Annotated in this window: 104 protein-coding genes and 2 tRNA genes (1 of these 106 running past the window's edge); 58 read left to right on the top strand and 48 right to left on the bottom strand. The window is 70.5% G+C overall.

Annotated features, from left to right (window positions below):
• On the bottom strand, positions 1–1855 hold the 5' portion of the coding sequence (locus tag AB0L65_RS08615; protein ID WP_364242816.1) for a penicillin acylase family protein. The gene continues 632 nt to the left of window position 1, outside the view; only the first 1855 of its 2487 coding nucleotides appear in the window; its start codon is at positions 1853–1855; its stop codon lies beyond the left edge, outside the window.
• Positions 1856–2157: 302 nt separating this feature from the next.
• On the opposite strand from AB0L65_RS08615, the gene AB0L65_RS08610 reads away from it, so the two are divergent.
• Positions 2158–3420: a serine hydrolase domain-containing protein gene (locus tag AB0L65_RS08610; protein WP_364242055.1), complete on the top strand. Its 1263-nt coding sequence runs from the start codon at positions 2158–2160 to the stop codon at positions 3418–3420.
• A gap of 260 nt (positions 3421–3680) precedes the next feature.
• On the opposite strand, the gene cysS is transcribed toward AB0L65_RS08610, so the two are convergent.
• The 7 genes from cysS to AB0L65_RS08575 all read right to left on the bottom strand — a co-directional run bounded on the left by cysS (position 3681) and on the right by AB0L65_RS08575 (position 13298).
• Entirely contained in the window at positions 3681–5036 is a 1356-nt protein-coding gene (cysS, locus tag AB0L65_RS08605; protein ID WP_364242053.1) for a cysteine--tRNA ligase, read from the bottom strand.
• A gap of 18 nt (positions 5037–5054) precedes the next feature.
• The gene (locus tag AB0L65_RS08600; RefSeq protein WP_364242050.1) at positions 5055–6830 is read right to left on the bottom strand and encodes a sigma factor-like helix-turn-helix DNA-binding protein; all 1776 of its coding nucleotides are present in this window, start codon (positions 6828–6830) and stop codon (positions 5055–5057) included.
• Positions 6831–6949: 119 nt separating this feature from the next.
• Positions 6950–8767: a UvrD-helicase domain-containing protein gene (locus AB0L65_RS08595; RefSeq protein WP_364242048.1), complete on the bottom strand. Its 1818-nt coding sequence runs from the start codon at positions 8765–8767 to the stop codon at positions 6950–6952.
• A gap of 4 nt (positions 8768–8771) precedes the next feature.
• Positions 8772–10985, bottom strand: coding sequence for a hypothetical protein (locus tag AB0L65_RS08590; protein WP_364242045.1), 2214 nt, complete (start codon positions 10983–10985; stop codon positions 8772–8774).
• Between the two features lie 115 nt (positions 10986–11100).
• Positions 11101–11856 (bottom strand): methyltransferase domain-containing protein, encoded by a 756-nt coding sequence (locus AB0L65_RS08585; RefSeq protein WP_350725518.1) that lies wholly within the window; start codon positions 11854–11856, stop codon positions 11101–11103.
• A gap of 123 nt (positions 11857–11979) precedes the next feature.
• Positions 11980–13050: an ABC transporter substrate-binding protein gene (locus AB0L65_RS08580; protein ID WP_364242042.1), complete on the bottom strand. Its 1071-nt coding sequence runs from the start codon at positions 13048–13050 to the stop codon at positions 11980–11982.
• Positions 13051–13067: 17 nt separating this feature from the next.
• Positions 13068–13298 (bottom strand): hypothetical protein, encoded by a 231-nt coding sequence (locus AB0L65_RS08575; protein WP_364242039.1) that lies wholly within the window; start codon positions 13296–13298, stop codon positions 13068–13070.
• A 105-nt stretch (positions 13299–13403) separates the two neighbouring features.
• Between AB0L65_RS08575 and fdxA the strand changes: the two genes are divergently transcribed.
• The 3 genes from fdxA (at position 13404) to AB0L65_RS08560 (ending at position 15757) form a co-directional block, all read left to right on the top strand.
• Positions 13404–13730, top strand: a complete 327-nt coding sequence (gene fdxA / locus AB0L65_RS08570) for a ferredoxin (RefSeq protein WP_080047500.1) — start codon at positions 13404–13406, stop codon at positions 13728–13730.
• Between the two features lie 208 nt (positions 13731–13938).
• Positions 13939–15009, top strand: coding sequence for a succinyldiaminopimelate transaminase (gene dapC / locus AB0L65_RS08565; RefSeq protein ID WP_350725514.1), 1071 nt, complete (start codon positions 13939–13941; stop codon positions 15007–15009).
• Between the two features lie 91 nt (positions 15010–15100).
• Positions 15101–15757, top strand: a complete 657-nt coding sequence (locus tag AB0L65_RS08560; RefSeq protein ID WP_364242035.1) for a DUF4178 domain-containing protein — start codon at positions 15101–15103, stop codon at positions 15755–15757.
• Positions 15758–15763: 6 nt separating this feature from the next.
• Here AB0L65_RS08560 and AB0L65_RS08555 read toward each other — a convergent pair whose 3' ends face one another.
• A complete protein-coding gene (locus tag AB0L65_RS08555) occupies positions 15764–16585 on the bottom strand; it encodes a hypothetical protein (protein WP_364242032.1) in 822 nt (273 codons plus the stop codon).
• A gap of 38 nt (positions 16586–16623) precedes the next feature.
• Between AB0L65_RS08555 and AB0L65_RS08550 the strand changes: the two genes are divergently transcribed.
• From AB0L65_RS08550 to AB0L65_RS08525, 6 genes are all read left to right on the top strand, one after another.
• Positions 16624–17457 carry a 2,3,4,5-tetrahydropyridine-2,6-dicarboxylate N-succinyltransferase gene (locus AB0L65_RS08550; protein ID WP_319709156.1) on the top strand — a complete coding sequence of 278 codons (834 nt, stop codon included), beginning with the start codon at positions 16624–16626 and terminating at the stop codon, positions 17455–17457.
• Positions 17457–18512 (top strand): succinyl-diaminopimelate desuccinylase, encoded by a 1056-nt coding sequence (dapE, locus tag AB0L65_RS08545; protein WP_364242029.1) that lies wholly within the window; start codon positions 17457–17459, stop codon positions 18510–18512. The genes AB0L65_RS08550 and dapE overlap by 1 nt, the downstream gene beginning before the upstream one ends.
• Before the next feature lie 201 nt (positions 18513–18713).
• Positions 18714–19511 carry a TIGR00730 family Rossman fold protein gene (locus AB0L65_RS08540; RefSeq protein WP_364242026.1) on the top strand — a complete coding sequence of 266 codons (798 nt, stop codon included), beginning with the start codon at positions 18714–18716 and terminating at the stop codon, positions 19509–19511.
• Positions 19512–19522: 11 nt separating this feature from the next.
• Positions 19523–20107: a TIGR00730 family Rossman fold protein gene (locus tag AB0L65_RS08535; RefSeq protein WP_350725504.1), complete on the top strand. Its 585-nt coding sequence runs from the start codon at positions 19523–19525 to the stop codon at positions 20105–20107.
• A gap of 82 nt (positions 20108–20189) precedes the next feature.
• Positions 20190–20954, top strand: coding sequence for a hypothetical protein (locus AB0L65_RS08530; protein WP_364242023.1), 765 nt, complete (start codon positions 20190–20192; stop codon positions 20952–20954).
• 29 nt (positions 20955–20983) lie between these two features.
• Positions 20984–21505 (top strand): DNA-3-methyladenine glycosylase I, encoded by a 522-nt coding sequence (locus tag AB0L65_RS08525; protein WP_364242814.1) that lies wholly within the window; start codon positions 20984–20986, stop codon positions 21503–21505.
• Here the strand turns inward: AB0L65_RS08525 and AB0L65_RS08520 are convergent.
• Genes AB0L65_RS08520 through AB0L65_RS08510 form a run of 3 tightly spaced genes read right to left on the bottom strand, consistent with a single transcriptional unit; the run spans position 21465 to position 25320 of the window.
• Positions 21465–23753 (bottom strand): polysaccharide lyase 8 family protein, encoded by a 2289-nt coding sequence (locus tag AB0L65_RS08520; protein WP_364242020.1) that lies wholly within the window; start codon positions 23751–23753, stop codon positions 21465–21467. The genes AB0L65_RS08525 and AB0L65_RS08520 overlap by 41 nt on opposite strands.
• The gene (locus tag AB0L65_RS08515; RefSeq protein WP_364242017.1) at positions 23750–24526 is read right to left on the bottom strand and encodes an enoyl-CoA hydratase-related protein; all 777 of its coding nucleotides are present in this window, start codon (positions 24524–24526) and stop codon (positions 23750–23752) included. Before AB0L65_RS08515 ends, AB0L65_RS08520 begins: the two co-directional genes overlap by 4 nt.
• Positions 24523–25320 (bottom strand): PaaX family transcriptional regulator C-terminal domain-containing protein, encoded by a 798-nt coding sequence (locus AB0L65_RS08510; protein WP_355197185.1) that lies wholly within the window; start codon positions 25318–25320, stop codon positions 24523–24525. Before AB0L65_RS08510 ends, AB0L65_RS08515 begins: the two co-directional genes overlap by 4 nt.
• Before the next feature lie 160 nt (positions 25321–25480).
• On the opposite strand from AB0L65_RS08510, the gene AB0L65_RS08505 reads away from it, so the two are divergent.
• Positions 25481–25648 (top strand): DUF3117 domain-containing protein, encoded by a 168-nt coding sequence (locus AB0L65_RS08505; protein WP_020545024.1) that lies wholly within the window; start codon positions 25481–25483, stop codon positions 25646–25648.
• Between the two features lie 78 nt (positions 25649–25726).
• Positions 25727–27130, top strand: a complete 1404-nt coding sequence (locus tag AB0L65_RS08500) for a leucyl aminopeptidase (RefSeq protein WP_364242014.1) — start codon at positions 25727–25729, stop codon at positions 27128–27130.
• 100 nt (positions 27131–27230) lie between these two features.
• Here AB0L65_RS08500 and AB0L65_RS08495 read toward each other — a convergent pair whose 3' ends face one another.
• A complete protein-coding gene (locus AB0L65_RS08495) occupies positions 27231–27869 on the bottom strand; it encodes an O-methyltransferase (protein WP_350725493.1) in 639 nt (212 codons plus the stop codon).
• Between the two features lie 172 nt (positions 27870–28041).
• Between AB0L65_RS08495 and sigE the strand changes: the two genes are divergently transcribed.
• The 4 genes from sigE (at position 28042) to AB0L65_RS08475 (ending at position 31862) form a co-directional block, all read left to right on the top strand.
• Positions 28042–28674, top strand: a complete 633-nt coding sequence (gene sigE, locus AB0L65_RS08490; protein ID WP_350725491.1) for an RNA polymerase sigma factor SigE — start codon at positions 28042–28044, stop codon at positions 28672–28674.
• Entirely contained in the window at positions 28674–29198 is a 525-nt protein-coding gene (locus AB0L65_RS08485) for an anti-sigma factor (protein WP_357733431.1), read from the top strand. Before sigE ends, AB0L65_RS08485 begins: the two co-directional genes overlap by 1 nt.
• Positions 29199–29377: 179 nt before the next feature.
• On the top strand, positions 29378–31114 hold the full coding sequence (locus AB0L65_RS08480) for a trypsin-like peptidase domain-containing protein (RefSeq protein WP_364242010.1): 1737 nt from the start codon (positions 29378–29380) through the stop codon (positions 31112–31114).
• Positions 31115–31496: 382 nt separating this feature from the next.
• Positions 31497–31862, top strand: coding sequence for a sec-independent translocase (locus AB0L65_RS08475; RefSeq protein WP_364242007.1), 366 nt, complete (start codon positions 31497–31499; stop codon positions 31860–31862).
• Positions 31863–32281: 419 nt separating this feature from the next.
• Here the strand turns inward: AB0L65_RS08475 and AB0L65_RS08470 are convergent, their stop codons facing one another.
• Positions 32282–33418 carry an Mrp/NBP35 family ATP-binding protein gene (locus AB0L65_RS08470; RefSeq protein WP_364242004.1) on the bottom strand — a complete coding sequence of 379 codons (1137 nt, stop codon included), beginning with the start codon at positions 33416–33418 and terminating at the stop codon, positions 32282–32284.
• 160 nt (positions 33419–33578) lie between these two features.
• Here AB0L65_RS08470 and AB0L65_RS08465 point away from each other — a divergent pair, with 160 nt between their 5' ends.
• Entirely contained in the window at positions 33579–34040 is a 462-nt protein-coding gene (locus AB0L65_RS08465; RefSeq protein ID WP_363970956.1) for a MarR family transcriptional regulator, read from the top strand.
• Here the strand turns inward: AB0L65_RS08465 and AB0L65_RS08460 are convergent.
• A complete protein-coding gene (locus AB0L65_RS08460; RefSeq protein ID WP_364242002.1) occupies positions 34024–34491 on the bottom strand; it encodes a DUF1003 domain-containing protein in 468 nt (155 codons plus the stop codon). The two genes, AB0L65_RS08465 and AB0L65_RS08460, sit on opposite strands and share 17 nt — an antisense overlap.
• Positions 34472–35692 (bottom strand): CBS domain-containing protein, encoded by a 1221-nt coding sequence (locus AB0L65_RS08455; RefSeq protein WP_364241999.1) that lies wholly within the window; start codon positions 35690–35692, stop codon positions 34472–34474. Before AB0L65_RS08455 ends, AB0L65_RS08460 begins: the two co-directional genes overlap by 20 nt.
• Before the next feature lie 96 nt (positions 35693–35788).
• Between AB0L65_RS08455 and AB0L65_RS08450 the strand changes: the two genes are divergently transcribed.
• Entirely contained in the window at positions 35789–36742 is a 954-nt protein-coding gene (locus AB0L65_RS08450; RefSeq protein ID WP_364241996.1) for an EamA family transporter, read from the top strand.
• A gap of 105 nt (positions 36743–36847) precedes the next feature.
• Here AB0L65_RS08450 and AB0L65_RS08445 read toward each other — a convergent pair whose 3' ends face one another.
• Entirely contained in the window at positions 36848–37219 is a 372-nt protein-coding gene (locus AB0L65_RS08445) for a hypothetical protein (RefSeq protein WP_364241994.1), read from the bottom strand.
• 128 nt (positions 37220–37347) lie between these two features.
• On the opposite strand from AB0L65_RS08445, the gene AB0L65_RS08440 reads away from it, so the two are divergent.
• Entirely contained in the window at positions 37348–38280 is a 933-nt protein-coding gene (locus tag AB0L65_RS08440; RefSeq protein ID WP_350725473.1) for a CoA ester lyase, read from the top strand.
• Here the strand turns inward: AB0L65_RS08440 and AB0L65_RS08435 are convergent.
• Together AB0L65_RS08435 and AB0L65_RS08430 are read right to left on the bottom strand one after the other, a co-directional pair.
• Positions 38270–38812, bottom strand: a complete 543-nt coding sequence (locus tag AB0L65_RS08435) for a DUF6529 family protein (protein ID WP_364241991.1) — start codon at positions 38810–38812, stop codon at positions 38270–38272. The genes AB0L65_RS08440 and AB0L65_RS08435 overlap by 11 nt on opposite strands.
• Positions 38809–39522 (bottom strand): hypothetical protein, encoded by a 714-nt coding sequence (locus AB0L65_RS08430; RefSeq protein WP_364241989.1) that lies wholly within the window; start codon positions 39520–39522, stop codon positions 38809–38811. The genes AB0L65_RS08435 and AB0L65_RS08430 overlap by 4 nt, the downstream gene beginning before the upstream one ends.
• 100 nt (positions 39523–39622) lie before the next feature.
• On the opposite strand from AB0L65_RS08430, the gene AB0L65_RS08425 reads away from it, so the two are divergent.
• Positions 39623–40606, top strand: a complete 984-nt coding sequence (locus AB0L65_RS08425) for a CPBP family intramembrane glutamic endopeptidase (protein WP_364241986.1) — start codon at positions 39623–39625, stop codon at positions 40604–40606.
• A gap of 304 nt (positions 40607–40910) precedes the next feature.
• Entirely contained in the window at positions 40911–43679 is a 2769-nt protein-coding gene (locus tag AB0L65_RS08420) for a hypothetical protein (RefSeq protein WP_364241983.1), read from the top strand.
• Between the two features lie 58 nt (positions 43680–43737).
• Here AB0L65_RS08420 and AB0L65_RS08415 read toward each other — a convergent pair whose 3' ends face one another.
• Complete coding sequence (locus AB0L65_RS08415) at positions 43738–44133, bottom strand: NUDIX hydrolase (RefSeq protein ID WP_364241981.1); 396 nt, start codon at positions 44131–44133, stop codon at positions 43738–43740.
• A gap of 47 nt (positions 44134–44180) precedes the next feature.
• Between AB0L65_RS08415 and AB0L65_RS08410 the strand changes: the two genes are divergently transcribed.
• The 4 genes from AB0L65_RS08410 to AB0L65_RS08395 all read left to right on the top strand — a co-directional run bounded on the left by AB0L65_RS08410 (position 44181) and on the right by AB0L65_RS08395 (position 47849).
• A complete protein-coding gene (locus tag AB0L65_RS08410; protein ID WP_350725461.1) occupies positions 44181–44834 on the top strand; it encodes a DUF6758 family protein in 654 nt (217 codons plus the stop codon).
• A gap of 57 nt (positions 44835–44891) precedes the next feature.
• Entirely contained in the window at positions 44892–45602 is a 711-nt protein-coding gene (locus tag AB0L65_RS08405) for an MBL fold metallo-hydrolase (protein WP_350725460.1), read from the top strand.
• 31 nt (positions 45603–45633) lie between these two features.
• Positions 45634–46560 carry a PD-(D/E)XK nuclease family protein gene (locus AB0L65_RS08400; RefSeq protein WP_364241977.1) on the top strand — a complete coding sequence of 309 codons (927 nt, stop codon included), beginning with the start codon at positions 45634–45636 and terminating at the stop codon, positions 46558–46560.
• Between the two features lie 104 nt (positions 46561–46664).
• Positions 46665–47849, top strand: a complete 1185-nt coding sequence (locus tag AB0L65_RS08395; protein ID WP_364241975.1) for an MFS transporter — start codon at positions 46665–46667, stop codon at positions 47847–47849.
• Here AB0L65_RS08395 and AB0L65_RS08390 read toward each other — a convergent pair.
• The 3 genes from AB0L65_RS08390 to AB0L65_RS08380 form a co-directional block, all read right to left on the bottom strand.
• Positions 47800–48711: an oxygenase MpaB family protein gene (locus tag AB0L65_RS08390; protein WP_364241972.1), complete on the bottom strand. Its 912-nt coding sequence runs from the start codon at positions 48709–48711 to the stop codon at positions 47800–47802. The two genes, AB0L65_RS08395 and AB0L65_RS08390, sit on opposite strands and share 50 nt — an antisense overlap.
• A gap of 13 nt (positions 48712–48724) precedes the next feature.
• Positions 48725–49615, bottom strand: coding sequence for an alpha/beta hydrolase (locus AB0L65_RS08385; RefSeq protein WP_357733485.1), 891 nt, complete (start codon positions 49613–49615; stop codon positions 48725–48727).
• Positions 49616–49802: 187 nt separating this feature from the next.
• Entirely contained in the window at positions 49803–51620 is a 1818-nt protein-coding gene (locus tag AB0L65_RS08380) for a DEAD/DEAH box helicase (RefSeq protein ID WP_364241969.1), read from the bottom strand.
• A gap of 350 nt (positions 51621–51970) precedes the next feature.
• Between AB0L65_RS08380 and AB0L65_RS08375 the strand changes: the two genes are divergently transcribed.
• On the top strand, positions 51971–52609 hold the full coding sequence (locus AB0L65_RS08375) for a ferritin-like fold-containing protein (protein WP_364241966.1): 639 nt from the start codon (positions 51971–51973) through the stop codon (positions 52607–52609).
• Positions 52610–53062: 453 nt separating this feature from the next.
• Here AB0L65_RS08375 and AB0L65_RS08370 read toward each other — a convergent pair whose 3' ends face one another.
• From AB0L65_RS08370 to ligD (AB0L65_RS08350), 5 genes are all read right to left on the bottom strand, one after another.
• Positions 53063–53293 (bottom strand): DUF3107 domain-containing protein, encoded by a 231-nt coding sequence (locus AB0L65_RS08370; protein WP_364241964.1) that lies wholly within the window; start codon positions 53291–53293, stop codon positions 53063–53065.
• Between the two features lie 87 nt (positions 53294–53380).
• On the bottom strand, positions 53381–54001 hold the full coding sequence (locus AB0L65_RS08365; RefSeq protein ID WP_313043020.1) for a TetR/AcrR family transcriptional regulator: 621 nt from the start codon (positions 53999–54001) through the stop codon (positions 53381–53383).
• Positions 54002–54141: 140 nt separating this feature from the next.
• Positions 54142–54348 (bottom strand): hypothetical protein, encoded by a 207-nt coding sequence (locus AB0L65_RS08360; RefSeq protein ID WP_364241961.1) that lies wholly within the window; start codon positions 54346–54348, stop codon positions 54142–54144.
• Between the two features lie 44 nt (positions 54349–54392).
• Positions 54393–55277, bottom strand: coding sequence for a non-homologous end-joining DNA ligase (gene ligD, locus AB0L65_RS08355; RefSeq protein WP_364241959.1), 885 nt, complete (start codon positions 55275–55277; stop codon positions 54393–54395).
• Positions 55274–56176, bottom strand: a complete 903-nt coding sequence (ligD, locus tag AB0L65_RS08350; RefSeq protein ID WP_364241956.1) for a non-homologous end-joining DNA ligase — start codon at positions 56174–56176, stop codon at positions 55274–55276. The genes ligD (AB0L65_RS08355) and ligD (AB0L65_RS08350) overlap by 4 nt, the downstream gene beginning before the upstream one ends.
• 59 nt (positions 56177–56235) lie before the next feature.
• Between ligD (AB0L65_RS08350) and AB0L65_RS08345 the strand changes: the two genes are divergently transcribed.
• From AB0L65_RS08345 to AB0L65_RS08335, 3 genes are all read left to right on the top strand, one after another.
• Positions 56236–57102 carry a Ku protein gene (locus AB0L65_RS08345; RefSeq protein ID WP_364241953.1) on the top strand — a complete coding sequence of 289 codons (867 nt, stop codon included), beginning with the start codon at positions 56236–56238 and terminating at the stop codon, positions 57100–57102.
• A 383-nt stretch (positions 57103–57485) separates the two neighbouring features.
• On the top strand, positions 57486–57827 hold the full coding sequence (locus AB0L65_RS08340) for a hypothetical protein (RefSeq protein ID WP_364241950.1): 342 nt from the start codon (positions 57486–57488) through the stop codon (positions 57825–57827).
• Positions 57828–58167: 340 nt separating this feature from the next.
• Complete coding sequence (locus tag AB0L65_RS08335) at positions 58168–58524, top strand: hypothetical protein (RefSeq protein WP_364241947.1); 357 nt, start codon at positions 58168–58170, stop codon at positions 58522–58524.
• A gap of 498 nt (positions 58525–59022) precedes the next feature.
• On the opposite strand, the gene AB0L65_RS08330 is transcribed toward AB0L65_RS08335, so the two are convergent.
• Positions 59023–59361, bottom strand: a complete 339-nt coding sequence (locus AB0L65_RS08330) for a hypothetical protein (protein WP_364241944.1) — start codon at positions 59359–59361, stop codon at positions 59023–59025.
• Positions 59362–59750: 389 nt separating this feature from the next.
• Positions 59751–60143, bottom strand: a complete 393-nt coding sequence (locus AB0L65_RS08325) for a hypothetical protein (RefSeq protein ID WP_364241942.1) — start codon at positions 60141–60143, stop codon at positions 59751–59753.
• 885 nt (positions 60144–61028) lie between these two features.
• Here AB0L65_RS08325 and AB0L65_RS08320 point away from each other — a divergent pair.
• The 9 genes from AB0L65_RS08320 (at position 61029) to AB0L65_RS08280 (ending at position 70947) form a co-directional block, all read left to right on the top strand.
• On the top strand, positions 61029–61934 hold the full coding sequence (locus AB0L65_RS08320) for an alpha/beta hydrolase (RefSeq protein WP_364241939.1): 906 nt from the start codon (positions 61029–61031) through the stop codon (positions 61932–61934).
• A 43-nt stretch (positions 61935–61977) separates the two neighbouring features.
• Positions 61978–63159, top strand: a complete 1182-nt coding sequence (gene moeZ, locus AB0L65_RS08315; protein ID WP_350725428.1) for an adenylyltransferase/sulfurtransferase MoeZ — start codon at positions 61978–61980, stop codon at positions 63157–63159.
• Positions 63160–63204: 45 nt separating this feature from the next.
• Positions 63205–63921: a hypothetical protein gene (locus tag AB0L65_RS08310; RefSeq protein WP_364241936.1), complete on the top strand. Its 717-nt coding sequence runs from the start codon at positions 63205–63207 to the stop codon at positions 63919–63921.
• A gap of 20 nt (positions 63922–63941) precedes the next feature.
• Positions 63942–65150 (top strand): S8 family serine peptidase, encoded by a 1209-nt coding sequence (locus AB0L65_RS08305; RefSeq protein ID WP_364241933.1) that lies wholly within the window; start codon positions 63942–63944, stop codon positions 65148–65150.
• 207 nt (positions 65151–65357) lie between these two features.
• Positions 65358–66158, top strand: coding sequence for a hypothetical protein (locus AB0L65_RS08300; protein WP_364241930.1), 801 nt, complete (start codon positions 65358–65360; stop codon positions 66156–66158).
• Complete coding sequence (locus AB0L65_RS08295) at positions 66152–67306, top strand: S8 family serine peptidase (protein WP_364241927.1); 1155 nt, start codon at positions 66152–66154, stop codon at positions 67304–67306. The genes AB0L65_RS08300 and AB0L65_RS08295 overlap by 7 nt, the downstream gene beginning before the upstream one ends.
• Positions 67307–67328: 22 nt before the next feature.
• Complete coding sequence (locus AB0L65_RS08290; protein ID WP_364241924.1) at positions 67329–67688, top strand: hypothetical protein; 360 nt, start codon at positions 67329–67331, stop codon at positions 67686–67688.
• Positions 67676–67990 carry an MGMT family protein gene (locus AB0L65_RS08285; protein ID WP_364241921.1) on the top strand — a complete coding sequence of 105 codons (315 nt, stop codon included), beginning with the start codon at positions 67676–67678 and terminating at the stop codon, positions 67988–67990. Before AB0L65_RS08290 ends, AB0L65_RS08285 begins: the two co-directional genes overlap by 13 nt.
• A gap of 104 nt (positions 67991–68094) precedes the next feature.
• Positions 68095–70947 (top strand): CDP-glycerol glycerophosphotransferase family protein, encoded by a 2853-nt coding sequence (locus tag AB0L65_RS08280; RefSeq protein WP_364241918.1) that lies wholly within the window; start codon positions 68095–68097, stop codon positions 70945–70947.
• A gap of 489 nt (positions 70948–71436) precedes the next feature.
• On the opposite strand, the gene AB0L65_RS08275 is transcribed toward AB0L65_RS08280, so the two are convergent.
• Both AB0L65_RS08275 and AB0L65_RS08270 read right to left on the bottom strand, forming a co-directional pair.
• Positions 71437–72054 carry an NUDIX domain-containing protein gene (locus AB0L65_RS08275; RefSeq protein WP_350725411.1) on the bottom strand — a complete coding sequence of 206 codons (618 nt, stop codon included), beginning with the start codon at positions 72052–72054 and terminating at the stop codon, positions 71437–71439.
• 76 nt (positions 72055–72130) lie between these two features.
• Entirely contained in the window at positions 72131–72787 is a 657-nt protein-coding gene (locus AB0L65_RS08270) for a class I SAM-dependent methyltransferase (RefSeq protein ID WP_364241914.1), read from the bottom strand.
• Positions 72788–73029: 242 nt separating this feature from the next.
• Between AB0L65_RS08270 and AB0L65_RS08265 the strand changes: the two genes are divergently transcribed.
• Both AB0L65_RS08265 and AB0L65_RS08260 read left to right on the top strand, forming a co-directional pair.
• Positions 73030–76137: an ATP-dependent DNA helicase gene (locus AB0L65_RS08265; protein WP_364241911.1), complete on the top strand. Its 3108-nt coding sequence runs from the start codon at positions 73030–73032 to the stop codon at positions 76135–76137.
• Positions 76131–79421: an ATP-dependent DNA helicase gene (locus AB0L65_RS08260; RefSeq protein ID WP_364241908.1), complete on the top strand. Its 3291-nt coding sequence runs from the start codon at positions 76131–76133 to the stop codon at positions 79419–79421. The genes AB0L65_RS08265 and AB0L65_RS08260 overlap by 7 nt, the downstream gene beginning before the upstream one ends.
• Here AB0L65_RS08260 and AB0L65_RS08255 read toward each other — a convergent pair.
• The 4 genes from AB0L65_RS08255 to AB0L65_RS08240 are packed head-to-tail and all read right to left on the bottom strand — an operon-like array spanning position 79381 to position 84613.
• Entirely contained in the window at positions 79381–80451 is a 1071-nt protein-coding gene (locus tag AB0L65_RS08255; RefSeq protein ID WP_364241905.1) for a type III PLP-dependent enzyme, read from the bottom strand. The two genes, AB0L65_RS08260 and AB0L65_RS08255, sit on opposite strands and share 41 nt — an antisense overlap.
• Positions 80448–81992 (bottom strand): IucA/IucC family protein, encoded by a 1545-nt coding sequence (locus AB0L65_RS08250; RefSeq protein ID WP_364241902.1) that lies wholly within the window; start codon positions 81990–81992, stop codon positions 80448–80450. The genes AB0L65_RS08255 and AB0L65_RS08250 overlap by 4 nt, the downstream gene beginning before the upstream one ends.
• On the bottom strand, positions 81993–83477 hold the full coding sequence (locus AB0L65_RS08245; RefSeq protein WP_364241900.1) for an IucA/IucC family protein: 1485 nt from the start codon (positions 83475–83477) through the stop codon (positions 81993–81995).
• Positions 83474–84613: a siderophore biosynthesis protein gene (locus tag AB0L65_RS08240; RefSeq protein ID WP_364241897.1), complete on the bottom strand. Its 1140-nt coding sequence runs from the start codon at positions 84611–84613 to the stop codon at positions 83474–83476. Before AB0L65_RS08240 ends, AB0L65_RS08245 begins: the two co-directional genes overlap by 4 nt.
• Before the next feature lie 146 nt (positions 84614–84759).
• Here AB0L65_RS08240 and nudC point away from each other — a divergent pair, with 146 nt between their 5' ends.
• A complete protein-coding gene (nudC, locus tag AB0L65_RS08235; protein WP_364241895.1) occupies positions 84760–85734 on the top strand; it encodes an NAD(+) diphosphatase in 975 nt (324 codons plus the stop codon).
• Here nudC and AB0L65_RS08230 read toward each other — a convergent pair whose 3' ends face one another.
• A complete protein-coding gene (locus tag AB0L65_RS08230; RefSeq protein ID WP_364241892.1) occupies positions 85735–85983 on the bottom strand; it encodes a glutaredoxin domain-containing protein in 249 nt (82 codons plus the stop codon).
• Between the two features lie 99 nt (positions 85984–86082).
• Complete coding sequence (locus AB0L65_RS08225; protein ID WP_364241889.1) at positions 86083–86979, bottom strand: alpha/beta hydrolase; 897 nt, start codon at positions 86977–86979, stop codon at positions 86083–86085.
• Between the two features lie 151 nt (positions 86980–87130).
• Here AB0L65_RS08225 and AB0L65_RS08220 point away from each other — a divergent pair, with 151 nt between their 5' ends.
• The 4 genes from AB0L65_RS08220 (at position 87131) to AB0L65_RS08205 (ending at position 91162) form a co-directional block, all read left to right on the top strand.
• On the top strand, positions 87131–89164 hold the full coding sequence (locus AB0L65_RS08220; RefSeq protein WP_364242812.1) for an ATP-dependent DNA helicase UvrD2: 2034 nt from the start codon (positions 87131–87133) through the stop codon (positions 89162–89164).
• A 76-nt stretch (positions 89165–89240) separates the two neighbouring features.
• Positions 89241–90110, top strand: a complete 870-nt coding sequence (gene tesB / locus AB0L65_RS08215) for an acyl-CoA thioesterase II (RefSeq protein WP_363971040.1) — start codon at positions 89241–89243, stop codon at positions 90108–90110.
• A gap of 553 nt (positions 90111–90663) precedes the next feature.
• Positions 90664–90933: a WhiB family transcriptional regulator gene (locus AB0L65_RS08210; protein WP_350725390.1), complete on the top strand. Its 270-nt coding sequence runs from the start codon at positions 90664–90666 to the stop codon at positions 90931–90933.
• Between the two features lie 64 nt (positions 90934–90997).
• Positions 90998–91162, top strand: coding sequence for a hypothetical protein (locus AB0L65_RS08205; protein ID WP_350725388.1), 165 nt, complete (start codon positions 90998–91000; stop codon positions 91160–91162).
• Between the two features lie 204 nt (positions 91163–91366).
• Here AB0L65_RS08205 and AB0L65_RS08200 read toward each other — a convergent pair whose 3' ends face one another.
• Positions 91367–91966: a hypothetical protein gene (locus tag AB0L65_RS08200; RefSeq protein ID WP_364241885.1), complete on the bottom strand. Its 600-nt coding sequence runs from the start codon at positions 91964–91966 to the stop codon at positions 91367–91369.
• 78 nt (positions 91967–92044) lie between these two features.
• Here AB0L65_RS08200 and AB0L65_RS08195 point away from each other — a divergent pair, with 78 nt between their 5' ends.
• Positions 92045–92674, top strand: coding sequence for a TetR/AcrR family transcriptional regulator (locus AB0L65_RS08195; RefSeq protein WP_364241882.1), 630 nt, complete (start codon positions 92045–92047; stop codon positions 92672–92674).
• 208 nt (positions 92675–92882) lie between these two features.
• On the opposite strand, the gene AB0L65_RS08190 is transcribed toward AB0L65_RS08195, so the two are convergent.
• Entirely contained in the window at positions 92883–93806 is a 924-nt protein-coding gene (locus AB0L65_RS08190) for an RNA polymerase sigma-70 factor (RefSeq protein ID WP_364241879.1), read from the bottom strand.
• A 308-nt stretch (positions 93807–94114) separates the two neighbouring features.
• Positions 94115–94498 (bottom strand): DoxX family protein, encoded by a 384-nt coding sequence (locus AB0L65_RS08185; protein WP_364241877.1) that lies wholly within the window; start codon positions 94496–94498, stop codon positions 94115–94117.
• Between the two features lie 215 nt (positions 94499–94713).
• On the opposite strand from AB0L65_RS08185, the gene AB0L65_RS08180 reads away from it, so the two are divergent.
• Entirely contained in the window at positions 94714–95433 is a 720-nt protein-coding gene (locus AB0L65_RS08180) for an SDR family NAD(P)-dependent oxidoreductase (RefSeq protein WP_364241874.1), read from the top strand.
• A 925-nt stretch (positions 95434–96358) separates the two neighbouring features.
• Here AB0L65_RS08180 and AB0L65_RS08175 read toward each other — a convergent pair.
• Both AB0L65_RS08175 and AB0L65_RS08170 read right to left on the bottom strand, forming a co-directional pair.
• A complete protein-coding gene (locus AB0L65_RS08175) occupies positions 96359–97693 on the bottom strand; it encodes an AarF/ABC1/UbiB kinase family protein (RefSeq protein ID WP_364242809.1) in 1335 nt (444 codons plus the stop codon).
• Between the two features lie 62 nt (positions 97694–97755).
• Positions 97756–99603: a hypothetical protein gene (locus AB0L65_RS08170; RefSeq protein WP_364241872.1), complete on the bottom strand. Its 1848-nt coding sequence runs from the start codon at positions 99601–99603 to the stop codon at positions 97756–97758.
• Positions 99604–100277: 674 nt separating this feature from the next.
• Between AB0L65_RS08170 and AB0L65_RS08165 the strand changes: the two genes are divergently transcribed.
• Positions 100278–100793, top strand: a complete 516-nt coding sequence (locus AB0L65_RS08165; RefSeq protein ID WP_364241870.1) for a M48 family metallopeptidase — start codon at positions 100278–100280, stop codon at positions 100791–100793.
• Positions 100790–101374 (top strand): hypothetical protein, encoded by a 585-nt coding sequence (locus tag AB0L65_RS08160; protein ID WP_364241868.1) that lies wholly within the window; start codon positions 100790–100792, stop codon positions 101372–101374. Before AB0L65_RS08165 ends, AB0L65_RS08160 begins: the two co-directional genes overlap by 4 nt.
• Here the strand turns inward: AB0L65_RS08160 and AB0L65_RS08155 are convergent.
• The 3 genes from AB0L65_RS08155 to AB0L65_RS08145 are packed head-to-tail and all read right to left on the bottom strand — an operon-like array spanning position 101361 to position 104151.
• Positions 101361–102347, bottom strand: coding sequence for an endonuclease/exonuclease/phosphatase family protein (locus AB0L65_RS08155; protein WP_364241865.1), 987 nt, complete (start codon positions 102345–102347; stop codon positions 101361–101363). The two genes, AB0L65_RS08160 and AB0L65_RS08155, sit on opposite strands and share 14 nt — an antisense overlap.
• A 32-nt stretch (positions 102348–102379) precedes the next feature.
• A complete protein-coding gene (locus AB0L65_RS08150) occupies positions 102380–102940 on the bottom strand; it encodes an NUDIX domain-containing protein (RefSeq protein ID WP_364241863.1) in 561 nt (186 codons plus the stop codon).
• Positions 102937–104151, bottom strand: a complete 1215-nt coding sequence (locus AB0L65_RS08145) for a zinc-dependent metalloprotease (RefSeq protein ID WP_357733687.1) — start codon at positions 104149–104151, stop codon at positions 102937–102939. The genes AB0L65_RS08150 and AB0L65_RS08145 overlap by 4 nt, the downstream gene beginning before the upstream one ends.
• A gap of 130 nt (positions 104152–104281) precedes the next feature.
• On the opposite strand from AB0L65_RS08145, the gene AB0L65_RS08140 reads away from it, so the two are divergent.
• The 9 genes from AB0L65_RS08140 to AB0L65_RS08100 all read left to right on the top strand — a co-directional run bounded on the left by AB0L65_RS08140 (position 104282) and on the right by AB0L65_RS08100 (position 114129).
• A complete protein-coding gene (locus AB0L65_RS08140) occupies positions 104282–105355 on the top strand; it encodes an NAD-dependent epimerase/dehydratase family protein (protein WP_350726185.1) in 1074 nt (357 codons plus the stop codon).
• 86 nt (positions 105356–105441) lie between these two features.
• Positions 105442–105867, top strand: a complete 426-nt coding sequence (locus AB0L65_RS08135; protein ID WP_364241860.1) for a molybdenum cofactor biosynthesis protein MoaE — start codon at positions 105442–105444, stop codon at positions 105865–105867.
• 10 nt (positions 105868–105877) lie between these two features.
• On the top strand, positions 105878–106924 hold the full coding sequence (locus AB0L65_RS08130) for a PDZ domain-containing protein (protein WP_364241858.1): 1047 nt from the start codon (positions 105878–105880) through the stop codon (positions 106922–106924).
• Positions 106925–107053: 129 nt separating this feature from the next.
• Entirely contained in the window at positions 107054–109990 is a 2937-nt protein-coding gene (locus AB0L65_RS08125) for a UPF0182 family protein (protein ID WP_364241856.1), read from the top strand.
• 58 nt (positions 109991–110048) lie between these two features.
• Positions 110049–110125, top strand: a tRNA-Met gene (locus tag AB0L65_RS08120).
• A 188-nt stretch (positions 110126–110313) separates the two neighbouring features.
• Positions 110314–110390: transfer RNA gene (locus AB0L65_RS08115), tRNA-Met, on the top strand.
• A 95-nt stretch (positions 110391–110485) separates the two neighbouring features.
• Positions 110486–110944 (top strand): group II truncated hemoglobin, encoded by a 459-nt coding sequence (locus tag AB0L65_RS08110; protein WP_364241853.1) that lies wholly within the window; start codon positions 110486–110488, stop codon positions 110942–110944.
• A gap of 9 nt (positions 110945–110953) precedes the next feature.
• Positions 110954–113449 (top strand): DUF4118 domain-containing protein, encoded by a 2496-nt coding sequence (locus AB0L65_RS08105; RefSeq protein ID WP_364241851.1) that lies wholly within the window; start codon positions 110954–110956, stop codon positions 113447–113449.
• On the top strand, positions 113446–114129 hold the full coding sequence (locus tag AB0L65_RS08100) for a response regulator (RefSeq protein WP_364241849.1): 684 nt from the start codon (positions 113446–113448) through the stop codon (positions 114127–114129). Before AB0L65_RS08105 ends, AB0L65_RS08100 begins: the two co-directional genes overlap by 4 nt.
• Here the strand turns inward: AB0L65_RS08100 and AB0L65_RS08095 are convergent.
• Positions 114096–114269, bottom strand: a complete 174-nt coding sequence (locus AB0L65_RS08095; protein ID WP_364241847.1) for a hypothetical protein — start codon at positions 114267–114269, stop codon at positions 114096–114098. The two genes, AB0L65_RS08100 and AB0L65_RS08095, sit on opposite strands and share 34 nt — an antisense overlap.
• A gap of 121 nt (positions 114270–114390) precedes the next feature.
• Complete coding sequence (locus AB0L65_RS08090; protein ID WP_363971073.1) at positions 114391–114789, bottom strand: hypothetical protein; 399 nt, start codon at positions 114787–114789, stop codon at positions 114391–114393.
• Positions 114790–115343: the final 554 nt, after the last annotated feature.

Here is a 115343-nt window from a genome sequence, read left to right as displayed (position 1 = left end):
CGGTGGAGTCGAGGCCCTGCATGCGGTCCCACGTCTTCAGCAACTGCCTGGCCTCGCCGCTGGGTCCCGCCAGGTCCACCTGCATCAGGGCCGGGATCAGCGTCTCGGCGAAACCGTTGTACGTGTCCTGCTGGATCGCCGACATGGTCGCCGCGTCGATCGGGCCCTTCTTGAGCGCTTCCTTGATGCGGTCGCGGATGCGTTCGGAGCGGTAGCCGTGCGCCCAGTCCTTGGTCAGCAGGGGTTTGTACCGCTTGGGGTCGATGACGGCGTTGTTGGCCGTGACGATGAACCCGTCGGCCGGGTTCTCCACCGAAGGTAACTGGTCGTACGGGATGGGGGCCGTCAACCAGTCGTACTCGCCCGTCCATCCCGGGACGGGCCAGGTGCCGTCGCCCTTGGCCCGCACGGGGATGCGCCCGGGAGCCTGGTAGCCGATCTTGCCCGTGGTGTCGGCGTAGATCAGGTTCTGGGACGGCACGTCGAACAGCGCCGCCGCCGCCCTGAACTCCTGCCAGTCGCCCGCCTTGTTCAGCGCGAAGACGGCGTCGGCCGTCCGGCCCGGTGTCAGCGCCGTCCACTGCAACGCCACCGCGTTGGCCTCGCCGCTGGGTTTGGCGCTGCCGATGACGTCGTTGATCAGCGGCCCGTGCCGGGTGCTCCTGACCGTGATCGTGACCGGGGCGCCGCCCGCGACCTTGATCTGTTCCTTCCTGGTCTCCAGCTTCACCTGCTGGCCCTTGTACAGGTACGTGTCGCCCTGCACCTGCTCCAGGAAGAGGTCGGCCACGTCGGGGCCCAGGTTGGTGAAGCCCCACGCGATCTTGTCGGTGCGCCCGATGACCACACCCGGCACGCCCGAGAACGTGAACCCGGTCACGTCGTACGGGCACGCCGCCGTGATCTTCCTGCAGTGCAGCCCCGCCTGGTACCAGACGGAGGGCATCTGCGGCGACAGGTGCGGGTCGTTGGCCAGCAGCGGCTTGCCGCTCTTGGTGTACTCGCCGGAGACCACCCACGAGTTGGACCCGATGCCCTCGCGGTCCTCCGTGCCCATCGTGCTCGGTACGGCGTCCAGGGTCTTGGCGGCCTGGGCGATCGCGCGGTCGGCGCGCTGCTGGGGCTCGGCGTGCTGGTTGAAGCGCCCCTGGTCGATGGTGCCCTCGGTGACGATCGGGCTGTGGCGGTCGTACGGGTAGCCGGGGTAGAGCTGCTCGACGCGCTCCTTGGGCAGCTTGGTCAGCGCCAGCGCCCGGTCGATCTCGTCCTCCATGTTGGAGCGCAGGTCCCAGGCCATGGCCTTCAGCCAGGCCACGGAGTCGGCCGCGGTCCACTTCTCCGGCTGGTAACCGCCGTTCTGGATCTTCAGGATGGAGTATTCGAGGCTGCGGTCGGAGGCGTTCGGGTTGGCGCTGAGCCAGGCGTTCACGCCTCTCGCGTACGCGTCCAGGTAGTCCCGGGTGTCCTGGGCCAGGTCGGGGAGCTCCTCCTCGGCGACCTTGCGCCAGCCCATGGTCCTGATGGCCTTGTCGTTCTCGACGGTGGCCTTGCCGTAGAGCTCCGAGAGGCGGCCGGAGGTCAGGTGACGGCGGAAGTCCATCTCGTAGAAGCGGTCCTGGGCGTGGACGAACCCCTGAGCCGTGAACAGGTCCGCTGCGGTGTCGGCGTAGATGTGCGGGATTCCGTATTTATCCCGATAAATCTCCACATTCCCGGTTAGGCCTGGCAGCCGCAGCGACCCGTCCACCTGCGGGAACGACTTCCGCACCGTGTAGACGAGGACCCCTGCCAGCACCAGGACCAGCGCGAGCACTACGGACAGCACCCGGGCGAACCACCGCAACGGCCGCGGCATCCACGCGTAGGGCCTCACCGACACCTCCATCTCCGCCGAACTGGCACTAAGTCTGTCAGCCCGAGATCACTCCTCCGGCCGCCTTCCGCAACCCTGGGAGGAGGACTTGAGGGGCCTGGTTACGGGCGATCACCCCTCCCTCACTCGCCGCGTCCGCCGAGCGGAGGGCGGCGCGAGGGCGAGCCCGGCGCTCCCTCGTGAGAGTGAGTGAGAAATCGATCGCACCGGCGATCCGCGGCGGCGGCGCTGATCGACAGGATGGGCGCATTCCACCTGCACCCCTCTCACCTGGAGATGCTCCGATGAAGCTGTCAGCCGCCGGTCTCGCCCTCGCCACCCTCCTCGTGGCGACGCCCGCTCAAGCGGCCGTCACCACCCCGGCCCCCACCACCCCGGCCCCCACCACCCCGGCCCCCACCACCCCGGCCCCCACGCCGAGTGCCTGCCCGCCACCGGCCGTGGTCCGGCCCGATCCGGCCGCGCCGGTCCCTCCCGTCAACGCCACCGCGCTGGAGCAGTCCATCAAGGACCTGCCCGCGGCCGACGCCACCGCCGCGATCGTCCGGGTGAGCGGTACGAAGGGCTCATGGCGGGGCGTGACCGGCGTGGCCGACATCACCACCCGGCGCAAGGCCTCCGCGCACGTACGCTTCCGTGCGGGCAGCGTGACCAAGATGTTCACCACCGCGGTCGTGCTGCAGCTCGTGGCCGAGGGCAAGATCTCACTCGACGGGACCGTCCAGGACTACCTGCCCGGCCTGCTGCCCGACTCCTACCCCGAGGTCCGCGTCGGTCAGCTGCTCAACCACACCAGCGGGCTGCCCGCGCCCGAGCTGACCGGCACGTTCGACTGGGTCTACCGGACCCGGTTCAGGACCTGGACGCCTGAGGAGTACGTCGGGCTGGCCGTGCGCAACCCGATCGAGTTCGCGCCCGGCACCAGGCAGCACTACCTCAACACCAACACGTTCGTGGCGGGCATGTTGATCGAGAAGATCACCGGACGCTCGTACGAGCACGAGGTCACGTCCAGGATCCTGCGCCCGCTCGGCATGCGGGACAGCTACCTGCCCGGCACCTCGCCGCGCATCCGCGGCCCGCACCACAAGGGCTACCAGGCCGTGCCCGCGGGCTTCGACGGCGCCATCGCCTACGGCGCGGGCCACGTGGTCGACATGACCGAGACCAGCGTCACCTCGACCTGGGCCTCGGGGGATCTCATCTCCACCGCCGCGGACCTGGAGAAGTTCGTCAAGGCGCTGTTCTCGGGGAAGGTCGTGCCGGCCGCGCAACTGGAGCCGATGTTCACGGTCCCGGACGTGACGATGTACGACCAATGCGGCAACCAGCCGGCCGTCTACACCTCGGGCATGACGCGGCTCGTTCTGCCGGGCGGGATCGTCGCCTACGGCAAGACCGGCGCGCGGTACGGCTACGCCGCCGGCGTCGGCGCGACCCGTGACCTGAGCCGGGTTCTCGTCTACTCGGTCAACTCCACCGACGCCAAGGCATCGGGCCAGAACGACAGAACGCTGCGCATCGCCCTGGCCGCCTTCTCCCGATAAGTCTCCGGCGCAGGGCGCATCGTGAGCGGGATCGGCGGCGGACGTCGCCGCTCCCTGCCGGCCGATCGTTGTCGGAGAGGACGGTGCGGGTGGCGGAGGACGTGGTGGTGGCTGGCGGGGTGGCGTTGGGCGGGCGGCGTCTGGCAGGGCGGCGGCGTCTTGTGGGGCGGTGTTGGGTGGGTGGCGGTGTCTCGTCAAGCGGCGTTGGGCGGGCGAGGGTACGGTGCGGGTAGCGGGGTGAGGGCGCAGGCGGGTGGGGGTCAGGTCCAGGATTGGCCGTCTGGGGTGTCCGCGACGCGTACCCCCATCTCCGCCAGCTCCTCCCGCAGCCGATCCGCCTCCTCCCAGTCCCGGGCCTCCCGCGCCCGGTCCCGCGCCGCCAAGAGCTCCCCGGCCCCGGGAGGCAGCACCCGCGCCTTGCCGATCTCCGTCGAGAGGTCGAGCCCCAGCACCTGGTCCAGATGCAGGAACGTCTCGAACTTGGCGCCGGGCGCGACGGACTCGTCGCGTTCCAGGTCCCGGAGGATGCGCAGCGCGGACGGCGTGTCCAGGTCGTCGGAGAAGGCGGCCTCCACCCGTTCCGCGTAGTCCGCGGCCATCGGCGCGCTGGGCGACTCCGACCACTCGGCCACCCGGGCGCGCCACCGCCGCACCGTGCGGTCGGCGGCTCGCAGGGTGTCCCAGGTCAGGTTCAGCTGCTGCCGGTAGCGGTGCTCCAGGAACGCCATGCGTACGGCGAGCGGGTCGAGCCCGGCCGCGGCCACGTCCGACAGCAGCACCACGTTCCCCGTGGACTTGGCCATCTTTCGGCCGTCGAACAGCAGGTGCTCCCCGTGCACCCAGTGCCGCACCACCTCGTGCCCGGTCGCCGAGTTGGACTGGGCCCGCTCGTCCTCGTGGTGCGGGAAACGAAGGTCGATCCCGCCGACGTGGATCTCGAAGCTGGAGCCGAGGAAGCGGAGCGACATGGCCGAGCATTCGACGTGCCACCCGGGGAAGCCGCGGCCCCAGGGTGAGTCCCACGTGAGGTCTCCCGAGGAGGGCTTCCACAGGGCCCAGTCGGCGTGGAAGCGCTTGCGCGGGTCGACGGCGTCGATGCGGTGGGCGGGCTTGAGCGAGTCCAGGCGATTTCCCGAAATTTCGCCGTAAGTGGGGAAGGTTTGGACGTCGAAGAACACCGACCCGTCCGGCACCTCGTACGCGTGTCCCCGCTCGATCAGCTTGGCGATCAGCTCGATCATCAGGTCGACGGTCTCGCTCGCCCGGGGCGTGTGCTCCGGCGGACGGAGGTTGAGCGTCGAGGTGTCGTTCCTGAAGGCGTCCTCGTAGAAGCGGGCGAGCTCGCTCACCGAGCGCCCCTCCGCCCGCGCCTGCTCCAGCACCTTGTCGGAGCCGGCGTCGGTCAGGTGGCCCACGTCGGTGATGTTCTGGCAGGCCAGCACGCGTACCCGCCGCCGTTCGAGCACCCGCCTGATCAGGTCGGACAGCAGGTACGTACGGAGGTTGCCCACGTGCGCGTGGCGGTAGACGGTCGGCCCGCACGTGTACATGCGCACCGCCCGCCCCGCGGCGATCTCCTCGACCTGCCGGGCACGCGTGTCGTAGATCCGGAGCATGCTCCGAGCCTAGCCGCGTCAGCCCCCCAGGAAGCCGAGGATGTCCCGGTCGCCGCGCTCGCGCAGCCTGCCCAGCACGTCCTCGCGCCCGGCCGTGTCGGGCATCCCCATCCTGGCCCCGATCAGCCGCAGCCCCTCCAGCTCCGAGCTGACGGGAGCGGTGTAGCCGATGAGGTAGAGGGCGCGGTTCACGGGCGGCATCCCGACGGGCGCGGCCGGCAGGTAGCGGGTCAGCAGCTCGCCCCCGTCCGACACGGTCAGGAACACGTGGTCGCCCTCGCTCGCCTTGAAGTCGGCCAGCACGTTGCGGATCGACCCCATGGTCGGCTGGTTGTGCCAGCTGATCACCACGTCCCCGGACGGGGTCGAGGCGGTGAGCTGCCCGCCCGGCGCCATCCCCAGGTAGGCGGCGAAACCTGTGGGCAGCGGCGAACCGGACCCGCGCAGGTGCTCGGCGTTGACGTCCACCCGGTGCCACCAGCGGCCGTCGCGGGAGCGGAAGCTGCGCCGCGTCTCCGAGACGTCCTTGCGCGGCTGGTACGGCTCCGCCTCCCCGGTCGGCGAGGTGCCGGCCACCCGGATCCAGCCCCGCTGCGTCCGCTCGAAGCCCGGCCCGCCCGAGTACGCCCGCACCGAGCTCTCGCTGACCTCGTACTTGGCGGTCAGGTTGGTGACGATCGTGCTCACTGAGGCCTCGCCGCCGGCCCGCTCGATCTCCCTGGCGATCATCTCCCTGATCCCCAGGTATTCGTCGCCGCCCCATCGCGTCAGGCCGTACTTGTTGCGGTCGACCCGGCGGAAGCGTTCGTCGGCGGTGAGCTGGTTGCGGATGCCGACCAGGCTGTAGTCCTCGCCGATGCGCTCCTGGATCTCCTCGGGCGACAGCGGCGCGCCCGCCACCGCCAGCACCGCCTCGGCCTTCTCGTTGATGCTGCGCGGCCACGGCACGACGTGCTGGCCCAGCACGCGCAGCTGCGGCACCGCCAGGATCCACCGCTCGGCCACGTCCTCGCGCACGCCGAGCTGGGTGACCATGGTCACCGCCTCGCCGAGCGGCCGCGGCCCGTCGGCGAACAGCTGCCGCGTCTTCTCCCGGAGCTCGTCGGCCCCGCCCGCCACGAGCCACCCGTCGGACTGCTCGTAGCCGGTCAGCAGCGTACGCACGAACCGCCACGCCGGGATCCCCAGCGAGCGCAGCTCGGCCCGGTGCCACGGCACGGCGGCCTGGAGGTCGTCGGCCGGGACCGCGGAGCCGAGCCGGCCGCGCAGCCAGGAGACGTGCGCGACGAGGGCCGACGCGTCCGGCTTGCCGAGCCAGGCCTCCACGTGGTCGCGCAGGTCGCGTTCGATCTGCCGGATCCGCTCCCGCGTGACCGAGAAACGCTGGGCCAGCTCGTCCAGCGTGGCCCGCTGCGCGGCGTAGAGCCGGTCGCGGGCGATGGCCCGCTGCCGGTCGTCCAGCGCCCCGAACAGGTCGTCGATCAGCTCGGGCAGCGGCCGGTCCGGCCTGGACGGCGCGGGCGCGGCCTCGGGCGCCGGTTCGAGCAGCCGCTCGAACACGCCGGTGAACAGCTTCTGCACCACGTCCTTGCCCAGCGTCTCCGGTGTCCGCTCGGCCTCGGCGGGGTCGGAGAAACGCAGCAACGGGAGGATGTCGCCGACCATCAGATGACCCCAGCAGGCCACGGCGAGGTCGGCCAGGCGGCCGGCCACGGCCTGCGTCCCGACCATGGCGCACGCGCGATCGAGGGGGATCGCCTGCCACCAGGCCTCGGGCAGCTGTGGCTCCTCCACGATCGGCGCGATCTGACCAGGGGAGGTCCATCGCAGGGGTGGCGCGAGGTCGCTCAGGCTGAGGTTCATTGACGTCCAACCGGCAAAGGGAAGATATATCCGCAGTTCAGACTATGTGATTAGAGTGACAAAAACGGGCTGCCTCTTCCGGAATGGGAGATATAGAGCATCGCACGAGCCCGCGTGCAGGCGACGAACAGTATGCTCCGTTCACGTTGCAGGGCACGAGCCCGAGCGTCGGGTTCCTCGGGCGGCGGCTCGGGCACCACGCCTTCCGCCACGCCGATGAGCGCCACCCGCTCGAATTCCAGCCCCTTGAGATGTTGGAACGTCGAGGCCCGTACGTCCAGCCCGTCCAGCGCCCGCCTGGCATCCCGCACGAGCCGCGGATTGCGCGCGCCGACGGCGATCTCGTCCGCGGGCACGCCGTCCGCCAGCCACGACTCGACCGTGCTCCGCAGTCCGGCCAGCTCCGACTCCGGCGTCTCGTACGCCCTCACGATGGGCCGGTCGCCGTTACGCGTCGAGCGGAAGCCGTACATATTGGTCGTGCCCTTGACCAGGCCGCTGGCCGGGCCGCCGCGCAGCCGTACCACGAAGGACAGCAGTTCCTGGGGCATCCGGTAGGAGAGCCGCAGCGTGTGCTGGACGGCGGGGATGCCGACCGCGCCGAGCGCCACCCGCGTGTCGGTGATCCGCTGGTGCGGGTCGCCGACCACGAACAGGTCGTCGCGAGCCCGCGGCACCGCCGCGCGCAGCAGCCGCCACTGCGACGGGCTGATGTCCTGCGCCTCGTCCACGATGATGTGACGGTACGGCTTGCGCCCCGGGTCCACGTCGTCGAGCAGGTCGCCCGTCGCCAGGGAGAGCACCCGGAGCGCCTCGTCCGTGAGCTGGGCCAGCGTCCGCGCCCCCGGGCCGACCAGCGCGGGGCGGCGGCCCTCGGCGTCGGCCACGATGCGCAGGGCCAGGCGTTCGGTGTTGCCGACCTCGACCCGCTTGCGGACCACCTCGTCCTCGATCAGCAGGTCCAGTTTCGCCGACAGGTCCTCGGCCAGCGCCTGGGAGAACGTCACGAGCAGCACGGGCCCCGACCCGTGCGCGGCCAGGTGAGCGGCCCGTTGGAGGGCGACGACCGTCTTGCCGGTGCCCGCCCCGCCCACGACCAGCACCGGCTGCTGGAAGCGGGCGGCCCTGGCCAGCCGGTGCTGCGGCGGGTCGAGAAATGTGCACCAGGCAGGCAGTCCGAGCACCCGGTCCAGCTCCACCTTGTCCGCGACGAACGCCGCCCGGTCGGGGCTGCGGCGCAGCGCCGCGTGCAGGTCCTCGGGGTCGATCGGCCCGGTGTCCTCGTCGGAGGCGCGCCAGGCGTCCAGCTCCCGCCACGCCTCGGCGAGCGTGCCGCCGCGGGCCAGCACGGCGAGCGGGACGTGCTGGGTCGGCGGGAGCAGGGGTTCGAGCGCGGCCACGTCGGCCTCGGTCGTGATCAGCCTGAACAGTGGCAGCGCGTGCACGTCGAGGCCGAGCCCCATCAGGTCGCCGTCGCAGATCGGGTCGTACAGCCCGGACGACCTGGCCGATCGGCGTAACGCGGGCTCGACGCGTTCGAGCGCCTCGGCGTCCCACTCCTCGACCACGCCGATCACCGGGTTGACCCCGAACCTGAAGCGTCGCGCGTACGACCAGGCCTCGGGGTCGGGCAGCACCGTACGCAGCCAGTACACGTCCCGCTGCCGCACCACCACCCCGCGATGGCCCTCGGCCAGCCGTAGCGTCGCGACCCGCGGATCCCGGCAGCCCCTGACCCGCTGGGGGTGCGGGGCGCCGGCCACGTTCAGCAGGAACCGGCGCAGCGCGACAACGGCGTCCCTGCGCACCGGCTGGGCCAGTGCGCTGAGCTCCCTGGGAAACTCAGGGCCGATCGCGAGCCGCGGCACCGGCTCAGTCCAGGAGGGCGAGCAGGTCGCGGTCCCCGCGTTCGCGGAGCCTGGTGAGCAGGTCAGGGAGCGCGACCGGTCCCGCCATGCCGATCCTGGTGGCGATCACCCTGGCCGCCTGATCTCGGGTGCCGCCCGGGGCTGTGTACCCGACCAGCCGGAGCGCCTTGGTGATCTTCTCGGCGCCCTGTGCGGCGACCGGGAGGTGCCGGGCCCTGAGCACGCCCTCGTCCGACAGCGTCAGGAACAGGTGCCCGCCCTCTCGCGCGCCCACGTCCACCAGGAGGCGTTCGATGGATTCGAGCACCGGCTTGCCGTGCCACGTCATGGTCAGCTCGCCCGCGGCGCTCCTGACCGTCCGGCTCTCGCCGGGGGACAGGCCCAGGTACGAGGCGAATCCCGTCGGCAGCGTGCACTCGCCGCCGCCCAGCTGCTCGGCCGTCACGTCGATGCGCAACCACCAGCGTCCGTCGGGCTGCCGGAAGCAGCGCCTGGTCTGCGAGACGTCCTTCAGCGGCTGGTACGGCTTGTGCTCCCCGGAGTCGCCGTTGGCCTCCTCCACCTGCGAGGGGGCCGGGGTGAACGCCTGGAACTGCGGCGGGCCCGGGGGAGGGGGCGGCGGCATCTGGGGCGAGCCGAACGCCGACTGCGGCTGCAACTGGGGCTGCGGTTGAGGAGACAGCGTCGCCAGCACGAACTGCCAGGCCGGGACCTCCAGAGCGCGGATCTCCACGTTGTGCCATTCGGCCGCGCCGATGAGCTGCTCCTTGTGGGCGGCCGGGCCCAGGGTCCTGCGCAGCTCCTCCAGATGGGCCCGGTACGGGGCCGCCTCCTCGCTCGCCAGCCAGTGGTCGAGGCGGGTACGGAGCTCGTCCTCGGTGGCGGAGATCTCGGCCGGGGGGACGGCGAAGAGCTTGGCCAGCTGGTCCACGGCGGAGGGCTCGTCGGTGAAGACGCGGTTCTGGGCCACGGCCCAGCTCTTGTCGTCGAGCCCGGCGAACGCGGCCTCGATGAGGTCCGGCAGCGGCTGCCCCTGAGACGGGGCGGGCTCCTGCTCGGGCGCCTCCTGGGCGGCCGGTTCGGGAGCGGGCTCGGGGGCGGGCTCCTCGACGGCGTCGAGCACGGACTGTGGCTCGGGCTGTGGCTCGGGCTGTGGCTCGGGTTCGGGCGCCTCGTCGGCGACCGGCTCGGCGTCGGCGACCGGCACCGGCTCAGCGCCCTCGGCCGCACCCTGCTCCGAAACGACGCCCTCGGGCTCGCTCTCGTGCGAAGCGACGGCCTCGGGTGCCTCCTCATGCGAGGCGGCCTCGGGCTCGCCCTCCTGGGGAGCGGCATCCTCGGGCGCGCCTTCATGCGAAGCGGCGACCTCGGAGATGTCCTCGGAGGCGTCCTCCTGGGGAGCGGCGTCCTCGGGCTCGTCCTCGTGTGCCGCGGCCTCCTCCGGTGTGACGGCCTGGGGCTCGTCCTGCTGGGGAGCGGCGTCCTCGGGCGTTCCCTCGTGGGACGCCACGGCCTCCTCGTCCGCCGGGCGCTCGGCCTCGGCGGGCTCGGGAGGGGCCGCGTCCTCGTCGGGTTCGGGGTCGTCGATGACGGACCCGGCGGGGACGAAGTGGGCGACGGGCTCGGGGTCGTCGTCGATCACCGACCCGACGGCGGCGAACCGGACCACGGGGTCGGGCTCCTCGACCGGCTCGGGGGCCGGCTCCTCGGCCACGGGCTCCGGCTCGGCCGCCGCGGCGGGCGGCTGCTCGGCCGGCGCCGCCTGCTCGCTCGCGGCGGGAACCGGCGCCGGGTGCGCGGGCTCGGCAGTCCGCGGGTGCGCCAGACGTACCAGGACCGCCGAGAACAGCGTGTTCAGCACCGGCCGGGCCTGGATGAAGGGCTGGTCCACCAACTCCCTGCTGGTCAGCTTCAGCAGCCCGGCCCACGATCCGGCCCGGTCGAGGGCGATCGCGACGGCGGGCTCGTCGGCCTCCTCCGGGTCCAGCACGTACAGCGCCGGCAGGACGTCACCCACCGCCGCCGCGGGCCAGTGCTCCAGGGCGATCTCCGTCAGCAGCTCGCCCAACGACTCGGGGCCGATGGCCGCCAGGACGTGTGGCATGGGCAGACTGCGCCACCACGCGTCGGGCAGCTCCGGCTGCCCGGTGAGCAGCGTGATCGTCGTGGCGTCGCTCCACCTCAACGGTGGTACGAGGTCGCTCAGGCAGAAGTTCATCCCGTTCCGTTCACCAGCCCCTCACGCCGCCGCCGCAGCGGTGCAGCCATAATCTCGCCGCCCACGGAACAGACCATAGTCCGGCAAATCAGCCCTACGCATCATGTACAACGCATCAACGCCGAACAGCGGCAAAGCGTAGACGCACGTAGTCGGCCATCCAGCCAGTCTCCCTGCGAAGCGCGGGCGCGGCCAACTCGTTCACACGATGAAGCAGGGGCTCCACGATCTCCGGCGGGAGTCCTTCGAGCACCGACGAGGCGAACATGCGCACCCAGTCGGCGGCCCCGCCGGGGCACTCGTCCAGGGGGGTCGGCCGGTCGAAGTATTCCAGCAGCCTGACCACGAACCCCTCCTGCTCGAGGCGGCGGGCGTACTCGGCGGGCGAGGGAAAGTACCACGGAAGATCGGGTTCGCGCAGGCCGTACTCGCGCCAGGCCGTCAGCATCGCGGCGGTCAGCTCGGCGCAGTTGCCGGCCCCGCCCATTTCGGCGACGAAACGCCCGCCGGGCGTCAGCGCCTCGCGCACGCGCGCGATCACCAGCCCGGGGTCGCGGCTCATCCAGTGCAGCGCCGCGTTGGAGAACACCGCGTCGTACGGGTTCACGACGTTGAAGTCGTGCCCGTCGCCGACGATGAAGTTGATCCCCGGGTACTGCGCGAGGGCCTTCTCGATCATCGCGGGGGAGCCGTCGATGCCCAGCACGTCCGCGCCCCTGAAGGCGATCTGCGAGGTGAGCACGCCCGTGCCGCAGCCGAGGTCGAGCACCCGCTCGCCGGGCCGCGGATCCAGCAGGTCGACCAGCGGCGCGCCCTGCGTGGAGACGTAGCCGAAGCTGCTGTCGTAGGCGCGACTGTTCCACCGCTCCAAGCTCGGTGTGTCATATCGCAAGACGATCAGCTCACATTCGATCAGACAACGGGCCCCCCTGGCCGTGCTGTCTGCTCACTTTAGAGCCTGAACGTCCCTACGACATATCAAGTCACATCGGACTCATCCGACGCTCTTCGTCCATTCCCGGCTGAGATACGCCTTCGCCGCGTCTGCCTGCGGGATTGTCATGAGGACCGGCGGGCCCGGAGCCTTGGGCAGTTTCGCGGCCTGCTCGGTGTCGAGCGTGCCCTTCATGAGCATCGCCTCACTGCGCGCCGGGCGGGCGAAACCCTTCTGGAAGAGGTTCTGGCCCTCGTTCGAGAACAGGAACTCCTGCCAGAGGCGGGCCGCGGCCGGATGCGGGGCCGCCTTGCTGATGGCCTGCATGTGGAAGCCGCCGAGCGGCGCGTCCTTGGGGATCGTGACCTTCCACGCGTCGGAGTGGGCGGCGCTGCGGGCCGCGTTCAGGTGGTCCCAGGCGATGACCGTGTTGGCCTTGGCCAGGTCGGTGAGCCGCCCGGCCTGCTTGAGCTTGGCGAACAGCGCCACCCCCTGCGACGGCTGCGGCACGCCCGAGCGCATGGAGGCGGCCATCACGCCGTCGAACGCCCCGTCCGAGCGCAGCGGGTCGCCGTCGAGCGCGACCCGGTAGCCGGGATTGAGCAGGTCGGCGAAGGAGGCCGGGGGCTTGACCTCGCGCGGGTCGTACCCGATGGACATGAAGCCGCCGTAGGCGGCGTACCAGGCGCCGGACGGGTCCTTGACGTCGTCGGGCAGGTCCTGCCAGCCCTGCACCTTGTACGGGGCGAACCGGTCGGCCCCGGAGACGGCCACGTCCAGGGTCAGGTCGAAGACGTCGGGCTTGAGCTGCGCGGCGGCGTCGAGCTCGCGCTTGCTGCCGGCGGTCGGCTCCAGTTCGTTGACCTTGAGCCCGTACTTGTCGGCGAAGGTCTCGATGATCTCGCCGTAGTTGACCCAGTCGTGGGGCAGCGCGATCACGTTGAGCTGGCCCTCACGCTTGGCGGCCTCGACCAGCCGGTCCATGGTGGCGAAGCCGGCCTTCATGGAGCTCGCCTGGACGTTGATCGGCGGCAGGTTCTTGGGCTGGGAAGAGGTGGAGTGGGTGGACGACGCGCCGCATCCGGCGCTGGCGAGGATGGCTGCTGCGGCGGCGCAGGTACGTACGGTCACACAACGAATACTTACCGTTACATTCGTTCAGGTCGAGGAGGCGCGGCCGGAACGACCTTGGCGGCCACCAGCGTCTCCTCCGGGATCTCCACCACAGTGCCGTCTCGTTTGCGAACTTTGAGTAGTCCGTCCTCCCACGACACGAGGATGCCCACCGCATCTCGAAATCCCCCGGGAACGCGCCTACGGGTGGTGATGCGTGCGCCTATATCCTGATTTGTGATCGCGATGATGAGACGTGCGGCCACGACTTTGCCACCCTCCGTTTCGGCCAGCTGGCAAGCACGGCAATACTAGGGCGTAGCAAACCGCGGTCAGAGACATGCCATGGTGCGGAGAAGAAGGAGCTCGAGGTGACCTACGTCATCGCGCAGCCTTGCGTGGACGTCCTGGACAAGGCGTGCATCGAGGAGTGCCCCGTCGATTGCATCTACGAGGGCGAGCGCATGCTTTACATCCACCCCGACGAGTGCGTGGACTGCGGCGCGTGTGAGCCTGTATGCCCCGTCGAGGCGATTTTCTATGAGGATGACCTTCCCGAGCAGTGGAAGGACTTCTACAAGGCGAACGTGGACTTCTTCGAGGACCTCGGCTCGCCCGGTGGCGCCTCGAAGGTCGGGAAGATCGACAAGGACCACCCGGTGGTGGCTGCCCTGCCGCCGCAGGGTGAGGACCACTAGCCGATCCTGTCACGCCGGGTACGGGGGCATCCTGGCCGGATGCGCCCCGTCGGCGTGCGCTTTTTGAGTACGGGCGAGGGAGCGCCGTCGCCTGGACTGAGGAGCGGCGGGAGCGTAGCGACCAGAGCGACGAGGGAAGGCGACGGCTCCCCAGCGACCGAGTCGCCTCACGAAGTGAGGCCATGAACACGCACAACCCTGGAGAACCGTGAACAAGTTGCCCGACTTCCCCTGGGACCGGCTGGAGCCGTACAAGGAGCGCGCGCTCGCACATCCCGACGGCATCGTCGATCTCTCGATCGGCACGCCCGTCGATCCCGTGCCGCAGATCGTCCAGGACGCTCTCGCGCAGGCGGCCGACAGCCCCGGCTACCCCTTCACGCACGGCACCAAGGCGTTGCGCGAGGCGGCGGCCGGGTGGCTGCGGCGCAGGCACGGCGTCTCCGTCGACCAGCAGGACGTGCTCCCGCTGATCGGCTCCAAGGAGTTCGTCGCCTGGCTGCCCACCTACCTGGGCGCCGGGCGGGTGGTCTTCCCCGAGCTGGCCTACCCCACCTACGACGTGGGCGCCCGGCTGGCCGGAGCGGTGGGCACGGCCTCCGACAGCACGCTCGCGCTCGGCCCCGAGCGCGTCGACCTCATCTGGGTCAACTCCCCGGGCAACCCCACGGGCCGGGTGCTGCCCGCCGAACACCTGCGCAAGGTGGTCTCCTGGGCCCGTGAGCGCGGCGCCGTCGTGGCCTCCGACGAGTGCTACATCGAGCTCGGCTGGGAAGAGGAGCCGATCTCGATCCTCCACCCCGACGTCTGCGGCGGCTCCCACGAGGGGCTGCTCGCGGTCCACTCGCTCTCCAAGCGCTCCAACCTGGCCGGCTACCGCGCCGGGTTCGTGACGGGAGATCCCGTCCTGGTCAAGCGACTGCTGGAGACGCGCAAGCACGCCGGCATGATCATGCCCCAGCCCGTACAGGCCGCCATGACGGTCGCGTTCGGCGACGACGAGCACGCCGACCTGCAGCGCGAGCGGTACGCCGCCCGCCGCGCCCTGCTGCGGCCCGCGCTGGAGCGGGCGGGGTGGCACATCGACCATTCGACGGCCGGGCTCTACTTCTGGGCGTCGAACGGGCAGAGCGCCTGGGATCAGGTCGGGAAGCTTTCCGAAATCGGCATTTTGGTCGCGCCCGGCGAGTTCTACGGATCGGCAGGTGAGCGGCACATCCGCATCGCGGTTACCGCGACTGATGAGCGGATCGGTGCGGCGGTGCGCCGCCTCCAGTAGGATCGCCCGTCATAGCCGGGCAATCCGGCTGACCCGCATAAATTGATAAGGGCTTTTGCCGAGGCAGACCGCGAGTGGAGCGAGCTGATCGATGAGCATGACCTCCATGGTCGTACTCGGGCTGAGCATCGCCACCGTCCTTCTGTTGCTTGGGGCTTTTCTGGCCACCATGCGGCAGGACAGGAAGGGCCGTACGAGCGCGCCACCGGTCGAGGTCGCCCCCATCGAGACCCCGCTGCCGGCGCCGGTGAGCGCGCCCGGGCATGCCGGCACCGACTACACCGACCCTCGCACGATCCGGGTCGGCGACCGGATCGAGGTGCATGGATCTCCCCGCCGGGTGCTCGGCGCGATGTTCGTGTCCTGGCAGGGGCAGCAGTGGGTCGAATATCTCCTGCGGGACAGCGCCCGCCGCTTCCAGTGGCTCTCCGTCGCGGCGCACGAGGGTGATACGCCCCATCTGGAGGTTCAGCTCTGGACGGACGTGCCCACGCAGGGGATGGTCCCGGCCAAGAGCACTCTGGTGATGGAGGGCGTGGAGTTCTCCCCGATCGAGCGGGGCACGGCGGCGTTCCGGAGCGAGGGCGACACCGGCCATCCTGACCGGGGCCTGCTGGACTTCGCGGACTATCGCGCCTCGGACGGGCGGCTGCTGTCGTTCGAACGCATCCAGGGGCAGTCGTGGACGGCCAGTTACGCCCAGCCCCTGCCGCCGGGCTCCATCACCATCGTCCGCCGCGCCTCCTGACCCTGCTCAGGAGAGCTCGACCTGGGTGGTGCCGGCCTTGCCGCCGGTCTGCCAGTTCTCGAGCTTGACGTCGTTCTTCCACGTCGCCCCCGCGTACCCGACCTGGCGCAGCGCGTACTTCTGCGAGTAGGACACCAGCCAGGCGGAGATCAGCCAGCCGCGCCGCTCCGAGGTGACGGCCGTGCTGCCGAGCGCCCTGGCCAGCTGCTTGCGGGCCTCGGTGGTGCGGGGCTGTGGCGCCGGGGTCTTCTTGCCCGGCGGATACCAGCAGTGGACGGCGCGCGGGACACGCCCGGTGAAGGCGGCTGCCAGCAGTTTGGCCTCCGGCTCGTGCTGCGCGTACGCGTAGCCGCCCGCCGAGCGCTGCACCTCCTGGGCCGCTTCGGCCACCGGGATCTTGCGGTAGTTCTTGACCTTCTCCAGCGCGGCGAAGAACTTGTTCGTGGCGTAGACGGGGTCCATGAGCTGCTTCTTGGTGCCCCAGCCCTGCGACTCCCGCTGCTGGAACACGCCCACCGAGTCACGGTCGCCGTAGTCGAGGTTGTAGACCTTGGATTCCTGCAGCGCCGTGGCGAACGCGATCACGACGGCCCGCTCGGGCAGCCGTCGGCGGGCCGCGACGGCCGCGATGGTGGCGGAGATCTCGGCCTGCTCGAAGTCGAGCTCGCGCTTGCCGAGCGGGGTGCGCACGGTGCAGCCGGGCTCCGGCGCCACCGCCAGCGGCTTGGTCCTCTTCAGCAGGTGGAAGAGCCCCACGGAGATGCCCACGGCGAGCACGACGACGATGATCGCGATGGTGATGACTCCACGGGAGAAGCGCAGGCGCACCCTGAAGAACCTACCCGTGGCGGATAAGCTCCGTGGCCATGAGTGACGTGAGCACCACCTCACCGATTTCCCCGGTGGTGGACGAGTTGTGGGAGCGCCGGGCGGAGCTGTCGCCGGCCGACGCCGAGGCGCGCCGGCTGATCGTCGGCGCCGTCGACCTGCTCGACAGGGGCGAGGCCAGGGCCGCGCGCCTGGAGGGTGGCGAGGTGGTCGTGGACGAACGCGCCAAACGGGCCATCCTGCTCAGCTTCAAGGTGCTCGGCATGGCGCGCTCGCAGGTGGGCGACTTCCAGCACCACGACCGGGTCCCGCTCAAGAGCTCGCTCGACGGCGTGCGCGTGGTGCCCGGCGCGATCGCCCGCTGGGGCTCGTACCTGGCGCCCGGGGTGGTGCTGATGCCGTCGTTCACGAACATCGGCGCGTACGTGGACGAGGGGACCATGGTGGACACCTGGGCCACCGTCGGCTCGTGCGCGCAGATCGGGAAGAACGTCCACCTGTCGGGCGGGGCGGGCATCGGCGGCGTGCTGGAGCCGCCCAACGCCGTGCCGGTCGTCGTCGGGGACGGCGCGCTGATCGGCAGCCGCTCGATGATCGTCGAGGGCGCCCGGGTCGGCGAGGGCGCGGTCGTCGGCGCCGGCACGATCCTGTCCGGCTCGATCCCGGTGATCGACGTGCAGACCGGCGAGGAGCTGGCCCGCGGCCACGTCCCCGCGTGGTGCGTGGCCGTCGGCGGCACCCGGCAGAAGGAGTTCCCCGGCGGCACGTTCGGCCTGCCGTGCGTGCTGGTGCTCAAGCGCCTGGAGCCGGGGCAGCGACACGACAAGGCGGCGCTCAACGACGTGCTGCGCGAACACGGAGTGAACACCTGATGCTTGATCTCACGCAGGACGTACGCGCGCTGACCGCGGCGATCGTGGACATCGAGTCGGTGAGCGGCGACGAGCGGGCGCTGGCCGACGCGGTCGAGCGGGCGCTGTCCGCGCTGCCGCACCTCAAGGTCGACAGGTCGGGCGAGACGGTCGTGGCCCGCACCGAGCTGGGCCGGTCCGAACGGGTGCTGATCGCCGGGCACCTCGACACCGTCCCCATCGCCGGCAACCTGCCCAGCCGGGTGGAGGGCGACCTCCTCTACGGGTGCGGCACGTCCGACATGAAGGCCGGCGTGGCGGTCGCGCTCAAGCTGGCGGCCACCGTCCCCGCACCCAACAAGGACGTCACGTACGTCTTCTACGACTGCGAGGAGGTCGAGGCGGAGCGCAACGGCCTCAACCGCGTGGCCAGGGACCACCCCGACTGGCTGGCGGCCGACTTCGCGGTGCTCATGGAGCCGACCGACGGGACGATCGAGGGCGGCTGCCAGGGCACGCTGCGCGCCGAGGTCACCGTCAGGGGCAAGCGGGCCCACAGCGCCAGGTCGTGGTTCGGGGTCAACGCCATTCACGGGATCGAGCCGGTCCTGGCCAGGCTGAACGCGTACGAGGCGCGGCTGCCGGTGGTCGACGGCCTCGAATACCACGAGGGCCTGAACGCGGTCGGCGTCCGGGGCGGGGTCGCGGGCAACGTCATCCCCGACCTGTGCGTGGTGTCCGTCAACTACCGGTTCGCTCCCGATCTGACGATCGAGCAGGCGCAGGAGCACGTACGCGAGGTCTTCGACGGGTTCGAGGTGAGCTTCGTCGACGCCGCGCCCGGGGCCAGGCCGGGGCTGACACACCCGGTGGCGGCTGCCTTCACCGCGGCCGTCGGCGGCACGCCGCGCGCCAAGCTGGGCTGGACGGACGTCGCCCGCTTCTCCGCGCTGGGGGTGCCCGCCGTGAACTACGGTCCAGGGGATCCGAACCTGGCGCACCAGCAGGGCGAGTACGTGTCGCTGTCGAAGATCGTCGAGAGCGAGCGGGCCATGCTCAACTGGCTCACAATATGAAAGTGGCCTTCCTCGCCGGCCATTTGGCGGGGAAGACCACTTTCAGTCCCGAGCAGCACCCTCGTGCAGTTAGACGCAGGGGGGTCGAAATCCGGTTCCCTGGTTTTTTCAAGATTTTTTAGAGGCTGGGTTCACCGGCCTGACCTGCGGTGTTCGCGCTCAGGACGCCCATCTCGCCCGAAGAGGGCTAGCGTGACCAGCATGGAACAGTCACGTCCTGAACGCCGTCAGGGCCAGGCGGTCGTACGCGGCCGCCTGGTGCCCAGCTCCACGCACGACCAGCGCCTGCTCGCCCGCCAGGGGTCCTCTGACTGGGTCCACATGGACCCGTGGCGGGTGCTGCGGATCCAGGCAGAGTTCGTGGAGGGCTTCGGCCAGCTCGCCGAGCTGCCGCCGGCGGTCACGGTCTTCGGCTCGGCGCGCACCGCGGACGGGGCGCCCGACTACCGGCAGGGCCGCGCGCTCGGCCAGGCGCTGGCCGAGGCGGGCTACGCGGTCATCACGGGCGGCGGCCCGGGCGTCATGGAGGCCGCCAACCGGGGCGCGAGCGAGGTGGACGGGGCGATGTCGGTCGGGCTCGGCATCGAGCTCCCGTTCGAGCAGAGCATGAACGACTATGTCGACCTCGGCATCGAGTTCCGCTACTTCTTCGTGCGCAAGACGATGTTCGTCAAGTACTCGTGCGGCTTCATCGCCCTGCCCGGCGGTTTCGGCACGCTGGACGAGCTGTTCGAGGCGCTGACGCTGGTGCAGACCCACAAGGTCACCTCCTTCCCCGTGGTCCTGATGGGATCGGAGTTCTGGGGCGGGCTGCTCGACTGGATCAAGAGCACGCTGCTCGGCACCGGCAAGATCGCCGCCCAGGACCTCGACCTGATCACCCTCACCGACGACGTGGACGAGGCCGTGCGCATCATCGTGGACGCCGACCTGGCCCGCTCCAGGCAGCGCGAAGAGGAGCTGGAAGCCGCCGCGGCCCAGTACGCCGAGCCCCAGTAGGCTTCCTGGATGTGAATATCTGCGTCTACTGCGCCTCCAGCCTGAACATCGACAAGAAGTACATCGATCTGGCCGGACACGTGGGCGCCGAGCTCGCCAAGCGGGGTCACACCCTGGTGAGCGGCGGCGCCACGGTCTCCTGCATGGGCGCGGTCGGCTCGGCCGTCCGCGCGGGCGGCGGCCGCACGATCGGCGTGATCCCGCAGGTGCTGGTGGACGTCGAGGTGGCGGACGAGGAGTCGGACGAGCTCATCGTCACCACCGACATGCGCGAGCGCAAGGGGATCATGGACGCCCGCTCCGACGCGTTCCTCGTGCTGCCCGGCGGCATCGGCACGCTGGAGGAGCTCTTCGAGATCTGGACCGCGCGGGTGCTCGGCATCCACGACCGCCCCCTGGTGATCCTCGACCCCTGGGGTCTGTACGACCCGCTCAAGCAGCTGATGAACCACCTGTACGACGAGGGCTTCACCCGGCCCGACGTCTTCGACGCGATCTCGTGGACCTCCACGGTGGAGGAGGCGTTCGCCCACCTGGAGGCGCGTCCGCAACCGGTCCGGCCCAGCGTCGCCGAACTCGGCGAGGCGGTCGGCTGACCGGCGCGCTCACCGCCCGGAGACGCACGGACTGCGGCAAGTGCGGGACCTCATGCCCCGATGGTGTGAGTACGATGCCAATGTGCTGGTCATTCTCGCCATCGCCGCCATCGCCATCTTGGCGTGTGTGGTCTTGGTCTCCCTCGGTAGGGGCGGTGAGCTGACCGAGTTCCCGCCGGATGTGCCGCCTCTCGACCTGCCCGAGCCCGGACAGTTGACGGCGGTCGACTTCATGGCGCTCCAACTTCCGGTCAATCTGGTCGGCTATCACACGGCGAGCGTCGACGAGACCCTGCGCAGGGCCGCCAACGCGATCAGCGCGCGTGACACGCGGATCGCGGTGCTGGAGCAGCGGGTCTCCGAGCTGCTGTCGAGCCGGTTGCACGCGCGCCAGGAGATCTACGCCGCGCCCGGGGCGGGGCTGCGTACCGACCACGCTCCAGAAGCCCCGGCGGTGGCGCGCGAGCTGCCGGAGTCCGGCGATCCCGTGGAGGTGAGCGGCGCCACGGTGTCCTGGGACGGCACGCCGGACCTGCGGCGGGCGCCGGAGGACCCGGAGTGGCGGATCCCGCCGGGCGACGGCGAGCCGGCCTTGGAGACCGCTCCGGACGAGCAGGCCGAGGCGGAGTCTCCCGACGGCGAGGCCCCAGCGGCCGAAAGCACAGCGGCCGAGACCGCAGCGGCCGAGGAGGCCGCCGCCGTTGTGGAGCCCTCCGTCGATGAGAAGCCGGACGAGAAGCTCGTCGAGGAGGACGACCCGGTTTCCGAGCCGGTGGACGAGTCCAAGGACGGCGCGGAGACCACGCAGGCCGCGCCGCCGGCCAAGGACGGGGACGGGCGCCCGTGACCGAGCTGATCCGGTGCTCCTGGACGGGCATGGCGGGCAACGCCGCCTACATCGCCTATCACGACGACGAGTGGGGCCGCCCGCTCACGGGTGACGACGCGGTCTTCGAGCGTGTGGCCCTGGAGGCGTTCCAGTCGGGCCTGTCGTGGCTGACGATCCTGCGCAAGCGGGAGAACTTCCGAGCGGCCTTCGACCGGTTCTCGATCGCCAAGGTGGCCGCGTACACCGAGCAGGACGTGGAGCGCCTGCTCGGCGACGAGGGCATCGTGCGCAACCGGGCCAAGATCGAGGCCGTGGTCGGCAACGCCAGGGCCGCGACGGACCTTTCCGAGGGCCTGTCGGACCTGGTGTGGCGCTACGCCGACCCGGAGGCCCCCGTGCCGAAGAGCATGGCCGACGTGCCCGCCACCACGCCCGGCTCCAAGGCGCTGGCCAAGGAGCTGAAGAAGCACGGCTTCAGGTTCGTCGGCCCGACCACGGCCTACGCGTTGATGCAGGCCATCGGCCTGGTCAACGATCACATCGAGGGCTGCGTGGCCCGTTCGCGCTGAGCTCGAAGGTGTGGGTCGCGCCGAGTGACCCGCCGAGCTCGACGGTCACGGCGGTCGTCTCCCCGGCCCGCGCCGTGACGGTGTCGTTGGCCCTGATGAGCCCGCCCAGTCGGTGGCCGAACGTGATCGTCACGACGTCCACCGTCCGGCTCGGGTCGGCCACCGCCACGGCCACCCGCCCGCCGGCGCGCCGCACGATCACCACGCACGGCGCGTCCACCGCGATCTCCCCGACGGTCCCGGCCGTCCAGAACACGGCCGCGAGCAGCCCCCGCGCCCCAACGGCCTGCAGCTCGGCGGTGTTGGCGGCCACCCGCACGGGACGCCGCCCGCGGTACCTGCGGGTCCGCTCGCGCGTCGCGCCCGGCAGCACCGTGTACGTGTAGGAGGCGTTCACGGGGTTGACGCCGTGGTCGATCCAGAGGCTCGCGTAACGCCGCGTGACGGGCTCGACCGCGCCGCCCGTGTCGTCGCCCGCGTTGATGTCGCGCCACCTGCCCGTACGCGTCTCCACGGCGCACTGAGCGCCGTCCAGCACGTAGCCCGCGACTCCGGGCAAGTGCGCCCAGCCGTCGCCGACGTGTGGCCGCGCGTCCGTGGCCCGGTTCTCCACCACGGTCACCACCCCGCGCCCGTCCGAGCCGGTGATGCCGCTGCCGAGCGCCACCACGGCCGCGTCGAGGAAGAACCACGACTTGCGCGCCCGCAGGCTCGCGCCCTCGCTCGTCAGCTCCATCACGGCGGCCCCGTACCGGCCGTCGAGCACCGCGCCGCCGGCCCACGCGCCGGGCGGGCAGTGAGCGCGGAAGGAGAGGTCCGCGCGCTCGCGGTCGTCGACGGTGGTCCCGGGCAGCCGGTACGGGTCCACCGTCGGCCAGAAGCCCTCGCCGAACTGGCCCAGGTCGCTCGTGTAGAGGTAGGTCATGCCGTCGCCGGTGTACCAGCCGTGCAGGTTCTCGCCGTTGATCGCCTCGTACGCGGCGATCCGGCGCGACGAGAGGCTGAGCGCGAACGACCAGGTGGGCCGCCGGTGCACGATCCGGTCCATCGAGGGGAACACGAAGTGCCCGACGGGTCCGGGCGCGGCCTCGACGTTCACGTCGCGCAGCACCGCGACCGCCCGCCGGGTCTCCGGCACGTCCGCGTGCTCCAGGTAGGGGCGGGCCTTGCCGCGCTCGATCCACCCCTTGGCCAGCTCTCGGAAGCGGCCGGCGTACGGGTCGGGCGCGCTCCTGGCCAGCAGCAGGACGGCGCCGATCAGGCCATGGCCGGCCACGGCGTCGGAGAACGCCTGCCGCGTGGCCGCCCGCCCCCTGACCGTGTCCATCAGCAGCCCGTCGTGGACGAACGGCGCGTACGACCGCTCGACCGCGTCCAGGACCACGGGCAGGCCCGGATCGCGGACCTGCCACGGCGAACCGTTCAGGAGCGCGAGCGCCTCGGCGACCGCGATGATGAGCGACAGGCCGTAGGAGCCGGTGTACGCGACGCACTCGTGCTGGATGAACGACCCGTCGCGGTAGAAGCCGTCGCCGGACTCGACGTGGCGGAACACGCTCCTGAGCCCGCCGTCGCGCACGTCCGACAGGCCGTCGCGGGCCAGCGCCAGCTTGTCCGCGCTGCGTCCCGCGATGCCGCGGAAGGCGAGGATGGAGGCCTTGTCGGCCCGGTTGGCGCCGCTCTCGCCCGCCTGCGGGTTGCCGGCCCGGCGGTCGGCGTCCGGGCAGAACCGGTCCACGGCCGTCAGGTAGGCGTCGAGCCTGGCCGCGTCGAGCCGGTCGCCGAGCAGCACGCACAACCTGCTCAGGTGGGCGGGCGTGCCGATCTCCCAGAACCACCAGTTGCCCGTCTCGGGGAGCCGCTCGTTGTAGTGGCGCTCGTGGAGCACGTCGAGCGCCTCCACCACCCGGGCCGCGACGGCGTCGTCGCCGTGCTGCGCGGTGCCGGGCGTGGCCCAGGCCGTGGCGATCCGCCGAAGGCGTCCGTAGCTGCCCGTGACGTTGCCGGGGTCGCCGGCCGGCGGCAGGTCCGGCCAGAGCGTTCCGGGCGCCATCGCGGCCAGCAGGCCGCCTGCGGCCTCGCTCAGCCTGGCCAGCGGCCCGGCGTAGACCGGATCGGAGACGTCGATCCCGCCGCCGGTGAGCAGGCCGAGCGCGCCCGCGCGGAGAACGTCGAACGCGGGCCCGCCTCCGGCGGCGGCCTCCTGCGCGACCGGATTCGGTGCGGCCGGGTCCGGTGCGGACGTCACTCGGCGCGGAACGTCGGGCGTTCCTTGGCGAGGAAGGCGCGGGTGGCGTTCAGGTGATCCAGGGTGGCGGCGCATTCGTCCTGGAGGTCGGCCTCCATGGCGAGCGAGTCGGGCAGCGAGTGGGTCGCGGCGTAGGCCAGCGCCCGCTTGGTGGCGGCGTAGGCGAGGGTCGGGCCCTGCGCGAGGCGTACGGCCAGCTCGTGGGCGGTCTTCAGGACGTCGTCGGCGGGCACCACGCGCGTGACCAGGCCCAGCTCCAGCGCGCGGGCCGCGTCGAGCGGCTCGCCGAGCAGCAGCAGCTCGGCCGCGCGGCCCTGGCCGACCAGGCGCTGCAGCGTCCAGGAGGTGCCCGAGTCGGGCGCCAGGCCGATGCCGGCGAACGCCAGCGCGAACTTCGCCTTCTCCGAGGCCACCCGCAGGTCGCAGGCGAAGGCCAGGGACGCGCCCGCGCCCGCGGCGACGCCGTTGACCGCGGCCACCACCGGCTTGGCCATGGTGGTGATCAGCTCCACGATCGGGTTGTAGTGGACGCGGACCGTGTCGGCCAGGCCGCGGCCCGCCTCCAGGTTGCCGGCGTGCTCGCGCAGATCCTGGCCCGCGCAGAAGGCCCGGCCCGAGCCGGTCAGCAGCACGGCCCTGATCGCCGCGTCGCCCGCCGCGCGGCGCAGCGCGTCGAGGAGCGTGTCCTTGGTCTCGGCGGTCAGCGAGTTCATGGCGTCGGGGCGGTCGAGCGTGATGGTGGCGACCGTGTCGGCCACGTCATAGCGGATCAAAGTAACTCCCTCTCGACGAACGCGGCGGCTGCGGGCAGCAGCCGGGCGGCCTCCTGCTCGAAGTACGCCCTGGCCTTCTCGCCCGGCCAGCCCGCGGGCAGCAGCTCCGGCGGCAGGCCCGGGTCGCGGAACAGGAAGTTGCGCCAGCCGTGCACGAGCCTGCTCCTGGTGGCGAACACCTGGTCAGCCGGTGCTCTCTCGGGCAGCGTGCTGATCAGCGTGACAGCCTCGGCGAGCCAGTGCTCGTACGCCTCGCCGATGGCGGTCAGATCCCACGCCCTGGCCACCAGCTCCCGCGGGTCACCCTCCAGCGCCGAGTCGAACCGGTCGGCCCGCACCCCCTCGCCGTCGAGCAGGTTGTCCAGCTCGATCGAGGATCGTGGACCGATCCACGTCGTCTCGGACAAGGACGCGTACCCGAGGAAGGCCAGGTCCGCCCTGAGCCGCTCCCTGCGCGGCCGCTCCTTCACCGGCGCGAAGACGATCACGTGCCACCGGCCGTGCCAGGTCAGCGTCCCGGCTCGGTAAATTCTGAGCGCGGCCTCGTCCAGGCGCCGGCCGCATTTCGGGGTCAGCCCGTAGCCGGCTCCCTGCGGGAGTTTCACCGGCCGCAGCCACCCTTGGCGCACCATTCGTGACACAGCGGTGCGGACGGCGGGAGGGGCTATTTCCAGGGGTTTCATGAGCCTTACGAGCGAGGCGACGGACGCCTGTCCACCGCGCGAGCGCAGGTGGTCTCCATAGAGATCGAACAGAGCGGCGCGAGCGTGCACGAAGTCCAGTTTGGACGCCATCGCACGGCTCGACAACGCATTCTGGGAGGAGATCGTTACCCATGAGCGCTCTCGATGCGGGAGAATAGGACATCACAGAAGACGTGAATGCGCCGACCACCCCTCACGGGCGGTCGGAAATCGCGGGCCGCGGGAGCCCAAGGCAGGAAGGGATGCACGCATGGCGGCGATGAAGCCGCGGACCGGCGATGGTCCGCTCGAGGTCACCAAGGAAGGGCGCGGCATTGTCATGCGGGTCCCCCTGGAGGGTGGCGGCCGGCTCGTCGTGGAGATTTCCGCCGACGAGGCGAAGGCGCTCGGCGAGGCGTTGAAGAACGTCGTCGGCTGAGAGCTCCCGAAAGACCACCTTTTCCACGACCCTGGCGTAATCCGGCGCCAGGGTCGCTGACGTTCGAGGAGAGTATCCGTGCCCATCGAGACCACTGCGTCGGTGGTCGCCCAGGTTCCCGACGGAGCCGAGCTGCTGGCCGTTCCCTTTGACTCCACCCTCAGCCCCGAGGTCGAGCTGCACCTGCCGGTGTCCGACCTGCTGGCCCACTACGAGGCCAAGGGGGAGGCGGGGGAGATCGTCGAGGTTCCCGTGGCCAGGGGCGGCGGTGTCGGCCGCGTCCTGCTCTACGGAGTGGGCGACGGCTCGCCGCGTGCCCTGCGCAAGGCCGGCGCCGCGCTCGCCCGCAGAGCCAAGGGCAGGGACACGCTGACCGTGGTCGCGCCCGACGGCGACGTGGCGGCGTTCGCCGAGGCGGCGCTGCTCGCGGCGTACTCGTTCAAGATCGGCAACGGGGGCAAGAAACCGGTGCGGGCGCTGGCCTTCGCGGGCGCGGACGCGGCGCAGGTGCGGCGCGCGCAGGTCGTGGCGCAGGCGGTGGCGCTCGCCCGCGACCTGGCCAACACGCCTTCCTCCGTCAAGAACCCCGCGTGGCTGGCCGAGCGGGCCGCCGAGGTCGGGGTGCCCGCGCGGATCTGGGACGAGGAGCAGCTGCAGGCCGACGGGTTCGGCGGCATCCTCGCGGTCGGCAGGGGCTCGGCCAGCCCGCCCCGCCTCATCCAGCTCTCCTACACCCCCGCCGAGCCCACCGACCGGCACGTGGTGCTGGTGGGCAAGGGGATCACGTTCGACTCGGGCGGGCTGTCGCTCAAGCCCAACGAGAACATGAAGACCCAGAAGACCGACATGGCGGGCGGCGCGGTGGTGATCGCCGTGCTCGGCGCGCTGGCCGAGCTGGGCGCTCCCGTACGGGTCACCGGGCTGATCGCCTCCGCCGAGAACATGCCCTCGGGCACGGCGCAGCGGCCCAGCGACGTGATCAAGCATTACGGCGGGCGCACGGTCGAGGTGCTCAACACCGACGCCGAGGGCCGGCTGGTGCTGGCCGACGCCCTCGCCTACGCCGACGCCGTCCTCGACCCCGACGAGGTCGTGGACATCGCCACCCTCACCGGGGCGATCACGGTGGCGCTCGGCCGCAACGTCGGCGCCGTCTACGCCTCCGACGACGTGCTGGCCAAGCGGCTCCTGGACGCCGGGCAGGTGAGCGACGACCGGCTGTGGCGGATGCCGCTGATCGAGGACTACACGCCCGCGCTGGAGTCGTCGATCGCCGACCTGGCCAACGTCGAGGCCGGGTCCAGGTTCGGGGCCGGGTCGATCACGGCGGCGCTGTTCCTGCGGGAGTTCGCGGGGCGGCGGCCGTGGGCGCACCTCGACATCGCCGGCGTCGGGCGCAGCACGGTGGACGAGGGGACCCTGACCAAGGGCGCCACGGGATTCGGCGTCCGCCTCCTGCTGGAGTGGCTCACCCGCGCCTAGCCGATTCACTCGCGGCCGGGCGGCCCACCGGGGCCGGCCGGCTCGCGCGGGCGGCGCTCCGCCGGAGTGGCTCGCCTGCGGCCAGCCGACCCGCCGGCGGCTAGTCGGCGATCTTGATGGCGGCCAGCAGGCCGTCGCCCAGCGGCATGAGCACCGAGCGCAGACGGTCGTCCGACTGCACCAGCTTGCCCACCTCGCGCAGCGCCACCGTGTCGGTGTCGCGTTGCGCGGGGTCGGCCACCCGGTTGTGCCACAGCATGTTGCCGAAGGCCACGATGCCGCCCACGCGCAGCAGCCGGACCGCCTCGGCGAGGTAGTCGGCGTACTCCTGCCTCGCGCCGTCGGCGAACACCATGTCGTAGCCGCCGTCCGACAGCCGCGGCAGCACGTCGAGCGCCCGGCCCGAGATGAGGCGCACCCGCCCGCCGGAGAAGCCCGCCTCCGCGAACGCCTGTCTGGCCAGCCGCTGGTGCTCGGGCTCGACGTCCACGCTCGTGAGCGTCCCGTCCGTACGCATGCCGCGCAGCAGCCACAGCCCCGAGACGCCGCAGCCCGTGCCGATCTCGACGACGGACTTGGCGTTGACGGCGGTGGCGAGGAAGCACAGTGCCGCCCCGCCGCCGGGAAGGATGGGTGTGGCCCCCATCTCCAGCCCGCGCTGTCGCGCCGTGTGCAGGAGCTCATCTTCCTGATGGAACTGCTCCGCATAGGCCAGAGTGGCCTCCACCGGGTTGGTCATCGGCCGCCTCCCCCGCTTTCGTGCGATTGGTCCACGTGATTGGCACCGATCGCAGCCTAGGGGAGACACGCCAGGACGGGAACTCAGGAGGGACCTAAGGCGTTGCAGGTTTAAACGGGCTTTGCCGGTCCGGAAGGCAGGCAGTGCGCACGAAGGGACGAAACCAGGCACTATGGCGGTAGCGGTGGTCCCAAAGAGAGGAGTTCTGGTGGACGAAAGCGACCACCAGGCGGATGCTCCCGTGTCGTCTGATTGGACACCTCCCACATGGGAGGAAGTGGTGCGGACTCACTCCGCACGCGTGTATCGGCTGGCATACCGGCTGACCGGCAATGTCCACGACGCGGAAGACCTCACCCAGGAGGTCTTCGTCCGCGTCTTCAGGTCGCTGTCGAGCTACACCCCTGGCACGTTCGAGGGGTGGCTGCACCGGATCACGACGAACCTGTTCCTCGACATGGCGCGGCGCAAGCAGCGCATCAGGTTCGAGGGGCTGGCCGACGACGCCGCCGAGCGGCTGCGCGGCCGTGAGCCGTCCCCGGCGCAGGCGTTCGACGACGCCCACCTGGAGCCCGACATCCAGGCCGCCCTCGACGCGCTCGCTCCCGAGTTCCGGGCCGCGATCGTGCTGTGTGACATCGAGGGCCTTTCTTACGAGGAGATCGCGGCCACGCTCGGCGTCAAGCTGGGTACGGTCCGAAGCCGTATTCACCGTGGCCGGGCGCAGTTGCGGGAGGCACTCGATCATCGAGCCCCCCGTAATTCTCAACTCCCCCCGACCGTGATCCGTGGGGAGGAATTCTGATGGCTCATCTTGGAGAACGCGTGTCCGCGCTCGTGGACGGCGAGCTCAACCACACCGAGCGCGAGCGCGCGCTGGCTCATCTGACCTTCTGTGCCGACTGTCGGCAAGAGGTCGAGTCGGTACGGGCGCTGAAGTCGCGCCTGCGCTCCCTGGAGGGGCCGGCGATGCCGGCCGATCTGACGATGTCCCTGCTCCGGATGGCGGAGCCGGGCGGCCCGCTGCCGCCGAGGGAGCGCCCTTTTCCGTCCCGCACCTTCGGCGGGGTGCCCATCCCTGGGCCGCACACCATCGCTCCGCTGGACAACCGCCCGCGGAGGGACGCCACTGGTGGGGCCTCGGGCCCTGGTCGCGGCGGTAGGCGGCGTTCGGCCTACGTGGCCGTAGGGGTGGTCTCCGCGGCCGTCGCGCTCGGCACCTTCTTCGCGGCCACCGGCGTCGGACAGAACAACCCGGCGCCGCCGGTGGAGCTGTTCCAGCAGCCGCGCACCTCGCCGGCGGGCGCGCCTTCGACAGCCACTCCTTGACCTGGGGTTGACCTCCGGTGATGCCTGGGAGACTTGGACTTGGCGTACTTGGCAGCGCGCTGGGCATACGATCTGGGTTCGGGATTTGTCACAAGCGATTCCTGACAAATGCTTTATGACCCTCGTATGCCGCAAGAGCGAGGATTGCGGTGGCCGAGCCAAGGAGTGGTGAGACTTAGATGACCGACGAGACGCGCCCCACCGAAGGACGCACGCCGTCGGACTACCCCGAACCACAGGGGCGGCCGGACTTCCTGCCCGCGGACGACTCGCCTGACCAGGCCGGCCGGTTGCCAGAGCCGCCCGCCTCGTTCGGCACCTCCTGGGGCGACCCGTCGGGTCGCCCCTCTTCGGGTGTCCCCCCGTACGGTGGCCCGTCCTCCGGCGCTCCCACGTTCACCAGCCCCTCGTTCGGCTCCCCGAGCTCCTACGAGAGCCCCTCTTACAGTCACGAGGGCAGCGGCCCGTCGTTCAGCGCCTCCTACGACAGCGGCTCCTCGTTCGGAAGCCCTTCCTGCGAGAGCACCGGCCCCTCCTACGGGAGCGGCCCTTCGTATGGGAGCGCTCCGTCCTACGGCAGCGGTCCGTCCTATGGGAGCGGTCCGACGTATGGCGGCGGGCCGGACAACGGGACGCGTGCCTACGAGAGCCCGCTGTTCGGCGGCCCGTCCCCGTCCGGTCCCACCGGCGGCAACACGCCGCCGCCACCGCCCCGTCAGGCGCTTCCCATGGGCGCGGGCTGGGCGCCGCCGCCTCCCGGCTCGGAGGCGGGCTCCTCGGGGGGCAGGCGCGGGCCGAGCACGGTCCTGCTCGTCTCGACCGCCGTGGCCATCGCCCTGGTGGCCTCGCTGCTCGGCAGCGTCGGCACCTATCTGCTCACCAAGCCGAGTGACGGCAACGACCCCGGCTACAGCCTCGGCCCCCTGCCGACCGGCGGCGCCGCCAACCGGGAGCCCGGATCGGTGGCGGGTGTGGCCGCGCGGGTGCTGCCCAGCGTGGTCTCGATCGAGGCCGGCACCACCACCGAGGGCGCGACCGGGTCCGGCTTCCTGATCAAGAACGGCTACGTGGTGACCAACAACCACGTCGTCGCGCTGGCCGCCAAGGGCGGCGAGATCCGGATCATGTTCAACAACCGCAAGACCACTCCGGGCAAGATCGTGGGCCGCGACCCCGGCTCGGACCTGGCCGTGATCAAGCCCGAGGACACGTTCGGGACGCCGGAGATCACCCTCGGCAACTCCGACCAGGTCGTGGTGGGCGACCCGGTCATCGCGATCGGCTCCCCGCTGGGCCTCACGGGCACGGTGACCACGGGCATCGTCAGCTCGCTCAACCGCCCGGTCATCGCGGGCGACGAGACGGGCTCCGGCACGGAGGAGCCCGCCTACATCAGCGCCATCCAGACGGACGCCGCCATCAACCCGGGCAACTCGGGCGGCCCGCTGGTGAACGGCAAGGGCGAGGTCGTCGGCGTGAACTCGGCCATCGCCACCCTCGGCCGCTCGGTGAACAGCCAGAGCGGCAGCATCGGCCTGGGCTTCGCGATCCCCGTCAACCAGACACGGCGCGTGGCCGAAGAGCTGATCACCACCGGCAAGGCCAAGCGGCCCAGGATCGGCGTCGTCCTGGACAAGGACTACAAGGGCCAGGGCGTGAAGATCGCGTCGTCCCCCAGCGGCGGCCGCCAGCCGGTGGACGTCAACGGGCCGGCGGATAAGGCCGGACTGAAGGCGGGCGACGTCATCCTGGAGATCGACGGGCTGACCCTGCAGGACGGGAACGAGCTGATCGCCCTGATCCGCAGCAAGGCGCCGGGCGCCAAGATCACCATCAAGTACCAGCGCGCCGGCCAAGAACGCACCGCCACCCTCACCGTGGTCGCCGACGACGAGCCCACCCCGACGCCGTCCTGATCCGCCCGGCCGTCCTTGGCGGCGGCAGCTCGGGTGGTTTGGTGTCCGTCCTTCGGCTTTTGCGGCTACGCACGGTGAACATCATCCGCGCCGTCTGTGGTGTCCGTCCTTCGAGTTTTTACGGCTGCGCACGGCAGGCACCACCCGCCGACCCGGGTGACCGGCCCTCCAGGGAGACGCTTACCGGCTTCCCGGCCGCGCCGCCGTAACGGACGGTGCGACCGGCTGGGTGGCAGACGCGTTGACCAGGGCCGAAGGGGTGCATGTGAGGAATGTCGGTGATATGACCGAGGGGGGACGACCGACCTACCCCCGGGAGCCCTTAGTCTGTGGATAGGCCGGGGTTGTCCTCGGAGTGATTGGACTGCGGTAGGAGCTCACGGTGTTCGGACTCGGGTGGATGGAGATCGGAGCGCTGATCGTCATCGCGCTGCTCGTCTTCGGTCCCGACAAGCTGCCTCAGGCCGCATCTCAGGCAGGCAAGACGCTGCGCAACCTGCGCCGGATGGCGAACAACGCGCGTGACGACCTGCGTTCCGGGCTGGGCCCGGAGTTCGCCAATTTCGACCCCGCCGACCTCAACCCGAGGAACTTCGTCCGCAAGCACTTGCTCGACGACCTCGAGGACGACTGGAACGACAACAAGCCTCGGGAGCTGGAGCCCGCCACGACGGCTCCGTACTCGCCCGAGCCGGTGGACGAGCTCGGCTACGGGGAGATTCCCCCTTACGACTCAGAGGCGACCTGACGGGCCGGGGAAGGCTCGTCGCCGTCCATATGGTGTGCCGCGTCCCGGACGGCGCACGGGGGCTCAAACAACCCGTCGCCCGTCCCCTGGGGCCAGCGTCGCCCACAAGCGCTCATATGGCCCTCTGAGGGTCCTCCACGCCCGTTCGGGCGCGCCTGGTCAACGCTGTTGACCACCCGGCCGGTGACGCCTGGCCGTTGCGGCGGCGCGCCGGGGAAGCCGGTGAGCGTTCCCCTGGAAGGCCGGTCACCCGGGTCGGCGGGTGGCGCCCACCGTGCGCAGCCGTAAAGGACCCGAAGGACGGGCACCGAAAACGGCGGGAGAGCGGCTCACTGCGCGTGGCCGTAAAGGACCACGGGGGGACTGAGAACGGCGCCCGCCCAGAGGACGGACGCCGGAAATCAGGCAGGCACCAAGAATCAGCGGTTCGGGGAGAGGCCGAGTTGGAGGCCCTTGAGGCTGGTGGAGCGCTTGCTGAGGGTGGAGGCGATGTTGCGGAGTTCGGCCGCCGCCGGTGCGTCGGGCTCCGTCAGGACCAGCGGCTTGCCTTCGTCGCCGCCCTCGCGGAGCCGGAGGTCGATCGGGACCTGGCCCAGGAGCGGGACGCGGGCGCCCAGCGTGCGGGTGAGCGCGTCGGCGACCGTCTGGCCGCCGCCCTCCCCGAACACGGCGATGCGCTCGTCGCAGTGGGGGCACGGCAGCCACGCCATGTTCTCGATGACGCCGGCGATCTGCTGGTGCGTCTGCGCGGCGATCGACCCCGCCCGCTCGGCCACCTCGGCGGCGGCCATCTGCGGCGTCGTCACGACCAGGATCTCCGCCGTCGGCAGCCGCTGCGCCACAGAGATCGCGATGTCGCCCGTGCCCGGGGGCAGGTCGAGGAGGAGTACGTCGAGGTCGCCCCAGTAGACGTCGGCCAGGAACTGGTGGAGCGCCCGGTCGAGCATGGGCCCGCGCCAGACCACCGGCGTGTTGCCCTCCGGCTTGAACATCCCGACCGAGATGACCTTGATGTCGTGGGCCACCGGCGGCATGATCATGTCTTCGACCTTGGTGGGCCGCTCGGCGGCGCCCAGCATGCGCGGGATGCTGTGGCCGTAGATGTCGGCGTCGACGATGCCGACCTTCATGCCGCTGGAGGCCATCGCGGCGGCCAGGTTGACCGTCACGGACGACTTGCCGACCCCGCCCTTGCCGCTGGCCACCGCGAACACGCGGGTCAGCGAGCCCGGCTGGTTGAACGGGATCTCCTTCTCCGGCCCGCGGTCGCCCCGCAGCTTGGTCTGCAGCTGCTTGCGCTGCTCGGTGCTCATGACATCGAGCTCGATCTGGACGCCCGCCACGCCGTCGAGCTTGGCGACGGCGTTGGTGACGTCGCGGCGGATGGTGTCCTTCAGCGGACAGCCAGCCACGGTGAGGAAGATGCCCACGCGCACCACGCCGTCGGGAGCGATATCGATGCTCTTGACCATGTCGAGGTCCGTGATCGGGCGACGGATCTCGGGGTCGATGACGTTGGCGAGAGCCGCCGTCACCTGTTCCTGGGTAGGTGCCATCGAAGTCTCGGCACGAGGGAGTGCCGTCCCTCCTTTGTCGGTATATGTGTGACAGGCGCAGGACGCCAGTGAGGATGCCCCTCCATGGTATGAACCGACGGCCTCACTGAGTTAATCCGTGCTGTTAGATGTCTGTGCAACAACGTCCTAAGGTTACTCCGTGACTCTTCTGCGCGACGAGGGCCTGACCGCCGAGGAGCTGGCGGTCTGGCGGATGATGCAGCGCGCCCAGGTGCGCATCACCCGGCATCTGGAGGCGGAGCTGCTCGTCGCCCACGACCTGCCGCTGGCCTCGTACGAGGTGCTCGTGCAACTGGCCGAGGCGCCGGAGCGGCGGCTGCGCATGAACGATCTCGCGGGCCGTGTCCTGCTCTCCCGCAGCGGCCTGACCAGGCTCATCGACCGGCTGCAGCGGGACGGGCTGGTGTCGCGGGAGGCCTGCGCGGACGACGCCCGCGGGCTGTTCGCCGTGCTGACGGACGCCGGCGCCGAGCGGCTGGCCGAGGCCACCCCGACCTACCTGCGCGGCGTCCGGACCCAGTTCCTCGACCTGCTGGGCGCGGAAGAGATCACCCGCGTCCGGGCGATGGTCGCCAAGCTGGACCTCAGCGACTCTCCTTGAGCTCCTCCGCGAGGCGTCCGAGCTCGGCGCGCAGGTAGTCGCGCGTGGCCAGCTCGTTCAGCGCCAGGCGCAGCCCCGCGATCTCGCGGGTCAGATACTCGATCTCGGCCTGGTTGCGGTCGGCGGTCTCGCGGTCCTGCTCGTACTGGATGCGGTCCCGGTCTCCCTGGCGGTTCTGGGCCAGCAGGATCAGCGGCGCGGCGTAGCTGGCCTGCAACGACAGCATCAGCGTCAGGAAGATGAACGGATACGGGTCGAACTTGATGTTCGGCGGCGCGAACGCGTTCCAGATGACCCAGATCGCGACGACCACGGTCATGTAGACGATGAAGCGCGCCGTGCCGAGGAAGCGGGCGATCTGCTCCGACAGGCGGCCGAACGCCTCCGGGTCGTAGTGCGGCCGCAGCGAGCGGCGCAGGGCCCGGGGCTCGTCAAGCCGTTCGGTCGTCATGATCGTCGGTCCCCTCACGCCAGTCCTCGGGCAGGATGTGGTCGAGCACGTCGTCCACCGTCACCGCGCCGACGAGCCGGCCCAGCTCGTCCACGACCGGGGCGGCGACGAGGTTGTAGTTCGCCAGGTAGCGGGTGACCGCGCGCAGCGTGAAATCCGGCCTGATCGGGTCGATCGACGGGTCGATCACGCCGCCGAGCAGCGTCGACGGCGGCTCGCGCAGCAGCCGCTGGAAGTGCGAGACGCCCAGGTACGTGCCCGTCGGCGTCTCGGTGGGCGGCCGGGCCACGTAGACCTGCGCCGCCACGGCGGGCGTGAGGTCCTGCTGCCTGATGTGGGCCAGCGCCTCGGCCACCGTGGCGGTGGGGGGCAGGATGACCGGTTCGTTGGTCATCACGCCGCCCGCGCTGGTCTCCGGGTAGGTCAGCAGGCGCCGCACGGGGGCGGCCTCCCCGGGCTCCATCAGGGCCAGCAGCTTGGCCGCCTGGTCCTCCGGGAGGTCGTGCAGCAGGTCGGCCGCGTCGTCGGGGCCCATCTCCTCCAGCACGTCGGCCGCCCGCTCGGGCTCCAGCGTGCCGAGGATGGAGATCTGGTCGTCGGGCGGAAGCTCTTCGAGCACGTCGGCGAGCCGGACGTCGTTCAGGGCGCGGGCGATCTCGATGCGCCGCTTGCTCGGCAACTCGTGCAGCGCGCTGGCCATGTCGGCGGCCCGCAGCGACTCGAACGCGGAGATCAGCCCGGCCGCCCCCTGGTCCTTCTGCAGCCGGTCGAACCCGGAGACCTCTTCCCACTCGACGATCCGCGGGTCGCGCCGCCTGCCCTTGTAGAGGGCCACCTGGGTGATCTCCCAGTGGGACGGCTTGATCTCCTCCATGGCCACGTCGTAGACGGTCATGGGCTCGCCCTCGTGCGTGACGCCCAGGTCCAGCATCTCGCCGATCACCAGCGTCTCGGTGGCGCGCTGCTCGAACCTGCGCATGTTGAGCCGCCCGGTGAAGACCACGGCCCCCGTCTCGATGCGGCGTACCCGGGTGATGGGCAGGAACACCCTGCGGCGCGGCTGCACCTCCACCACCAGGCCGTGCACGTTGGGCCGGAGGCCGATGCGCAGGCCGACCACCACGTCCCTGACCCGGCCGATCTGGTCGCCCGCGGGGTCGAAGACCGGGGTGCCCGGCAGGCGGGCCACGAAGATCTTCACGTGGCCAGGCTAACAGTGCTGCCCCATTGCGCCCCGGACGCCTCTCATGTCAGTATCAAACGTGCTTAACGGTGATTACTGCCCAGGTGGTGGGCGATGAGGTACGCGGGGCTCGGCCTCGCCTTCGTGTCCTCCTGGTGTTTCGCGTTCTCGGGTCCGATGGCCAAGTACCTGATCACCGCTGGGCTGGCGCCGATCGAGGCCGTCTGGACGCGGATGGCGGGCGCGGGGCTGCTGCTGCTGGCCGTGCTGGCCGTGGTGAAGCCCCAGGCGCTGCGGATCCCCAGGTCCAGGCTGCCGTTCTTCGGGCTGTACGCGGTGATGGCGGTGGCCGGGGTGCAGTCGCTGTATTTCGTGGCGATCACGCGGCTGCCGGTGGGGATCGCGCTGCTGCTGGAGTTCATGGCGCCGGTGATGGTGGTGGCCTGGGTGCGGTTCGTACGGAAAGTACGGCTCGCGCGGGCGGCCTACATCGGGGCGGTCGTCGCGGTCCTGGGCCTCGGGATCGTGGTCGAGGCGTGGCAGGGGATGCGGCTGGACGCGCTGGGCCTGGTGCTCGGCCTGCTGGCCGGGGCGTGCTGCGCCGGATATTTCCTGATGAACGATAGCTTCGGCGACGACATTGACCCGCTCGGCCTCATCGCCTGGGGGATGGCGGGGGCGGCCGTGGTGCTGATCCCGTTCGCCCGGCCGTGGGACATCCCGTGGGCGGCCTTCACGGCCACCGTCGCGCCGGAGGGCGGCCGGACGCTGCCGGTGCTGGGCGCGTACCTGTGGATGGTGCTGGTCGCGACCGTGATCGCGTACATCCTGGGTGTGAACGCCGTGCGGCGGCTGTCGGCCGCGGTGGGGGCCACGGTCGCCTCGCTCGAGGTCATCGGCGGCGCGGTGGTGGCCTGGGCCCTGGTCGGCGAGACGCTGGGCGTCTTCCAGATCGTGGGCGGCCTGCTCGTGCTGTCCGGCGCGCTGCTCGCCCAGACCGCCACGGCGAGCCCCTCGCCGTCACCGGCGGCGGAGGTCGAGGCGGAGCCCGTAGCCGTCAGAGGCTGACCCTCGAGGCGCTCGACGCGGAGCCGGTCGCCCGTCAGAGGCTGACCCTCGAGGCCCGTCGCCGTCAGAGGCTGACCATCGAGGCGCGGCCAGGAGCCGGCCTCGTCAGCGGCGGTCGGGGGTGAGGCGCAGGACCGTGGAGTCGCGGGCCCAGCGCTCGGTGAGGTGCTCGCTGTCGAGGGCGTTGAGCCGCTCCTTGGCCAGCGCGGCCACGGCGTCGGCCGCCGCGGCCTGGTCGACGACCGCGACCGCGGCCTCGAACTCCACCAGCCTGGCGCCGTTGTCCTTGCTGCGCAGCGTGACGTGGACCCGGTCGAGCGCGTCGAGGCCGGGCAGCGCCTGCTCCTCGCCGCCCGTCACGAGGTAGATCGCGCCGTCGTGCCAGGTGTGCCAGGCCAGGCGGGGGCGGTCGAGGGTGAGCCAGAGGATGCCGGACTTCTTGGCGCCCTCCTCGATGGCCGCGGTGTCGTCGCTCACAGCTTCGACTGTAGTCCGTTCAGCGCGAGGACCCGAGCCGCTCCGAGGCGAACGAGCCGATCTCCCAGGTTTCCCGCGAGATCGAGGCCCGCATGGGAGCGACCCGGCCGGGCCAGTAGCGTGTGCGCATGCGCTCACGCCGTTCCGTGCTCGCCGTGCCAGGCAGCAACCCCAGGTTCCTGGAGAAGGCCCAGACCCTGCCCGTCGACGAGGTCTTCCTCGATCTCGAGGACGCCGTCGCGCCGCTGGCCAAGGAGGAGGCGCGCAAGAACATCGTGACCGCGCTCCGCGAGGGCGACTGGTCCGGCAAGACGCGCGTGGTCAGGGTCAACGACCTCACGACGCACTGGACGTACCGGGACGTGATCGAGGTCGTCGAGGGGGCGGGGGAGTTCCTCGACTGCCTGATCCTGCCCAAGGTGCAGGACCCGACCGAGGTCGTCTGGCTCGACACGCTGCTCACCCAGATCGAGAAGACCATGGGGTACGAGGTGGGCCGCATCGGCATCGAGGCGCAGATCGAGAACGCCCGCGGCCTGGTGAACGCCGACGCCATCGCCGGCTCGTCCAAGCGCCTGGAGGCGCTCGTCTTCGGGCCGGCGGACTTCATGGCGTCGATCAACATGCGTACGCTCGTCGTCGGTGAGCAGCCGCCCGGTTACGTCGAGGGCGACGCCTACCACTACATCCTCATGCGGCTGCTCATGGCGGCCAGGATGCACGACCTGCAGGTCATCGACGGGCCCTACCTGCAGATCAAGGACGTCGAGGGCTTCAAACGGGCCGCCAGGAGGTCGGCGGCGCTCGGGTTCGACGGGAAGTGGGTGCTGCATCCCGCCCAGGTGGACGCGGCCAACGAGGTCTTCTCGCCGTCGCAGGACGACTATGACCACGCCGAGCTCATCCTGGAGGCGTACGAGTACTACACCTCGGTCGAGAAGCGCGGCGCGGCCATGCTGGGCGACGAGATGATCGACGAGGCCTCGCGCAAGATGGCGCTCGTCGTGGCGGCCAAGGGGCGGGCCGCCGGGTTGAGGCGTACGAAGAGCTTCACACCTTGATGCCGATGGCGGTGAAGAACCAGAACGACGACGTCAGCCAGAGCCCGATCAGCGCGGTGAACGCCAGCCCGCCGAGCACCGGCAGCGTCCAGCCGGGCGCGTCGTGCTTGGGCAGGGCCAGCATCTTCGCCGTGAACACGCCGTAGAAGAAGCAGCCGAGCAGCGAGTGCGCGAGCACTCGCGGTACGTCGTACTGCAGGCCCAGGGCGTAGAGGCAGTGGAAGGCGACGGGGATCGTGAGCAGGAACGCGATCCGCCCCGACCAGCGGTGCACGCCGGGCGGGATCGTGACCCCGAGCCTGCCCCACATCGACAGGGCCGAGACGACCTGCACGATCGCGAGCACGAACGCCCCCGTCGTCAGCCACGCCTTCATCGGCAGCGCGCCGGAGAACCCGGCCACGCCCACGGCGAACCCGGTGGGCGTGTGCACGCGCCCGTAGACGCCGAGCGCGAGCGCCGCCAGGCCGCCGGCCAGCAGCGGAACGAGGAGCGGGGTCAGGCCGCGGGACTGCTGGGGTAGGGCGGTCATTGCATCTCCTCGATGAAGCCGTCCACGTCCTCAGGCTGGATCGTGGTGTCGCCGACGGTCACGGGCGCTGTGGGCTGGTCGTCCCGCAGCTGGGGGATCGGCACCTGCGTGTCGCCCTCGAACGCGGCGCCGACCTGGGTGTAGCCACCTCCCGGGTTCTTCAGCACGATCCAGCCGGCCCGGAGCTTGGCGCCCCTGACGAGCGCGGTGGCGCGGTAGAGGCCCGACGGCTTGACCACCGTGGGCGCGACGAAGGTCCACTTCTTTCCGCCGACCGCGACCGAGCCCCTGGCCCGGCCGCCGCCCAGCTCGGCGGTGACCTTGGCGCTGCCGAGGCTGGTCAGTTGCAGCTCGCCGTCGGACTCGCTGCCCTTGAACCAGGCCTCGGCCTTGCCGTCGCAGAAGTAGGCGACGGCCTTGCCGTCTCTGATCGAGATCGCGATGAGGCCGCCGTTGCCCTTGACGTAGCCTCCGTAGTCCGCCTTCGCGATCTTCTTCGGTTCTGTTCGCTGAGGCGAGGGCGTGGCGTCCGCCTCGGCCTCCGATGAGCGTGACGGGGCCGCGGTGCTCTCGCCCGCCGACGGTGCCTCCGCGGCGGTGTTGGCGGCCTCGTCGTTGGCCGCCGGTGTCGCGGTGACGCTGGCGACACCCAGCCCCACGGCGAGCACTGCTCCCGCCGCGAGGGTGATGACAGGTCCCAGCCTTGACATGGACTGCTCCCAGGGTCGAAATGCCGTACGTCTCCGAGCATCCGCCTAAATCGGTGGGCCGTCTGTGAACTATTGCGCATCGCGCGGACAGAATGGATAGATGCAGGAGAATCCAGGGCACCAGCCGCCCATCTACGGCATGCAGCCGCCGGTCCACCCGTATCAGCCGCCGCCCTGGTTCCTGCCGACGCCCATCGGTGCGAGTTACGACCACCTGGCGCGGAATGCCGCGACCCGGCCGTGGCGGGCGATCGTGGGCACGCTGGTCGTCGCCACCGGGTTCGTCGTGATCGGCGCGGTGGTGGTGTGGGCCGGCGTGGTGATGTCGCTGCTCCTCGGGATCCCCGCGCCGCTGGAGGCCGAGGGGCAGCTGTTCGGCGATCCGGTGTTCTCGCTGGTCGTGGTGTTGCTGTCGCTCGCGCCCGTGCTGCCCCTCGTGTACGGCACCGCGGCGCTCGTCCAGCGCAGGCGCCCCGGCACGCTCTCGTCCGTGGCCGGGCGGCTGCGCTGGCGCTGGCTGCTGACCTGCGCGGGCCTGGCGGTGCTGGCCCTGCTGCTGGGGCAGGGTGCGCAGGCGCTCGCGCTGACGGCGGCCGGCGAGGACGCCGACCTGTTCGGCTGGGGCGGATGGTCGGGGTTCCTGCCCGCGCTCGTCGTGATCGTGCTGCTGGTGCCGTTCCAGGCGGCCGCCGAGGAGTACGTCTTCCGCGGCTGGTTCGTGCAGGCCGTCGGGGCGCACATACGGAATCCGGCCTGGTCCATCGTGCTCGGTTCCGCGCTGTTCATGTCGCTGCACGGGTATTCGTGGGCGGGGCTCGTGGACGTGTTCGGGTTCGGGGTCGTGATGGGCTTTCTCACGGTGCGCACCGGAGGGCTGGAGTCGGCGATCTCGCTGCACGTGCTGAACAACCTGCTGGCCTTCGGGCAGGCCGCCGCGGCCGGGCATCTGGCCGACGCGCTGGACCAGGGGAAGGTGCCGGTGCCCTGGCAGGCGTTGTCCGGAACGGTGGTGCAGCTCGGGGTGTATGCGTTTGGTGTGTTGTATCTAGCCAAAAAACAGTCAATTAACACTATCTCGGAATAAATCGGTCCTGGGGTGCCGGGAATCTCGCTAGAGAGGTCTCGCTATTCCGGCTGAGTCATGCTGGTCTGGTCCTGTGGAACGGACCAGCGTCCCGGTTCCACCCGTACGACGTTCAACCCCATAGGAGGTACGGCGCGTGGCCTCCGGCCCCAGCGAACCGCCACGGCGACCGCCGGAAGACGACGAACCTCGTCCCGAGGGCGCCTCTGAACCGCATTCCTCCGAAGAGCCGAGGATCAGCCATTCGCCGCCGGGTCCCACCGACGATCGGGCCAGGGGTTTACCGCTGAGCTCGCCCTGGGGCATGCCGCCGTTCGCCGCCCCCATTCCGGACGACGAGCCGCAGGAGCCGCCCAAGGGGCGCCGGCCGTACAGCTCGCCGACGGCCGAGCCCGAGGTCGAGCCGCGCCGCCGCCCCCGCCGAGTCGTCAACCGCCCGGACAAGCTCGTCGCGGGCACCCCGCTCCATCCGCCGCAGGAGTCGCTCGAACGGTCCGAGCCGGACGCGGAGCCCGCCCCCGAGCGGTCGTCCCGGCCCGCGCCGCCGTACCGACTGGTGTATCCCGTCCCGGAACGCGCCGAGGCCGCCGCGCCCGCGGAGGAGCCGACGGGGTACGACGAGACCCCAGAGGTCCCGGAAGTCCCCGAGGCCCCGGAGCAGGATGGCGAGCCCGAGGTGCGGCGCGTCGGGCGCCCGCCGGCGGGCCGCCCCACGAGGCCGGACCTCCTCGTCGCCACCGACGGGGCGCGCCAGGGGTCGAGCGGCCGGCACCACAGAGGCCCGGCGCCCTCCGCCATGCGCAGGTCCAGCCCCGTACGCCGCCGCAACAGGTCCACCCCCGTCGCCCTGACCCTGGCCGTGGCGATCCTGGTGGCCGCCGGCGTGCTCGTGTGGCAGTGGACCTCGGACGAGGCCCCAGGGCTGCGGCTGGAGGCGGGCACGGGGCGCTCGGGGGACGAGCTGTTCACCGTGCCGGCCGCGGGCGAGGGCGCCAACCAGAAGCTCAACGACATGACGTCCGTGGGCCGCGCGGTCGTGGCGGTCGGCAGCGACACGACGAGCCCGACCCCGCGCCCGCTCTTCCTGTTCTCGCCGGACGGCGGCAAGACCTGGCAGCTCGGCCAGGTGAACGGCGCCTCCACCCCCACGGTCCAGCGGGTCGTCGGAGGGGACGGGCGCTGGCTGGCCAGCGGCGGCGACGGCGTGTCCGGCGAACGCGGCCTGTGGACCAGCACCGACGGGTTCAGCTGGACGGCCGTGGAGGCGGCGGGCCTGGCCGCGTTCAGGGCCGGTGACCAGATCAACGACATCGCCAGGACCGCCTCCGGTTTCGTGGCCGTGGGACGCACGACGGGAGACGACGGCGGTTCGGGCCCCGCGGCCTGGCGCTCCGCCGACGGCCGGACCTGGGAGCGGGTGGAGACCCGGGAGCTGGAGGTACGCGAGATCAAGGCGGTGGTCGCCAAGGGCGACACGGTCGTCGCCATCGGAGACCCCGCGGTCGGCGAGGGATCGCGGGTGCTCCGATCGGCGGACGGCGGGCGGGACTGGCAGGCGACCGCGTTCCAGCTGCCCGAGGTCGCGCCGCACACCGGGATGGTGGCCGTGTCGCCCAAGAGGTTCGTGCTGGTGCCGACGCGCTTTCCCACGTTCACGGGTGACCTGCGCGTCTACTGCTCGCCGACCGGGGCGCAGTGGTCGCAGTGCGGCTCCATCGGCGGCCTGAGCGGCGAGAGCACGGGCGTGGAGACGTTGATCTCCTACCCGTCGGGCATCGCGGCGATCACGCAGGCCGGCCTGGGCCGCTACTCGGTGCTGACCAGCGCCGACGGGCGCTCGTGGAGCAAGCGGACCGACCTCGCCAACCTGCCGGGCGCGACGCTGCGCGGGTTCACGATCGCCGACGGCGGCACCCTGTTCGCCGGCGGCGACCAGGCGGTGTCCGACGTCGACAACCAGCTCGTGCTCATGGCCGCGCCCCCGCGCGACAGTGCCTCGCGCGTCCAGCTCGGCCAGGTCGATGGCCTGACCAGGATCGCCCGCGAGACCAACGCGCTGGCCAGCTTCGCCGGCCGGTACGTCGCCGTCGGCTCGGCCTCCGGCGACGCGGGCCTGTGGACGATCAGGGACTGGGTGAGCTGGAAGTCCATGAGCCTCGGCGGCCCGGGCAAGCAGACGCTGGAGGACGTGGCGCACGGCGGCCGCGGCTGGCTGGCCGTCGGCTCGACCGAGACGAACGTGGCCCTCACCGACCCGCTCCTCGTCACCTCCGCCGACGGGGAGAGCTGGAAGAAGGTGAACGTCACCGGCGACCTGGCCCGCGACCCGAACGCCCCTTCCCTGGAGACCCATGTCGTGACGGCCGGCAAGGAGGGCTACGTGCTGGCCGGCGAGGCCAAGGACCAGATGGGCGCGACGAGCGCCGCCATGTGGTTCACCCCTGATCTGCGCAAGTTCACCAGGTCGAAGAAGCTGCCGCAGGGCGGCTCCGGGGTGCGGATCTACGACGCCGTCGCCACCGGGGACGGCGGTTACGTGGCCGTGGGCGGCTCGGGCGGGGCCGACCAGGAGAGCAGCGTGGTCTGGCACTCCTCGGACGGCGTGAACTGGAGCGCGCGCAAGCGCGTGGTCCCGCCGGACGCCACGTCGGCCGGGCTGCGACGGGTCACGACTTATCAGGACAAGCTGGTGGCCGTCGGCACGGCCGTGTCGGGAGGTTCGCGGCGTGCCTTCGCGGCGGTCTCGGACGACGACGGCTCGACCTGGCAGACGGCCTGGCTGCCCGCGGACCAGGCGGCGGCGGTGTACGACCTGGCCGCGGCGGACGAAGGGCTGGTGGCCGTGGGCTGGCACGGCGTACCGGGGGAGGGCGACAGCGCGGCCTGGACCTCGCAGGACGGCCTGTCGTGGAACCGCATGGCGCTGACCAAGGACCGGCTGGCCGGCCAGGGGGCGCAGTGGCTGACGGCGGTGGCCGTGTCGGGGTCGGAGGTCGTGGCGCTCGGGCGGTCCACCACGTACAACGCCGACCACCTGATCCTCTGGACCTCCAGCCTCACCTCGAACCGGTAGGACCGAGCGGCGCCACTTCAGGCGCCGCTCCAGCCGGGGCCGGGCGGATGGGGCCGTGTCAGCGGGGCAGCACGCCCCAGTCGGTCAGCGACTCCAGGAGGCCGGCGGCGAGCGGCAGCCGCGCCAGCTCGTCCGTGCCGCACCAGCGCACGTCGTCGGCGTCGTCCCCGGCCACGGGCACGCCTCCCGTCACGGTGGCGAGGTAGTCGCGGATCACGTACGTGGCCCCGCCCAGGCCGGGACGGTCCACCGTGCCCGCCAGGCGGCCCACCTCCACGCGCAGCCCGGTCTCCTCCAGCACCTCGCGCCGCACGCCGTCGGCGTCCGTCTCCCCGGCCTCCAGGCGGCCACCGGGAATGGACCACAGCCCCTCGCCCGGCGGACGTCCCCGCTGGATAAGGAGCAACTGGTCAGAGGAGTCGAAAATAATCGCGCCGACACAATTTACGCGCACATGACCAAGATTACGACGGGACAACGGGAAGCGGCCTTGACGGGCCGGTGCCGGAGAAAGCACCGTGGGTAGTTGTGAGAGCGGCTCCAACCTGTCCACGGTGCTTTGGCCCGCTTCACGGGCCGAGTGCGTGGTCGAGCGCCTACCGATGCGACGCGCACGGTGATGTCCTGCCCTACCAGCCTCCGTGGCCGCCGACCGGTACGGCGCTGGAGGCCATCCGGAAGAGCGCCGTGGTGCCCGTGTGGCTGCCGTGGCCGTTGCCCGCCGGCTGGCTGGTGACCGGCTTCGGAGAGGTCGGTGACGAGCGCACCGGCGCCCGGGCCAGCGTGGTGGCGCTGACAGGGCCGTCGCTGACGGAAGGCCCCGCCGACCTGCTCGTCATCGCGGAGGAGCCGGGCATCGGGCTCGGCGCGGCGTTCGCCGGGCTGGACGGCCCCGACCCGGGCGAGGGGTTCGACTCGGGGCCGCCGAACGCCAAGATCGGCGTGCTCGGGCATCCCACCGCGCTGTGGTGCGTGGACGGCGCCGACGACCGGGCCGTCTACGCGGGCGAGGCGCTCGGCAACTGGCTGTGGGCCATCGCGTGGCCGGCCGACGCCGGCTGCATGATCGCGCTCGCCGAGCTGTCGTTGCTCGACGTCCGCGATCACGAGCTGGACGTGCCGTTCGGTGCGTTCTCGCCCCGGCTCGAGGATTAGGCGCGCTTTCACGCTCCTGATTCGCGCTCTGATGCAGACGGGCTAGAGTTCGGAGGCGTGACAGCGCGTATCGAGCGAGTGGTGACCGAGGGCGTCGTCGACATCGACGGCACCGAGCACAAGGTCGAGAACAACACCTGGATCATCGGTGACGACGACGAAGTCATCGTCATCGACGCGGCGCGTGACGCCGAGAAGATCCTTGAGCAGGTGGGCGAGCGGGAAGTGCTGGCCGTCATCTGCACGGCGGGCCTGCCCGACCATGTCTCCGCGGCCATCGAGGTGGCCAGCCGGGACGAGGCCGTGGTCGCCCTGCACCCCAAGGACAAGCCGCTGTGGCGGGAGACCTGGCGGGAGACCTGGCCCGACATCGACATGGAGGACGACGGCATCTTCGGTGTGGCCGACGTCCAGCTCGACGTCATGGAGACGCCCGGCATCTCACCCGGCGGAGTGTCGCTCTACTGCGAGGGCCTCGGGGCCGTCTTCACCGGCAAGGCCCTGCAGGCCGACGGGCCCGGCAAGCTGGGCGGCGAATACCCCGCCCTGCCCGACCAGCTGACCTCGATCGGCGGGCGGCTGTTCACGCTGCCGGCCGACACGCGGGTGCTGGCCGCCCACGGTGACGAGGTCACGATCGGCGACCTCGAGCCGCACTTCGACGACTGGGTGTCGGGCTCGCTGACCCGTACGGAAAGCGCCGACGACGGCCCCCTGACCGACGGGACCAAGCTCTCCGGGATCAAGCTCGACCCCGACGACGAGTGACCCAACGGAGCGCCTTCACGAGGTGGAGGCCATGAGCGCGGCTCAGGGGCAGCTTCCGCTGGACGGGATGCCGCGGCGGCTCTACTCGTGCACGCCGTCGCGGTTGAACGCGTGGCTCGACTGCCGCCGCCGCTACCGGTTCAGCTACCTGGACCGGCCGCAGCCGTCCAAGGGCCCCGCGTGGGCGCACAACAGCGTCGGGGCGAGCGTGCACAACGCGCTCGCGGGGTGGTGGCGGGAGCCGTATGACCGCAGGACCCCGCTGACGGCCGCCATCCTGGTCACGAACGGGTGGATCGCCGAGGGGTTCAGGGACGTCGAGCAGTCGGCCCACTGGCTGGGCCGGGCCCGCGACCTCGTCTCCGGATACGTCGCGACCTTAGATCCCGGCGACGATCCGGTGGGCGTCGAGCGCACGGTCGCGACCCGTACCAAGGTCATGGCCCTCTCCGGCCGCATCGACCGGCTCGACCGGCGCGGTGACGAGCTGGTCGTGGTCGACTACAAGACCGGCCGCCGGCCGCTCACCGAGGACGACGCCCGCTCGTCCCTCGCCCTGGCCGTGTACGCGGTCGCGGCCTCCACGATGATGCGCACGCCCTGCCGTACGGTCGAGCTCCACCACCTGCCGACCGGCGAGATCCTGGAGTGGCGGCACACCGAGGAGTCGCTGGCCCGCCACATCGGGCGCGCCGAGGACGTCGCCACGGAGGCGTCGGCGGCCGACGAGCGCTACCGCGCGCTCGTGCCCGCGCCCGCCAAGAAGGGTTCCGCCGCTTCGCGCACCGCTTCGGGAGAGCGGCCGTCCGTCGGCCCGGCGGCGGTGCCGGACGAGATCGACGAGCTGTTCGCACCGAGCCCCGGCCCGATCTGCTCCTGGTGCGACTTCCGCCGCCACTGCCCGGAGGGCCGGTCGGCGGCCCCCGACCGCAACGCGTGGGACGGCCTCGCCGAGTGACCCGTCTGCCGGGGCGAGCGGCGGAGGGGACCGCTCGCCTCGGCTGATGGCATTTGCCGAGGGAAGCCCAGTTTCCCGGGGATAACAGTGGTAATGACGGGAAAGTGGCACCTATCGGGCGGTTACCCGCGGCAGTGGCGCTGGGCACACTCTTCAACCCCCTGAACTCGTCCATGATCGCCGTGGCCCTGGCCAGCATCGAGGCCGAGTTCCACGTGGGCATCGCGGCCGTGACGTGGCTGGCCGCCGGGTTCTACCTGGCCGGCATCCTCGTTCCGCCCGTGATGGGCACGCTGGCCGACAGGCTGGGCCCGAGGCTGGTGTTCTGCGCCGGGCTGGTGACGATGGCCGTCACGGGCGTGCTGGCCGCGCTGGCCCCCTCGTACCCGGCGCTGGTCGGGATCAGGCTGCTGCAGGCGTTCGGGAGCTGCGCGACCATGCCCGCCGGGATGGCGATCGTGCAGGCCGTGATGCCGGGCGAGGACGGGAGGCCGCCGCCGCGCGTGATCGCGACGATCTCCATGGTGCTCACCGCCAGCGCCGCCGCCGGTCCGGTGCTCGGCGGGTTCCTGGTCTCGTTGTGGGGCTGGCGGGCGATCTTCCTGGTCAACGTCCCGCTCGCGGCGGTCGCGCTCACCGCGGCGCTGCGCTGGCTCCCCAAGGTCCGCGTGGACGGCGCGAAACACGCCCTGCTGCCCCGGCTGAGGCCCGGACTGCTGGCCACGTGCGGCCAGTTCGCCCTGGTCAACGTGGTGTTCTACTCGGCGTTCTTCGTGGTGCCGCTGTGGGCGCAGCGCTCGGCGGGACTGCCCGCCCACATCGCCGGCCTGCTGGTGCTCCCCATGGCCGGGCTGGCGATCGTCATGACGCCGGTCGCGGTGGCGCTGGCCGCGCGGGCGGGGATGCGGACCGTGCTGGTGGCCAGCGCGGCGCTGCTGCTCGCCGGCTCCTGCCTGGTCCCCGCCGTCGGCCCCGTCTGGCTGGTGCTGGTGGCGGCGGGGCTGCTGGGGGTGGCGTCGGCGCTCAGCCAGTTCGGGCTCAACTCGCTGGTCTTCGTGCACGCGGACAGGAGCGAGACCGGGGTCGCCGTGGGGCTCTTCCAGTCGTCCAGGTACGTGGGCGCCGCAACAGCGTCTACCCCGCTCGGCGTGCTGTTCGACGGCGGGGGCATGGGCCGCAGCGGATGGACGATGGCCGCCGTGTCGGCGGTCGTGCTGGTGGGCGGCACGCTCCTGCCGGTCAGGCGGCCGGCTCCCGCGGCCACCGGCGGGGATCGGTCAGGCCCTTGAGCCCCTTGCTCACGTCGTACCCGGCCGCGCCGAGACGCTCCCTGGCGGCTCCCAGCATCTCCCTCGTGGCCGGCATGAACGCGTGGTCGTGCACCGGCTCCGGCAGTGAGTTCATCCCCAGCCTGAACGCCTTCAGCGCGGCCGTGACCGTCGCGCGCGGCACCTCCGGCAGCGCCCCGTACATCCGCCTGGCCCAGTCCGGCAGCGTGTAGTAGCACAGCGCGCCGAACGGGAAGTAGGCGGGCTTCCCCGCCGACAGGAGCCTGAGCTCGTGCGGCAGCCTCGGCCACATCAGGAAGCGCACGGTCGAGGCCGCCTCCTCCGTGACGCGCAGGCCGGCGCGCGCCTGCTTGAAGTAGGCGTCCATCTCCGCGCACGAGCCGGGCACGTCCTCGGGGTGCAGGCCGACGTACGCGGCGCTCTTGCGCTGCTCGTACAGGTAGCGGTCGGCCTGGCGCTCGCTGAGGCCCAGCCCGCCGCGCCTGGCCACCTCCAGGTACGACGACACCTCCGCGCAGTGCACCCACAGCAGCAGCTCGGGATCGTCCACCCGATGGGTCCGGCCGGTGTCGGGATCGTGGATGCGCAGCGCCTTGTGGATGCCGCGCACCCGCCTGCCGATCTCGTCGGCCTGCTCCGGGCTGCCGAACGTCACCCGCCCCACGAAGTCCGCCGTGCGGCGCAGCCGCCCGAACGGGTCCTCCTGGAAGTTGGAGTTCTGCCAGACACCGCGCATGGCCAGCGGGTGCAGCGCCTGCAGCATGAGACCGCGCACGCCGCCCACCCACATCGACCGGTCGAGATGCACCTGCCACGTCGCGCTCTGCGGCGGTTGCGCGACGATGTCCTCGATGTTCGCCATAGTAAGTAAAGAATTACATGGCATTGGACCTGGTGTCCAAATAGTGTTTCTCGGCCGCGTTCCAGAACCTCACCAGCGCCGCCGCCGTCGTCTCCGGCGCCTCGACGGCGGGCGAGTGGACGGCGCCGGGCACGACCACGGACTCGGCCCCGAGCCTGGCCGCCATCTCCGACTGCTCCTCGGGCGGCCACCCGTCGTCGTGCTCGCCGTACAGCACCAGCGTGGGCACCTCGACCTGGCGCAGCTCGTCGGTGCGGTCGTGCATGCTCAGCACCTGCTCGGCCATGCAGGCCAGCGCGGTCGGCGAGTTGGTGAGCAGGCGCTTGCGCAGGAAGGCCAGGATCTCGTCGGACACGTCGTTGGACAGCGCCTCGGGCTCCAGCCGGTGGTGCCACACGTGTTCCAGGCCGAACGCCTGGACCTCTTCCATGATCTTGCGGCCGTTGACCGCCCGCTTGCCCTCGATGCCCGAGGGCCCGGACCCCATCAGCGTGAACGACGCGAACCTCGTGCGCCCGTCGATCACCGCCTCCCTGGCCACCAGGCCGCCGAAGGAGTGGCCCACCAGGTGAACGGGGTCGCCGCCGCCGATGATCTGGGCGAGCGCGTCGACGTCGGCGCCGAGCGCGGGGCAGGTGTAGGCGGCGGGGTCGTCGGGGCCCGGTGTCTCGTACTGGCCGCGCAGATCGACGGCGATCACCCTGCGTCCCGAGTGGGCCAGGGTCATCAGCACCGCGAGGAAGTCCTCCTTGCTGCCTGTCAGGCCGGGGACCAGGAGGGCGGGCCAGCGCTCAATCACACCACTGACCGGGAGGGCCTCCAGGACCGCGAACGTGCCCTGTGGCGTTTCGATCTTCTGTGGTGCGACGCCAGGAGGCAGATCGAGGAATCGCGGCGTACTCACGTGGGGCAACAATACCCAGAGGTCAGCGGCTCGACACCGTCATGGGCATCACGCAGGGCAAATGCGGCTCCTCGCCGGAAGCCCCCCGGACGCGCCCAGAGCGCCTCAGGAGGGCCCGCGGGCCTCTTACCCAGAAGGCGCGCACCCGATGCGGGTGCGCGCCTTCCAGGCGGTGCTCAGACGGCGCTCAGCCCGTGCGGCGGCGGTTGCCGCCCCCGCCACGGGGCTGGCGGCGCTGCTGCTTGCGCTCCGTGGCCGCCGACGGGGCGATGTCGTCGTCGTCCGAAGCCAGGTCGGGCGACTGGAAGATCACCGTGAACGGGTTCGGCGGGACGATCCGCTCCGCCTCCTCGCGCACCGGCGGAGGCGGCGTCGAGAGGAAGCTCGGCGCCGGCTCGCTGACCGGAGGAGCGGGCGGGGCCTCGGCGACCGGCACCGGGTCGGCGGCGCGGCGGGAGCGGGTGCTCTTCGCCGGCGCCTCCTCGACGGTGTCGGCCTCGGGGGCCGCCGTGACGGCGGCCGCCCGCCGCGACCGGGTGGCCTTGACGGGTGCCTCGGGGGCCTCGGCGAGCGCCTGCTCGATGGCGGACGAAGCCGCCCCCCTCCGCGTACGCGTCCGCTTCGGCTCGGCGGCCGCCTCGATCTCGTCCGTCGAGAAGATCGCGGGAGTCTCCTCCGTCTTGGCATCCACGAGCTCGACCTCCTGAGTCTCGACGGCTGCGGTCTCAGCCAGCTCCTTGCCACCACGGGTGCGGCGGCGCTGGCGCGGCGTACGGGCAGGGCGCTGTTCGCGCTCTTCGCGCTCGTCGCGGCGACGGCCGCCGCCACGAACACGTGCCCTGCCGGTCTCCCCGAGATCCTCGAGGCGCTCCGCGGACAGCCCCGCACGCGATCGGCTCGCGTGCGGCAGGACGCCCTTGGTGCCCTCGGGGATGTTCAGCTCGGAGTAGACGTGCGGCGAGGTGGAGTAGGTCTCCTCGGGCTCGGCGAACTCGAGCCCGAGCATCTGGTTGATCATCTTCCAGCGGGTCAGCTCCTCCCACTCCACGAACGTGACCGAGATGCCCGTGCGCCCGGCCCGGCCGGTGCGGCCGATGCGGTGCACGTACGTCTTGTCGTCCGTGGGGCAGTCGTAGTTGACCACGTGGGTGACGTCGTCGATGTCGATGCCGCGGGCCGCCACGTCGGTGGCCACCAGCACGTCGATCTTGCCGTTGCGGAACGCGCGCAGGGCCTGCTCGCGCTGGCCCTGGCCGAGGTCGCCGTGCACGGCCGCGACGGCGAAGCCGCGCGTGTCGAGCTGTTCGGCGACCATGTCGCAGGCCCGCTTGGTCTCGCAGAAGACCATCGTGAGCCCGCGGCCCTCGGCCTGCAGCAGCCGCCCGAGGATCTCGATCTTGTCCATGCGGTGCGCGCGCCACACGAGCTGGCGAACCTGCGGCGTGGTCTCACCCTCGCCGCTCTCGTGCTCGGCGCGTACGTGCGTCGGACGGTTGAGGTACTTACGGGACAGCGTGACGATCTCGCCCGGCATGGTCGCCGAGAACAGCATCGTCTGCCGCTGTCCGGGGATCAGGTTGAAGATCCGCTCTACGTCGGGCAGGAAGCCCAGGTCGAGCATGCGGTCGGCCTCGTCGAGCACCAGGGTCGTGACCTGGCTCAGGTCGAGGTGCTTCTGCTTGACCAGGTCGAGCAGGCGTCCGGGGGTGCCGACGATGACGTCGACCCCGGCCTTGAGCGCCTCGATCTGCGGCTCGTACGCGCGCCCGCCGTAAACGGTCAGAACCCGGGACCCGAGCTTGCCGGCGGCGGTGACGAGGTCTTCGCTGACCTGCGTGGCCAGCTCGCGGGTCGGTACGACGACGAGCCCGCGGGGCTTCTTGCGGTTCTTGCGCGGCTTGCCGATGCTCTGGAGCATGGCGATGCCGAACGCGTAGGTCTTGCCCGTGCCGGTGCGCGCCTGGCCGATGAGGTCCTGGCCGCTCAGGGCAAGCGGGAGAGCCATCTCTTGGATGGGGAACGGTGTGACGATGCCCTCGGTCTCGAGGGCATCGGCGATCTCTGGTGTGACTCCGAGGTCTCGGAAAGTCGTCAGCGTGGCCTGCCTCAGTTCTCAAATGAAGGCGGGCCTGCCGGGACCGACGGGCATGAAACAGCCCCCGTTACGTGGGTCCTCGCGGTAGAGCCAGCCCTCTCGCGTCATCAGCGACCGCGCACCCGGAAGTGGGGGTATTCGGGAGAAACCCCCGAATTTACACAGTGCGGTCGCACTTTCACAGAGCAGTGTACTCGATACCACAACGCTGGCCGAGCTTACGTATGTTCCCGAAGATTCACGGAAGTACGCTGCCTCGTATGAAGGAGTCTCCAGGAGTCGTCGATCTGCTCGGGGTGCTCGCCTACGCCGAGCTTAGTGCGTACGCGCGGATGACCGAGGACGCCGCCACGCTGGCGCCCTCGCTGGCCGACCGCGCGGCGCTGAGCGAGCTGGCCGTGACCGAGTACGCCCATTTCCGCCTGCTGCGTGACCGCCTGGCCGAGTTCGGGGCCGATCCCGACGAGGTGATGTCGCCGTTCGTCGGCGCGCTCGACGCCTGGCACACGCAGACCAGGCCGGCCGACTGGCTGCAGGCGCTGGTCAAGACGTACGTCGGGGACGGGATCGCGCTCGACTTCTACCGCGAGGCGGCCAGGCACCTCGATCCCTCGATCGCCAAGCTGGTGGACGAGGTGCTGGTGGACGAGGGGCGCTCGCAGTTCGCGGTCGAGCGGGTCAGGGCCGGGATCGAGGCGTCGCCCGCGGTCGCCGGACGGCTGGCGCTGTGGGCGCGCCGGCTCGTCGGCGAGGCGCTGAGCCAGGGGCAGCAGGTTGCCTCGGCGCGGCCCGAGCTGGCGCTGTTGCTGGTGTCGGGGGAGGGTGCCGCCGATATTTCGCGACTTTTCGCGACGTTGACGGAGGCCCACAACAAACGCATGGCCGCCCTGGGCCTCTGACCGTCCCCCGAGCACGGCCCCCGAAGCCACCGGGACGGCGATGGTCGCCGTGCGGGCCACGGCTCGAGTTGCGCCACCCCCGCCGCTCCACCGGAGCCGAGGTGGGTGCGAGGGCCGTTGCTCGTGTTGCACCACCCGGCCGCTCCACTGGCGCTGAGGTGGGTGTGAGGGCTCGTGTCGCGCCACCCCCGGCCGCTCCAGTGGCGCCGAGGTGGGTGTGGGGCCGTTGCGCCGCTCCCCGCACGCCTTCTCGCCGACGCAGCGCTGAGGGCGTGCTTTTGGGGTGGCCGGTGGGTGCGCACTGCCCCGCGAGCCCGGGGCGATCGGGCGCCGTCGCCATGCGCCGACCTCTCGCAGCCGCGCTGCCCCACGGGTGCGAGACGATCGCGGAGGGTGGCGGCAAGCCCTGGGAGGGGTACGGCGGGTGAGCCGTACCCCCAGGTCAGGAAACTCCTAGAGGGTGCCGCCGAATCCGACGGGCCGGGCCTGGTCCTCACCGATCTCAATGAAACCGATCGAGGCCACCGGCACCACCACCCGCCTGCCCTTCACGTCGGTCAGGGCGAACACGCCACGCTCGACCGACAACGCGTTCCTGATCTCCTCTTCGACCTGCTCAGCGGAGAGTTCGGTCTCGACAACGATTTCGCGGTGTACGGAGCGTACGCCGATCTTGACTTCCATCGTGGCTCCCTAGTCGACGGGCTGGCTCACTCCCATCGTGGCGGCTCGAAGCCGGGAAGGGGCAGATGATCGCGCCCAGCGAACGGGTTATGCCGTACGCGGAAAACCGCTGATGCCGCGCCAGGCCAGCCGGGCCATGAGTTGTTCGGCCGCGTCCTTCGGGATCGAGCCGTGCTGGGTCACCCAGTAGCGGGCGCTCACCTCGGCCATGCCGACCAGCCCCACGCCGAGCAGGTGCGCCTCGTCGCTGGTGCAGCCGGTGTCCTCCTGGATGAGCACGGAGACCATCTCCGCGCACTCCTGCAGCGAGCGTTCCACGCGCTGCCGCACCGGCGCGACGTTGCGCAGGTCGGACTCGAACACCAGCCGGAACGCCTCGCCCTGCGTCGAGACGAAGTCGAAGAACGCGCTGAACGTGGCCTGCACGCGGAGTTTGTTCTCGTGGGTGGAGGCCAGCGCCTCCCGGCAGCGGTTGACCATGTCGTCGACGTGGAGGTCGAGCAGCGCCAGATAGAGCTCGAGCTTGCCGGGGAAGTGCTGGTAGAGCACCGGCTTGCTGACCCCCGCACGATCGGCGATCTCGTCCATGGCGGCCGCGTGATAGCCGTTCTCCACGAACACTTCCTGCGCGGCGCTCAGGAGCTGCCGGCGGCGGGCGAGTCGGGGCAGCCGGGTGCCCCGGGGCTTCGCGTCCGGGGTTGCGGTCACGCGGGTCTCCATAGGTCTCTCAGCGGGCTGTGCGGACATCCTACGTGCGGGCAGAGCAGATGTTCATTGCCTTGCTCCGCTCCCCGGTCCGGGCAACGGCGCTCCTCCGCGCCACGAGGCGGGCTCGGGCGGAGCCGTAATCAGCGATATTCGTCGTCGTCGAGATCCACCACGCGGTCCTGGTCGGCCGCGTCGGCGGGGTCGACGTCGAGCGGCAGCTCGCGGCGCTGCTTCCCGGCGCTCTGGCGGATCTCGAAATGCTGCTCCGCGGCGTCGGCCTCGGGCGTCTCGATCGACAGCTCTGCCTCGTCCTGGTCGTAGGAGAGCTCGTCCCCGCGTGTGTCCATCTCCGACATCTTCTGGTCCCCCTCTTGGTGCGGACGGCACCAGCCTACGCCCGGCCGAAAAGGTCGCCGCGTTTCTCCACTCTGGCGAGTACGTCGGCCGCCGTGAACACCAGCTCCTCAGGCTGTTCGCAGCCCTCGACCTCCGTCCACCTCAGCGGTGTGGAGACGGTCGGCAGCTCCCTGGCCCGCAGCGAGTAGGGCGCCACGGTGGTCTTGGCCGGGTTGTTCTGGCTCCAGTCGATGAACACCTTGCCGGGCCTGGCCTTCCTCGTCATCACGCTGACGACCTGCCGGGGGTGCTCCTTCTCGAGGAGCCGGGCCAGCCTCTTGGCGTACGCGGAGGGCTCCTCGCGGCAGTCCCAGCCGGCGTACAGCTGCATGCCCTTGTTCCCGCTGGTCTTCGGCAGGGCGGTGAGCCCGTCGGCCGCCAGCACCTCGCGCAGCATGAGGGCCACGCGGCAGCACTCGACGACGGTCGCGGGCGGGCCGGGATCGAGGTCGAACACGAGCGTGTCGGGCGGCAGCGCCTCGCCGTCCTCGTCCACGCGCCACTGAGGTACGTGCAGCTCGAGCGCGGCCAGGTTGGCGTAGTAGACGAGGGTGGGCAGGTCCTCGATGACGGCGAAGTCGATGGCCTCGCGGTTCTTGGTGCTGCCGGGGACGGGGAGCTTGACCCGCCTGACCCAGTCCGGGGTGTGGTCGGGGGCGTTTTTCTCGAAGAAGGACTGGCCGCCGACGCCGTTCGGGTAGCGCTTGACGGTCAGGGGCCTGCCCCGGAGGTGGGGGAGGAGCACGGGGGCCACGCGGCTGTAGTAGTCGATGACCTCGGCCTTGGTGAAGCCGTACTCGGGGTAGAGGACCTTGTCCAGGTTGCTCAGCGTCAGCGCTCGCCCGTCGACCTTTACCGGCACCTTCGCCGGGCTGTTCACAGCGTCACCTCCGAGGGGAGCTTGTCGGGGCGCAGACCGCGCCACACGGGGTGGCGCAGCCGTTTCTCGTCGGTCCACATCGTGTAGGCCACCTCCCCGACCAGATCCGGCCTAACCCACCGATTTCGCCACGGGACCGCGTTGCTGAACGGGCTGTGCGGGACCTCCAGCGGCCGCATCCGCCGGTGGAGCTCGTCGAGCACGGTGTCGGTGAACCCGGTCCCGACGTGCCCCACGTACGCGAGCCCCCGATCGGTGAACATCCCCATCACCAGCGAGCCGATCCCGCCCGCCCGGCGCCCCTTGCCGGGCTTCCAGCCGCCGATCACGACCTCTCTGGTACGCAGGTGCTTCACCTTGATCCACCACGGGGACCGGGTGCCCGGCCGGTAGGGGGAGTCCAGCCGCTTGGCGACCACCCCCTCCAGGCCCTGCTCGGAGGTGGCCGTGAGCAGGTCGGAGTCGCCGGGGAAGTACGGGGGCGCGCCGACGTCCAGCTCGTCGAGCAGCGCCCGCCGGTCGCGGTAGGGCAGGTCGAACATCGGCGTGCCGTCGAGATAGAGCAGGTCGAACGGCATGTACGTGACGGGGTACAGCTCCAGCATGATCGGCTCGGGATCGGTCAGGTGCATCCTGTGCTGCAACCGCTCGAAGCTGGGCCTGCCGCGCTTGTCGAGCGCGACGACCTCGCCGTCGATGATCGCGTTCTTGATCCCGAAACCGGATATTTCCGGATACCTCCGCGTGTATTCGACCCCGTGCCGCCCCGTCACCCTCAGTCCGCCGTCAAGATGGACGACGGCGCGGATGCCGTCCCACTTGACCTCCAGCCCGTACCTCTCGCGATCGGGCGGTAGTTCCCCAGGTACGGCCAGCATCGGTTCGACGGGGTATGGCATTGGTTGCCCCATGACGGGTATGTGCCCATTGGCGAACGATTGAGAGCTGAGGAGTGACCATGCGCAGCATCTGGAAGGGTGCGATCTCCTTTGGCCTGGTCACGATACCCGTCAAGCTCTACTCCGCCACCGAGCAGAAGGACGTGACGTTCCACCAGGTCCATCGTGAGGACGGCGGCCGGATCCGCTACAAGCGCGTGTGCACGCAGGACGGCGAAGAGGTGCCGTACTCCGACATCGCCAAGGGTTACGAACTGCCGACGGGCGAGATCGTCGTGCTCACCGACGAGGACTTCGAGGATCTGCCGCTGAGCACGTCCCGCAGGATCGACGTCCTCCAGTTCGCCCCGGCCGAGCAGATCGACCCGATCTACTTCGCCAAGTCGTACTACCTGGAGCCCGACGCGCAGGGGGCGAAGCCGTACGTGCTGCTGCGCAACGCCCTGGAGAGCTCGGGCCAGGTGGCGGTGGTCAAGGTGGCGCTGCGCCAGCGCGAGTCCCTGGCCACGCTGCGGGTACGGGACGGCGTCTTCGTCCTGGAGACCATGCTCTGGCCCGACGAGATCCGCACGCCGGACTTCGGCTTCCTCGAGGAGGACATCGAGGTACGGGCTCAGGAGCTCCAGATGGCCGAGTCCCTGATCAGCACCATGGAGTCGGACTTCGACCCGGGCGAGTACCACGACACGTACCGCGAGGCGCTGCAGCAGGTGATCGAGGCGAAGGTGGCGGGAAAGGAGGTCATCCCGGCCCGCGAGGAAGAGGAAGCCGGACCGGCGGTCGACCTCATGGCCGCGCTGCGCGCCAGCGTGGAGGCCGCGAAGCGGGAGCGGGAGGGCGGGGCCGCCAAGCCCAAGAAGGCCGCCGCCAAGTCCAAGGACGAGGAGAAGGCTCCCGCCAAGCGCAAGCCCCGCAAGACGGCCTGAACACCTTTCTCAGCGGTTCCGCACGCCTCCGTAAGGGAGGCGCTCCACGGCCTCGCCGACGCTTCTCGCGTTGAGCCCCGGGCCGCTTTTCTCAGGCATTCACCCCACCGCGAGGTGGGGTTTTTCGTGCTGCCCTCTGGGCCTCTTCGGCGCGATCATCGAATAGGACACATCCGGATAAGTCATGTCATATCGCTCTATAAATCTTTAATGCAAGCAATAAGATTGTTAATGCATAGCAAAACCGGCTAGGTGCCGTTTGTTGGGCTGCTGTCTGGAAATGACATGTCATGGATGGCTCTTCGGCAGGCGTCCAAGACCTCTTTCCGGGGTAACCGGAAATGTCGAGAACGGGGCAATCGATCCTTTAGGGGGAAAACGCAATGCCCAAGCTCAAGACTGTTTTCGCGGGTCTCGCCGTCAGCACGGCGCTGACCGGTGGCGTGGTAGCCGCGGGCGCGGCCACGACTTCGGCCAGCGCCGGCGCCGCCGCTCAGGTCAAGTCCGCCGCCTCCGTCCTCGCCAATGGCTGCGGCGGCGGGGGCTGGCGCCGCTGCGGCTGGGGCGGCGGCGGCTGGGGCGGCGGCTGGGGCTGGCGTCGTCACCACCAGAACAGCCGCGTGCGGGTCAACGTCCACAACCGGAACATCAACATCAACCGGTTCGAGCGCGAGCGCGAGCGCCGCGAGCACGACCACCACAACAACGGCGACAACTGGTCATAGCCGTGTGCTGACGGCGCGGGGATGACCGCGTTCTCGCGGTTGGGGGATTTCCCCGCGCCTCCACGGCGGCCTTTCGAAAAGGGCTCCCCAGACCTCAGGGCTGGGGAGCCCTTGCTGTGTCCGGATCTATGTGAGGGTGCGGCGTTTGCGCATAATCATGGGGATGTCTGTGGTGGGCCAAATGACGGCAATTCCAGTTTGCTTGCTGTTTCAGCCGGAAATATGCATGATGCGGGTGATTCGTTAAGGATCATCCGGGGCGTTTCCTAGTCGATCGGGTTTTTGGGGATTGGCCGGGAACGTGAGGAACGGGGCAATCGAACCTGTAGGGGGAAACGCAATGCCCAAGCTCAAAAGTGTTATGGCCGGCCTCGCCCTGAGCACGGCCTTCTCCGGCGGCGTGGTCGGCGTGGGCGCGGCCATGTCCGCGGCCGACGCGGCGACCCAGGTCGGCACCGCCACCTCCGTCCTGGCCGGGTGCGGCGGCGGCGGGGGCTGGGGCCGCTGTGGCTGGGGCGGCGGCGGCTGGGGCGGCGGCTGGGGAGGCGGACGCTGGGCCAACTGGCGCCACCACCGCATGCCCCGCATCAAGATCATCATCATCAACACGAACCGCAACCGCAACGTGCAGCAGCGCATGGACGAGCGCCGCGAGATGGACCACCACGAGGACAACAACCAGCCCACGTGGCAGTAGAGCTCACCGCACAGGCGAACCGGTGGCGCGGGCCGCGCCACACCAGGAGTCCCCTGAGCGATGAAGCTCCGGCCACGCCGATCGAGTGCCCGTATTCACCGGGTCCCGACGTCTGCCCCGACAGCGACGACGTCGACCCACCGAATACGGGCACTCGACGTGTCTCGTACCGCCGGCGCCCGAAGATGGCCCCGGCCGTGGCCACCCCGAAGAGGGCCGGACCGTCCTCTTCTCGGGGAATGGACGGGTCCATGGCGATGACGCCCGGGGCCGGGGGGCAGGGGCGCTCGGCTTGCCGGGGGCCGCATGAGACGGAGCGCCGACCGTAGAAAACAGAAGTGAGTGCCCGTATTCGCTTGGGCGGCGCCGGTCGGAGGGTGGCACCGGTCCCGATGAATACGGACACTCGTTCGGCGTGGGCGGGGTGTCATCGCTCGGGGACTCCGCCCGCTACGGCGGCCTCACAGGCGCGCCGATGCTCAGCTCAGTGTCTGAGTCCTACCACTCGTCACGGTGGCCACCACCGTTGATGTTGTGGTTCTGGTTGACGATGACGATCCGGACCCGGGGGCTCCTGTTGTGACGGCCCCAGCCGCCCCAGCCGCCGCCCCAGCCGCGACCGCCCCAGGCCCAGGGTCCGCCGCCCCAGCGGCCGCCCCAGCCCCCGCCGCACCGGCGCCAGCCCCCGCCACGGCAGTTGCCGGTGAGGACGGGGGCGGCGGACTTGACCTGGACGGCCGCGCCGGCCGGTGACGTGGCCGCGCCCGCGGCTACCACGCCACCGGTCAGCGCCGAGCTGACGGCGAGACCTGCGATAACACTCTTGAGCTTGGGCATTGTTTTCCCCCTAAAGGTTCGATTGCCCTGTTTCACGCCCCCCAGTGCAGGCGGATACAGATCCGGCCGCAACGGGGAAACGCTACGGACGATTCCTGGGGAATCTCCCGCACGCTGCATATTTCCGGACAAATCACCAGCAAACCGGAACTGCCGTGATTTGGTGGACCGCAGACTCCCTCATGGCCGAAACAAAAGGCTCCACCCCGCATGGCCCCGTCCCCCTGCCGTGCTGGTATGGCACCTCCGCTCCGCCGTACAACGCAGTGAGGGCTCTCCCGGCCAAAAGGCCGGGAGAGCCCTCACTAAACCCCCCGCGGAAGACGAGAAAGATTGGACCTACCCGAAGGTGCGGACGTTCATCTTCCCGCCATTAACACACGGCTTTGTTACCAGGTACGCCGGCGGCGCTCCGGCCTGTTGTCGTTGACGTTGTCGTTGCGGATGACGACGCAGACCTCGCCGCCGCGGCGGTGGCGATTCCAGCCCCAGCCGCCGCCCCAGCCGCCGCCGCCCCAGCCGCCGTGGTGACGGCGGCACTGCCGGCGGTGACGGTCACGGTCGCGACGGTCGATGACGATGTTGCGGCCGAGGTCGTCATCGAGAAGGCCGTCGTCGATGCCGTCGTCGAAGTCGTCGTCGGTGCCGGTGAGGATGGATGAGGTGTTGAGCTTGATGGCGTCGGCGCTGACCGCAGTGGTGGCCGCGCCCGCGCTGACCATGCCGCCGGTCAGCGCCGTGCTGACGGCGAGGCCTGCGATAACACTCTTGAGCTTGGGCATTGCGTTTTCCCCCTAAAGGATCGATTGCCCCGTTCTCGACGTTTCCGGGTACCTGAAAACAGGTCTTGGACGGCTGCTGAAGAGTCATCCATTGAATGTCATTTCCGGGGCGACGGGCGGGCAAACTGGAGAGACCCTATTTTGCTATGCATTAACAATCTTATTGCTCGCATTAAAGATCTATCCAATGAAATGGCATGATATGTCCGATTGTGGCGCAATTGATAGGGCGGCCACGCATGGCAATGCTCGCGCGCCGGCCTGGCCTGTCGTCATCGGCCATGCCGGTTCTGCGAGTGGTGATTTGCCTGCCTGCGGTGCCGCCCCCGGACCGATGAAAGTCCGCGAACATGTCGATGGCCATTACGCCGGACGCTTCGCCTACGCCCGGCGTCATTATTCGGAGGACGCCATTGTGCGCCCTCCGAAAATGTCTCCCGCTTTTTGCGGCACCCGGCGGTGGTGCGTTCGAGGCTGGTCTGTCCCGCCATTAACGGTGTGTTCCTCAACCGTCACGCTAAGTGCTGCTGGTTGTCATGCTTTCCGACCTTGGTGCGCCATAAACGATGAACGGTGCCTTTTGCCACACTCTTGGCATGCGATGAGATCGATTAGACATCTAAGCCGCGATATATGGCGATATGTCCGAACACGGCGATGATCACCACCGATCCGCCCGCCGGCCCGGATCCGGGGGCCGCGCCGGGCCCCGAGACGCCGCCACCCTCGCTGGGGATCGCATTGGCGGGGTGTTTGAGGCATGTGTGACGGTGTGTACCTGATGCCGGAAAAGGTGATGTAAGCGGGCTTCTGTACGGAATCCAGACCTCACCCAGACGGGGTGGTTATCGTTGAGAGAACGAGAAGGAACGGCGGGGAGGACGCATGATGGCGAAGCCGGTCCCGGACTGGCCGGGTCGCATGGTCGGGTCGGTGCACGTCCGATCGACGAGTGACCACAGGGGACAACGCGAGCAGGCCGTCTTCGTGCACGGCCTGGCCGGGTCGGCCACCAACTGGACCGACCTCATGGACGAGCTCAAGGACACGGTCACCGGCCACGCCCTCGACCTCCCGGGCGCGGGCTTCTCGCCGGCCCCGGCCGACGGCGACTACACCGTCGCCGGCCACGCCAGGGCCGTGGCCGAGCTGATGGAGCACACGGGCCCGGCCCACCTGTTCGGCAACTCGCTCGGGGGCGCGGTCGCCGTCCGGGTGGCCGCCACCCGGCCCGACCTGGTCCGGTCGCTCACCCTCGTCTCCCCGGCCCTGCCCGACCTGCTCCCCAGGTACGGCCCCGTCCGGGTGGCCGCCGCCGCGGTGCCCGTACTGGGCGAATGGGTGGCGAGCAGGCTCCGCCTGGTGCCCGCCGAGCACCGCGTCAACGCCTCCGTGGCCATGGTCTGGGCCAACACCAACTCCGTCCATCCCGTACGCCTGCGCGACGCGATCGACGAGCTCCGCAGGCGCGACGACCTCCCCTACTCCGGCGAGGCCATGATCGGGTCGGCCAGGGGCATCGTGGCCGAATACTTCCGCCGTGGCGAGGACAACCTGTGGCGTCAGGCGGCCAACGTCAAGGCCCCGACCCTGATCGTGCACGGCAGGCATGACCGGCTGGTCCGGCCCGCCATGGCCGCGAAGGCATACCGTACGTTCCCGCAGGTCCGGCTTGTCTTGCTGCCGACGGCGGGCCACGTGGCGATGATGGAGATGCCGCAGGTCGTGGCGGCGGAAGCACGCCGTCTGATCCGTGAGACTCGATTGGGGAATGCCCCACTCGCCAGCTAGGTTTCAAGGTGAGATAGGACCCCCTGGAACGGGAGCGTAGAAAGTGTCGTTGCCACCGCTGGTCGAGCCGGCCGCAGAGCTGACCGTCGACGAAGTGCGCCGCTACTCGCGCCACCTGATCATCCCCGATGTGGGTATGGCGGGGCAGAAGCGGCTGAAGAACGCCAAGGTGCTGTGTGTGGGCGCCGGGGGCCTGGGCTCGCCCGCGCTGATGTACCTCGCGGCGGCGGGCGTCGGCACCCTCGGCATCATCGACTTCGACGTGGTCGATGAGTCCAACCTGCAGCGCCAGATCATCCACGGCCAGTCCGACGTGGGCAGGCTGAAGGCCGAGAGCGCCGCGGCGTCCGTCCGCGAGATCAACCCCCTGGTCGACGTCGTCATCCACAACACGGCGCTGACCACAGAGAACGTCATGGAGATCTTCTCCGGCTACGACCTCATCGTCGACGGCACCGACAACTTCGCAACGCGCTACATGGTGAACGACGCCGCGGTGCTGCTCGGCAAGCCGTACGTCTGGGGCTCGATCTACCGGTTCGACGGCCAGGCCAGCGTGTTCTGGGCCGAGCACGGGCCCTGCTACCGCTGCCTCTACCCGGAGCCCCCGCCTCCCGGCATGGTGCCGTCGTGCGCCGAGGGCGGCGTGCTCGGCGTGCTGTGCGCGTCGATCGGCTCCATCCAGGTCAACGAGGCCATCAAGCTGCTGACGGGCATCGGCGACCCGCTGGTCGGGCGGCTGATGATCTACGACGCCCTGGAGATGAAGTACCGCGACGTCAAGGTCCGCAAGGACCCCGAGTGCGTCCTGTGCGGCAAGAACCCGACGGTCACGCAGCTCCTCGACGACTACGAGGCCTTCTGCGGCGCCATCTCGGACGAGGCCGCCGAGGCCGCCAGCGGCTCCACGATCACCGCGGCGGAGCTCAAGGGCATGCAGGACCGCGGCGAGAGCATCTTCCTCGTCGACGTCCGCGAGCCCAACGAGTACGAGATCGTCTCGATCCCCGGCGCCACGCTGATCCCCAAGGGTGAGTTCCTCAACGGCTCCGCCCTGGAGAAGCTGCCGCAGGACAAGCGCATCGTGCTCCACTGCAAGTCCGGCGCGCGCTCGGCCGAGGCCCTGGCCATCGTCAAGAACGCCGGGTTCTCCGACGCCGTGCACGTCGGCGGCGGCGTCCTGAGCTGGGTCAAGACCGTGGACCCGAGCCTGCCCTCCTACTGATGGTTTCCGGGGTGTTATCCGGAAGGCCCGGTTAAGGTCGGTGGCGTGAACACTGCCCGTCCGTGGCCGACGCTCGTGGTGGCCTCCGCGCTGACTCTGGTCTGCGCGGTGGCCGCCGGGGTGTCGGGCAGCGCGGCGGGCACGGAGCTCACCCGGGGCCCCAGCGCCGCCGAGCTCCAGGCGGCGGCCAGACGCGAGGTCGCCGAGCGCTGGCGCACCTGGCCCAGCGGACGTATCTTCCCCGCCACATTGCCGTACTCCGCCGAGCAGGGCGGCCGGGAACGTGCCAGCCGGATCGGCATCTCGCCCGGGACCGCCTGCGACCCGGTCGACCCCAAGGCGGTCAAGGCCCTGCGCAAGGCGGGCTGCAGAGGCCTGCTGCGGGCCACCTACATCGACGCGCTGCGCGGCGTGCTCGTCACGATCGGCGTGGTCGCGCTGCGCGACGAGCTGGACGCCGTACGCGCGAAAGCCGCCTTCTCCGACAGCGGCAAACCCGTGCCGGGCCTGTATCCGCTGGCCTTCAGCGGCACGGTCGCCGACCGCTTCACCCCCGGCGTGCGCCAGGCCGGCTCGGTGCGGCAGGCGGGGCCGTACCTGGTGCTGACCACGGCGGGCCAGGTGGACGGCCGGCCCGCGGACGCGGCGGACGAGCAGCGGCCCTCGATCTTCGCCTTCGCGACCGAGATCTCCGAGCGGGTGCTGACCGACCTGAGCACGCCGCGGATGCCCGATTGCACGGCCGAGGAGTGGCGGTGCTGAGCCGGGGCAGTACGGGGGTCATGCTCAGGCGGGGAACGGCGGCCGTGGCGGCCGGGATGCTGCTGTACGCCGCCGCGCCGGCGTGGGCGGACGACGTACGCGGCGGGCAGCGGCCGGTCATCAAGACGCTGGCGCTGACCCAGGCGTGGCGCACCAGCAAGGGCGGCGGCGTGACGGTGGCGGTGCTCGACTCCGGCGTGGATCCGCACCATCGCGACCTGGTCGGCTCGGTGCGGGTGGGCAAGGACTTCACCGAGGGCGCGAACCCGCCGGGGGTCGCCCCGAGCCGCCTGCACGGCACGTACATGGCCTCTCTGATCGCCGGGCACGGCCATGGCGATGGGGGAAATCTGGGGATCATCGGCGTTGCGCCCGAAGCGGACGTACTGTCAGTAAGAGTCATCCTTGAGGATGAGGAGCCGGGTTTCAGGGAGTTCAACTCGGCGGAGCGCTTCGAGGACGTGGTGGCCCAGGGCATTCGCTACGCGGTGGACGAGGGTGCGGACGTGATCAACATGTCGATCTCCAAAGAGCTGGCGACCAGGGAGGAGCGGGCGGCCATCCGCTACGCCATCTCCAAGGGCGTCGTGCTCGTGGCCGCCGCCGGCAACGACGGCGACCGGAAGATCGACGGCGACTTCGCCCCCTACTCCTATCCGGCCGCGTTCCCCGGGGTGGTCTCGGTGGGGGCGACGGACCGGCTGCTGCGGCGGGCCACGTTCTCCAACTGGAACTCCTCCGTGCTGGTGGCCGCGCCGGGCGTGGACATCATGGGCGCGGGCCCGGGCGACGAGTACTGGGTCGGCAGGGGCACCTCGCAGGCGACCGCGCTGGTCTCGGGCATAGCCGCCCTCATCAAAGCCAAATATCCGGGCATGTCGCCGCCGCTGGTGGCCCGCGCTCTGACGGCCAGCGCCACCGACAGGCCCCCGGGCGGGTACGACACCGGCACCGGCTTCGGCGTCGTGAACGCGGCCAGAGCCCTGTCCGAGGCCCGAAAGCTGGCCGGCTACACCGAGACCGCCGCGGGCGACCAGGCCCAGGACCCGGCCAAGCCGCTGGCCGGCGGCCGGACGGCTCCCATCCAGGTCATCGTCAGGGACGAGAGGCGCGTCACCGTCTACGCGGCCGTCGCCGCCGCGGCGGCCGGCGGCGCGTTCGCCTCCCTGGGCGTCATATTCATCCTGGTCAGGCGCGTACGTCGGGTGTACAGCTCACAAGACGCATGATCCGCCTACTAAGGGGGACGAAATAGACACGGGACGCCAACGGCTCCCCAGCCCGCCTCACGCAGTGAGGCAACGGGCAGGGAGGACGGCGAGGATGAGGCGGTGGTGAGGGCTCGTAGGTCGACTTCAGGGCTACCGCGTTCCGAGGGCGGGGCCACGCCGGAACGGAGGAATCCGCTCGGCGCCACCACCGGCCGGCGGTCGCGTGTGCGTACGTGGCCGGCGGCGGGTTCCCGCACGCGTGCGGCCGCCAGGGACCGCGTCGAGAGGGAGGCGCTCCAGCAGGGCGTCCGGTACCGGCGCATCTTCGTGATGCTGCTGAGCGTCATCGTGGTCGTGTCGTCCGTGGTCGTGCTGCTCGGCACGGTCGGCCTGTTCGCCGAGACCCGCTCGCGCCCCCTGACCCCCTCCGAGCAGAACCAGTACAAACAGGAGGAGATCGCCAGGCGCTGGCAGGCGTGGCCGGCGACGGGCGTCTTCCCCGAAGAGGTCAAGTACCTCGGGCTCGACCGGGCCCAGCAGTACGCCAGGCGCGTCGGCATCGCCCCCGAGACCGAGTGCGGCAAGGGCGTGGACGCCTCCGTGGCCGGGGTCCTGGACAACCACGGCTGCGTCACGATGCTGCGGGCCACGTACGTCGACCAGACCGCCTCGTTCGTGATCACGGTCGGGGTGGCCGTGCTGAAGGACGAGGCGTCCAGGGTCTCGGCGAGCGAAGAGCTCACCCAGGACGACCGCGTGGGCGTGCTGCCCGTCGCCTTCCCCGGCACGGTGACCGAACGCTTCGGCCCCGACCAGCGCCAGCGCACCGGCTGGGTGGGCGCCGGGCCGTACATCGTGTTCTCCACGGCCGGCTACGCCGACGGCCGGACCAGGGCCGCGATCCCGCCGGAGGAGATCCTGCACGCCGAGCTGTGGCCGGCCGCGAAGTCCGTCGGCAACCAGATCGCCTACTTCCTCGCGGACCCGCCCAAGGTGCCGCCCTGCACCCAGGGGAACGTGTGCTAGCGACCGTACGCGCGCTCACCGCGGCCCTCCTCGTCCTGGCGGGACCCACCGCCGACCCCGTGCGGGAGCAGCAGCAGTGGGTGCTCGACGCCCTCAACGTCGAACAGGCCTGGACCGTCACCAAGGGCGGGGGCATCACCGTCGCCGTCGTGGACAGCGGCGTGGACGACCAGGTCAAGGAGCTGAAAGGCCGGGTGACCGCGGGCCCCGACATGACCGCGGGCGCGGTGGCCAAGGAGACGGCGCCGGGCCGGCACGGCACCGCCATGGCCGGGCTGATCGCGGCGTCGGGGGAGGACGACGGGCTGGTCGGCGTCGCCCCCGAGTCCCGCATCCTGTCGCTGCCCATGGTCACCGACGACAACCCCGAGCTGGGCGTCCCGCCGCTGGACGACGAGGAGCAGACCTCGGAGAGCCCGCTCGCGCGGGCGCTGCGGTACGCGGCCAACCACGGCGCCAAGGTCATCAGCATGTCCATCGGCTCCTACGGCCCGGTCAAGTCCGAGCGCGAGGCCGTCTCGTACGCGCTCGGCAAGGGCGTCGTCCTGGTCGCCGCCGTGGGCAACGACGGCCTGACCAACTACGCCAGGGAGAACGGCACCTCCTACTGGAGCTTCCCGGCCGGCTACCCGGGGGTCATCGGCGTGGCGGCCACCGACAAGCAGGGCAAACGGGCCACGTTCAGCAGCGACAACCTCTCCGTGCTGGTCGCCGCGCCCGGCGTGGGCGTGCCGGTGGTCAAACGCAAGAGCGGCTACGAGCTGTCCGAGGGCACCAGCTCGGCCGCCGCGCTCGTGGCGGGCGTGGCCGCGCTCGTCAAGTCGCGCTATCCGGACCTGCCGCCCGAGCAGGTCGCCCAGGCGCTCGCCTCCAGCGCGCGGGGCAGGCCCGCCCCGGGATACGACGACCAGACCGGGTTCGGGGTGGTCGACGCGGCCGCCGCCCTCAACGCCGCTGAGCGGCTGACCGGCGAGCAGCGCAGCGTCATGTCAGGTCAGGACCACTTCGGGCAGGGTGAGGACTCACCCGTGCCGACCAGGCCGGGGCCCGATCCGCTGCGGCTGTGGTTGTACGGGGGAGGCGTGCTGGTCGCGCTGGCCATGTTCTGCGGCGCGATCATCGTGCTCAATCAGCGCAAGGAACAGTAAAGATCCGCTATGGTCCCGCGTCATGGGATACGAGCTGCGGGTGGTGCGCGAGTCGCCACTCGCCTTCGCGGAGCTTGCAAGGGCCATCGCACCGGCCGGTTTCGGGCTGCGCGGAGATGATGAGATCGTGGCCGCGCACCGGGGCGGCACGCACGCGGTGGCGCGCTGGCAGGGTCACCTGGTCGGCGAGCCCGGCTCCGACTGGCAGGTCGCGCAACTCGTCCGGCTCTCGGCCGCGCTCGGCGCCCGGCTCGTGGGCGAGGACGGCGAGGTCTACGCGCTGCGCGACGGCGTCATCGAGGTCGTGACGGGCGGCAGAGCGATGGAGATCGGCAAGTTCGAAGAGATCATCGAAGCGGGCCCGGCGGCATGGACCCCCTGAACCCCTTCGCCGAGCGGGTGCTCGACCTCGTCGAGCGCATCCCGCCCGGCAAGGTCATGGCCTACGGCGACATCGCCGAATACCTGGGCGAGGGCGGCCCCCGCCAGGTCGGTAAGGTGATGTCGACGTGGGGCGGCGGCGTGCCGTGGTGGCGGGTCGTCCACGCCGACGGCACCTGCGCGGCCCCTGACCACCTGCGACGCTGCCTGGCCCATTGGCGCGAGGAAGGCACCCCGTTACGGGGCGAACGGGTGAACATGAGAGAAGCTCGCTGGGACGGGCCTTCAGCGGATTTTCAGTAAGGGTCATGACCTGCCGTTTCGCCGAACCGGCGAATTTGTGACATGTGACTCGCATTACCATGGGCAGAACACTGAATGGCGGCCCGAAAGGCGGTGCCACCCCAATGGCCACCGGCGTCACAGCCCAGAGCCAGGGCGGCGATTCGCTCGCCGACCGCCTCAAGGCTGTCCAGGATCTTTGCGATCGTGGAGAGCCCCTCGAAGCGGTCCTGCGAGCCGTCGGCCCCGGCGGTCGCGACGCGGCGTACGACACCGAGGTGCTGAGCGGCCCACTCGGGTCCCGCATGGACCTCGCGGTCAAGCGCGGCGCGGCGCGGCGGCGCGAGATGCTCGATCTCGTCCGGCCCTACCTCGCGGCCGTGGACGCGCGCGTCAAGCACGACCTGCCGGTCGCGCGGCGTGTCATATGTCACCTGATCGAGCACCGGCCCGACGAGGAACTCGTCGAGGGCGAGACGCTCACCAAGGTCGTGACGGCCGCCGCCGAACCGTCCAAGCGCATCCGCAAGGGCCTGCGCTGGTACGCGGACCTGCCCTTCCGCGACGAGCTCTCACCCGACCTCTACCGGCTGCGGCGCGCCGACATGGTGCCGGTGACCCACATCGACGACATCGTCTGGGTCGACGGCAAGCTGCGCGTCACCGGGTTCGCGTATCTGGCGGGGCTCTCCGTCCGCAGCCGCAGGTTCAACTGGGCGACCGTGGTGCTGCGCGGGCCGCGCTGGCTGCCGCCCATCCGCATGCGCACGCGGCGCGTGCTCGCGCCCGAGGCCACCCATGGCGCGCGCGAGCCCGGCTGCAACTACGACTGGTCCGGGTTCAGCGCCGAGCTGAGCCCGTGGCCGCTGCGCTGGCGTGGGGCCGTACGCGATGTGGTGTCCGCCGTGCGGCGGCGGATGCGGCACCGCCCGTCCGTGCCCGACACGACCACCTGGCGGGCCGAGATCGTGTTCTGGAGCCGGGGCGCGCGGGCCACGGGCCTGCTGCGCGGCTCCTCGGTCGGCCGGCCCGAGCGTCCCACCGGGCTCAAGCTGAAGCCGGGCCTGTGGATCCGGCCGGTGTGGACGTCCGACCGGGCGCTGCAGATCGTGCTCCAGCCCAACCGGGCCGAGCTGAAGGGCGTGTCCGTCGAGGGTGAGCGCCTGGAGCTGAAGATCTCCCTGCCCGGCCGCACGGTGACCAAGGGCCACGCCCGCCTGGGCGGCCACCGCATCGCCGCCGACTTCACCCCGGCCGGCGACGGCACGGAGGTCACGGTGGGGCTGGCCGTGCCCACCCTGCTGCAGGAGAAGGACGGGCGGCGGCTCTGGGTCGAGCCCAAGGGCGACCCGGCGGCCTCCGTCATGCTCGCCGACCTCGTGGAGACCCGCACGCCGGTGGGCGACCGCGAGATCACCGTGCTCGGCGACCGCCGTGACCGCGTGGTCGTCTCCGCCCACCGCATCCGGCCGGTGATCACCTCGGCCGTCTGGGAGGGCTCCGCGCTCCTGCTGCGCGGCCACTATCCCGACGCCCCGGGCTCCCGCACGCTGACGCTGCGGCACCGCTCCGGGCTGTCCTACCTGCTTCCGATGGAGCGCTCCGGCGAGGACTTCTCCGTACGCGTCGAGCCCTCGGCCATGGACCGCTTCGGCGAGCCCGTGCCGCTCGCCTCCGGCACCTGGAACATGTCGATCCGGCATCCGTCGGGCGAGATCGTGCCGTTGCGCATGGACCACGCGGCCCTGCCGGGGCTCGACGAGGAGCCGCGCACGCTCGACGGGCACACGTACCGGATGATCTCCACCCGCTTCGACGTGCCGGTCGTGACGGTCGAGGAGGCCCGGCCCGCCGACGAGCGGGGCGTGGCCGGCACCCACGTGCTGCGCCGCGTGTTCTACCCGGCCCAGCGCACCGAGCCGCTGAACGACGCGACCGTCTACGTCGTCAACGACGGCCGCCTCTACGCCGACAGCGTCCGCGCCATCTACGAGGAGCGGCTGCGGCGGGGCGACGACCGCGAGCACATCTGGGTCGTCAAGGACGGCGCCTTCGTGCCGCCCGGCGGCGCGACCGTGATCCGCGCGGGCAGCCGCGAGCACCACGCCGCGCTGGCCAGGTCCCGCCACATAGTGACCAACTCGTTCCTGCCGGTCTGGTTCAGGGCCCGCGAGGACCAGGTCGTGCTGCAGACCTGGCACGGCACCCCGGCCAAGCACATCGGCAACGACCAGCCCCACATGGCGCGCGACCCGAGGCCGCCGATCTGGCACCGCCAGGCGGCGGAGGTGCGCGGCTGGGACCTGCTGCTGTCGCAGTCGCCGTGGGCCACGCCGGTGCTGCGCAAGGCGTTCGGCTACAAGGGCGAGATCCTGGAGAGCGGGCTGCCGCGCAACGACGTCCTCAACTCGCCCGACCGCGAGGCGCTGGCCGCCGCCGTGCGCGAGCGGCTGGGGCTCGTGGAGGGTAAGCGGGTGATCCTGTACGCGCCCACGTGGCGGGATTACGACCGCAAGAACGCCATGGTCAAGCTCGACCTCGCCAAGACGCGCGAGGCCCTCGGGGCCGATCACGAGATCCTGGTGCGGGCGCATCCGATGCAGGCGGTCCCGGCCGTCCCGGACATCGCCCACGACGTCACCACTTATCCCGATATTGCCGACTTGCTGTTGGTGGCGGATGTGCTGGTGACGGACTACTCGTCGGTCATGTTCGACTTCGTGTGCACCGGCCGGCCGATCGTGTTCTACGGCTACGACCTGGCCAAATACTCGACCAAGCGGGGGCTCTACCTGGACCTGGCCGAGCAGGCGCCGGGGCCGGTGCTGTCGACGTCGGCCGACGTGATCGAGGCCCTGCGCAACATCGACTCCGTGTCGGCGGCCCACGCCGACCGCTACGAAGCCTTCCGCGCCACCTTCGCCCCCCGCGACGACGGCAAGGCCACGGCGCGCGTCGTCGATCACCTCTTCTCCTAGCCGCCGCCTCCTGGGCGGGCCGCCTCTCCCAGCCGCCCGCCCGTTAAGGCCTTCATCCTTTACGGCTGCGCACGGTGGGCCGCGCGCCCATCAAGGCCTTCATCCTTTACGGCTGCGCACGGTGGGCCGCGCGCCCGTTAAGGCCTTCATCCTTTACGGCTGCGCACGGTGGGCCGCACGCGCCGACGTCGGTGGCCGTCTGTCATGGCCGGTCGTGAAGGCTCACGGGCTGCTCGCCGTGACGACGCGCATCCTTGACCGGCTCCGTGGTCAAGGACGCGCCTTTCTCCGCACCCACCCATCTGCAGCCCCGCACCACCGTCCACCCGCCCGCCCGCCGGACCGATCGCGTGGCACGCAGCCCCGTCCAGGACGCCCACCCGGGGGCCGTCCCCGTCAGCGCGCGTTCGCCATACGGCGCCCAGCCCCCTTCGGTACGAGCTCTCCGTGCGGTGCCTCACCCCGTACTGGGCGTCCTGAGGGGTGGCGTTAGAAGAGGTTTGGGAGGTCGGGGAGGAGGAAGCGGCGGTTGGGGTCGTAGTCGGAGGTGAGGTCTTCGGTGCGGTGGAATCCGCCGTTCGGGAGGTTCTCCACGAGGAGGTAGAGAAGGGATGACATGGTGGTGCCGCAGACGATCTCGCCGCTCTCGATGAGCTTGCGGAGGCGCGAGGCGTGCACCCACTCCACCCGCTCCGCCTCGTACGGGTCCGAGGGCGGGCCGATGCGGGTGGCCGAGTCGGCGCGGTAGATGTGGTGCAGGCTGTCGGTGAAGCCGTTGGTCGGCTGGATCGACAGCAGCGGGCGCAGGGGGCCGGGACGCCAGCCCGTCTCCTCCTCGACCTCGCGCGCGGCCGCCGCCTGAGGCATCTCGCCCTCGTCCACCTGGCCCAGCGGGATCTCCCAGCCCCACGTGTCGGTGATGAAGCGATGCCGCCAGATCAGCAGCACCCGGTCCTGGTCGTCGGTGACGACCGCCCCCGCGCCGGGTGCGATGCGTACGAGCCGATGGTCGAGGCGGCGCCCGTCGGGCAGCTCCACATCCGCCACCCGGATGTCCAGCCACGGGTCCGCGTACAGCGACCTCTCGGAGTGGACCTGCCACCGCATGCGATCAACCCCCACACCGAGGCGAAATGTTGACCCTACGTTACAAGCCGGAACGCTCCGTGGGCGAGGTTGTCGATCACTTCCGCAGTTCGATGTCGAGCGCCAGAGGCGACGTGTGGATGTCGTACGTACGGAAGCGCGTCCGCGCGATGAAGTCCTCGAACTCCGGCTCGGTGTACGCCCGCCGAGGCAGGAAGGACCGCAGGGCGAACCTCGTGAAGACCCTGGACAGGCCGCTGATCCCCATCCGGGCCACGTCGGCGTCCACGGCCTCCTTGGACACGTCCCTGCGCAGGTCGATGACGAGGGCGTGGCCGCCGGGCCGCAGCACCCGGTGCATCTCGTGGAGCGCCCCGACGGGGTCGGAGAAGTTCTTGAACGCGGCGCAGCAGACGACGAAGTCGAAGCTCCCGTCCCCGAACGGCATCGCGGAGGCGTTCCCGCGGCGGAAGTCCACCCGGACCCCGGCCTCGGCGGCCTTCGCGAGAGCGATCTCGACGAACGTCTGGCTGATGTCGAGCCCCGTGACCGTGTAGTCGCCGGTCCCGGCCAGGGCGATCGACAGGTTGCCGGGCCCGGGAGCCACCTCCAACACCTCGCTGCCCGGCTCGGCCAGCTCGCGCACGCGTTCGACCTGGTCGGAGAACCGGTCGGGCGACCTGTCGTTGCTCGCGGCGTACCAGCGGGCGATCGCGCCCTCCATGCCGACGCCCTTGTATCCCTTGTCAGTCATAGAAACACGATATGTCGCGTCTACGAGAAGTCAAGATATATCGCGGCAACGCCGTCGGCGAACATGAGGGCGGCGTGTCGCGCGAGAAAGTGGAGATTCGCCCCGATACGGTAGGCGGATCGCGTGGGGAGACCGGGCAAGTCGGCACGATCTGTCCCTGTGGTCTGGTGGAATCTAGTGCTGTGAGTGGTCAGACCTGGCGGTTGGTGCGACGCGGCAACAGTGGACCTGTTGCGCCCCCTGTGCTCGATGAGCACCAGCGTGCCGTGGTCGCCCACCGGAGCGGCCCGCTGCTCGTCCTCGCAGGTCCGGGCACCGGCAAGACCACCACGATAGTCGAGAGCATCGTCGACAGGATCGAGCGCCGCGGCGTCGACCCCGAGCGCGTGCTCATCCTCACCTTCAGCCGCAAGGCCGCCGAGGAGCTGCGCCAGCGGGTCACCGCCCGCCTGCGCCGCACCACCCGCACCCCGCTGGCCCTCACCTTCCACTCCTACGCGTACACGCTCCTGCGCCGCGAGGCCGTGCTCGAGGGCAAGGCCCCGCCGCGCCTGCTGACCGGCCCCGAGCAGCTCCTGGAGATCCGGCGGCTGCTCCACGGCGAGCTGGAGAGCGGCGCGCTCGACTGGCCGGTGTCGCTGCGCGAGCCGCTCAAGACGCGGGGCTTCGCCGAGGAGCTGCGCGACTTCCTGTCCAGGGCCGGCGAGCGCGGGCTCGACCCCGAGCGGCTGATCGCCCTCGGCAGGCTGCACGGCAGGGGCGACTGGGCGGCGGCGGGCAGGTTCGCCGAGCGCTACCAGGACAGGTTCGACCTCGACCCGGAGGAGACCTACGACTACGCCGAGCTGATCGGGGCCGCCTCGGCGTTACTGGCCCGGCCGGAGGTGCGCGAGCGGGAGCGGGCGGCGCACGACGTGGTGTTCGTGGACGAATACCAGGACACCGACCCGGCACAGGAGTTCCTGCTGGCCCAGCTCGCCGGCGACGGGGCCGACCTGGTCGCCGTCGGCGACCCCGACCAGTCGATCTACGGCTTCAGGGGCGCCGACGTGCAGGGCATCATGAAGTTCCCCGAGCGGTTCAAGACCAGGGACGGCCGCGAGGCGCCGGTGCTGGCGCTGCGGGTGTGCCGCAGGAGCGGGGCCGACCTGCTGGAGGCCTCCCGCCGGTTGGCGGCCCGGCTGCCGGTGGCGCCCATGCCCGACCACGCGTACGGGCACGAGCACGACCACCGCGACCTGGCGCCGCTGCCCGACGCGGACGCCGGCGACGCGCGGGTGCTGCTGGCCGACAGCACCAGCCAGGAGGCGGCGATCGTGGCCGACACGCTGCGGCGCGCGCACCTGATCGACGGGGTGCCGTGGCACCGGATGGCGGTGCTGGTCCGCTCGGCCAAGCGCCAGGTGCCGCTGCTGCGCCGGGCGCTGGTCAACGCGGGTGTGCCGACGATGATCGCGGGCGACGAGGTGCCGATCGCGCAGGAGCCCGGCGTACGGCCGCTGCTCACCATGCTCCGCGTGGCCATGGACCCCGCCCAGCTCGACGAGGGCGTGGCCGAGGAGCTGCTGACGGGGCCGCTCGGCGGCACGGACATGATCGGCGTACGCCGCCTCCGCCGCGCACTCAAGATCGCCGAGAACGAGGCGGAAGGCACGCGCTCGTCCGGCGAGCTGCTGGTCGCGGCCGTGCAGGACGTCAGGGAGCTCATCCGCGTCGAAGACCACGTCGCCGTCCCCGCCGAGCGCGTGGCCAAGCTCCTGGCCGCCGCCCGCGAGGCCACGCAGCAGGAGGGGACGGCGGAGGACCTCCTGTGGGCCGTGTGGCACGCCAGCGGCCTGGCTGGGCGCTGGACCGAGCAGAGCCTGCAGGGCGGCCCCAGGGGCGCGCAGGCCGACCGCGACCTCGACGCCGTGGTGGCCCTGTTCGACCACGCGGCCCGGTTCGTGGACCGGATGCCCAAGGCGGGCCCCGAGGTGTTCATCGACGACCTGGCCGCCCAGGAGATCCCCGGCGACACGCTGGCCGACCGGGCCCCCGACGGCGACGCCGTACGCGTGCTGACCGCCCACCGCTCCAAGGGCCTCGAATGGGACGTCGTGGTCGTCGCGGGCGTGCAGGAGGGCGTCTGGCCGGACCTGCGGCTGCGCGGGTCGCTGCTCGGCGTGGAAGACCTCGTCGAGGTGGTCGAGGGCACCAAGCCCAACGCCGCCTCGCTGGTCTCCAAGCTGCTGGCCGAGGAGCGCAGACTGTTCTACGTGGCCGCCACCAGGGCCAGGCGCCGGCTGGTGGTGACCGCGGTGGGCGGCGAGGACACCGACGAGCGCCCGTCCAGGTTCCTGTCGGAGCTGATGCCGGGAGCGGTGGAGTCAGCCACGGTGGACGACCGGGCCCGCTGGCTGAACATGTCCGCCCTGGTGGCCGACCTGCGCAGCGCGGTGACCGACCCCACCAAGCCCAGGAAGATGCGGCAGAAGGCGGCCAGGCAGCTCGCCCGCCTCGCCGCCGCGGGCGTCCAGGGGGCCCACCCCAACGACTGGTACGCCCTCACGCCCATCTCCGACGACCGCCCGCTGAGCTGGCCCGACGACGTCGTCAGCATCTCGCCCTCGGCGGTCGAGAGCTTCACCAAGTGCGGCCTGCGCTGGCTGCTGGAGACGGCCGTCGGCGCCGCGGGCACCAGCACCGCCCAGGGCCTGGGCAACATCATCCACGCTCTGGCCGTCCTGGCGGCCACCGACCTGCCCAGCGAGGACCTCCTGGGCGACCGCCTCAACCAGGTCTGGAACGACCTCGACTTCGGCGGTGTCTGGTACAACCGCAAGCAGCGCCAGGTCGCCGAGCAGATGATCGGCAAGTTCCTGCGCTGGCACAAGGAGAATCCGCGCGAGCTGGTGGCCCTGGAGGAGGCGTTCACGGCGATGGTCACCGAGGGCGTCCAGATCAAGGGCCGCGTCGACCGGGTCGAGCGCGACTCCGACAACCGCGCCGTGATCATCGACCTCAAGACCGGCGGCTCCAAGCCCAAGGCCGGCGACCTCGACCGCCACCCCCAGCTCGGCGTCTACCAGCTCGCCGCGCTGCTCGGGGCCTTCGCGCGCCACGGCATGACCGAGCCGGGCGGCGCCGCGCTCGTCCAGGTCGGCAAGGCGGCGGGCAAGAACGACGCGCTGGAGCAGGCGCAGCCCCCGCTGGCCGACGACAAGGACCCGGGCTGGGCCGCGGACCTGGTCGACACGGTGGCGACCGGCATGTCGGGTCCGTTCTTCCAGGCCAAGGTCAACGACGGCTGCCGCACGTGCGCGGCCAGGGCGAGCTGCCCGGTCAACGACAACGGGGGCCAGGTGTGCTGACCCCCGCCGAACTCGCCGGCAAGCTCGGCATCCTGCCCCCCACCCGTGAGCAGGCCACGGTCATCGAGTCCCCGCTGGAGCCCATGGTCGTCATGGCCGGCGCGGGCTCGGGCAAGAGCGAGACCATGGCCGGTCGCGTGGTCTGGCTGGTCGCCAACGGCCTGGTCAAACCGGAAAACGTGCTGGGCCTGACCTTCACCCGCAAGGCCGCCGCCGAGCTGGCCAACCGGGTCAGGGAGCGGCTGAACGGCCTGGCCGAGGCGGGCCTCGTGGAGCCGGGCGCGCTCGACAACGAGCCGACCGTGTCCACCTACCACGCCTACGCCGCCCGCCTGGTCACCGACCACGCCCTGCGCGAAGGGCTGGAGCCCACCATGCGCCTGGTCACGCCGGCGGTGTCGTGGCAGCTCGCGTCGCGGGTGGTGGCGATGTACGACGGGCCGATGGACCGGATCGAGCTGGGCCCGCCGTCGGTCACCGCCGCGGTGCTGGAGCTGGCCGGCGAGCTGTCGGAGCACCTGCGCTCGGCCGGCGACGTGCGGCGGATGGGGGAGTGGCTGCGGGGCAGGCTCGACCTCCTGCCCGGCAGGACGACCGTGGCCCAGCGCAAGCCGCTCGGCGTCCAGTCCGCCAGGGAGCAGCTGCTGCCGATGGTGGAGGCGTACGAGCGGCTCAAGCGTGGCCGGGAGGTCATCGACTACGGCGACCAGATGTCGCTGGCCGCCAGGATCGCCGCCAACCACAAGGAGGTCGGCGAGATCGAGCGGGCCCGCTACTCCGTGGTCCTGCTCGACGAATACCAGGACACCAGCCACGCCCAGCTCGTCCTGCTGCGCTCCCTTTACGGCGGCGGCCACCCGGTCACCGCCGTGGGCGACCCCTGCCAGTCCATCTACGGCTGGCGCGGCGCCTCCGCGGGCAACCTCCGCCGCTTCCCCCAGGACTTCCGCGACGGCTCCGGCGACCCCGCCGAGGTCCGCCAGCTCAGCGTCAGCTTCCGCAACGGCGACCGGGTGCTCGACGTCGCCGCCCGCGTCCAGCTCCCGCTGCGCATGGAGGCCCGCGAGGTGCCGGTCCTGGTCCCGGGCCCCAACCGGGTCGACCGCGGCCGGGTCACCTGCGCCTTCCACGAGACGGCCGAGGACGAGGCGAAGTGGGTCGCCGACGGCATCGCCAGGATCCTCGGCGCAGAGACGGCGCCCGACGGCCTGCCGTGGGGCGAGAAGGAGCGCAAGAAGACGCTCGCCGTGCAGCCCCAGGACGTCGCGGTCCTGGCGCGCAAGCGCTCGCAGTTCCCCGCGCTGCGCAGGGCGCTGGAGGAGCGCGACATCCCGGTCGAGGTGGTCGGTCTCGGCGGCCTGCTGACCGTGCCCGAGGTGACCGACATCGTGGCCACCCTGCGCGTCCTGTACGACGCGACGGCCGGCGACGCGCTGGCCAGGCTGCTGGCCGGGCCCCGCTGGCGGATCGGGCCCGCCGACCTGCGCGTGCTGGGCGAGCACGCCAGGCTGCTGGCCCGCGAGCTGAGCGAGAGCGGCCGGGAGGAGGACCCGCTCGACCAGGTGGTGGCCGACCTGGCCGGGGAGCGTGGCAGCCTGGTGGACGCGCTGGACGAGCTGCCCGACCGGGAGGAGTGGCTGGAGGCGTTCTCGCCGCTGGCCCGCACCAGGCTGGTGGCGCTCGCTCAAGAGCTGCGCCGGCTCAGGGCGCACACCGCGCAGCCGCTCCCCGACCTGATCAGCGAGGTCGAGCGCACGATCGGCCTCGACGTCGAGGTGGCCGCGCGCAGCGGCACGACGAGCACGTTCGCGGCGCGGGCCGATCTCGACGCGTTCCTCGACGCCGCGTCCAGGTTCGCGGGCGACGCGGAAGACCCGACGCTGGGCGCCTTCCTGGCCTACCTCCAGGCGGCGGAGAGCGAGGAGTTCGGGCTGGAGGCGGGCCGGGTCGGCGACAGCAACAGCGTCAAGCTCATGACCGTGCACGCCTCCAAGGGTTTGGAGTGGCCGATCGTGGTCGTGCCGGGCCTGTCGCAGCTCGTCAGCTCGAAGGGGACGATCGCGACGGGCAGCATCTTCCCCGCCACGCCGGTCATGAACAGCCGCTGGACCGAAAACCCGCGCAAGCTCCCCTACCCGCTCCGCGGCGACGCCGCCGACCTGCCGAGGCTGAGCGGGCTGAGCAAGGAGGAGCTGGGCGCGTTCGACGAGCACTGCCGCGAGCGCGACCTGATGGAGGAGCGCAGGCTGGCGTACGTGGCCGTGACCCGCGCCCACTACCACCTGATCGCCTCCGGCTACCGCTGGGGGAGCGCCACCAAGCCGCTGGAGCCGTCCGACTTCCTGCTGGAGATCCGCGACACCGCCGACCGCGTCTCGGTCTGGGCCGGCGACCTGGCCGACGGCGCCACCAACCCGCTGCTCGCCGAGCCCGCCGAGGCCATCTGGCCGGTCACGCCCGAGGGCCTGCGCTACGAGTCCGTGCTCGACGGCGCCCGCCTGGTCGAGGACGCCCTGGCCGGGGCGCTCGGCGACGACGACGAGGAGGACGACGAGCAGTTGCGGACGTTCGAGGAGGAGCGGCTGCGGGCCTGGGAGCGCGACACCGACCTGCTGCTGCGCGAGCGGGAGCTGCACCGGCGCCGCCCCGCCACGATCGTCGAGCTGCCGGCCAAGCTGACCGTGTCGTCGCTGGTCACGCTGGCCGGCGACCCGCGCGAGCTGGCCCGCAGGATTCGCCGCCCCGTCCCGGTCAAGCCCGCGCCGCTGGCGCGCCGGGGCACGTCGTTCCACAAGTGGCTGGAGACGCGGTGGGACCAGCAGCGGCTGATCGACGACCTGGAGCTGTACGACGAGGAGCTCGAAGAGGCGGATGTGCGCCTCGCCGAGCTGCAGGAGCGGTTCGAGCAGAGCGAGTGGGCCGATCGGCGGCCGGTCGATCTGGAGGTGCCGTTCGAGACCATGATCGCCGACCGGCTCGTGCGCGGGCGGATGGACGCGGTCTTCGAGCTGCCCGACGGTGGCTACGAGGTCGTCGACTGGAAGACCGGCGAGCCGCCCAGGGGGAAGAAGGCCACCAGGGTGGCGTCGGTGCAGCTCGCCGCGTACCGGCTGGCCTGGTCGCACCTGGCGGGGGTGCCGCTGGAGAAGGTGCGGGCGGCCTTCCACTTCGTACGCGCCAACCGCACCGTGCGCCCGGTCGACCTGCTCGACGCCGACGGCCTGGTCGCGCTCATCGAGGGGGTCAGGCTCGTAGATGGTGGAAAGCCGGCTTCGGATGCATGAGGAAGTCGTGGTGGGAGATGTTCCAGGCGTAGGCGCCGGCCATCTCGAAGACCACGGTGTCCCCGACGCGGGCCGAGGTCACGATTTTTCGGGAAAAAACGTCCTTCGGGGTGCATAGCTGGCCGACGAACGTGATCGGCTCGTCCGCCAGGCCCGGCCCCTTGCCCGTGGGCAGGATCGTGAACGGCTGGTCGTGGCCCTTGGTCGCCGGTGTCCGCAGATGGTGGGTGCCGCCCAGCAGGATCGCGTACGCCTCGCCGCGCACCCGCTTCACGTCCACGACCCTGGTCATGTAATAGCCGCAGTACGCGGTCAGCGCCCGGCCGGGCTCGATCCGCAGGCGTCTCCCGCCCCGGACGGCCGCGAGGCCCGCCCCGTACGCCGCCCAGTCGAACCTGGACTCCGGTGCCGCGTAGGACACCGCCATGCCGCCGCCCAGGTTGACCTCCTCGTGCTCGTTGTCCAGCAGGGCCTTGGCGAGGGTGAGGAGCTGAGGGGCGTCCAGGCCGCTGGCCAGGTGGGTGTGCAGGCCGCGCAGGCGTACCCGCTCGGTGAACAGCGGCAGGCACTCCGCCACGCCCTGCTCGTCCATGCCGAACGGCCCGCTCATCGTGAGCGCGGCGCCCTCCACCGGCAGGTCGGGGTTGAGCCTGAGCAGCACGTCGGCCTCCAGGCCGGTGGCGAGGAGGCGGCGCAGCTCGTTCGGGGACTCGACGTGGATGCGGTGGTGCGGCAGGCGCAGCTCGGCGTCGGTCTTGCCGGGGCCCCCGAGCGCGACCGGCTTGCCCGGGAACAGCGTCGTGACGTGCGCGTGCTCGCCCGCCGACGACGCCTCGAACCCGTCCACGTGCCCGGCCAGCACGCGCAGCAGCTCGGCGTCCGGATTGGCCTTGACGGCGTAGTAGAGCTCGACCCCGCCGAGCGCCCGCCGTACGGAGGCGGCGTGCTCGTCCAGCGCGGGCAGGTCGTACAGGTAGGCGGGGGCCGCACCGAGGCGCAGCGCGGCGTCCTGGACGCGGTCGGTGATCACGCGAGCGGGTTCGCGATCGGGACGTAACCGGCGGCGCGGTCGGCCGCCCGCGCCCAGCGGACGCCCAGGTTCGCCTTGGCGGGCAGCGGCGCGCCGGCCAGCAGGTCCGACAGGGGCAGCGGCCGGCCGAGCTCGTCCGCCTGGCCGGCGAGCAGGTCGCGGGCGATCCGCCACAGCTCGCGCAGCAGCCCGTCGTCCGCTCCCGCGACGGTGGCGGCGATCTCGGTGAGGTGGTTGACGAGCAGGCAGTACACCACGCGGGCCCAGCCGCGCTCGGCGTCGTAGGTGAGGGCCGCGGCCACCTCGGGGTGCAGGCCGGCGAGGTCGTGGCGGCCGGCGACGAGCTTGGTGCCCTCCAGGTCACGGAAGACGGCCTCCGCGGGGAGCCCGTCCGCGTCCAGGCCGACCAGGACGTTCTGCAGGTGGGGTTCCAGAACGACGCCGTACGCGAAATACAGCTCCAGGACGGGCAGCGCGACCGCCGCCACGTACGCCCGCCACCAGGCGAGCGGGTCCTTGACCGGCGCGCCGAGGGCGAGCGCGGCGGCCAGCACCGGGGTCACGCCGGGGGAGCAGGCGGTCCAGGGGCTCTGCCGGACGATCACGCCCAGGCCCTCGTGGAGCCGGGTGCCGAGGGCCGCCGAGCGGTAGCCGGGCTCGGGCAGCCAGCGGGTGGCGGGGTGCCTGTTGGCGACCTCCTTGAAGATCGGGCCCAGGCGGGAGGTGAGCTCCACGGCGCCGGCCAGCTCGTACCAGGCGTTCTTGCGCACGCAGTTCGTGATCCGCACGTCCAGGGAGAACTTCAGGCACGCCTCCGCGCCGGGCGCGTAAACGGTCCGCACGGACGAGGTCGGCAGCACCACCGGCCCCGGCCCCAGGTCGATCAGCTCGGCCCCGAACGCGGGCCTCAGCAGCTCCACCTGCCACGGGTGCGCCGGAAGCAGCCGGTAGCCGCGCGGCGCCTCGCCCATCGTGTCGAGCACCGACGCGTCGCCCCCCTCGGCCAGCACGTCCTCGCGCACGCCGAGCAGCCGGACGGGGAACTCGGCGTGCGCCTCGGGCGCGTAGCGCAGCCAGCCGTCCCCGCCGCGCGCCTTGGGGCTGGGGTGGAAGGGATGGCCGAACACCAGCGCCTGCTCCGAGGCCAGCCACGGATCGGCGGGCGGGACGGCGTCCTCCCGAGCGCGCAGGATCATGGCCACCGCCTCGCGGCTGGCCGCCACCTGCTCGGCGAACTCGCCGTTCGCCCCGTCGAGGTCGGATTCGACCATCCGCACCAGCTCGCCGGTCGTCAGCGGCTGCCAGGCGCCCTCCTCCAGGCGCTCAGGCCGGCCGTCGAAGCGCAGCGCCGCGCCGCCGTGGGTGCGGACCCGCAGCAGCGTGCCCGCCACCCGCAGCAGCAGGTACGGCGGCGCGGGCCAGACCAGACCGCGCGGCCCGGCCACCTCCCGCACGCAGCAGCGCAGCAGGGCCGCCAGCGTCGCCTCCTCGGCTGTTTCCTCAGCCGGGGCAGAAGGCGCGTCGAGGGCCGGAGCGTGCATTCAAGCTCTCCTCAGGTAGTTGGGCCCGCTGGTGCCGTAGAACTTGTTGACGTCGCGGGCGCCGGAGCGTTCCTTCGCGACGAGCGTCCCAGCGGTGATCATGGACTTGCCGGTGAGCCTGGCCGCGTCCAGAGTCCTGGCGCGCAGGATCCTGGCCATGGGGTCCTCGCCGTACTCGTCGAGGGCCTCGGCCAGCGTGCCGCGCAGCAGCGCCGCGGCCTCGGCGTGCGGCATCGCCCCGAACGCCACGGCGGCGGCGGCCAGATGCAGCGTGATGGTCACGAACACGTCGGCCAGCGCGTGCGGATCGTCGTTCAGCATCCGCTCGTCGGCGAACGCGGGCACCTCGATCCCGGCCGCCCGCAGCCTCGCGGGTGAGGCCAGCAGCCCGTCGTTGTCCTTGACGAGCAGCCGCGTCCGGTCGCCTTGGCAGACGAGGGCGAGGTTCTGCTGGTGGGCTTCGAGGGCGACGCCGTAGCGCACGAAGAGCCGTACGTTCCAGCGCAGCAGCAGCCGCAGGTAGGCGGGGACGACGTCGCCCAGCCCGTCGAGCACCCCGGGCGCGCCCAGCGCGGCCACCGGCACGATCTTCCCCTCGGGCAGCCGCCTGACCATCCAGGCCAGGTACTCGTGCCCGGCGTGCGCGTGGACCTGCTCGTCGGCCAGCACCACGTCCGGGCCGGCCAGCTCCCGGAGCAGCAGCTCGGCCTTCGCCCCGTCGCCCAGCGTGCCCGGCTTGATCGACCGTCTGTTCCGGGCGCCCAGGGTGCTGATGGGGAGGGGCAGCTTGAGGTGGGTACGGGGGTCGATCTCGACGGTCCGCATGGACAGCGTGGGCCGCACGGTCAACCGCGCCTCGTCGAGCAGCCGTACCCCGTCGATCTTCCGCACCTCGCCGGCCGTCAGCGGGTGGACGGGGAACAGCACCTCGTCCGGCCCCACCTCCCACCCGCCCGCGTCGGCGGGGAAGCGCCCGGCGGAGCCCGGCGCGAGCGCCCGGCGGGGCACGGCAGCCCACCGCAGCTCGAACGAGGGCGCGAACTCCGGCGCGTACGCCAGCAGCTCCTCCTCCGACAGCCCCACCCGCGCCCGGGACGTCGGATAGACGGGATGGTCCACGAAGGCGGCCAGCGCCTCATAGGACGGCCCCCGCGCGAGCACCTCGCCGGCATGCGAGTCGTGCAGCTCCAGAGCGGTCAGCGCCGCCAGGCACTCCTCGAAGAAGGCCGCGACCCCCTCCGAGTCCGCCGGGTCCGCCACCTCCACCAGCGTCTCCAGCACCTGCTCCAGCCCGAGCCGCTCCTCCGACGCGACCACGAAGTCCTGGAACAGCGCGCCGGGCGCCAGGCGCACCCACCGGCCGTCCGCCAGAAGCAGCCCCGCGCCGTCCTTGGTCCGGCTGATCCGGGAGGACAGCCCGCCGTAGTCCTCGCGCAGCAACGCGTTCAGGACCCGGGCGGCCAGATAGGCCTCCCGATCGCTCATTCGACCACCCACGGCCGCGCGGCCCGGTAGGCCTCGACGGCCGCGTCCACGGCTGCCCGGGAGGGCCCGACGGCACGTACGACGCCCAGATAGTCCCGGTTCGTGTGCGTGAGCGAGATGACGTCCCCGACGGCCCGCAGCGGCCGGTGCCACAGCCGGACGTCCCCTTCGACGTAGGTCTCGGCCCCGGGGGCGTCCTTGACGGTTCCGGCCCGGTCGGCGACGAGGCTGACCGCACTCCCGTACGACGAAATTTCGGGAATGTCGGGCACGGCCTCCCCGAGATGGACCCGCAGGATCCACTCGAACAGCGGCACCCCGAGCACATCACCGAGCAGGAAGTCGCAATGGTCGCCGATCGCCCGGTAGTTCACCTCGACGATCCGGGGCCCTCGCGGTGTGACCACGTACTCGGTGTGGCACGCCCCGAACCCGACCCCCAGCGCCCGCAGCGCCGCCAGCACGTGCTCGTGCGTCCCGTCCCGCGGCGCCCAGTCGAGCCGTTCCTCGATGAAGTACGGCAGCGCCCCCAGCGTCGTCTCGAACCCGCCGAGCACCCGCGTCCCGGAGGCGTCCCCCAGCGTCTCCAGCGTCCGCAGCGGCCCGTCCAGGTACTCCTCGACGACCAGCGTCTCGCCCGGCCGCCGCTTCCTGACCAGGGCCACGGCGCCGGCCAGGTCGCGTTCGACGAGCATGACGTCCTCGCTGGCCACGCCCTCACGCGGTTTCAGCACGACCGGGTAGGGGAGGCGCTCGGGCACCGGATCGCCGGGGGCGAGCCGGATCGACCACACCTGCTCGACCCCGGTCTCGAGGAGCCTGCGGCGCGTCAGGAACTTGTTCTTGGCGGCCACGCAGGCCCGCCAGTCCTTCCCGGGCAGCCCGAAGTAGGCCGCCGCGAGCGCCGTCTCCGCCTGCAGGTGGTCCGAGTTGGTGAAGATCGCGTCCGGCCTGCCGAGGCTCTCGACGGCGTCGATGAGGGCCCGCGGGTCGCGTACGTCGCACGCCACCGCGTACGGATGCCGCTCCGGCCGATCCGTCAGGACCGTGACCTCCAGCCCCAGCGCCTCGGCCGCGGGCAGGAAGCCGTCCGTCACGGAATCGGTTGTTTTGAGCGCGGTCAGGTAGAGCCGCAACGCGAAGGCACCCCCGAAGGATCAGGTAAGGCTAACCTAACTCGTCGATCTTAGCCCGAGAGAGATCACCCCGGGGCCCGGATACCGTAATCGCCGGCTAACTGCGAGGTCATAGGATGACAGGGGATTTCGGGAGGGGACGGCCTGTGGAGACGACCGCGGAAGAGCAACTCATCGGGCCTCTGCTTCTGGCACGCGGCACCATCGACAGATCCTCGGCGCTGCGGGCCAACGAGCAGTGGCTGGAGCAGGCGTGGACCGATCCGTCGACCAGGGTGCTGGTGATCGACGACGGTCACACGCTGGTGCGGCGGTCGGGAGACGCGGTGCAGGCGGTGCTCTACGCGCCGGCCGACGCGCCGCCGGGCGAGCGCTACCTGCTCGGGGTCGAGGACGGTGTCGTCTACTTCGCGGTGGCGGCGCCGCTGCCCAGCGGCCCCGGAGGCGACGTCAACGGGCGCGTGACGGTGCCCATGAGCCTGCGCGACACACCCGAGGGCGAGCCGGTGGCGGCCGGGCTGCGCCAGGTCGGGGGCCTGCTCGGCGACCGCGACGCCGGCCTGCTGGTCTACGCCGTGGCGCTGGAGGCCTGGCACACGACCCACGAATACTGTCCGCGCTGCGGCACCCGCACCGACGTGCGGGCCGGCGGGCACATCCGCGTCTGCCCGCAGGACGGCAGCCAGCACTTCCCCCGCGTCGACCCCGCGGTGATCATGCTGGTCCGCGACGAGGACGACCGCTGCCTGCTCGCCCGCGGCCCGCAGTGGCCGGAGGGGCGGCTGTCGATCCTGGCGGGGTTCGTGGAGCCGGGGGAGTCGCTGGAGCACGCCGTCGCCCGTGAGGTGGCGGAGGAGGTCGGTGTCACCGTCGTCCGCCCGCGCTATCTCGGCAGCCAGCCCTGGCCGTTCCCGCGCAGCCTCATGCTGGGCTTCTTCGCCGAGGCGATCTCGACCGAGCTCACGCCGGACGCCGAGGAGATCGCCGAGGCCCGCTGGTTCTCGCGCGAGGAGCTGGCGCGAGCGCTGGAGTCCGGCGAGCTGCGCCTGCCCCCGCCGGTGTCGATCGCCCGCCGCCTGATCGAGACCTGGTACGGCGGCGAGCTGACCGGCGACTGGTGATCAGGCGGCCCCGAGCAGGGCCTTGACCTCCAGAGCTGAAGGGTTCGTGCGCACGACGCGGCCGCCGGGGGTGTCGATCACCACGGTCGGCACCACCTGGTTGCCGTTGTTGACGCTCATCACGAACTCGGCGGCTGACGGGTCGCGCTCGATGTCGATGTCCTTGAAGCTGATGCCCTCGCGGGTGAGCTGGGACTTGAGCCGCTTGCAGGGGCCGCACCAGGTGGTGCTGTAGACGGTGAGCGCCATGTCGGGAGATCCCTCCGGAGATCGGGAAAATAGGCGCTCCTTGCAACAACCGGACTGTGCAAGTTCATTCCTGAGGCGGGGGTGTCCCGCCTCGGGCGCTCAGCCGATGCGGTCGGCGATCCAGGCCTGCACCTGCTCGGCCACCCCGGGCTCGCGATAGAGCGGGTTGCTGTGGTTGATGCCCGGCTGGGTGATCACCGTCACGGGCACGCCCACCTGCCCCAGCATCGTCTTGAGCACCTGGCTCTGCAGCGGCGGCACGAACTCGTCCTTGGAGTGCACGGTCAGCATCGGCGCGTCCTTGCGGCTGGCGTGCCAGGCCACCTCCATGCTGGCCCAGACCCGCGAGCACTTGCCCTTGGGCGCGCAGCCTCCGGCCAGGCGGATGGCGGCCGTACGGAGCTTGCGCTTGTTGGGGTCGTCGGACTTCTCGCCGTCGGAGTAGGCGCGCAGCGGCGAGATGATCGGCGACAGGCCCACGACGCCCTTGAGGCCGGAGATGCCGTCGCCGTACGTGCCCACGGCCGCCGCGATGTGGCCGCCGGCGGAGAAACCCACCACCACGTAGTTGCTCGGGTCGAACGCCCACCGCTCGGCGTGCTTGCGGGCCAGCGCGATGGCGGCCAGCGCGTCCGAGCGCTGCGCGGGCCACGCCGCGTCGCCGGAGAGCCGGTAGTTGAGGTTGAAGACCGTGTAGCCCAGCTCGGCGTACTGGCGGACGATCTCCTTCATGTAGCGCTTGTCACCGCCCGACCACCAGCCGCCGTGGATCAGGAAGACGCCGGGGCGCTGCTGGCCGTCGGGCGTCCACCAGACGTCCATGGCTTGACGTGCCTGGGGGCCGTACGAGACGGTCTCGGAGGCGAAGTCGCCGAGCCCGTACTGGTCGACCACGTCGGTGGGGCCGGGCGTCGGCTCCTTGTTGGCGCTGGCGGCCACGGGTGTGAGCACGACGGCAGCGAGCGCGAGCGCGCCCGCGAAAACCGCAGTTCGCACGGCCTTCCTTTCCCCCATGCAGATGGTCGGACCCATTGTGAGGGAAGAGACCGGTTCTTTGCATCTGGTGGCTATGAACATACGTCGGCCCGCATGTTGCCAGAATAAAGAGGCTGTCCGCTACACCTGAGAGTATGAACGGGTGAACAACATGGATGACGTCCTGGCCGGTCTCGACCCCGAGCAGCGCGCGGTGGCCGAGGCGGTGCGCGGGCCGGTGTGCGTGCTGGCCGGCGCCGGCACCGGCAAGACCAGGGCGATCACCCATCGCATCGCGCACGCGGTCCGCAGCGGGGTGGTCGACGCGCAGAGCGTGCTCGCTGTGACGTTCACCACTCGGGCGGCGGGGGAGCTGCGCCAGCGGCTCCGCGCGCTCGGGGCGCCCGGCGTGCAGGCCCGCACGTTCCACGCGGCGGCGCTGCGGCAGCTCACCTACTTCTGGCCGAAAGTCATCGGCGGCGCGGCGCCCTCGGTGATCGAGTCCAAGCTCCCGGTGCTGGCGGAGGCCTGCCGCCAGGTCCGGAAAACTCCGGATCGGTCCGAGTTGCGGGACATCGCGGCCGAGGTCGAGTGGGCCAAGGTCACCCAGATCGGGCCGGAGGACTACGTGACGGCCGCGGCGAAATACCACCGCACGCCGCCGGTCCCGCCGGAGGAGGTCGCTCGCCTTTATGAGGCGTACGAGCAGATCAGGCGCGAACGCCACCTGGTCGACTTCGAGACCATCCTCGAGCTGACCGCCGCCGTGATGACCGAGCACAAGGAGGTCGCGGGGCAGATCCGCCAGCAGTACCGCTACTTCGTGGTGGACGAGTACCAGGACGTCAACCCGCTGCAGAAGCTCCTGCTCGACACCTGGCTCGGGGGTCGTGACGACCTCTGCGTGGTCGGCGACCCCAACCAGACCATCTACTCCTTCACCGGCGCCACTCCGCGCTACCTGACGGGCTTCGCGGTCGAGCACCCCGACGCCGCCGTCATCAAGCTGGTGCGCGACTACCGCTCGACCCCGCAGGTGGTCGAGCTGGCCAACCGGCTGATCGTCAGATCTCCGCACCGGCTCGACCTGGTGGCTCAGCGCCCCGACGGCCCCAAGCCGTCGATCTCCGACTACGACGACGAGCCCGCCGAGGCGGCAGGTGCGGCCCGCGCGATCAGGAAACTGCTGGACAAGGGCGTGCCCTCGCGGGAGATCGCGATCCTGTTCCGCGTCAACTCGCAGTCGGAGGCATACGAGGAGGCCCTGTCCAAGGCCGAGATCCCGTACGTGCTGCGCGGCGCCGAGCGCTTCTTCGACCGCCCGGAGGTCCGGCAGGCAGTCGTCCTCCTGCGCGGCGCCGCCCGCGCCTATGCCGGGGAGCCGCTGGCCGCCGAGGTCCACCACATCCTGACCGGCATCGGCCTGACCCCGTCCCCGCCGGGCGGCGGCAAGGCCAGGGAGAAGTGGGAGTCCCTGAAGGCGCTGGCGGACCTGGCGGAGGACATGGCGGCCGAGGGCGCTGACCTGCCCGCGTTCGTGGCCGAGCTGGAGCGCCGGGCCTCCGAGCAGCACGCCCCGCCCGTGGAGGGCGTCACCCTGGCCTCGCTCCACGCCGCCAAGGGCCTGGAGTGGGACGCCGTCTTCCTGGTCGGCCTGACCGACGGCATGCTCCCGATCATCTACGCCGAGTCCCCGGAGCAGATCGAGGAGGAGCGCCGCCTCCTCTACGTGGGCGTCACTCGAGCCCGGGAGCACCTCTCCCTGTCCTGGGCCGGCGCCCGCGCCCCCGGTGCCCGCAGGACCCGCCGTCCCTCCCGTTTCCTCGACGGTCTCGGCGCCCGCGCCTCCGCGTCCCCGCCCCGCGTCTCGACCGCCCCCCGCGAACGGCGTGCGGTGGCGGCGCCGGTGAGCTGCCGGGTGTGCGCGAAGACGCTGGTGGCGGCTGCCGAGCAGAAGCTGGGGCGGTGTTCCACGTGCCCGGCGGACTACGACGAGGCCCTCCTCGAACGCCTGAAGGCCTGGCGCACCGCCACCGCCAAGGAGGCCAAGGTCCCGCCGTACGTCGTCTTCACGGACGTGACCCTCCAGGCCATCGCGGAGCGCGCGCCTTCCACGGAGCAGGAGCTGCTGTCGATAGCGGGCATCGGCAAGATCAAGGTGGACCGCTACGGCGAGGCCGTCCTGTCTCTCTGTCACGCCGACTGACAGCCCCGCTTTAGTCCCATATAAGGGGCACGTCAGACTTGTCCCCAACACTCGAGAGCCCAAGGGGGACGGACACGTGAACGAGGCGCTGAAGGAGCTGCTGGATCTGCTCGACCTGGAGCAGATCGAGCTCGACATCTTCCGGGGACGGAGTCCGGAGGAACGCATCCAGCGCGTCTTCGGTGGTCAGGTGGCGGCCCAGGCCCTCGTGGCGGCCGGCCGTACGGTGCCGAAGGACCGTCACGTCCACTCTCTGCACGCCTACTTCATCCGGCCGGGCGACCCCTCCATCCCGATCATCTACAACGTCGACCGCCTCCGCGACGGCCGTTCGTTCACCACCCGCAGGATCGTCGCCGTCCAGCACGGCAAGGCGATCTTCACGATGTCGGCGTCGTTCCACATCGCCGAGGAGGGCGTGACGCATCAGGCGTCCGTCATGCCGCAGGTGCCCGACCCCGAGACGCTCCCCACGTTCCGGGAGCGGATGTTCGAGGCGGTCGGCGATCACCCCGAGCTCCGCGAGTGGTTCTCGCGCCCCCGCCCGGTGGACGCCAGGTACGTCTCGCCGCTCACCTGGGAGGCGTTCAAGAACCCCGACCTGCGCAGCGCCGAGACCAACGTGTGGTTCCGCTACCACGCCGACCTGCCCGACGACCCGCTCCTGCACGTCGTGCTGGCCGCGTACGCGTCCGACTTCACGCTGGTCGACACGATCCTGCTGGCTCACGGCATGGCCTGGGGCGCCTCCAACGTCTCCGGCGCCTCGCTGGACCACGCCATGTGGTTCCACCGCCCCTTCAGGGCCGACGACTGGTTGCTCTATGCTCAGGAATCCCCCTGGTCGGGGGGAGCTCGGGGACTCGCTCGCGGCGAGATGTTCACTGCCTCGGGTGAGCTCGTGGTCTCGGTCGTCCAAGAGGCCATGATCCGCCTGACGAAATAGTGCCGACACGCCGCGTGCAATAGGCCGCCAGGCGCGGTCAATGTAACAAAATCGCAGGTAGAAAATATGTTGCCCCTTCCCGGGTTCCCGGTTTAGGGTCATGGTCAAGCGAGTCGGACACTACTGTTCCGACGATCCAGAGAGTGGAGGTGAGTCACCGTGATCAGCATTCAGATGCCAGCCACGCAATGGCTCGCTTCCGCATGCCGTAACTCGGTGAGACTCGTTGACGGTCCCACCAAGCTGCGGCAGGAGAAGTCTGCCCGTAGCCAGGCTGCCGCCTACGGCGCGCGCGCCCACTTCGGCGCTGCCACGCCAGCTGCTCCCGTCTACACCGCACGTATCGAACTGCCGGCCTACCAGCTCACCAATGGTGGACTGTGGGGTCCGCAACCCTGGAGGGATACACCGGTCATAACCTGACCGGCGTATACAGCCCCCAGGCCGCGGATCCTGCAGACGGATCCGCGGCCTTACTTATTTGTCCGTGATTCCCGACCACCTACGAGGTGTCCGACCAAGATCAAAAAGATCTGACAAAAGGAGAAAGCAGATGGGGGCGAAGACGATCATGGACCTGATCGACGAAGCCAAGATCCCCTGCCGTACCGACCCTGACCTGTGGTTCGCCGAGTCGCCGGAGGACGTCGAGTTCGCCAAGGCTCTCTGCGGCGGCTGCCCGATCCAGAAGGCCTGCCTGGCCCGCGCGCTCGAGCGCGAGGAGCCGTGGGGCGTCTGGGGCGGCGAACTCATCCTCAGGGGAGCGATCGTTCCCCGTAAGCGTCCGCGCGGGCGTCCCCGCAAGCACCCGGTCGCTGCCTGAACACCGCACCTTCAACCAGAAAGCGAACAAACCAATGAGCACTCAGATCACTAGGAGCCGAGCAGTGCCGGATCTCATCCATGACCTGGTGAATGACCGAATACAAACCCTCCACCGCGAGGCGGAGGAGCAACGCCTCATCGCGCGCGTCACCCGTGTGCAGCGTGCGCGGCGCAAGGTCCAGCGGGCGAACGACCGCCTCCGCGAAGCCCTGAGCCGCCAGGTCTGACCGGGGAGATCCTGCCGCCGGCGCAGGATCTCCCCGCAGATCCTTTTTCAGAGAGCCGGGCGCCCGAAGCGCCCGGCTCTCCGCGTATAGCTACGCTCCCCGGCCCCCGCACCCCGGCCCCCGCAGGCCGCGCCCGCGGTGCTCGGCCCATAGGGCGCCATCACCTTCGGGTGTCGCATCCCCGGAGTCGCCACCGGTGACCGCTCAGGCCGTCGGCCGTACACCCGTCGTCCGTGACGGAGGTGCGACGAACTCCTCCTCCGCCCGCCACAGCCGGGCCGCCATCCAGGCGACCCCGATCGCCGCCACCACGAGCCCGGCCAAGTACACCGGCACCGGCACCACGTTCCGCAACGACCCCGGAACCATCCCCACCGCATAGAGCACCACCCCGACCGCAGGCATGGCCCCGCTCCTGATCGCCGCCACGCTGAAGGTCAGCACCCCCGCCAACAGCACGGCCGACGTGACGAGGAATGCCCGCCCCGTGCTCCCCGCCAGCAGTTCGCTGACCGTGCCCCCGCCGAGGTAGGGGAAGACGAAGTGCAGGATGTACTCGATGGCGAACGCCCCGGCCAGCCCGGCCGAGTTGAGCACGTACCCGATGAGTCCGAGACTGCCTGCCGTACCCCGAACGATCAGGTAGATGCCGGTGATCGCGAGGAGACCCATCAGCGCCCCGAACGGCGCGATGGCGTGCGTGAACGCCGTCTCGGGCAGCAGCCCGGCGCGCCGGGCCGAGTTCACCACGAGCAGGACGGCGCACACGAACCCGGCCGCCGCCGTGACCCGGTAGACACCCATCTCTGGAGCCCTTTCTCTCGGTGATATCAAGCGATAACGATCGTTATGATGCGCGTTATCGCCGGATATGGTGAGAGCGTGCCGAGAGACGTAAGCACCCCGAAAGAACTCGGCGCGCTGCGCCAGAGCCTGCTCGACGCGGCCATGCGCGTTCTCCGCGAACAGGGCGCCCTCCACCTCACCCTCCGCCGTGTCGCGGACGTCGCGGGCACCTCCACCATGGGCATCTACACCTGCTTCGGCAGCCGCTCCGGCCTTTTGGAAGCGATCTACGAGTACGGCTTCAGCCTCCTTCACGACGCCATGACCTCGTCCCTGAACGGCCACGCCGACCCGCTGGCCCGGATCATGGCGGTGGCACGCGGGTACCGGGAGTTCGCGCTGGCGGATCCCGCTCTCTATGCGCTGATGTTCGAGCGCCCGCTGCCCGACTTCGACCCGTCACCCCAGCGCCGGAACTACGCCCTCGGCCTCACCTTCGACCTCCTCACCCAAGCCACCTCCGCCGCGGCCCAGGCCGGGCTCATCCAGTCGAACGACCCGGTACGTGCGGCGTACCTGGTGTGGACCACGATCCACGGCATCGTCAGCATCGAGCTGACCTGCTCACTCCGCAGCCCGCTACCGGGCTGGTTCCTGAACTCGCGCGAGGAAGGCGAACGCGTACTCACCGAAGGCGTCCACGCCCTCCTCGCGGGCCTCACCTGAACGACCCCGGGCGGCTTGCCGTGATGTCGGCACCGCGCGGGAAGAAGGCCCCTCGCGAACGGCACCGACTCCTACCGGCCGGCCAAGACTCAGGCCGCCACGGCCAAGACTCAGGCCGCCACGGCCAAGACTCAGGCCGCCACGGCCAAGAAATCCACAGCGGGCTGACAACCTCACGACCCACTCGACGTGCGGTCGGTGGTCGCGGCTACTCCGTGGGCCGGCGTGCCTGTCTTACTTCCCGGTCGACTGCCCAGGCGTCCGCCACTGTGCCCAAATGCCCAAGCTTGTCGGGGTTGATCACCGCGCGGATCGTCTGGATCTGCCCGTCGAGTACGTCGAGCGTCAGGGTGTGGAGCACCTTGCCGTCCCGGTCGCGGAAGATCGCGCCCGGCTGGCCGTTGACCTCGTGCGGCTCGCCCGTCACGCCGACCAAGGCCATCCGGGGGAAGGCGGAGGCGAGCAGCCGGGCCACGTTCTGGGCGCCGATGACGGCCTTGGCCAGCTGCGGGGCCTTCGCGCCGCCGTCGCCGACCATCGACACGTCGGCAGCCAGCAGGTTCTGCAGGCCGACGACGTCGCCTTCGCGGAGGGCGTCGAAGAACCGCGACGCCAGCTCGTCCCGCTCTTTGCGATCCGCCTCGAAGCGGGGCCGGCCCGCGGCCATATGGCGCCGCGCCCGTACCGCCAGCTGGCGGCACGCCGCCTCCGAGCGCCCCACGGCCGACGCGACCTCGGGAAAGCCGAAGTCGAACACCTCCCGCAGCACGAAGACCGCCCGCTCAAGCGGGGACAGCCGCTCCAGCAGCAGCAAGGCCGCCATCGACAGCGAGTCGGCCAGCTCCGCCGACCGCTCCGGGTCCTGGTACGGGTCGGCGAGCAGCGGCTCGGGAAGCCACGGCCCGACGTACTCCTCCCGCCGGACGCGGGCCGAGCGCAGCACGTCGATGGAGATCCGGGTCACCGTGGCCGACAGGAACGCCTTGGTCGACCTGGGCTCGGTCGGGGTGGCCTCGAAGCGCAGCCAGGTCTCCTGAACCGCATCCTCGGCCTCGCTCACGCTGCCCAGAATCCGGTAGGCGAGCGAGAACAACAGCGGCCGCAACTCCTGAAACTCCTCGGCCCTGCCCATGCCAACTCCTCCTCGAAACCCTGCCACCACGAGGGGCAGCGCAACTGCCGGCCGAGCTCCCGCTTGGCCTCGGCGTCGGACAAGCCGCGCCCCTCGCCCATCATCGTCGCCACCACATGCCCACTCAGCAGCCGGGCCGCCCATACGGGCACCCACTTCGGCCACGTCGCTCCCGCACGCTCCGCCAGATGGGGCAGCTCCACTCCCGCCTGCCACGAACACTCGCATGATCATCTCTCTCTCCGTGATCGACCATCGCCCCTCCGCGGACCGAGCCCAGATGGTCGGGAACTCTGCGTCGTCGCCCGTCAACTGGTGAAGGCCCCAGGACCGAAGCGGCCCCACGCGACGAACGCCGCAACCGCGAGATAGATCAGATTCACCACCACGAACGCGGCTTCCCCACGTCGGCCGTGGGTGATCATCGCGCCGACCATCAGCAGGATCCAGCACCCCGCGGTCACCGGCACCAGAACCGGCGCGATGCCGAGCAGGGCCGGCACGATCAAGCCCACCGCAGCCAGGAGCTCAAGGACACCCAGGGTCCTGACGAAGCCGGCACCGGCGTCCGCGGTCCATCCCCCGCCACGGAGCACAGCCAGCTTCTCCTTCGGCACGAACGTCTTGCTGATCCCGCCGCTCACCGCCACCGCGGCCAGCAGCCCGGCAGCGATCCACAACGCGAGGTTCATCGCCCACTCCTTGAGAGAGAATTGCCTGCACCCCCTAGACGAGACAGCAACCTCCGCCAGTGACATCGCGTGCGTACGGCCATCTCGGGCACGTCCTCACCCCGCCCCCGCTACCGGCCCGCGAAGGGCTCCCGATCGTGAGGACGCTCACACCGTGTCACAGCTCAGCGGGGTGTCTCGTCTCAGAGGGCATGACGAACTCGGAACAGACCACAGTGCTGATCACCGGCGCCAACAAGGGGCTCGGTCTTGAGGCGGCCAGGCGGCTCGGGGAGCAGGGCTGGACGATCTTCCTCGGCTCGCGCGACGAAGAGCGAGGGCGAGCGGCCGCCGCCCAGCTGACCGACGGCGGCGCGAACGTGGTCATGGTCCCCCTGGACGTGACCTCGGACGAGTCGGTGAAGGACGCGGTACGGCTCGTTCGCGAGCACACCGACCGACTGGATGTGCTGATCAACAACGCCGGCGCGCCGGGAAGCGTCGTCCCACCTGCGGACGCGACGGCTGACGAGATTCACTCCGTCTACGACACCAACGTGTACGGACCGATCAGGGTCACGCACGCGTTCCTTCCCTTGCTGCAGGCGGCGGACAATCCGCGGGTGGTGATGGTGTCCAGCGCCGTCGGTGCCTTCGCGGTCGTGACCGATGCGGAACAGCCCGCCTCGAAGATGCACGAGCTCGCCTACAGCTCGTCGAAGGCGGCACTGAACATGATCACCGTCCGGTACGCCCAGGCGCTCCCAGGGATCAAATTCAACCTGGTCACTCCCGGAGAAGTCGCCAACCGCAAGTTCGCCGCCACCGACATGAACCATCACACCGGCCAGCTGACGGTCACCGAGGGCACCGACCCGATCGTCAAGCTCGCGATGATCGACGCCGACGGGCCAACCGGCATCTTCATCGACCGCCTCGGCCCCGTTGCCTGGTGACCGCCCGGGACTCGGGCACCGGCTGCGTGGTGACTGGCTGGAACTCGGCTGCCGGTCGCGTGGCGACTGCCCAGGGCTCGGGCGTTGGTCGCGTGGCGACTGGCCGGGGCTCGGGTAACGGCTGCCATGTGACTGCCCGGGGCTCGGCGCTGGCTGCGTGATGATCGGCCGGGGCTCGGGCGCTGGCTGCGTGGTGACTACCCGGGGCTCGGGCACCGGTACCCACCGGCAGGTAGCGCCCGCGGGCACGGTCGCCCGTGACGCCCACAGGCCACGCCTCGCATTGCCATAACGGGTTCGACATCGTCGGACGACGTGCCCTGCTGCTGTCCGTCCACTGACCCTGATGTCGGCACCGAAAGACGGGGACGTGTCTTGGTGCGTGGCTCCTGGCCTCAGCCCGACACTGCCGGAAGATGTGCCCTGGCGCTCGGCTCGCGGCCTCGGCTCGACACTGCCGGGGGATGTGCCGTGTTGCTCACCCACCGGCGCCGGCTCAGCACCCTGGAGGGGGTGTGCTGACCATCAGCGCCGGTGGGATCACCGAGCATGGCACGGGCACATGCACCGGCCTTGTGGACCGATCCGGCCGGGGGTCACGGACCCGTATGGGCCGTTCCGGAAGCCGGATCGGTCACGGACATCGGAGCGCCGCACTCACTTCAGGCACCATGACGCCGAACCGTGCGCGAGCTCATGCCGACCTGACCGCGTTCGTGCTACCCGCGCCATGGGGGGTGGGGGAGCGAGTGGGTCCGCGGAGGTGGTGAGCAGGCGCGCGGATCGGCGCATGTGGATCCTTTCGCGTTGGTAACGGCTTGCACTCGTATCATTACACAGCGGAGTCGGAAGTTAACCTGATGTTCAGTAAAATCCCTGCGGCCCGCCAAACAAGCCGCCGGATCAGCCCCAAGGACCGGGACGATCAACCGATGGCCAGTGCCTCGTCGTTGGGGTCGTCGGCGAAGCCGGGGACCCAGCGGATCACCTCGTCGCGGAAGCGCGCCGTGGTGCCCAGCTGGCACAGGACGCCGATGCCCGCCGCGTGGACCCGGTGGATGAGCACGTACGAGGTAGGCAGGTTGAGCTGGCGGACCACGTTGGTAGGCCGCAGATCCGTCACGCTCGCGGCCTGGGCCTGCAGCCACTCCCGGCTGAACGTGAACTCCTCCACCGCCGTCGGCTCCACGTACGGCGCGAGAAAGGCCCGGAGCGCGTCCGGATCGATCTCGATGTCGCTCCGGATGAAGCCTTCCCGGCGCAGGCCCGCCGTGACGGTCTCCATGTCGCCCTCGTTGAAGATCCGCGTCAGCCGCCCGAACGCCTTGGGGTAGCCCCCGGGCAGGCGGTTGACCGCGCCGAAGTCGAGGACTCCGAGCTTGCCGTTGGCCAGCATGCGGAAGTTGCCCGGGTGCGGGTCAGCGTGGAGCATCCCGACTCGCGCGGGGGAGCAGAAGAGGAAGCGTACGAAGAGTAATCCCGCCCGGTCGCGCTGCTCCTTGGTGCCCTCGGTGATGACGCGGGACAGCGGGGTGCCGTCCATCCACTCGCTGACCAGCACCAGCTCGTTGGCCGCGACCACATCGGGGACGTGGAAGTCGGGATCATCGTTGAACTCCAGCGCGAAGGCGTGCTGAGCCTCGGCCTCCCGGAGATAGTCGAGCTCCTCCGCGACCCGTTCGCGCAGCTCCGCCAGCACCGCCTTCACGTCGAGGCCGGGCAGCAGCACGCCGAACAGCTTGCCCAGCCGCGCCAGCTGCGCGAAGTCGCCGAGCAGGGCCTTGCCCGCCCCCGGGTACTGGATCTTGACGGCCACCTCCCTGCCGTCGTGCCACACGGCCTTGTGCACCTGGCCGATGGACGCCGCGGCCGTCGGCTGGTCGTCGAACGACAGGAAGTTTTCCCGCCAGTCGTCGCCCAACTGCTCGGTGAGCACCTTGTGGACGGTGGACACGGGCAGCGGGGGAGCGGCGTCCTGAAGCTTGGTCAGCGTGGCTCGATAGGGACCGACGATCTCCTGCGGCAGCGCCGCCTCGAAGATGGACAGCGCCTGCCCGAGCTTCATCGCGCCGCCTTTGAGCTCGCCGAGCACCTTGAAGATCTGCTCGGCCGTACGCTGCTGAACCTCCTGAGCCACGATCTCCGCGGACTTGCCGCCGAGCCGCTTGCCCAGCCCGAGAGCGGCGCGGCCGGCGAAACCGAGTGGAAGGGCGGCCAGCTTGGCGGAACGCGTGACAGCACGGCGCGGAAGATCGCTCACCCTCATGCGCGGAACCTCGACGAGATACCGCTTCCCCCCTTCATGGTCATCCTCTGAGCACGTCAGTCGCGGTTAGGAGACATGACCATTCTTAGCGAATATGGATTGTTTCGCATACAACGACATTGCGGATGTATGGTCCACGACCGTCTTTTCCAGCGCCAATCAGGTGTTACGTCCATTGTGCCGTTGGTCACAGCCGACTCTCTGCCATCCAGGTAGGCAAGCGCGTGGCCCGCCACCGCCGCCGCGACCAGCGCCGCCAGGGTGACGTCGCAGGCGATCTCGCCCGGCGGATATCCGCCCAACCGGGCGGTGACGATCGGCCACATCGGGTCTCGATCCCGCCGCGTCAGGTCCAGGCAGTGCAGGCACGCCGTCTTCCCAGGGAGGACCAGCGGGCCCACGGTCCCGTGCCCTTCGAAGGCCGAGGCCAGGAGATGCGGGATGCCGAGCGCGGTCAACTCGTTGACCATCACCCCGTCGAGAGGGGCGACGGGTGCGAGTATGACGAGGTCGGGGCGATCCGACTGATCCCCGAGGTAGGGGCCTCCCGCCATCGCGTTGACGGACGGCCGCCGCACGTTCTCGCCGTCCTCGTGCTCCAGGCCATCCCAACGGCTCCCCACCTCCGCGGGCACTGCTGCAGTCCGTGCCGAGCTGGTGGGCTGCGCGCCGTTCGTGGTTCGGGTGGGAGGTGCTGGGCTGGTGGGCTGCCCGCTTTTCATGGTCCGGGCGGAAGGTGCTGGGCTGGTGGGTTGTGCGCCTTCCGTGGTTCGAGTGGAAGGTGCTGAGCCGATGGGCTGCGCCCCTGCCGTGGTTCGAGCGGAGCGGGTGTTCTCACGAGCCCATGTGATGCGGCCGTCTTCCTCGGTTTGGGGGATGCGGGTGCCTTGCGTAGCTCGGGTGGTGCGAGGACCTTTCCCGGCTTGCGGGCGTTGGGGATGGGAGGGCTGGGCTGTTGGGGTTCCTTCGGCGCCGCGGCTGTTTGCGGTGGCGCGAGGGTTCTCACTTGCGCGGGTGGAACCGGCGCTGGCGGTGGGCTGGGCTGGGTTGGTGCCAGTGGTGGCGATGGGTTGGGGCGTGGTGGTGCCGGTGGCCTGGGGTGGGTTGGCGCCGGTGGCGGCCATGGGCTGGGCCGTGGTGGTGCCGACGGTGGTCTGGGGTGGCACGGTGGTGGCGATGGGCTGGGCTGTGGCGGTGCCCACGGTGGGCTGGGGTGGCGCGGTGGCAGTGGGCTGAGATGTGGCGGTGTGGAGGGGGATGGGAGGTGCGGTGGCGGCGGAGGCGGCCGGACTGCGCTGCGCCGTGGGGGTGGGGCCGCCTGAGGTGAGTCGCCGGGCGACCATCGCGGCGCCGACCTCGCGGGGGAGGCCCACCTCCGCCCACGTCAGACCGCCCGGTGTGATGTCGCACGGGCGTGCCGTGGCTGGGTCGAGGATTCGGATGGTGCCGACTCCGGAGGCGGCGAGCAGGGCGGCCACCTGGGCGCCCACCCGGCCCGCCCCATAGACGCGCACCCGCCGCTCGCGGCGGCGGGCGATGAGGCCGATCGCGCCGTCGGGGGCGGTCGAGGCGAGGTCGAGGGCGTCGAGGTCCGGTCGCAGGCGGTCCCGTTCGGCCAGAGAGAGGTCGGCGATCGGTGCGGGACTGGTGGCGGCGTCGTGGAGAGCGCCTTGGGCGGCGAGCTGATCCAGCAGGGATCGGGCGCGGATCTCGTCCAGGCCGGCGGCGGCCGCGTCGCTCAGGACGCACTCCAGGTCGCGGGTGCCGTCGAGGCTCTCTATCCATTGACGGACGGCCTCGGTCAGGCCGCTCAGCATGACGGCCCGGAGAGGGTGGGCGCCGTACTGGAGTGTGTGCTTGTCGCGGATGATGCGCCGGAGGGCGGGCTTCACACGTGGCCTCATGGCGGGAAGGGTTCCATGCAGGAGCAAGATCCCGAGGGGGTTCGGTGATGGCTGTGGATAACTACGGGTCCTGAAGGCGCCTGTGGAAAGCAAGCAGGTCAGAGTACCGATGGGCGGCATATCCGGTTGATGAGGGGCAAGGCCGCCTCCGGTTGGCTCGGGGGGTTGGGGCGGTTGCGGGTGAGCCGTGTGGAGGGGGTCGGAATGTGGCCTCGGACAGTGGCTGTCGGATGGTGTGGTGCGGGTGGCTGGGGCGGGGGAGCGACCCTTGGGGCACGAAAGGGTGGCCTCGGGGTTCCAAACGCAGGGGCGTGACGCGGCCAAGGGGGGCGGGTGAGGGAGATCGCTAGATAAAGGTCTGGTAAATCAAGCTTTCCCGAAAAATGACCGAATGTCGGAAGCTTGAGGGGCCGGAATGAAGATCATTTAGAACGCTCCCATCACCACAAGACCCCGCAAACTACCCCAGAACCAAGACCATCAAGGCTTGGAAGCCGTGCTGAGGTGGGAATCTTCCGTCTGGCCCGTGACCACGGCCTCCACCCGCATGATCAGGCGCTCGACGCCCATCGGGAAACGCCGCATGCCCAAATTCACCGGCTCTTAATCATCTGACCAGCAGAAACAACGTCCACCCTCTGTGGAATTTCGCCAGGGTCGGCTACCGTGCATATGTGCCCCCCGAGACAGTCGAGGTTCGTCGCAGTTCTCGTCGCCGGCGTACGGTCTCCGCCTACCGCGACGGCGACAAGACGATCGTGCTCCTGCCCGCCTGGCTGAGTGGCGATGACGCAGATGAATGGGTGAGCCGGATGCTGGATCGGCTGGCTGCGAAGGAACGCCGACGAAGGCCCACCGACGAGGCGCTGCTCGAACGAGCCAGAGAACTGTCAGCGAAATTCCTCGACGGCATGGCGGAGCCGGCGAGCGTGCGCTGGGTCGACAACCAGCAGCACCGATGGGGTTCGTGCACCCCCGAGAACGGCACGATCAGGATCTCGATCAGGCTCAAGGGCCTGCCCGAATGGGTCATCAACTACGTGATCATCCACGAGCTGGTGCATCTGCTGGTGCCCAGCCACGGTGCCAAGTTCTGGGCGCTGGTAGAACAGTATCCCAAGGCAGAACGCGCGCGCGGGTTTCTGGAGGGATTCTCGGCCGCGGCCCAGACGGCACCGGAGGAGTGTTGACGCGCATCGCCGCGGTCCTGGTACGACAGCGCATGGCACAGGCAGCGCCCCCGGGCGTGGATCCCGCGCGGTTCCTCGAAGCGGTGGCCGAGGACACCTACGAGATGGTCGCGGGGCTGGAGCTCGTCACCCCGGTCCTGATCACCAGCCTTCCCGAGCTGGAGGAGATCGTCTGGCCGGGCACCGAAGTAATCACGATAAAAGACGACGAACCGCTAAAAATCATCCTTCAGCGCCTCAAAGCCGACCAAGTCGCAGTGATCAGCGCGGACGCGCCCGACCTGCCGCCCCTCCTCGTCGGCAAGCTGTTCAGGGAGCTCGGCAGGGCCGAGATCACCATCTGCCCGGCGGAGAACGGCGGCGCCGTGGCCATGGCCTGCGCGCTCCCCCCGCCCACCTGGGCGGACCCCGACCTCGACGACGAGCGGATCGTGGCCACCCTGCGCGCCCAGGCCCCGGGCCCCCGTAAGGTCGCCACCACCCCGGGCTGGCACCGCCTGCGCACCCCCGAAGACGTCGAACGCCTCGACCCCGGCCTGGAAGGCTGGGAGAGCACCAGGGCGCTGATCAGGGCACGGTGAGCTCGGCCAGCACCGCCCGGTGGTCGGTCTTCGGCACGTCGCGCACGCTGACCTCCTTCACCCCCACCCGCTCGTCCACCAGTACGTGGTCGATCGTGATGATCGGCGGCACCCGCTTGTTCGCCGGCCACGTCGGTATCAGCCCGGCCCCAACGGTGTCGGCCGCGTCCTTGTAGCCGCGAGCCAGCAGCCCGCGCAGGGCGGCGTGGTCGAGGGAGGCGTTGAAGTCACCCGCGATGATCCGGATCCGGTCGGGGGAGGTTGAGGGAAAGGCCGCCATGGCCTCGTTCCACTCGATGACCTGGGGCCCGAGCGGCGGGAACGGATGCGCGTCGATGAACTCGATCGGCTTCCCGCCCGGCAGCGAGATCATCGCGGCGGGCATCTGGTGCCCGACCGGCGGCATCACGTTCCACAGCGGCTCCACCGGATGCCTGGAGTAGAGCCCGCTCCCGCCGGCGCTCCACTCGTCCTGCAGCACGCGGTACGGCATCAGCTCCTTGAGCCCGGCCTCGTCGAGGTCGGCGACCGCCCCAGGGGTGAGCTCCTGCGTGCTCAGCACGTCGGGCCGGAACTCACGTACCAGCTTCATGATCGTCGCCGTGTCGGCCCGGCCGAACAGCATGTTGATCGTCATGACCTTCAGCGGCCTGCCCGTGGTGGCCTCCGCCCTGCCCAGAGCCCTGGGCAGCACGCTGAAGCCGAGCGCGGTCGTGGCCAGCAGCGCGACGGCGGTCGCCGCCCGCTTACGCCCGACCGCGGCGATCAGGAGCGGGACCAGCGAGCCGGCCGCGGCGTACGGGGTGGCGGTCATGATCTGCGTGGGCAGCGACCCCCGCTCCAGACCGGCCACCCGCGCCACGGCCCACGCCGCGAACGGGGTCACGGCCAGCCAGGTCAAAGTAGTCGCGGGGAACTTCCGGCGCTTGCGCCCGGGTGTCACGATCGTGCCGCCGACGGCAGAAGTCTCCACGCAGCCCCCTATTTGGAACGACGCAAAGGACTCTAGCCAAACGCGCGTGAGCCCGAGCTAAGAGCCGCCTGTCCACGTGCGGCCAGCCGCCGCGTCGCCTCGTCGGACAGCTCGGGGATCGCGTCCACGGGGAACCAGCGCAGGTCGAGCGACTCGTCGCTGATCACGGCCTCGGCGCCGGGCGGGGCCACGGCCGCGTACTCGACGTCGAGATGCCAGCTGTACGGGGGATGGCACCACACCTCGTGCCTGTCGACCGCGAGCGGCCCGGGCAGCAGCTCAAGCCCGGAAATTCCCGACTCCTCCCATGCTTCCCGCAGAGCAACATCCATGAGCGACATGTCGGAAATCTCGCAGTGGCCACCCATGGGCAGCCACTTCTTGGCCTTCGGATGCAGCGTGAGCAGCACCTGCGTGCCGTCGTGCGACAGCACCGCCGTCGTCGCCGTCAGATGCCCCGGTACGCATTCCCGCAGCATCGCGTCGTCATGCGCCCGCAAATGCTCCAGGAACTCCAGGCGCAACGCCTCTTCCTCGGGCGTGGGCGCGTTCCACGCGGACAGCACCGCCACCGCGTCGCCGTGCAAACTCAACTCTCGTCGCCCTTGTCGCCCTCGTCGTCCGGCTTCGCCTCCAGCTGGGAGATGTCCCAGGCCGCCTCACCGCGTACGAACGCGTCGGGATCGTCGAGGTCGTCGGCCGTCGGCATGAGATCGGGGTGGCCCCACAGCGCGTCGCGGCCCTCGAGCCCGCGCTCGCTCTCCAGCGCGCGCCACAGCGCCGCCGCCTCACGCAGCCGCCGGGGCCGCAGCTCCAGCCCCACCAGCGTGCCGAACGTCAGCTCCGCGGGCCCACCGGTCGCGCGCCGCCGGCGTACGGTCTCCGCCAGCGCCACGGCGGAGGGCAGCTTGCCCTCGGCGGCCTGGTCGACCACGGTGGCCACCCACCCCTCGACCAGGGCGAGCATCGTCTCCAGCCGCGCCAGGGCGGCCTTCTGCCGCTCGGTCTCCTCGGGCTTGAGCAGGTTGCCCCCGCTCAGCGCCTCCTGGATCGCCTGGGGATTGTTGATGTCGAGACCGCGGATCTGCTCCTCGAGCGCCGAGGTGTCGACGGTGATGCCCTTGGCGTATTCCTCGACCGCGCCCAGCAGGTGGGAGCGCAGCCACGGGACGTGCTGGAACAGCCGGTGGTGCGCGGCCTCGCGCAGCGCCAGGTAGAGCCGGATCTCGTCGGCCGGGATCTCCAGGCCCTCGCTGAACGAGGCGATGCCCCCGGGCAGCAGCGCGGCCGTGTCGGACAGCGGCAGGCCGATGTCGGTGGTGCCGACCACCTCGCGGGCCAGCGAGCTGATCGCCTGCCCGATCTGCTGGCCGACCATCATGCCGCCCATCTGCTTGAGCATGCCGAGCAGCGGGCCGGCCATCTGCTGGGCCTCGGGAGGCAGCCCGGATCCGCCGAGCGCGCCGCCCATGGTCTCGACCATGCGCTCCGCGATCGGCTCGCAGAGCTTGCGCCAGACCGGGATGGTGTTCTCGATCCACTCGGACCGGCTCCAGGCCTGCGGGTTGGACACGCCGCTCGGCAGCGTCGTCGCCTCGTTCAGCCACAGGTCGGCCAGGCTCAGCGCGTCGACGATCTGACGGCGCTCGCCTTCCATGACGCTCGGATCGCCTTGGGCGACCACGGCGTGCCGGGCGATGTTCTTCGCCATGTCCCAGTTGACAGGGCCTGAACCCTGAGGCGCCGACAGCATGTCGGCGAACTGGCGCATCGCCTGAGCCATCTGCTCAGGGTTGCCGAACATGGCGAACGGGTTCTCGTTAGGGTCGTTTTCGCGACCTGGCAGGTCAGTCACCGCTCTACCTCGTGCAGGATGGAGGAGTCCACATCCGCCACGTTAGTCGTCCTACGGCGGATCAGTGCAAAGTGAGGACCTGGTGCCTACCTCGAAACGCCCGAGCCAACCCGTAGTAGCCGTCACCGGAGCGGCCTCCGGCATAGGCCGAGAGCTGCTCGCGAGGCTCGTATCCTCCGCGGATTTCCGCAGGGTGGTGGCCATTGACGAGGAGCGCGGTGATGTCGGGGAAGCCACGTGGAGAGTGATCGACGTACGGGATCCGCTCTTGGCGAACCGGATCTCCGACATCGACGTCCTGGTCCATCTGGCCGGTGACTACGCCGTCGACTCCGACCCGTCCGAGCGGCGCGCGTACAATCTGCGGGCCGCCCAGACGGTGCTGACCGCCTGCGCGGCGGCGCGCGTGCGGCGTGTGGTGCTGGTCACGAGCGCGATGGTGTACGGCGCCGCGCCCGACAACGAGGTGCCCCTGCCTGAAGACGCCCCCGTGGCGGCCGAGCCCGACACCGGCGTCGTGGGCGACTACCTGGAGATCGAGTCCCTGGTACGCCGGTCGCTGCGCAGCCACCCCGGCCTGGAGGTCACCGTGCTGCGCCCGGCCGCGGTCGTCGGCCCGGGAGTGGACACCGTCATCACCCGTCACTTCGAGTCGCCCAGGCTCCTGACGGTCAAGGGCTGCAACCCGCGCTGGCAGTTCTGCCACATCGACGACCTGGTCTCGGCGCTCGACCTGGCCGCCCGCGGTGTCGTCACGGGCGTGGTCGCCGTCGGCTCCGACGGATGGATGGAGCAGGAGCAGGTCGAGGAGCTGTCGAGCATCCGCAGGTTCGAGCTGCCCGCGGGGCTGACGTTCAGCACGGCCCAGCGCCTCCACCGGCTCGGCATCACCCCGGCCCCGGCGACCGACCTGCACTACGTCGTCTACCCGTGGGTCGTCGACTGCACGGCGCTGCGCGAGGCGGGCTGGAAGCCCTCGTGGACGAACGAGGCCGCGTTCGAGGAGCTCCTGGAGCTGCGCGAGAACAGGACGACAGTGGTCGGCCGGCGCCTGCCCGTCAAGGAGGCCACGCTCACCGCGGCCGGCGCCACCGTGGCCGTCATCGGCACCGCCGCGATCGTCCGCCAGGTGCGCAAGAAGCGGCGCGGCTGAGAAATCCGCCGTCAACCCGGCCTTGACCAGGTACGACGGCGTTTCGGGAGTCCAGCGGGCGGATTTCTTGTTGGTAGGCTCTTTGCGTGGACGTCATCCGGTTGCTCGGCATTCGTGATACCGCGCTCTCCGTCGACGAGGTGCTGGCCGCCGTGGGCGACCACGCCGCCGGCGGCACCGCCCTCTTCGTGGGCACCGTGCGCGAGCAGGACCACGGAAAACCGGTGACCAGGCTCTCCTACTCGGCCCACCCCTCGGCGGAGGCCGAGCTGCGGCAGGTCGCCGAGAAGGTGGCCGCCGACTTCCCCGTGACGGCGCTGGCCGCCGTCCACCGCGTGGGCGACCTGGAGCTGGGCGAGGCGGCCGTCATCGTCGCGGTGGCCGCACCCCACAGGGACGAGGCGTTCAGGGCTTCGAGACGGTTGATCGACGACCTGAAGGCAAACGTCCCCATCTGGAAACACCAGGTGTTCGCCGACGGTGAGACCGAATGGGTCGGCGCCGGCGAATAAGCTCATCGACATGTCACGACGCGCCCTGACCCTTCTGCTCGCGGGATTCCTTGTGCTCGCGCTCGGCGTCGTGGGCGCGTTCAGTCCGGTCCCGTACGTCGTGCTGAGCCCCGGCCCGACCGAGAACACGATCGGCGAGGTCGACAAGAAGCCCGTGATCTCGATCAAGGGGCGGGAGACCTACCCGACCAGCGGCGCGCTGAGCCTGGTCACGGTGGCCTACCAAGGCGGCCCGGCCGCTCAGATCGACCTGCTGACGGCGTTGCGCGGCTGGATCGACCCGACCGTGGCGGTGGTCCCGCAGGAGACCATCTTCGCTCCCAACCGCGACCCCAAGGAGGTCGAGGAGGAGAACACGGTCGAGATGACCAACTCCCAGGACTCCGCCAGGGCCGCCGCCCTCAGCGAGCTCAAGATCCCCTTCAACATGGTCGTGACCGTGGTCTCCACGGAAAAGGGCCGGCCCGCCGACGGCAAGCTGTTGAAGGGCGACGAGATCAACTCCGTGGACGGCAAGCCCGCGAAGGACGTCGACGTCGTGGGTGACGCGGTCAAGGCGCACAAGCCGGGCGACAACGTGGCCTTCTCCGTCACCAGGGGAGGCCAGAAGCTCGACGTCACCGTGCCCACCGTGGCCGGACCCAAGGGGCAGACCCTCGTGGGTGTGGTCATGCAGGCCAAGTACAAGTTCCCGTTCGACGTCGACATCAACGTCGGCGACGTCGGCGGGCCGAGCGCGGGGCTGATGTTCTCGCTCGGCATAGTCGACAAGCTGACGCCGGGTGAGATCACCGGCGGCAAGCGGATCGCCGGCACCGGCACGATCCAGCCGTCGGGCGAGGTCGGCGCGATCGGCGGCATCGCCCAGAAGATGGTGGGCGCGAAAGACTCCGGCGCGACGGTCTTCCTGACGCCCGCCGACAACTGCGCCGAGGCCATGCAAGCCGTGCCCGACGGGCTCCGGCTGGTCAGGGCCGACACGCTGCATGACGCGGTGCTCGCGCTCGACGCGCTGCGCACGGGTAAGGGAAACGTGCCCGCGTGCGAGACCGGATGAAACTTCTGGAGCTCGCCGTGCGTTAGCCGTAGGGCTGGCACTGCGGTGTAAGTTGCCAGACACGGACCGTTTCTTCATCACGACGAGGGGTTGGCCTTGAGCTTCCGGACCCCAGGAGCCGGTAGGGCGATGCGCTTGCCCCGCCGTCCGAGACTGCTTCTGCCTGTGGCGATCGCTCTGGTGGCGATCGTGGCGCTATTTTTCCTATTTTCCGGTATTTATACCGACTATCTATGGTTTGACGCGGCCAAGTACACGTCGATCTTCACCGGCGTCCTGCTGACCGAGATCGTGCTGTTCCTGGTCGGCGCGCTGCTGATGGTCGGCATCGCGGGCGGCAACATGCTGCTGGCCTTCCGGACGCGGCCGATGTTCGGACCGGCGATGTTCGGCGGGGGCAGCGGCGCCGACCGCTACCGCATGGCGCTCGACCCCCACCGCAAGCTGATCTTCATCGTCGGCATGGGCCTGCTCGCCCTCTTCTCCGGCTCCTCCTTCGCCGGCCAGTGGGAGACGTGGCTGAAGTTCGTCAACGGCGAGTCGTTCGGCAAGCAGGACACGCTGTTCGGGCTGGACATCTCGTTCTACGTGTTCGACTATCCGTTCATCCGGATGGTGCTGAACTTCCTGTTCACCGCCGTGATCATCTCGATCGTGCTGGCGGCGATCACGCACTACCTGTACGGCGGGTTCCGGCTGCAGTCCCCGGGCGTGCACGCCTCCAGGGCGGCCCGCGTCCACCTGTCGGTGCTGCTCGGCGTCTTCGTCCTGCTGAAAGCCGTCGCCTACTGGGTCGACCGCTACGGTCTGGTCTTCTCCGACCGCGGGTTCGTCCACGGCGCGTCCTACACCGACGTCAACGCCGTCCTGCCGGCCAAGACCATCCTCGCGATCATCGCGCTGATCTGCGCCGCACTGTTCTTCGCCGGCATCTTCCGGCCCGGCGGCATGCTCCCCGGCGTCTCGGCCGGCCTGCTCGTGCTCTCGGCCATCCTGATCGGCGGCGTCTACCCGGCGCTGGTCGAGCAGTTCCAGGTCAAGCCCAACCAGCAGGGCAAGGAAGCGGCCTACATCCAGCGCAACATCAACGCCACGCGCGAGGCGTACAACATCGACAAGACCGAGGTCGAAAACTACAACGCCGAGTCCGACCCGTCCAAGGTCCAGAAGGGGGGCGACGCCTCCGTCTCCGGCGTCCGGCTGCTCGACCCGGCGCTGCTGTCCTCGACGTACGAGCAGACGCAGCGCATCCGCGGTTTCTACAACTTCGGCGACACGCTCGACGTCGACCGCTACCCCGACAGCACCGGCAAGCTGGTCGACCATGTCGTCGGCGTGCGGGAGATGACCGGTCCGCCCGAGGGCCAGAACAACTGGATCAACCGGGCCCTGGTCTACACGCACGGCTACGGCTTCGTCGCCGCGCCGGGCAACCAGGTCGACGGCGGTGGCCTGCCCAACTACGACGCCAAGGACATGCCGGTCACCGGCCCTCTGGCGACCACCACCGGGCTGCGCCAGCCGCGCATCTACTTCGGCGAGGAGCCGGCCGCCGAGGAGTACATCATCGCGGGCGGCAACCCGAAGACGAAGGAGCTCGACTACCCGCAGACGGGCGGCACGGGCCAGGCCGACAACATCTACGACGGCAAGGGCGGCGTCCGCGTCGGCTCGTTCCTCAACAGGCTCGTCTACGCCGCCAAGTACGGCGAGGCGAACATCCTGCTGTCGGGCGACGTCAACGACAACTCCCAGATCCTGTACGTGCGCAACCCGCGCGACAGGGTCCAGAAGGTCGCGCCCTTCCTCACGCTCGACGGCAACCCCTACCCGGCGATCGTCGACGGGCGCATCACCTGGATCCTCGACGGCTACACCACGTCCAACGACTACCCGTACTCGCAGAGCGAGAGCCTCGGCGACATGACGCGCGACGCGTCCACCGACCGCCGCGTGATCGCCCAGCAGCCGAGCGACAAGGTCAACTACATCCGCAACTCCGTCAAGGCCACGGTCGACGCCTACGACGGCACGGTCACGCTCTACGGCTGGGACACCAACGACCCGCTGCTCAAGACCTGGAGCAAGGCGTTCCCGGGGGTCATCCGCCCGGCCTCGGAGATGAGCGCCGACCTGCGCAACCACGTCCGCTACCCCGAAGACCTGTTCAAGGTGCAGCGCTACACGCTGTCGCGCTACCACATCACCAACCCGGCCGCCTTCTACAACGGCCAGGACTTCTGGAACGTCCCGGGCGACCCCACGCAGAACGACAAGAACATCAAGCAGCCGCCCTACTACCTGACCACCACGATGCCGGGCGGCACGCCGACGTTCTCGCTGACGACGACGTTCGTGCCACGGCAGGGGAGCGCCAACCTGTCGGCGTTCATGGCGGTCGACTCGTCGGCCGGCTCCGGCTACGGCCGGCTGCGCATCCTGCGCATGCCGTCCAACACGCCCATCCCGGGCCCAGGACAGGTGCAGAACGCCTTCCAGAGCCGCCTCGCCGGTCAGCTCAACGTGATGGGCGTGGGTAGCTCGTCGCTCCGGTACGGCAACCTGCTGACGCTGCCGTACGCGGGCGGCCTGCTCTACGTCGAGCCGGTGTACGTCCAGGTGGCCGCGGGCGGTGGCCAGGAGCCGTACCCGATCCTGCAGCGGGTCCTGGTGTCGTACGGCAACAAGATCGGCGTCGGGCCGGACCTGGAGAAGGCGCTCGCGGAGGTCTTCGGCGGCCAGCAACAGCAGCCGAACACCCCCACCGAGCAGAACGTCCCCAACCAGGCCAACACGGCGATCAACTCGGCGATCGCCAACGCCAAGAAGGCGTACGAGGACGCGCAGAAGGCCCTGCAGTCCAGTCCGCCCAACTGGGATGCCTACGGCGAGGCGCAGAAGCGGCTGGAGGAGGCGCTGAAGGCGCTGGAAGGGGCCAACGCCCAGCAGCCCAAGCCCTCGGCGACCCCGTCGGCCACTCCATCCGCCAGTCCGTCGGTCTCGCCGTCGGCCACGCCTTCCGTCTCGCCATCGCCTACGGGATCGCAAGCGGCGGGCACGTCCTAGCGCAATCGGTTTGCGCCCACCCCGCGTCGCCCACTAGTCTTTAAAGGCAACAACGCGACGCGGGGTGGAGCAGTTCGGTAGCTCGCTGGGCTCATAACCCAGAGGTCGCAGGTTCAAATCCTGCCCCCGCTACCAGTCCAGAAGCCCGGGCTCCTTAATCGGAGTCCGGGCTTTTGCTATTGGTCCCACAGGGGTCCGGGGATGCGTTCCACGACCTGCGTGGGGCGTCCGCGGCCCTTCCTCAAGGCGCGGCGGGCAGTTCGGGGTCGGCGTTGGTCAAAGCACTGTCGCGGGCCCTGTATAGTTATATCCAGAGACACCGACGCGGGGTGGAGCAGTTCGGTAGCTCGCTGGGCTCATAACCCAGAGGTCGCAGGTTCAAATCCTGTCCCCGCTACCAAGCCAGAGTCCCTGGTCACCGGAGAGATCCGGAGACCAGGGACTCTGTCGTTTCCGGCCTTGCCGCCGTCGCCCGGCGAATGATTACATCATTACATGAGTGAACCCACCCTTTACGACTGGGCCGGCGGCACTGAGGCGTTCGAGCGGCTGACCGAAGCGTTCTACCGCACGGTCGTCAAGGACGACCTGATCGGCCCGCTGTTCGCGCACATGGACCCCGATCACCCCAAATACGTGGCGATGTGGCTCAGCGAGGTCTTCGGCGGCCCCGACCGGTACACCAAGGAGCGCGGCGGCTACCCGAACATGCTCCGCCACCACCTCGGCAAGGCCATCACCGAGCCCCAGCGCCGCAGGTGGGTGAATCTCCTCATGGACGCGGCCGACGAAGTGGGGCTGCCTGACGACCCTGAGTTCAGGGCGGCGTTCGCCGGCTACGTCGAATGGGGCACCAGGCTGGCCAGGCACAACTCCGCGCCGGACGCCACGCCTCCGCTCGAGGCTCCCGTGCCCCACTGGGGCTGGGGGGTCGCGCCGCCGTACCAGCCGTAATCTGGAGGAATGGGGAGCACGTCCCGCGGGAGGCTGCGCGTTCACCTGGGTGCGGCGCCCGGCGTGGGCAAGACGTACGACATGCTGAGCGAGGCGCACCGCGCCCGCGAACGTGGCAAGGACGTGGTCGTGGGCTTCGTCGAGACCCACGGCCGCGCCAGGACGGCCAGCCTGCTCGACGGACTCGAGGTCCTGCCGAGGCGGACGATGACCTACCGCGGCGCGACGTTCACCGAGCTGGACGTCGATGCCGTCATCGCCCGCGCCCCCACCGTGGCGCTGATCGACGAGCTCGCCCACACGAACGTTCCCGGCTCCCGCAACGTCAAGCGCTGGCAGGACATCGACGAAGTGCTCGACGCTGGCATCGACGTCGTCTCCACCCTCAACATCCAGCACCTCGAATCCCTCAACGACGTGGTCGAGCAGATCACCGGCGTGTCGCAGCGGGAGACCGTGCCCGACGAGGTGGTGCGCCGTGCCGACCAGATCGAGCTCGTCGACATGGCGCCCGAGGCGCTACGCCGGCGGATGGCACACGGGAACGTCTACCCGCCCGATCGCGTCGACGCCGCGCTGGCCAACTACTTCCGCGTCGGAAATCTGACCGCCTTGAGGGAGATCGCCCTGATCTGGCTGGCGGACAAGGTGGACGAGCAACTCGACCAATATCGCGCCGACCATGCCATAGCGGGCACCTGGGAGGCCCGCGAGCGCGTGGTGGTCGCCGTCACCGGAGGCCCGGAAGGGGACACGCTCATCCGCCGGGCGGCGCGCATCGCGGCCAGGAGCAAGGGGGCCGATCTGCTGGCCGTGCACGTCACGAGCGCTGACGGCCTGACCTCCGGCGGCGACCCCGCGAACCTGGTGCACCAGCGGGCCCTCGTCGAGGCCCTCGGCGGGTCCTACCACCAGGTGGTCGGCGACGACATCCCGCACGCGCTGCTGGAGTTCGCCCGTGGTGTGAACGCCACCCAGCTCGTGCTGGGCGCGTCGCGCAGGGGACGGCTCGCGCAGATCGTCGCGCGCGGCGTGGGTGTGACGACGACGGCGCTGTCCGGGCCGATCGACGTGCACATGGTGACGCACGAGGCGACCAGGACGGGCCGCGGGCGGGCGCGGTCGAGCGCCGCGCTGACGCGCCGGCGGCGGCTGTCCGGCTGGGGGCTGGCGCTGCTCGGGCCGCCGCTGCTCACGGCCGCGCTCCAGCCGCTGGGCCTGTCGCTGCCCAGCGAGATCCCGCTCTTCCTGCTGCTGGTCGTCGGGGTGGCCCTGGTGGGCGGCATGTGGCCGGCGTTGACGGCGGCGGTGCTCGGGTTCGGGCTGCTCAACTGGTTCTTCACGCCGCCGCTGCACACGTTGACGATCGCCGAGCCGCAGAACGTGCTCGCGCTGACCACGTTCGTGCTGGTGGCGGTCATGGTCAGCACGGTCGTCGACCTGGCGGCCAGGCGCAGCAGGGAAGCGGCGCGCTCGCGGGCGGACGCCGAGGTGCTGTCCACGCTGGCGGGTCATGTGCTGAGGGGCGACGCCGCGCTGCCGTCGCTGCTGGCCAGGACGCGGGAGACGTTCGGGTTCGGCTCGGTGACCCTGCTGGAGCGTACGGACGACTGGCACATCGTCGCGACCTCGGGCGGCGTGCCGTGCACGAGCCCGGGTACGGCCGACACCGACGTCGTGATCGATGAACGGCTCGTGCTCGCCGCCCGGGGACGCCTGCTGGACGCGAGCGACCGGCGGGTGCTGGAGGCGTTCGCGGCGGAGGCGGCGGTCGCCCTGCGCGAGCAGCGGCTGCGCGAGGCGGCCGAGCAGGCCGAGCCGCTGGCCGAGGCCGACAGGATGCGCACCGCTCTGCTGGCCGCCGTCAGCCACGACCTGCGTACGCCGCTCGCCTCGGCCAAGGCGGCGGTCGAGAGCCTGCGCAGCACCGACGTGACCTGGTCGGACGAGGACCGCGGCGAGCTGCTGGCCACTGCCGACGAGTCGCTGATCAAGCTGGACCGTCTCGTCGCGAACCTCCTCGACATGAGCCGCCTCCAGGCAGGCGTGCTCGGCGTGAACCTGGAGCCCGTGGCGATCGAGGACGTGCTGCCGCACGCCATCGACGACCTCGGACCGCTACGCGACCAGATCCGCAGCGACCTGCCGCCCATCGTCCCCGAGATCATGGCCGACCCCGCCCTGCTGGAGCGCGTGCTCGTCAACGTCATGTCGAACGCCGTCCGCTACAGCCCCGACGGCGAGCCCGTGGTCGTCAACGCCAGCTGGCACGGCGACAACGTGGAGATCCGCATCATCGACCGGGGCCCCGGCATTCCGCCCGAAGCGCATGAAAGGGTGTTCATGCCGTTCCAGCGGCTCGGCGACCGCGCCAGTCACACGGGCGTGGGGCTCGGCCTGGCGCTCTCGCGCGGCCTCACCGAGGCGATGGGCGGCACGCTCGTGCTGGAGGACACGCCCGGAGGGGGACTGACCATGACCGTCTCGCTGCGGAGACACACGTGACCCGCGTGCTGGTGGTGGACGACGAGCCGCAGATCCTGCGTGCGCTGCGCGTCAACCTGGCCGCCCGGCAGTACGAGGTGGCCGTCGCGGCCGACGGCGGCTCGGCGCTGCGCCAGGCCGCCGAGTGGCATCCCGACCTGGTCATCCTCGATCTCGGGCTGCCCGATCTGGACGGCGTGGAGGTCATCGAGGGCCTGCGCGGCTGGACCGCCGTGCCGATCATCGTCCTCTCGGGGCGCGCGGACAGCACCGACAAGGTGGACGCGCTCGACGCCGGCGCCGACGACTACGTGACGAAGCCGTTCAGCATCGACGAGCTGCTCGCCCGCGTCCGCGCGGTGACCCGCCGCACGGGCCAGCACGAAGAGGAGGCCGCCACGGTGCGGCTGGGCGATCACGTGATCGACCTCTCCAGCAAGACGATCTCGGGAGGGGTACGGCTGACGCCCACGGAGTGGCACTTCCTGGAGATCCTGCTGCGTAACCCGGGCAAGCTGATCAGCCAGCGCCAGCTGCTGCGAGAGGTCTGGGGAGACTCCTACCTCAAGGAGACGCACTACCTGCGCCAGTACATGGCCCAGCTCCGGCGCAAGCTCGAACGGGACCCTGCCCGTCCGGTGCATCTGCTGACCGAGTCGGGGATGGGCTACCGGTTCCAGCCGTCGGCTTCCTCCGAGTAGCAGTGGGCTGACGGCTTGACGAGCATCACGACCGCTCGCTGCACGGCCCAGCCCAGGAGCAGGATCCCGAAGGCCACCTGCACGGCCCGCATCCAGAGGGAAGAGGTCTGATCGGCATAAATCACGACGCCGACCCACATCAGGCCGAATATCCCGACTAGTGCGACTGCCGCCCAGTTCAACCCGCGCTGCCACATATGCGAAGTCTTACAGCCGGTCAGCCAAGGCCGGGTATGGGCCGAGTGCTCATCGGGTCAGCGGCTAATGCGGGAGGGTCCGCCTCATGCCGACGCACCGGCGCAGGCGCATTCCGCGCGGGCGCTGGGGGACGGACTCCTCCAGGCAGGCGAGCAGCAGGGCCGCTGTACGGGCGTCCGCCAGGATGCGCTGCACGGCCTCGCCGTCCTCCGGCATCTGGCCGCGCTCGGACAGCTCGTGCTTGAGGAACGCCATGGGGTCGGGCGCGTCCGCGATGTCGGCCGCCACCGTCGCCCGCGCCGCCGTGAGCAGACGCAGGTAGTGGGTACGGAGTACGGCCTCGCGCATACGGGCGTGTTCGAGGTCGTCGATCAGGGTCCTTGCGATTCTCAGCAGGTCTCCGGCATGGGTCGCCTCGTCGGCGAGGAAGGCACGGATGTCGTCGAACTCCGAGCGGGTCATAGCGGGCACCTCCGAGAGCGCAGTCTGCTCGTAGGTACTTCGTACCTGGCAGCGATTGCGGATGACTTGCCGACGGCTTGACAGCTGGGGCGCCGACCTGGGTGTCCTTGGTGAGGTTTGGGCGTTGCGTGGTGAGGGAACAACCACGTGATTACCTGAGTGGCGCGAAGTGGGTGCGTCGGGCTGCTAGAGTTGCTTCGCGCAGGGCGGCCGAGGGAGTCCACAGAGACTCCCGGAGACGCCCGGCAAATCCCACTTACTTCGAAGGTCGCCCTTCGGTGGATTCGCACCGATTCGGAAGGCCTGGTAAGTTAGAGGGGTTGTCCCGGAAACGGGGCGGGTCTTAATTCCAGCAGGTCGAGCAAGTCGGGTCAATTTGACAGGGACTTGAACGGCTGAAAGAATAAAGACACAACGAAATGAACGCCTCCGAGCGAAAGACCGGAACGGTTTTGAGCGAGGAAGTACGCGTCCGTTTCTTGAGAACTCAACAGTGTGTTAAAAGCCAGTGCATGAGATACACATGCATATCCCCGTCATTTATGACGGAAATT

Source organism: Nonomuraea sp. NPDC052116 (assembly GCF_040680035.1).
Classification (GTDB): domain Bacteria; phylum Actinomycetota; class Actinomycetes; order Streptosporangiales; family Streptosporangiaceae; genus Nonomuraea; species Nonomuraea angiospora_A.
This window is presented reverse-complemented; position numbering and strand designations above follow the sequence as displayed.

Bases quoted from the DNA above. Each gene is read 5' to 3' on its own strand.
- AB0L65_RS08485 (WP_357733431.1), top strand. From the start codon at position 28,674: ATGGCTCATCTTGGAGAACGCGTGTCCGCGCTCGTGGACGGCGAGCTC.
- sigE (WP_350725491.1), top strand. From the start codon at position 28,042: ATGGCGGTAGCGGTGGTCCCAAAGAGAGGAGTTCTGGTGGACGAAAGC.
- AB0L65_RS08280 (WP_364241918.1), top strand. From the start codon at position 68,095: ATGGCCACCGGCGTCACAGCCCAGAGCCAGGGCGGCGATTCGCTCGCC.
- AB0L65_RS08125 (WP_364241856.1), top strand. From the start codon at position 107,054: ATGCGCTTGCCCCGCCGTCCGAGACTGCTTCTGCCTGTGGCGATCGCT.
- AB0L65_RS08110 (WP_364241853.1), top strand. From the start codon at position 110,486: ATGAGTGAACCCACCCTTTACGACTGGGCCGGCGGCACTGAGGCGTTC.
- AB0L65_RS08130 (WP_364241858.1), top strand. From the start codon at position 105,878: ATGTCACGACGCGCCCTGACCCTTCTGCTCGCGGGATTCCTTGTGCTC.
- AB0L65_RS08590 (WP_364242045.1), bottom strand. From the start codon at position 10,985: ATGAACTTCTGCCTGAGCGACCTCGTACCACCGTTGAGGTGGAGCGAC.
- AB0L65_RS08420 (WP_364241983.1), top strand. From the start codon at position 40,911: ATGCCGCCGTTCGCCGCCCCCATTCCGGACGACGAGCCGCAGGAGCCG.
- AB0L65_RS08430 (WP_364241989.1), bottom strand. From the start codon at position 39,522: ATGTCAAGGCTGGGACCTGTCATCACCCTCGCGGCGGGAGCAGTGCTC.
- AB0L65_RS08525 (WP_364242814.1), top strand. From the start codon at position 20,984: ATGGCGGGCAACGCCGCCTACATCGCCTATCACGACGACGAGTGGGGC.
- AB0L65_RS08340 (WP_364241950.1), top strand. From the start codon at position 57,486: ATGCCCAAGCTCAAGACTGTTTTCGCGGGTCTCGCCGTCAGCACGGCG.
- AB0L65_RS08210 (WP_350725390.1), top strand. From the start codon at position 90,664: ATGGGGGCGAAGACGATCATGGACCTGATCGACGAAGCCAAGATCCCC.
- AB0L65_RS08275 (WP_350725411.1), bottom strand. From the start codon at position 72,054: ATGCGGTGGCAGGTCCACTCCGAGAGGTCGCTGTACGCGGACCCGTGG.
- AB0L65_RS08550 (WP_319709156.1), top strand. From the start codon at position 16,624: ATGAGTGACGTGAGCACCACCTCACCGATTTCCCCGGTGGTGGACGAG.
- AB0L65_RS08345 (WP_364241953.1), top strand. From the start codon at position 56,236: ATGCGCAGCATCTGGAAGGGTGCGATCTCCTTTGGCCTGGTCACGATA.
- cysS (WP_364242053.1), bottom strand. From the start codon at position 5,036: ATGCTCCGGATCTACGACACGCGTGCCCGGCAGGTCGAGGAGATCGCC.
- AB0L65_RS08510 (WP_355197185.1), bottom strand. From the start codon at position 25,320: ATGGCGTCCAAACTGGACTTCGTGCACGCTCGCGCCGCTCTGTTCGAT.
- AB0L65_RS08380 (WP_364241969.1), bottom strand. From the start codon at position 51,620: ATGGCTCTCCCGCTTGCCCTGAGCGGCCAGGACCTCATCGGCCAGGCG.
- AB0L65_RS08400 (WP_364241977.1), top strand. From the start codon at position 45,634: ATGAGCGCGGCTCAGGGGCAGCTTCCGCTGGACGGGATGCCGCGGCGG.
- AB0L65_RS08335 (WP_364241947.1), top strand. From the start codon at position 58,168: ATGCCCAAGCTCAAAAGTGTTATGGCCGGCCTCGCCCTGAGCACGGCC.
- AB0L65_RS08220 (WP_364242812.1), top strand. From the start codon at position 87,131: ATGGATGACGTCCTGGCCGGTCTCGACCCCGAGCAGCGCGCGGTGGCC.
- AB0L65_RS08290 (WP_364241924.1), top strand. From the start codon at position 67,329: ATGGGATACGAGCTGCGGGTGGTGCGCGAGTCGCCACTCGCCTTCGCG.
- AB0L65_RS08230 (WP_364241892.1), bottom strand. From the start codon at position 85,983: ATGGCGCTCACCGTCTACAGCACCACCTGGTGCGGCCCCTGCAAGCGG.
- AB0L65_RS08440 (WP_350725473.1), top strand. From the start codon at position 37,348: ATGCGCTCACGCCGTTCCGTGCTCGCCGTGCCAGGCAGCAACCCCAGG.
- AB0L65_RS08435 (WP_364241991.1), bottom strand. From the start codon at position 38,812: ATGACCGCCCTACCCCAGCAGTCCCGCGGCCTGACCCCGCTCCTCGTT.
- AB0L65_RS08185 (WP_364241877.1), bottom strand. From the start codon at position 94,498: ATGAACCTCGCGTTGTGGATCGCTGCCGGGCTGCTGGCCGCGGTGGCG.
- AB0L65_RS08190 (WP_364241879.1), bottom strand. From the start codon at position 93,806: ATGGGCAGGGCCGAGGAGTTTCAGGAGTTGCGGCCGCTGTTGTTCTCG.
- AB0L65_RS08370 (WP_364241964.1), bottom strand. From the start codon at position 53,293: ATGGAAGTCAAGATCGGCGTACGCTCCGTACACCGCGAAATCGTTGTC.
- AB0L65_RS08330 (WP_364241944.1), bottom strand. From the start codon at position 59,361: ATGCCCAAGCTCAAGAGTGTTATCGCAGGTCTCGCCGTCAGCTCGGCG.
- AB0L65_RS08270 (WP_364241914.1), bottom strand. From the start codon at position 72,787: ATGACTGACAAGGGATACAAGGGCGTCGGCATGGAGGGCGCGATCGCC.
- ligD (WP_364241956.1), bottom strand. From the start codon at position 56,176: ATGCCATACCCCGTCGAACCGATGCTGGCCGTACCTGGGGAACTACCG.
- AB0L65_RS08495 (WP_350725493.1), bottom strand. From the start codon at position 27,869: ATGACCAACCCGGTGGAGGCCACTCTGGCCTATGCGGAGCAGTTCCAT.
- AB0L65_RS08390 (WP_364241972.1), bottom strand. From the start codon at position 48,711: ATGGCGAACATCGAGGACATCGTCGCGCAACCGCCGCAGAGCGCGACG.
- AB0L65_RS08285 (WP_364241921.1), top strand. From the start codon at position 67,676: ATGGACCCCCTGAACCCCTTCGCCGAGCGGGTGCTCGACCTCGTCGAG.
- AB0L65_RS08425 (WP_364241986.1), top strand. From the start codon at position 39,623: ATGCAGGAGAATCCAGGGCACCAGCCGCCCATCTACGGCATGCAGCCG.
- AB0L65_RS08560 (WP_364242035.1), top strand. From the start codon at position 15,101: ATGAGCATGACCTCCATGGTCGTACTCGGGCTGAGCATCGCCACCGTC.
- AB0L65_RS08360 (WP_364241961.1), bottom strand. From the start codon at position 54,348: ATGGACACACGCGGGGACGAGCTCTCCTACGACCAGGACGAGGCAGAG.
- dapE (WP_364242029.1), top strand. From the start codon at position 17,457: ATGCTTGATCTCACGCAGGACGTACGCGCGCTGACCGCGGCGATCGTG.
- AB0L65_RS08470 (WP_364242004.1), bottom strand. From the start codon at position 33,418: ATGGCACCTACCCAGGAACAGGTGACGGCGGCTCTCGCCAACGTCATC.
- AB0L65_RS08090 (WP_363971073.1), bottom strand. From the start codon at position 114,789: ATGACCCGCTCGGAGTTCGACGACATCCGTGCCTTCCTCGCCGACGAG.
- AB0L65_RS08095 (WP_364241847.1), bottom strand. From the start codon at position 114,269: ATGTGGGTCGGCGTCGTGATTTATGCCGATCAGACCTCTTCCCTCTGG.
- AB0L65_RS08170 (WP_364241872.1), bottom strand. From the start codon at position 99,603: ATGAGGCCACGTGTGAAGCCCGCCCTCCGGCGCATCATCCGCGACAAG.
- AB0L65_RS08375 (WP_364241966.1), top strand. From the start codon at position 51,971: ATGAAGGAGTCTCCAGGAGTCGTCGATCTGCTCGGGGTGCTCGCCTAC.
- AB0L65_RS08325 (WP_364241942.1), bottom strand. From the start codon at position 60,143: ATGCCCAAGCTCAAGAGTGTTATCGCAGGCCTCGCCGTCAGCACGGCG.
- AB0L65_RS08540 (WP_364242026.1), top strand. From the start codon at position 18,714: ATGGAACAGTCACGTCCTGAACGCCGTCAGGGCCAGGCGGTCGTACGC.
- AB0L65_RS08245 (WP_364241900.1), bottom strand. From the start codon at position 83,477: ATGAGCGATCGGGAGGCCTATCTGGCCGCCCGGGTCCTGAACGCGTTG.
- AB0L65_RS08450 (WP_364241996.1), top strand. From the start codon at position 35,789: ATGAGGTACGCGGGGCTCGGCCTCGCCTTCGTGTCCTCCTGGTGTTTC.
- AB0L65_RS08505 (WP_020545024.1), top strand. From the start codon at position 25,481: ATGGCGGCGATGAAGCCGCGGACCGGCGATGGTCCGCTCGAGGTCACC.
- AB0L65_RS08250 (WP_364241902.1), bottom strand. From the start codon at position 81,992: ATGCACGCTCCGGCCCTCGACGCGCCTTCTGCCCCGGCTGAGGAAACA.
- AB0L65_RS08320 (WP_364241939.1), top strand. From the start codon at position 61,029: ATGATGGCGAAGCCGGTCCCGGACTGGCCGGGTCGCATGGTCGGGTCG.
- AB0L65_RS08610 (WP_364242055.1), top strand. From the start codon at position 2,158: ATGAAGCTGTCAGCCGCCGGTCTCGCCCTCGCCACCCTCCTCGTGGCG.
- AB0L65_RS08460 (WP_364242002.1), bottom strand. From the start codon at position 34,491: ATGACGACCGAACGGCTTGACGAGCCCCGGGCCCTGCGCCGCTCGCTG.
- AB0L65_RS08200 (WP_364241885.1), bottom strand. From the start codon at position 91,966: ATGGGTGTCTACCGGGTCACGGCGGCGGCCGGGTTCGTGTGCGCCGTC.
- AB0L65_RS08145 (WP_357733687.1), bottom strand. From the start codon at position 104,151: ATGTTCGGCAACCCTGAGCAGATGGCTCAGGCGATGCGCCAGTTCGCC.
- AB0L65_RS08305 (WP_364241933.1), top strand. From the start codon at position 63,942: ATGCTCAGGCGGGGAACGGCGGCCGTGGCGGCCGGGATGCTGCTGTAC.
- AB0L65_RS08480 (WP_364242010.1), top strand. From the start codon at position 29,378: ATGACCGACGAGACGCGCCCCACCGAAGGACGCACGCCGTCGGACTAC.
- AB0L65_RS08105 (WP_364241851.1), top strand. From the start codon at position 110,954: ATGGGGAGCACGTCCCGCGGGAGGCTGCGCGTTCACCTGGGTGCGGCG.